At 57.2% G+C, this 115343-nt stretch carries 107 protein-coding genes and 2 tRNA genes (2 of these 109 only partly in view); 50 read left to right on the plus strand and 59 right to left on the minus strand.

The features are described 5' to 3' along the window. Window positions 1–143: 143 nt before the first annotated feature. Window positions 144–3590 (plus strand): transcription-repair coupling factor, encoded by a 3447-nt coding sequence (mfd, locus tag ACE3MN_RS16145; protein WP_102650273.1) that lies wholly within the window; start codon window positions 144–146, stop codon window positions 3588–3590. A 167-nt stretch (window positions 3591–3757) separates the two neighbouring features. Further along, on the plus strand, window positions 3758–4717 hold the full coding sequence (locus tag ACE3MN_RS16150; RefSeq protein ID WP_004138369.1) for a L,D-transpeptidase family protein: 960 nt from the start codon (window positions 3758–3760) through the stop codon (window positions 4715–4717). A 218-nt stretch (window positions 4718–4935) separates the two neighbouring features. Here the strand turns inward: ACE3MN_RS16150 and bhsA are convergent, their stop codons facing one another. After that, the gene (gene bhsA / locus ACE3MN_RS16155) at window positions 4936–5193 is read right to left on the minus strand and encodes a multiple stress resistance protein BhsA (RefSeq protein WP_004131427.1); all 258 of its coding nucleotides are present in this window, start codon (window positions 5191–5193) and stop codon (window positions 4936–4938) included. A gap of 124 nt (window positions 5194–5317) precedes the next feature. On the opposite strand from bhsA, the gene ACE3MN_RS16160 reads away from it, so the two are divergent. From ACE3MN_RS16160 to ACE3MN_RS16170, 3 genes are all read left to right on the plus strand, one after another. After that, entirely contained in the window at window positions 5318–5446 is a 129-nt protein-coding gene (locus tag ACE3MN_RS16160; protein WP_162685316.1) for a hypothetical protein, read from the plus strand. Beyond that, complete coding sequence (locus tag ACE3MN_RS16165) at window positions 5443–6078, plus strand: TetR/AcrR family transcriptional regulator (RefSeq protein ID WP_024359537.1); 636 nt, start codon at window positions 5443–5445, stop codon at window positions 6076–6078. Before ACE3MN_RS16160 ends, ACE3MN_RS16165 begins: the two co-directional genes overlap by 4 nt. A gap of 340 nt (window positions 6079–6418) precedes the next feature. Continuing rightward, window positions 6419–8596: a TonB-dependent siderophore receptor gene (locus ACE3MN_RS16170; RefSeq protein ID WP_102650274.1), complete on the plus strand. Its 2178-nt coding sequence runs from the start codon at window positions 6419–6421 to the stop codon at window positions 8594–8596. A gap of 56 nt (window positions 8597–8652) precedes the next feature. Here ACE3MN_RS16170 and ACE3MN_RS16175 read toward each other — a convergent pair whose 3' ends face one another. The 8 genes from ACE3MN_RS16175 to hinT all read right to left on the minus strand — a co-directional run bounded on the left by ACE3MN_RS16175 (window position 8653) and on the right by hinT (window position 14760). Continuing rightward, window positions 8653–9192, minus strand: coding sequence for a glycine zipper 2TM domain-containing protein (locus ACE3MN_RS16175; protein WP_004131424.1), 540 nt, complete (start codon window positions 9190–9192; stop codon window positions 8653–8655). A gap of 225 nt (window positions 9193–9417) precedes the next feature. Further along, on the minus strand, window positions 9418–10722 hold the full coding sequence (locus ACE3MN_RS16180) for an NAD(P)/FAD-dependent oxidoreductase (protein ID WP_024359539.1): 1305 nt from the start codon (window positions 10720–10722) through the stop codon (window positions 9418–9420). A 233-nt stretch (window positions 10723–10955) separates the two neighbouring features. Continuing rightward, entirely contained in the window at window positions 10956–11498 is a 543-nt protein-coding gene (gene ycfP, locus ACE3MN_RS16185) for an alpha/beta hydrolase YcfP (RefSeq protein ID WP_024359540.1), read from the minus strand. 36 nt (window positions 11499–11534) lie between these two features. Further along, the gene (nagZ, locus tag ACE3MN_RS16190; protein ID WP_155552354.1) at window positions 11535–12545 is read right to left on the minus strand and encodes a beta-N-acetylhexosaminidase; all 1011 of its coding nucleotides are present in this window, start codon (window positions 12543–12545) and stop codon (window positions 11535–11537) included. 31 nt (window positions 12546–12576) lie between these two features. Beyond that, window positions 12577–13395 (minus strand): thiamine kinase, encoded by an 819-nt coding sequence (thiK, locus tag ACE3MN_RS16195; protein ID WP_049130240.1) that lies wholly within the window; start codon window positions 13393–13395, stop codon window positions 12577–12579. After that, window positions 13376–14011 (minus strand): penicillin-binding protein activator LpoB, encoded by a 636-nt coding sequence (gene lpoB, locus ACE3MN_RS16200; RefSeq protein ID WP_004131417.1) that lies wholly within the window; start codon window positions 14009–14011, stop codon window positions 13376–13378. Before lpoB ends, thiK begins: the two co-directional genes overlap by 20 nt. A 12-nt stretch (window positions 14012–14023) precedes the next feature. Continuing rightward, the gene (locus tag ACE3MN_RS16205; protein WP_004131416.1) at window positions 14024–14398 is read right to left on the minus strand and encodes a YcfL family protein; all 375 of its coding nucleotides are present in this window, start codon (window positions 14396–14398) and stop codon (window positions 14024–14026) included. Window positions 14399–14403: 5 nt separating this feature from the next. After that, entirely contained in the window at window positions 14404–14760 is a 357-nt protein-coding gene (hinT, locus tag ACE3MN_RS16210) for a purine nucleoside phosphoramidase (protein WP_004112181.1), read from the minus strand. A 353-nt stretch (window positions 14761–15113) separates the two neighbouring features. Between hinT and fhuE the strand changes: the two genes are divergently transcribed. Continuing rightward, the gene (gene fhuE / locus ACE3MN_RS16215) at window positions 15114–17297 is read left to right on the plus strand and encodes a ferric-rhodotorulic acid/ferric-coprogen receptor FhuE (RefSeq protein WP_375364391.1); all 2184 of its coding nucleotides are present in this window, start codon (window positions 15114–15116) and stop codon (window positions 17295–17297) included. A 99-nt stretch (window positions 17298–17396) separates the two neighbouring features. Here the strand turns inward: fhuE and ptsG are convergent, their stop codons facing one another. The 14 genes from ptsG to yceD form a co-directional block, all read right to left on the minus strand. After that, a complete protein-coding gene (gene ptsG, locus ACE3MN_RS16220) occupies window positions 17397–18830 on the minus strand; it encodes a PTS glucose transporter subunit IIBC (RefSeq protein WP_004132359.1) in 1434 nt (477 codons plus the stop codon). 297 nt (window positions 18831–19127) lie between these two features. Continuing rightward, a complete protein-coding gene (locus ACE3MN_RS16225; protein ID WP_024359544.1) occupies window positions 19128–19922 on the minus strand; it encodes a metal-dependent hydrolase in 795 nt (264 codons plus the stop codon). Between the two features lie 10 nt (window positions 19923–19932). Next, window positions 19933–20937, minus strand: a complete 1005-nt coding sequence (gene holB / locus ACE3MN_RS16230; RefSeq protein ID WP_064342464.1) for a DNA polymerase III subunit delta' — start codon at window positions 20935–20937, stop codon at window positions 19933–19935. Continuing rightward, the gene (gene tmk, locus ACE3MN_RS16235; RefSeq protein ID WP_004132353.1) at window positions 20934–21575 is read right to left on the minus strand and encodes a dTMP kinase; all 642 of its coding nucleotides are present in this window, start codon (window positions 21573–21575) and stop codon (window positions 20934–20936) included. The genes holB and tmk overlap by 4 nt, the downstream gene beginning before the upstream one ends. Next, window positions 21565–22587, minus strand: a complete 1023-nt coding sequence (gene yceG / locus ACE3MN_RS16240; protein ID WP_004132351.1) for a cell division protein YceG — start codon at window positions 22585–22587, stop codon at window positions 21565–21567. The genes tmk and yceG overlap by 11 nt, the downstream gene beginning before the upstream one ends. A 2-nt stretch (window positions 22588–22589) precedes the next feature. After that, window positions 22590–23399 (minus strand): aminodeoxychorismate lyase, encoded by an 810-nt coding sequence (gene pabC / locus ACE3MN_RS16245; protein WP_101868398.1) that lies wholly within the window; start codon window positions 23397–23399, stop codon window positions 22590–22592. Window positions 23400–23543: 144 nt separating this feature from the next. Continuing rightward, window positions 23544–24785 (minus strand): beta-ketoacyl-ACP synthase II, encoded by a 1242-nt coding sequence (gene fabF / locus ACE3MN_RS16250; protein WP_004132347.1) that lies wholly within the window; start codon window positions 24783–24785, stop codon window positions 23544–23546. Window positions 24786–24874: 89 nt separating this feature from the next. Continuing rightward, a complete protein-coding gene (gene acpP, locus ACE3MN_RS16255; RefSeq protein WP_000103754.1) occupies window positions 24875–25111 on the minus strand; it encodes an acyl carrier protein in 237 nt (78 codons plus the stop codon). A gap of 210 nt (window positions 25112–25321) precedes the next feature. Beyond that, entirely contained in the window at window positions 25322–26056 is a 735-nt protein-coding gene (fabG, locus tag ACE3MN_RS16260; RefSeq protein WP_004131399.1) for a 3-oxoacyl-ACP reductase FabG, read from the minus strand. Between the two features lie 12 nt (window positions 26057–26068). Further along, window positions 26069–26998, minus strand: coding sequence for an ACP S-malonyltransferase (fabD, locus tag ACE3MN_RS16265; protein ID WP_004132345.1), 930 nt, complete (start codon window positions 26996–26998; stop codon window positions 26069–26071). 15 nt (window positions 26999–27013) lie between these two features. Then, entirely contained in the window at window positions 27014–27967 is a 954-nt protein-coding gene (locus tag ACE3MN_RS16270; protein WP_004131395.1) for a beta-ketoacyl-ACP synthase III, read from the minus strand. 53 nt (window positions 27968–28020) lie between these two features. After that, window positions 28021–29118, minus strand: coding sequence for a phosphate acyltransferase PlsX (gene plsX, locus ACE3MN_RS16275; protein ID WP_071830712.1), 1098 nt, complete (start codon window positions 29116–29118; stop codon window positions 28021–28023). Between the two features lie 79 nt (window positions 29119–29197). Continuing rightward, the gene (rpmF, locus tag ACE3MN_RS16280) at window positions 29198–29371 is read right to left on the minus strand and encodes a 50S ribosomal protein L32 (RefSeq protein ID WP_004101077.1); all 174 of its coding nucleotides are present in this window, start codon (window positions 29369–29371) and stop codon (window positions 29198–29200) included. A gap of 16 nt (window positions 29372–29387) precedes the next feature. Next, entirely contained in the window at window positions 29388–29909 is a 522-nt protein-coding gene (gene yceD / locus ACE3MN_RS16285; RefSeq protein WP_004131393.1) for a 23S rRNA accumulation protein YceD, read from the minus strand. A 141-nt stretch (window positions 29910–30050) separates the two neighbouring features. Between yceD and ACE3MN_RS16290 the strand changes: the two genes are divergently transcribed. Together ACE3MN_RS16290 and ACE3MN_RS16295 are read left to right on the plus strand one after the other, a co-directional pair. After that, window positions 30051–30635, plus strand: a complete 585-nt coding sequence (locus ACE3MN_RS16290; protein ID WP_004132337.1) for a Maf family protein — start codon at window positions 30051–30053, stop codon at window positions 30633–30635. A gap of 189 nt (window positions 30636–30824) precedes the next feature. Beyond that, window positions 30825–31970: a dienelactone hydrolase family protein gene (locus tag ACE3MN_RS16295; RefSeq protein WP_131930769.1), complete on the plus strand. Its 1146-nt coding sequence runs from the start codon at window positions 30825–30827 to the stop codon at window positions 31968–31970. A gap of 12 nt (window positions 31971–31982) precedes the next feature. Here ACE3MN_RS16295 and rluC read toward each other — a convergent pair whose 3' ends face one another. Then, window positions 31983–32936 (minus strand): 23S rRNA pseudouridine(955/2504/2580) synthase RluC, encoded by a 954-nt coding sequence (gene rluC / locus ACE3MN_RS16300; RefSeq protein ID WP_004132333.1) that lies wholly within the window; start codon window positions 32934–32936, stop codon window positions 31983–31985. A gap of 697 nt (window positions 32937–33633) precedes the next feature. Here rluC and rne point away from each other — a divergent pair. Next, a complete protein-coding gene (rne, locus tag ACE3MN_RS16305) occupies window positions 33634–36882 on the plus strand; it encodes a ribonuclease E (protein ID WP_082237292.1) in 3249 nt (1082 codons plus the stop codon). Between the two features lie 35 nt (window positions 36883–36917). On the opposite strand, the gene ACE3MN_RS16310 is transcribed toward rne, so the two are convergent. After that, window positions 36918–37853, minus strand: coding sequence for a LysR family transcriptional regulator (locus tag ACE3MN_RS16310; protein ID WP_024359550.1), 936 nt, complete (start codon window positions 37851–37853; stop codon window positions 36918–36920). Between the two features lie 109 nt (window positions 37854–37962). Between ACE3MN_RS16310 and ACE3MN_RS16315 the strand changes: the two genes are divergently transcribed. Continuing rightward, window positions 37963–39177, plus strand: coding sequence for an MFS transporter (locus tag ACE3MN_RS16315; protein WP_102650278.1), 1215 nt, complete (start codon window positions 37963–37965; stop codon window positions 39175–39177). A gap of 52 nt (window positions 39178–39229) precedes the next feature. On the opposite strand, the gene murJ is transcribed toward ACE3MN_RS16315, so the two are convergent. The 4 genes from murJ to rimJ all read right to left on the minus strand — a co-directional run bounded on the left by murJ (window position 39230) and on the right by rimJ (window position 43045). Further along, window positions 39230–40765, minus strand: a complete 1536-nt coding sequence (murJ, locus tag ACE3MN_RS16320; protein ID WP_004137225.1) for a murein biosynthesis integral membrane protein MurJ — start codon at window positions 40763–40765, stop codon at window positions 39230–39232. Between the two features lie 112 nt (window positions 40766–40877). After that, on the minus strand, window positions 40878–41801 hold the full coding sequence (locus tag ACE3MN_RS16325) for a Gfo/Idh/MocA family protein (protein ID WP_049085076.1): 924 nt from the start codon (window positions 41799–41801) through the stop codon (window positions 40878–40880). Between the two features lie 2 nt (window positions 41802–41803). Next, the gene (locus tag ACE3MN_RS16330; protein ID WP_049089972.1) at window positions 41804–42451 is read right to left on the minus strand and encodes a YceH family protein; all 648 of its coding nucleotides are present in this window, start codon (window positions 42449–42451) and stop codon (window positions 41804–41806) included. Between the two features lie 9 nt (window positions 42452–42460). Then, window positions 42461–43045, minus strand: a complete 585-nt coding sequence (gene rimJ / locus ACE3MN_RS16335; RefSeq protein ID WP_004131378.1) for a ribosomal protein S5-alanine N-acetyltransferase — start codon at window positions 43043–43045, stop codon at window positions 42461–42463. A 229-nt stretch (window positions 43046–43274) separates the two neighbouring features. Between rimJ and mdtH the strand changes: the two genes are divergently transcribed. From mdtH to ACE3MN_RS16375, 8 genes are all read left to right on the plus strand, one after another. Further along, entirely contained in the window at window positions 43275–44483 is a 1209-nt protein-coding gene (gene mdtH / locus ACE3MN_RS16340; RefSeq protein ID WP_024359554.1) for a multidrug efflux MFS transporter MdtH, read from the plus strand. A gap of 65 nt (window positions 44484–44548) precedes the next feature. Further along, the gene (gene grxB / locus ACE3MN_RS16345) at window positions 44549–45196 is read left to right on the plus strand and encodes a glutaredoxin 2 (RefSeq protein WP_102650280.1); all 648 of its coding nucleotides are present in this window, start codon (window positions 44549–44551) and stop codon (window positions 45194–45196) included. A 135-nt stretch (window positions 45197–45331) separates the two neighbouring features. Beyond that, entirely contained in the window at window positions 45332–45892 is a 561-nt protein-coding gene (locus tag ACE3MN_RS16350; protein ID WP_004131365.1) for a lipoprotein, read from the plus strand. A 122-nt stretch (window positions 45893–46014) separates the two neighbouring features. Continuing rightward, window positions 46015–47061, plus strand: coding sequence for a dihydroorotase (pyrC, locus tag ACE3MN_RS16355; protein ID WP_024359556.1), 1047 nt, complete (start codon window positions 46015–46017; stop codon window positions 47059–47061). 72 nt (window positions 47062–47133) lie between these two features. Next, window positions 47134–47379, plus strand: a complete 246-nt coding sequence (gene dinI / locus ACE3MN_RS16360) for a DNA damage-inducible protein I (RefSeq protein ID WP_004101040.1) — start codon at window positions 47134–47136, stop codon at window positions 47377–47379. Between the two features lie 285 nt (window positions 47380–47664). Then, a complete protein-coding gene (bssS, locus tag ACE3MN_RS16365) occupies window positions 47665–47919 on the plus strand; it encodes a biofilm formation regulator BssS (RefSeq protein WP_004137231.1) in 255 nt (84 codons plus the stop codon). 124 nt (window positions 47920–48043) lie between these two features. Further along, window positions 48044–49162: an N-methyl-L-tryptophan oxidase gene (gene solA / locus ACE3MN_RS16370; protein ID WP_004137232.1), complete on the plus strand. Its 1119-nt coding sequence runs from the start codon at window positions 48044–48046 to the stop codon at window positions 49160–49162. 73 nt (window positions 49163–49235) lie between these two features. Further along, complete coding sequence (locus tag ACE3MN_RS16375) at window positions 49236–49349, plus strand: YceO family protein (protein WP_004101037.1); 114 nt, start codon at window positions 49236–49238, stop codon at window positions 49347–49349. Here ACE3MN_RS16375 and ACE3MN_RS16380 read toward each other — a convergent pair. Further along, window positions 49335–50399: a rhodanese-related sulfurtransferase gene (locus ACE3MN_RS16380; protein ID WP_004137233.1), complete on the minus strand. Its 1065-nt coding sequence runs from the start codon at window positions 50397–50399 to the stop codon at window positions 49335–49337. The genes ACE3MN_RS16375 and ACE3MN_RS16380 overlap by 15 nt on opposite strands. 209 nt (window positions 50400–50608) lie before the next feature. Between ACE3MN_RS16380 and ACE3MN_RS16385 the strand changes: the two genes are divergently transcribed. The 3 genes from ACE3MN_RS16385 (at window position 50609) to ACE3MN_RS16395 (ending at window position 53421) form a co-directional block, all read left to right on the plus strand. Next, window positions 50609–51529: a Kdo(2)-lipid IV(A) acyltransferase gene (locus ACE3MN_RS16385; RefSeq protein WP_101868147.1), complete on the plus strand. Its 921-nt coding sequence runs from the start codon at window positions 50609–50611 to the stop codon at window positions 51527–51529. Window positions 51530–51704: 175 nt separating this feature from the next. Beyond that, window positions 51705–52955, plus strand: coding sequence for a multidrug efflux MFS transporter MdtG (mdtG, locus tag ACE3MN_RS16390; RefSeq protein WP_004137235.1), 1251 nt, complete (start codon window positions 51705–51707; stop codon window positions 52953–52955). Between the two features lie 79 nt (window positions 52956–53034). Beyond that, window positions 53035–53421 carry a MysB family protein gene (locus ACE3MN_RS16395; RefSeq protein WP_004137236.1) on the plus strand — a complete coding sequence of 129 codons (387 nt, stop codon included), beginning with the start codon at window positions 53035–53037 and terminating at the stop codon, window positions 53419–53421. Here ACE3MN_RS16395 and ACE3MN_RS16400 read toward each other — a convergent pair whose 3' ends face one another. The 3 genes from ACE3MN_RS16400 to mdoG all read right to left on the minus strand — a co-directional run bounded on the left by ACE3MN_RS16400 (window position 53422) and on the right by mdoG (window position 57790). Then, window positions 53422–53649, minus strand: coding sequence for a YceK/YidQ family lipoprotein (locus ACE3MN_RS16400; RefSeq protein WP_004131344.1), 228 nt, complete (start codon window positions 53647–53649; stop codon window positions 53422–53424). A 66-nt stretch (window positions 53650–53715) separates the two neighbouring features. Next, the gene (gene mdoH / locus ACE3MN_RS16405; protein WP_024359557.1) at window positions 53716–56244 is read right to left on the minus strand and encodes a glucans biosynthesis glucosyltransferase MdoH; all 2529 of its coding nucleotides are present in this window, start codon (window positions 56242–56244) and stop codon (window positions 53716–53718) included. Beyond that, the gene (gene mdoG, locus ACE3MN_RS16410; RefSeq protein ID WP_024359558.1) at window positions 56237–57790 is read right to left on the minus strand and encodes a glucans biosynthesis protein MdoG; all 1554 of its coding nucleotides are present in this window, start codon (window positions 57788–57790) and stop codon (window positions 56237–56239) included. Before mdoG ends, mdoH begins: the two co-directional genes overlap by 8 nt. A gap of 252 nt (window positions 57791–58042) precedes the next feature. Here mdoG and mdoC point away from each other — a divergent pair, with 252 nt between their 5' ends. Continuing rightward, on the plus strand, window positions 58043–59203 hold the full coding sequence (gene mdoC / locus ACE3MN_RS16415) for a glucans biosynthesis protein MdoC (protein WP_004137241.1): 1161 nt from the start codon (window positions 58043–58045) through the stop codon (window positions 59201–59203). Between the two features lie 36 nt (window positions 59204–59239). On the opposite strand, the gene ACE3MN_RS16420 is transcribed toward mdoC, so the two are convergent. The 7 genes from ACE3MN_RS16420 to ghrA all read right to left on the minus strand — a co-directional run bounded on the left by ACE3MN_RS16420 (window position 59240) and on the right by ghrA (window position 64051). Then, on the minus strand, window positions 59240–59830 hold the full coding sequence (locus ACE3MN_RS16420) for a TetR/AcrR family transcriptional regulator (protein ID WP_024359559.1): 591 nt from the start codon (window positions 59828–59830) through the stop codon (window positions 59240–59242). Between the two features lie 46 nt (window positions 59831–59876). After that, window positions 59877–60431 carry an O-acetyl-ADP-ribose deacetylase gene (gene ymdB / locus ACE3MN_RS16425; RefSeq protein ID WP_049085355.1) on the minus strand — a complete coding sequence of 185 codons (555 nt, stop codon included), beginning with the start codon at window positions 60429–60431 and terminating at the stop codon, window positions 59877–59879. 89 nt (window positions 60432–60520) lie between these two features. Continuing rightward, window positions 60521–60826 carry a type 1 fimbrial protein gene (locus tag ACE3MN_RS16430; protein WP_102650281.1) on the minus strand — a complete coding sequence of 102 codons (306 nt, stop codon included), beginning with the start codon at window positions 60824–60826 and terminating at the stop codon, window positions 60521–60523. A gap of 301 nt (window positions 60827–61127) precedes the next feature. Continuing rightward, window positions 61128–61610 (minus strand): DUF1097 domain-containing protein, encoded by a 483-nt coding sequence (locus tag ACE3MN_RS16435; RefSeq protein WP_004871242.1) that lies wholly within the window; start codon window positions 61608–61610, stop codon window positions 61128–61130. Between the two features lie 103 nt (window positions 61611–61713). Then, window positions 61714–62268, minus strand: a complete 555-nt coding sequence (locus ACE3MN_RS16440) for a molecular chaperone (RefSeq protein ID WP_004871244.1) — start codon at window positions 62266–62268, stop codon at window positions 61714–61716. 22 nt (window positions 62269–62290) lie between these two features. After that, window positions 62291–63028: a phosphatase gene (locus ACE3MN_RS16445; protein ID WP_049085353.1), complete on the minus strand. Its 738-nt coding sequence runs from the start codon at window positions 63026–63028 to the stop codon at window positions 62291–62293. An 84-nt stretch (window positions 63029–63112) separates the two neighbouring features. Further along, window positions 63113–64051 (minus strand): glyoxylate/hydroxypyruvate reductase GhrA, encoded by a 939-nt coding sequence (gene ghrA, locus ACE3MN_RS16450; protein WP_049103227.1) that lies wholly within the window; start codon window positions 64049–64051, stop codon window positions 63113–63115. 268 nt (window positions 64052–64319) lie between these two features. On the opposite strand from ghrA, the gene ACE3MN_RS16455 reads away from it, so the two are divergent. Further along, window positions 64320–64407: transfer RNA gene (locus tag ACE3MN_RS16455), tRNA-Ser, on the plus strand. 164 nt (window positions 64408–64571) lie between these two features. Here the strand turns inward: ACE3MN_RS16455 and ACE3MN_RS16460 are convergent. Continuing rightward, window positions 64572–65477 (minus strand): LysR family transcriptional regulator, encoded by a 906-nt coding sequence (locus ACE3MN_RS16460; protein WP_049085912.1) that lies wholly within the window; start codon window positions 65475–65477, stop codon window positions 64572–64574. Window positions 65478–65591: 114 nt separating this feature from the next. Here ACE3MN_RS16460 and ACE3MN_RS16465 point away from each other — a divergent pair, with 114 nt between their 5' ends. The 3 genes from ACE3MN_RS16465 to ACE3MN_RS16475 all read left to right on the plus strand — a co-directional run bounded on the left by ACE3MN_RS16465 (window position 65592) and on the right by ACE3MN_RS16475 (window position 67383). Then, window positions 65592–66452 (plus strand): pirin family protein, encoded by an 861-nt coding sequence (locus ACE3MN_RS16465; protein WP_024359566.1) that lies wholly within the window; start codon window positions 65592–65594, stop codon window positions 66450–66452. Window positions 66453–66472: 20 nt separating this feature from the next. Then, window positions 66473–67150, plus strand: coding sequence for an isochorismatase family protein (locus ACE3MN_RS16470; protein WP_049088323.1), 678 nt, complete (start codon window positions 66473–66475; stop codon window positions 67148–67150). Window positions 67151–67295: 145 nt separating this feature from the next. Continuing rightward, a tRNA-Ser gene (locus tag ACE3MN_RS16475) sits at window positions 67296–67383 on the plus strand. A gap of 467 nt (window positions 67384–67850) precedes the next feature. On the opposite strand, the gene ACE3MN_RS16480 is transcribed toward ACE3MN_RS16475, so the two are convergent. The 4 genes from ACE3MN_RS16480 to ACE3MN_RS16495 form a co-directional block, all read right to left on the minus strand. Continuing rightward, entirely contained in the window at window positions 67851–70925 is a 3075-nt protein-coding gene (locus ACE3MN_RS16480; protein WP_102650306.1) for an efflux RND transporter permease subunit, read from the minus strand. Beyond that, a complete protein-coding gene (locus ACE3MN_RS16485) occupies window positions 70922–72070 on the minus strand; it encodes an efflux RND transporter periplasmic adaptor subunit (protein WP_024359569.1) in 1149 nt (382 codons plus the stop codon). Before ACE3MN_RS16485 ends, ACE3MN_RS16480 begins: the two co-directional genes overlap by 4 nt. Before the next feature lie 78 nt (window positions 72071–72148). After that, a complete protein-coding gene (locus tag ACE3MN_RS16490; protein ID WP_098066790.1) occupies window positions 72149–73345 on the minus strand; it encodes a cell wall metabolism sensor histidine kinase WalK in 1197 nt (398 codons plus the stop codon). Continuing rightward, window positions 73342–74037, minus strand: coding sequence for a response regulator (locus ACE3MN_RS16495; RefSeq protein ID WP_049130613.1), 696 nt, complete (start codon window positions 74035–74037; stop codon window positions 73342–73344). Before ACE3MN_RS16495 ends, ACE3MN_RS16490 begins: the two co-directional genes overlap by 4 nt. A 122-nt stretch (window positions 74038–74159) precedes the next feature. Between ACE3MN_RS16495 and ACE3MN_RS16500 the strand changes: the two genes are divergently transcribed. After that, complete coding sequence (locus ACE3MN_RS16500; RefSeq protein WP_024359571.1) at window positions 74160–74948, plus strand: MipA/OmpV family protein; 789 nt, start codon at window positions 74160–74162, stop codon at window positions 74946–74948. A 155-nt stretch (window positions 74949–75103) separates the two neighbouring features. Beyond that, window positions 75104–75397 carry a YciI family protein gene (locus ACE3MN_RS16505; protein ID WP_004871263.1) on the plus strand — a complete coding sequence of 98 codons (294 nt, stop codon included), beginning with the start codon at window positions 75104–75106 and terminating at the stop codon, window positions 75395–75397. Window positions 75398–75447: 50 nt separating this feature from the next. Here the strand turns inward: ACE3MN_RS16505 and phoH are convergent, their stop codons facing one another. From phoH to efeU, 4 genes are all read right to left on the minus strand, one after another. Then, window positions 75448–76236 carry a phosphate starvation-inducible protein PhoH gene (gene phoH, locus ACE3MN_RS16510; RefSeq protein WP_004871266.1) on the minus strand — a complete coding sequence of 263 codons (789 nt, stop codon included), beginning with the start codon at window positions 76234–76236 and terminating at the stop codon, window positions 75448–75450. A gap of 509 nt (window positions 76237–76745) precedes the next feature. Next, window positions 76746–78014 carry an iron uptake transporter deferrochelatase/peroxidase subunit gene (gene efeB, locus ACE3MN_RS16515; protein WP_102650305.1) on the minus strand — a complete coding sequence of 423 codons (1269 nt, stop codon included), beginning with the start codon at window positions 78012–78014 and terminating at the stop codon, window positions 76746–76748. Between the two features lie 4 nt (window positions 78015–78018). Next, a complete protein-coding gene (gene efeO, locus ACE3MN_RS16520) occupies window positions 78019–79146 on the minus strand; it encodes an iron uptake system protein EfeO (protein WP_024359574.1) in 1128 nt (375 codons plus the stop codon). 52 nt (window positions 79147–79198) lie between these two features. Then, a complete protein-coding gene (gene efeU / locus ACE3MN_RS16525; protein WP_004131307.1) occupies window positions 79199–80029 on the minus strand; it encodes an iron uptake transporter permease EfeU in 831 nt (276 codons plus the stop codon). A 273-nt stretch (window positions 80030–80302) separates the two neighbouring features. On the opposite strand from efeU, the gene ACE3MN_RS16530 reads away from it, so the two are divergent. Further along, window positions 80303–81487 (plus strand): NupC/NupG family nucleoside CNT transporter, encoded by a 1185-nt coding sequence (locus tag ACE3MN_RS16530; RefSeq protein WP_024359575.1) that lies wholly within the window; start codon window positions 80303–80305, stop codon window positions 81485–81487. A 69-nt stretch (window positions 81488–81556) separates the two neighbouring features. Here ACE3MN_RS16530 and ACE3MN_RS16535 read toward each other — a convergent pair whose 3' ends face one another. Continuing rightward, the gene (locus tag ACE3MN_RS16535) at window positions 81557–81991 is read right to left on the minus strand and encodes a DUF3574 domain-containing protein (protein ID WP_024359576.1); all 435 of its coding nucleotides are present in this window, start codon (window positions 81989–81991) and stop codon (window positions 81557–81559) included. A 112-nt stretch (window positions 81992–82103) separates the two neighbouring features. Beyond that, entirely contained in the window at window positions 82104–83612 is a 1509-nt protein-coding gene (gene putP / locus ACE3MN_RS16540) for a sodium/proline symporter PutP (RefSeq protein WP_004871280.1), read from the minus strand. A gap of 427 nt (window positions 83613–84039) precedes the next feature. On the opposite strand from putP, the gene putA reads away from it, so the two are divergent. Continuing rightward, a complete protein-coding gene (putA, locus tag ACE3MN_RS16545) occupies window positions 84040–88002 on the plus strand; it encodes a trifunctional transcriptional regulator/proline dehydrogenase/L-glutamate gamma-semialdehyde dehydrogenase (protein WP_024359577.1) in 3963 nt (1320 codons plus the stop codon). Window positions 88003–88195: 193 nt separating this feature from the next. Next, window positions 88196–88591, plus strand: a complete 396-nt coding sequence (locus ACE3MN_RS16550; RefSeq protein WP_004849815.1) for a lysozyme inhibitor LprI family protein — start codon at window positions 88196–88198, stop codon at window positions 88589–88591. Here the strand turns inward: ACE3MN_RS16550 and rutR are convergent. Beyond that, window positions 88588–89226 carry an HTH-type transcriptional regulator RutR gene (gene rutR, locus ACE3MN_RS16555; RefSeq protein WP_004871292.1) on the minus strand — a complete coding sequence of 213 codons (639 nt, stop codon included), beginning with the start codon at window positions 89224–89226 and terminating at the stop codon, window positions 88588–88590. The two genes, ACE3MN_RS16550 and rutR, sit on opposite strands and share 4 nt — an antisense overlap. Before the next feature lie 286 nt (window positions 89227–89512). Between rutR and rutA the strand changes: the two genes are divergently transcribed. The 7 genes from rutA to rutG are packed head-to-tail and all read left to right on the plus strand — an operon-like array spanning window position 89513 to window position 94934. After that, window positions 89513–90604: a pyrimidine utilization protein A gene (gene rutA / locus ACE3MN_RS16560; RefSeq protein ID WP_004131300.1), complete on the plus strand. Its 1092-nt coding sequence runs from the start codon at window positions 89513–89515 to the stop codon at window positions 90602–90604. Then, the gene (gene rutB, locus ACE3MN_RS16565; protein ID WP_004871297.1) at window positions 90604–91314 is read left to right on the plus strand and encodes a pyrimidine utilization protein B; all 711 of its coding nucleotides are present in this window, start codon (window positions 90604–90606) and stop codon (window positions 91312–91314) included. The genes rutA and rutB overlap by 1 nt, the downstream gene beginning before the upstream one ends. Beyond that, window positions 91307–91699, plus strand: a complete 393-nt coding sequence (gene rutC, locus ACE3MN_RS16570) for a pyrimidine utilization protein C (protein ID WP_004871301.1) — start codon at window positions 91307–91309, stop codon at window positions 91697–91699. Before rutB ends, rutC begins: the two co-directional genes overlap by 8 nt. Next, entirely contained in the window at window positions 91696–92499 is an 804-nt protein-coding gene (gene rutD / locus ACE3MN_RS16575; protein ID WP_375364111.1) for a pyrimidine utilization protein D, read from the plus strand. The genes rutC and rutD overlap by 4 nt, the downstream gene beginning before the upstream one ends. Continuing rightward, window positions 92496–93086, plus strand: a complete 591-nt coding sequence (locus ACE3MN_RS16580; protein ID WP_024359581.1) for a malonic semialdehyde reductase — start codon at window positions 92496–92498, stop codon at window positions 93084–93086. Before rutD ends, ACE3MN_RS16580 begins: the two co-directional genes overlap by 4 nt. Before the next feature lie 9 nt (window positions 93087–93095). Beyond that, complete coding sequence (gene rutF, locus ACE3MN_RS16585) at window positions 93096–93590, plus strand: NADH-dependent FMN reductase RutF (RefSeq protein WP_024359582.1); 495 nt, start codon at window positions 93096–93098, stop codon at window positions 93588–93590. Between the two features lie 21 nt (window positions 93591–93611). Next, window positions 93612–94934, plus strand: a complete 1323-nt coding sequence (gene rutG / locus ACE3MN_RS16590; RefSeq protein WP_049131427.1) for a pyrimidine utilization transport protein G — start codon at window positions 93612–93614, stop codon at window positions 94932–94934. Between the two features lie 231 nt (window positions 94935–95165). On the opposite strand, the gene ACE3MN_RS16595 is transcribed toward rutG, so the two are convergent. After that, a complete protein-coding gene (locus tag ACE3MN_RS16595; RefSeq protein ID WP_004131287.1) occupies window positions 95166–95339 on the minus strand; it encodes a general stress protein in 174 nt (57 codons plus the stop codon). A gap of 374 nt (window positions 95340–95713) precedes the next feature. On the opposite strand from ACE3MN_RS16595, the gene wrbA reads away from it, so the two are divergent. Both wrbA and ACE3MN_RS16605 read left to right on the plus strand, forming a co-directional pair. Then, the gene (gene wrbA / locus ACE3MN_RS16600; RefSeq protein ID WP_004131278.1) at window positions 95714–96310 is read left to right on the plus strand and encodes an NAD(P)H:quinone oxidoreductase; all 597 of its coding nucleotides are present in this window, start codon (window positions 95714–95716) and stop codon (window positions 96308–96310) included. A 19-nt stretch (window positions 96311–96329) separates the two neighbouring features. Continuing rightward, complete coding sequence (locus ACE3MN_RS16605) at window positions 96330–96557, plus strand: YccJ family protein (protein WP_004131277.1); 228 nt, start codon at window positions 96330–96332, stop codon at window positions 96555–96557. Window positions 96558–96704: 147 nt separating this feature from the next. Here the strand turns inward: ACE3MN_RS16605 and agp are convergent, their stop codons facing one another. Continuing rightward, window positions 96705–97952, minus strand: coding sequence for a bifunctional glucose-1-phosphatase/inositol phosphatase (gene agp, locus ACE3MN_RS16610; protein ID WP_004131275.1), 1248 nt, complete (start codon window positions 97950–97952; stop codon window positions 96705–96707). Between the two features lie 139 nt (window positions 97953–98091). After that, the gene (locus ACE3MN_RS16615; RefSeq protein ID WP_004871321.1) at window positions 98092–98316 is read right to left on the minus strand and encodes a hypothetical protein; all 225 of its coding nucleotides are present in this window, start codon (window positions 98314–98316) and stop codon (window positions 98092–98094) included. A gap of 271 nt (window positions 98317–98587) precedes the next feature. Here ACE3MN_RS16615 and ACE3MN_RS16620 point away from each other — a divergent pair, with 271 nt between their 5' ends. Further along, window positions 98588–98710, plus strand: coding sequence for a small membrane protein (locus ACE3MN_RS16620; RefSeq protein ID WP_004131271.1), 123 nt, complete (start codon window positions 98588–98590; stop codon window positions 98708–98710). 122 nt (window positions 98711–98832) lie between these two features. Here ACE3MN_RS16620 and ACE3MN_RS16625 read toward each other — a convergent pair whose 3' ends face one another. Together ACE3MN_RS16625 and puuA are read right to left on the minus strand one after the other, a co-directional pair. Continuing rightward, window positions 98833–100224 carry an APC family permease gene (locus ACE3MN_RS16625; protein ID WP_004131269.1) on the minus strand — a complete coding sequence of 464 codons (1392 nt, stop codon included), beginning with the start codon at window positions 100222–100224 and terminating at the stop codon, window positions 98833–98835. Window positions 100225–100573: 349 nt separating this feature from the next. Continuing rightward, window positions 100574–101992, minus strand: a complete 1419-nt coding sequence (gene puuA / locus ACE3MN_RS16630) for a glutamate-putrescine ligase (protein WP_004131267.1) — start codon at window positions 101990–101992, stop codon at window positions 100574–100576. 224 nt (window positions 101993–102216) lie between these two features. On the opposite strand from puuA, the gene puuD reads away from it, so the two are divergent. From puuD to ACE3MN_RS16650, 4 genes are all read left to right on the plus strand, one after another. Continuing rightward, the gene (gene puuD, locus ACE3MN_RS16635; protein WP_162685309.1) at window positions 102217–102969 is read left to right on the plus strand and encodes a gamma-glutamyl-gamma-aminobutyrate hydrolase; all 753 of its coding nucleotides are present in this window, start codon (window positions 102217–102219) and stop codon (window positions 102967–102969) included. Between the two features lie 25 nt (window positions 102970–102994). Next, window positions 102995–103552, plus strand: a complete 558-nt coding sequence (gene puuR / locus ACE3MN_RS16640) for an HTH-type transcriptional regulator PuuR (protein ID WP_004849766.1) — start codon at window positions 102995–102997, stop codon at window positions 103550–103552. A 245-nt stretch (window positions 103553–103797) separates the two neighbouring features. Then, window positions 103798–105285 carry an aldehyde dehydrogenase PuuC gene (gene puuC, locus ACE3MN_RS16645; protein WP_024359584.1) on the plus strand — a complete coding sequence of 496 codons (1488 nt, stop codon included), beginning with the start codon at window positions 103798–103800 and terminating at the stop codon, window positions 105283–105285. A 2-nt stretch (window positions 105286–105287) separates the two neighbouring features. Next, window positions 105288–106568: an FAD-binding oxidoreductase gene (locus tag ACE3MN_RS16650; RefSeq protein ID WP_024359585.1), complete on the plus strand. Its 1281-nt coding sequence runs from the start codon at window positions 105288–105290 to the stop codon at window positions 106566–106568. Here ACE3MN_RS16650 and ACE3MN_RS16655 read toward each other — a convergent pair. After that, window positions 106565–107542, minus strand: coding sequence for a LysR substrate-binding domain-containing protein (locus ACE3MN_RS16655; protein ID WP_180971306.1), 978 nt, complete (start codon window positions 107540–107542; stop codon window positions 106565–106567). The genes ACE3MN_RS16650 and ACE3MN_RS16655 overlap by 4 nt on opposite strands. 82 nt (window positions 107543–107624) lie before the next feature. Between ACE3MN_RS16655 and ACE3MN_RS16660 the strand changes: the two genes are divergently transcribed. Beyond that, window positions 107625–108743, plus strand: a complete 1119-nt coding sequence (locus ACE3MN_RS16660) for a tartrate dehydrogenase (RefSeq protein ID WP_049130928.1) — start codon at window positions 107625–107627, stop codon at window positions 108741–108743. A gap of 32 nt (window positions 108744–108775) precedes the next feature. On the opposite strand, the gene ptsP is transcribed toward ACE3MN_RS16660, so the two are convergent. Next, the gene (gene ptsP, locus ACE3MN_RS16665) at window positions 108776–111277 is read right to left on the minus strand and encodes a phosphoenolpyruvate--protein phosphotransferase (RefSeq protein ID WP_098140572.1); all 2502 of its coding nucleotides are present in this window, start codon (window positions 111275–111277) and stop codon (window positions 108776–108778) included. Window positions 111278–111585: 308 nt separating this feature from the next. Between ptsP and ACE3MN_RS16670 the strand changes: the two genes are divergently transcribed. Beyond that, window positions 111586–112662, plus strand: a complete 1077-nt coding sequence (locus ACE3MN_RS16670) for a PTS fructose transporter subunit EIIC (protein WP_004131253.1) — start codon at window positions 111586–111588, stop codon at window positions 112660–112662. A 20-nt stretch (window positions 112663–112682) separates the two neighbouring features. After that, entirely contained in the window at window positions 112683–113003 is a 321-nt protein-coding gene (locus ACE3MN_RS16675; RefSeq protein WP_004100938.1) for a PTS fructose-like transporter subunit IIB, read from the plus strand. A gap of 51 nt (window positions 113004–113054) precedes the next feature. Further along, window positions 113055–115343, plus strand: partial view of a formate C-acetyltransferase gene (locus tag ACE3MN_RS16680; RefSeq protein ID WP_024359589.1) — the 5' portion only. It continues 9 nt past the right edge of the window; only the first 2289 of its 2298 coding nucleotides appear in the window; the start codon lies at window positions 113055–113057; its stop codon lies off the right edge, out of view. Further along, on the plus strand, window positions 115318–115343 hold the 5' end (the start) of the coding sequence (locus ACE3MN_RS16685) for a [formate-C-acetyltransferase]-activating enzyme (RefSeq protein ID WP_375364112.1). 850 nt of this gene lie beyond the right edge of the window; the window shows 26 of its 876 coding nt (coding positions 1–26); its start codon is at window positions 115318–115320; its stop codon lies off the right edge, out of view. Before ACE3MN_RS16680 ends, ACE3MN_RS16685 begins: the two co-directional genes overlap by 35 nt.

The following is a 115343-nucleotide window of genomic DNA, read 5'->3' on the forward strand; positions in this document are numbered from 1 at the left end:
TTCGTTACATTTCTGGCCAAAACATGACCTTTGCGATACGGGTTGGCGAATCCGGGTCAATCGCGGATAATCTCACTATTGAATATCAGCGAGTTGCCCTCCATATCGGCTGAGCGAATACCCAAGAGATCATGATACCGTCTATGCCTGAACAATACCGATACTCTCTGCCGGTTAAAGCCGGCGATCAGCGCCAGCTTGGCGAACTTACCGGCGCGGCCTGCGCCACTCTGGTGGCGGAAATGGCCGAGCGCCACGGCGGCCCGGTGGTACTGATTGCCCCCGATATGCAAAACGCCCTGCGTCTGAACGATGAAATCAGGCAGTTTACCGATAGCATGGTGGCGGGCCTCGCGGACTGGGAAACGCTCCCCTACGATAGCTTCTCCCCGCACCAGGACATTATCTCTTCGCGTCTCGCTACCTTATACCAGCTCCCGACGATGGAACGCGGCGTATTAATCATTCCGGTCAGCACCCTGATGCAGCGCGTCTGTCCGCATAATTTCCTCCACGGCCACGCGCTGGTGATGAAAAAAGGCCAGCGGCTGTCGCGGGATGCGCTGCGCGCCCAGTTGGATAGCGCCGGCTATCGTCACGTCGACCAGGTGATGGAGCACGGCGAGTACGCCACCCGCGGCGCATTGCTTGACCTGTTCCCTATGGGCAGCGAGCAGCCCTATCGTCTCGATTTTTTTGATGATGAGATAGATAGCCTGCGTCTGTTCGACGTCGACAGCCAGCGTACGCTGGAGGAAGTCGCCAGCATCAACCTGCTTCCGGCGCACGAATTCCCGACGGATCAGGCCGCCATCGAGCTGTTCCGCAGCCAGTGGCGCGACCGCTTTGAGGTCAAACGCGACGCCGAGCATATTTATCAGCAGGTCAGTAAAGGCACGCTGCCTGCGGGGATCGAATACTGGCAGCCGCTGTTCTTTAACGAGCCGCTGCCGCCGCTGTTCAGCTATTTCCCGGCGAAAACGCTGATCGTTAACACCGGCGATCTGGAAGCCAGCGCCGAACGTTTCCAGAACGAAACGCGCGCCCGCTTTGAAAACCGCGGCGTCGATCCGATGCGCCCGCTTTTGCCGCCGGAGCAGCTGTGGCTACGCAGTGATGAACTGTTTAGCGAGCTGAAAAAATGGCCGCGCGTACAGCTCAAAACCGAGCGTCTGGCGGAAAAAGCCGCCAATACCAACCTCGGCTACCAGAAACTACCCGAGCTGGCGATCCAGGCGCAGAACAAAGCGCCGCTGGATAATCTGCGTCGCTTCCTCGAGTCCTTCAGCGGGCCGGTGATTTTCTCGGTCGAGAGCGAGGGGCGTCGCGAGGCGCTCGGCGAAATGCTGGCGCGCATTAAAATCGCGCCAAAGCATATCCTGCGTCTTGAAAAGGCGACGGCTAACGGCCGCTATCTGATGATTGGCTCGGCAGAGCATGGCTTTATCGATAGCCAGCGGAATCTGGCGCTGATTTGCGAAAGCGATCTGCTGGGCGAGCGCGTCGCCCGCCGTCGTCAGGATTCACGCCGCACCATCAATCCGGACACCTTAATCCGTAACCTGGCGGAGCTGCATATCGGCCAACCGGTGGTGCATCTTGAGCATGGGGTTGGGCGCTACGCCGGCATGACCACGCTTGAGGCGGGCGGGATTAACGGCGAATACCTGATGCTGACCTACGCGAACGACGCCAAACTGTACGTGCCGGTATCGTCGCTGCATCTGATTAGCCGCTACGCCGGCGGCGCGGAAGAGAATGCGCCGCTGCACAAGCTGGGCGGCGATGCGTGGGCGCGAGCGCGGCAAAAAGCCGCCGAAAAGGTGCGCGACGTGGCCGCCGAGCTGCTGGATATCTACGCCCAGCGCGCGGCAAAAGCGGGCTACGCATTTAAACATGATAAAGAGCAGTATCAGCTGTTCTGCGACGGCTTCCCGTTCGAAACCACGCCCGATCAGGCGCAGGCCATCAACGCCGTACTGAGCGATATGTGCCAGCCGCTGGCGATGGACCGCCTGGTGTGCGGCGACGTTGGCTTCGGCAAGACGGAAGTGGCGATGCGCGCCGCGTTTCTGGCGGTGGAAAACCATAAGCAGGTGGCGGTGCTGGTGCCTACCACCCTCCTCGCCCAGCAGCACTTCGATAACTTCCGCGATCGCTTCGCCAACTGGCCGGTGCGCATTGAGATGCTCTCGCGCTTTCGGAGCGCTAAAGAGCAGGCGCAGATCCTTGAGCAGGTCGCGGAGGGGAAAATCGATATTCTTATCGGCACCCATAAGCTGCTGCAGCCGGACGTTAAGCTGCGCGATCTCGGCCTGCTGATTGTCGATGAAGAGCACCGCTTTGGCGTACGCCACAAAGAGCGCATTAAGGCAATGCGCGCCGACGTCGATATCCTGACCCTGACCGCGACGCCGATTCCGCGAACGCTGAATATGGCAATGAGCGGTATGCGCGACCTCTCGATCATCGCCACGCCCCCCGCACGGCGTCTGGCGGTCAAAACCTTCGTTCGCGAATATGACGCGCTGGTGGTACGCGAGGCGATCCTGCGTGAGGTGCTGCGCGGCGGCCAGGTCTACTATCTCTATAATGACGTCGAGAATATTCAAAAAGCGGCGGAAAGACTCGCGGAGCTGGTGCCGGAAGCGCGTATCGCCATTGGCCACGGGCAGATGCGCGAACGCGAACTCGAACGGGTGATGAACGATTTCCACCACCAGCGTTTTAACGTGCTGGTATGTACCACCATTATCGAGACCGGGATCGACATTCCGACGGCGAACACCATTATTATCGAGCGCGCCGATCACTTCGGGCTGGCTCAGCTGCACCAGCTGCGCGGCCGCGTCGGGCGTTCGCATCATCAGGCCTACGCATGGCTGTTGACGCCGCATCCAAAAGCGATGACCACCGATGCGCAAAAACGCCTTGAGGCTATCGCGTCGCTGGAAGATCTCGGCGCCGGATTCGCGCTGGCCACCCACGACCTCGAAATTCGCGGCGCGGGTGAACTGCTGGGCGAAGATCAGAGCGGCTCTATGGAAACCATCGGTTTCTCTCTCTACATGGAGCTGCTGGAAAATGCCGTTGACGCGCTAAAAGCCGGACGCGAGCCCTCGCTGGAGGATCTCACCAGCCAGCAGACCGAAGTTGAGCTACGGATGCCGTCGCTGCTGCCGGACGACTTCATCCCCGACGTCAATACGCGCCTGTCGTTCTACAAACGCGTTGCCAGCGCGAAGAACGAGAATGAGCTGGAGGAGATCAAAGTCGAGCTTATCGATCGCTTTGGCCTGCTGCCGGATCCGGCAAGAAACCTGCTCGACATCGCCCGACTGCGCCAGCAGGCGCAGAAGCTGGGGATCCGTAAGCTGGAGAGCAACGAAAAAGGCGGCACCATTGAGTTTAACGAGAAGAATAACGTTAACCCGGTGTGGCTGATTAGTCTGTTGCAGAAGCAGCCCCAGCACTATCGCCTGGACGGCCCGACGCGTCTGAAGTTTATGCAGGATCTCGCCGAGCGTAAAACGCGGATGGAGTGGGTGCGCCAGTTTATGCGCCAGCTGGAAGAGAACGCCACCGCCTGATAGCATTCGGGATACGGTCCGCGCGCCGTATCCCGCCCCTCACCGCCTGTGCGGCAAAATTTACAAACATTTTGCAATCCCTCTGAACTTCCAGACACTCGTTTCACCATAATCTCAGGGACTTTTCGTATAAAAATAACCACTTACTTATTATGGAAATTAGAGTGATGAAAAGCTTTTCGCGAATTTCTCTCTGGCTGGGGATGATAGCTATCGCCACCGCGCTGGCGCTGCCCGCTCGCGCCAATACCTGGCCCCTGCCGCCGCCGGGCAGCCGTCTGGTCGGGCAAAACCAGTTCCACGTGGTCGAGAATAACGGCGGCTCGCTCGAAGCGATCGCTAAAAAGTATAACGTCGGTTTTCTGGCCCTGCTCCAGGCGAACCCCGGCGTGGACCCTTATGTTCCGCGAGCCGGTAGCGTGCTGACGATTCCGCTGCAAACTCTGCTGCCTGACGCGCCGCGAGAAGGGTTAGTCCTTAACCTCGCCGAACTTCGCCTCTATTACTATCCGCCAGGAAGAAGTGAAGTGACCGTGTATCCTATCGGCATCGGTCAGCTCGGCGGTGATACCATCACGCCGACAATGGTCACCACCGTCTCCGACAAACGCGCCAACCCGACCTGGACGCCAACGGCCAATATTCGCGCCCGCTATAAAGCCATGGGCATCGATCTGCCCGCCGTGATGCCCGCCGGCCCGGATAACCCGATGGGGCACCACGCCATTCGCCTGGCGGCGTACGGCGGCGTGTACCTGCTGCACGGTACTAATGCTGATTTCGGCATCGGCATGCGCGTCAGCTCCGGCTGTATTCGCCTGCGCGATGACGACATCAAAGCGTTGTACAACGAAATAACCCCGGGAACGAAGGTGACGATTATCAATACGCCAATCAAGGTTTCCGTTGAGCCGAACGGCGCCCGCCTGGTGGAGGTGCATCAGCCGCTGTCGAAGCATATCGATGACGATCCGCAGACGCTACCGATCGTCCTCAATGACATCATGCAAGCGTTCAAACAGGCGCAGCTGACCGATACCGAGGTAATGGAACGCGCAATGACGCTGCGTTCGGGTATGCCAATTGATGTCACCCGCCACCATCGCGTCACGGAGCAGTCGCTATAGTTTCCTGAATCGTTGACGAAAAAAAACCGCCTACAGTTCACTGGGGCGGTTTTTTTATGGCAATAATCAAACAGGGTACTGCTTTTTTGCGGGTTGCGGCGCCAGATAAGGGGTGGGCGCCGCTTCGCGTCAGAGACAACGCTTTCTTACTTCACGCGGACTGCTGAAGGGGGTCAGATCCGCGCGTGGTCAGTGGCATAACAGGAGTAGCGTGACAATTATTTGTAAATAACCGCAGTCCCGTGAAGGGTGTTAGGACCTGTGACTGACGTAATACGGTAAGAGGTTGCGCCCATCTCTTCCGCCTTTTGCGCCAGCTGATCTTCCAGCGAACCGAGGTTGGTCCCGGCTGAGGCGGAAACGGTACCGATTTTATGCTGACCCGCCGGCGTTGACTGGACTTCGACAGCGGCAAAGCTGGCGAATGAGAGTGAGCTAAGAACCGCGGCGATGGCAAGCGTTTTAACGTTTTTCATGATTGTTATACCTGTGCAGATGAATGTTATTGTAGGGGCGAACGCATTTAATTAACGATCGATAGGGAAATGATAGTGTGATCCACATCACACGTCAAACGATTTTTATAACGACCGTTTAACTATTTATAAACAGCATAAAATTCATACATATATGAATTATTTATTTTTAGACCGACATCGCTGGCAGCACGTAAGGTTTATTTTTATAATGGCCTTTCAACAAACCAACATAGGTACAGCGGCACCATGACAACTGACGTTCAAAGTTGCACGAAAAAAAGCCGTGGCCGACCTAAAGTGTTCGACAGGGAAGCGGCGCTGGATAAGGCCATGACACTCTTCTGGCAGCACGGCTATGAAGCCACCTCTCTCGCCGATTTAGTGGAAGCAACGGGCGCCAAAGCGCCTACGCTCTACGCAGAGTTTGTGAATAAAGAGGGGTTGTTTCGCGCGGTGCTGGATCGCTATATCTCCCGCTTTGCCGCCAAACACGAAGCGCTTCTTTTTGACGAGGAAAAAAGCGTCGATCGGGCGTTACGCGATTATTTCACCGCCGTCGCGACCTGCTTCACCAGTAAAGAGACGCCGGCAGGCTGTTTTATGATCAATACCTCCGCGGCGCTGGCGGCGGCGTCAACCGACATCGCCAATACCGTTAAGTCGCGGCACGCGATGCAGGAACAGACCCTTACGCAGTTTCTGCAGCAGCGTCAGCTGCGCGGCGAACTCCCGGCAGAGGGCGATGTGCGTCAGTTGGCCCAGTTCCTTAACTGCATATTACAAGGCATGTCGATCGGCGCGCGCGAAGGCGCCGATTTCACTAAAATCATGCAAATCGCCGAGACCACGCTGCGCCTGTGGCCCCAGGTTCTTCAGCGCTAAGGCCTCGCTCACCGGTGGGCTCCCACCGGTTCCCTCCCCCTTAATCCCTACATAACGTCATGTTTTCAGTGATTTATTTTGTGCATTTCACGAGAATGATATTGATAACAATAATCAATACGGGCAAAATTCAGCTTTAAACATTTCTGTTTATTTCACCGTGTAACAACCGGTACGCCCGTATCGGAAAACTAAAACAACGATATCGTAAGCCCTTAATAATTCGAGTTGCAGGACAAGGCACGTGTGCCTTGAACTGCGCTAGCGCTGGCCCCGTAGGGGCGAGTAACGCGCCTGCGACTTGGAGAATGACGGGTATAAACTCATAAAAGGAATGAGCATGAACAAGCGTCTCTGGGTACTAAACCCACTGCTGCTGGCAACCGCCCTGCCCGCCTGGGCGGCTGATGACAACATGATCGTCAGCGCTAACCGAACGCACCGTACCGTCGCAGAAATGGCCCAGACCACCTGGGTTATTGAAGGCCAGGAAATTGAACAGCAGGTTCAGGGCGGTAAAGAATTCAAAGACGTGCTGGCGCAGCTGATCCCCGGCATCGACGTCAGCAGCCAGGGACGCACCAACTACGGCATGAATATGCGCGGCCGCGCGATCGTCGTCCTGATCGACGGCGTTCGCCTTAACTCCTCCCGTACCGACAGCCGCCAGTTAGACTCTATCGATCCGTTTAACATTGAACACATCGAGGTGATCTCCGGCGCAACATCCCTGTACGGCGGCGGCAGTACCGGCGGCCTGATTAATATCGTCACCAAAAAGGGCCAAAAGGAGCGCCAGGTCGATCTGGAGCTGGGGGGTAAATCCGGTTTTGCCAACAGCAACGACCATGATGAACGCGTGGCGGCCGCGGTAAGCGGCGGCACAGACCACGCATCCGGTCGTTTATCGGTCGCTTATCAGCGTTTTGGCGGCTGGTATGACGGTAACCACGATGCGCTGCTCCTGGATAATACCCAAACCGGGCTTCAGCATTCCGATCGTCTGGATGTGATGGGAACGGGAACCATTGAGATTGACGAGAACCGCCAGCTGCAGCTGGTGACGCAGTACTATAAAAGCCAGGGCGACGATTACGGCCTGTACCTGGGGAAAAATATGTCGGCGGTGACCGGCGACGGCAAAGCTTTTACCACCGACGGTCTGAACTCCGACCGCGTCCCCGGCACCGAACGCCACCTGATTAGCCTGCAGTACTCCGATGCCGATTTCCTCGGGCAGAACCTGGTCAGTCAGGTCTATTATCGCGATGAATCCCTAACCTTTTATCCTTTCCCGACGCTCAGCAAAGGCCAGGTCAGCAGCTTCTCGTCTTCAAAGCAGGATACCGATCAGTACGGCGCGAAAATCACCCTGAATAGCCAGCCGCTGGACGGCTGGGACCTGACCTGGGGAATCGACGCCGACCATGAAACCTTCAACGCCAATCAGATGTTCTTCGATTTGGGCCAGTCGATGTCTTCCGGCGGCCTGAACAATCAGGCCATCTTCACCACCGGCCGTTACCCGGGCTACAGCATCACCAACCTGGCGCCGTTCCTGCAGTCCAGCTATGACCTGAACGATATCTTCACTATCAGCGGCGGCGTGCGTTATCAGTGGACGGAAAACCGGGTCGATGATTTTGTCGGCTATGCCCAGCAGCAGGATGTCGCCAGCGGCAAGGTTAGCTCGGCGGATGCCATTCCGGGCGGAAAAACCGATTACGATAACTTCCTGTTTAATGCCGGGATTGTGGCGCATCTCACCGACCGTCAGCAGACCTGGTTTAACTTCTCCCAGGGCGTTGAGCTGCCGGATCCGGGCAAATACTACGGCATCGGTAAATACGGCGCGGCGGTCAATGGCCATCTTCCGCTGCTCTCAAGCGTCAACGTTGGCGATTCGCCGCTGCAGGGGATTAAAGTTAACTCCTACGAACTGGGCTGGCGCTACACCGGCGATAATTTGCGTACCCAGCTGGCGGCTTACTACTCGACCTCCGATAAAACCATCGTCGTTAACCGTACCGATATGACCATCGATGTGCAGTCCGATAAGCGCCGTATTTATGGCGTAGAGGGCGCGGTGGATTACTACTTCCCGAACAGCGACTGGAGCGCCGGGGCTAACTTTAACGTTTTGAAATCACAGGTGAAGAGCGATGGCAGCTGGCAGAAGTGGGACGTCACTCTCGCCTCGCCGTCAAAGGCCACCGCCTGGGTTGGCTGGGCGCCGGAACCGTGGTCGCTGCGGGTGCAGAGCCAGCAGGTGTTTGATATAAGCGATGCCAGCGGCAATAAGCTCGATGGCTACAATACCGTCGACTTTATCGGCAGCTACGCGCTCCCTGTCGGCAAGCTGACCTTCAGCATCGAGAACCTGCTCAATGAAGATTACGTCACCGTATGGGGCCAGCGCGCGCCGCTGCTTTACAGCCCGACCTACGGCAGCAGTTCTCTATACGAGTACAAAGGTCGCGGCCGTACCTTCGGCCTGAACTACGCTCTGAGCTTCTGATAAAAAAAGCCCCTCGGCCAGAGAGCCTGAGGGGCTAATAAAGATATACATCTTTTTTACGCTTTGTTAGTCAGAATCAGCTGGCCATTGCTGTCCAGCGGGATTTGCGTACCGGGGTCGCGATCCATACGGATTTTGCCCTGCTGATCGCCGATTTTGTAAGTGACGTCATAGCCGAGCATTTTCTCTGATTTGTCGTACACCGTTTTACAGCGCTGCTGCGTCGTGGTGTAGGTATCCCCTTCCTGCATAGAGCCCTGAATCTGGTTACCGGCATAGCCGCCGCCCAGCGCGCCCACGACGGTGGCAACGTCGCGGCCGCGTCCGCCGCCGAACTGATGACCAATAACCCCACCGGCCACCGCGCCTAAGACGGAACCGGCGATGCGGTTTTCATCCTGCACAGGTCGACGATGGGTTACGGTGACGTTACGGCACTCCTGACGCGGGGTTTTGACGCTCTCTTTTATCGGCGTACTGGACACTACCTGGGCATACTGCGGGCCGCGGTCTAACACGTTAAGACCGGCAACGGCTGCGACGCCCAGCGCGGCAGCCACGCCAATTCCTATACCCGCCAACATTGATTTATTCACGGGACTTCCTCCTTCGTTGCTATTGCCTGTAATTTTGCAACCCAGCCATCAGGCTTGCAAATAAGAAAGCGGATGAAAAGTGCGTGAACGTACGGCAAATCAATGGGATTCGGAGGAATCCGAGAGGGTTTTCCGGGAAGGACAGGAGGATATTCTGTCGATTGTTCTCATCATTCGACAGGAAAACGGGCGGTCAAAACCTTCTGGCTTTACCGCCCATAGACATTAATGCAGCTTCAGGCGCGGACGAATAATGCGGTTGATACGTCCAACCAGCATCATCAGGCCGGTTTTAAAGTAACCGTGCAGCGCAATCTGGTGCATGCGATACAGAGAGATATAGACGAAACGCGCAATACGCCCTTCGATCATCATTGAACCGCGCATCAGGTTGCCCATCAGGCTGCCAACGGTGGAATAGTTAGAGAGCGACACCAGCGAGCCGTGATCTTTATAGGTATAAGCTTTCAGCGGTTTACCTTTCATCTGCGCCACAATATTGTACAGAGCGCAGGTCGCCATCTGGTGCGCGGCCTGAGCGCGCGGCGGGACAAAACCGCCTTCCGGGCGGGCGCAGGACGCGCAGTCGCCGATAGCGTAGATATCCGCGTCGCGAGTCGTTTGCAGGGTCGGCTCAACTACCAGCTGGTTGATACGGTTGGTTTCCAGACCGCCAATCTCTTTCATAAAGTCCGGCGCTTTAATCCCCGCCGCCCAGACCATCAGGTCAGCGTGGATAAATTCGCCTTCTTTCGTATGCAGGCCGTTAGCATCGGCGCTGGTGACCATGGTTTTGGTCAGTACGCGAACGCCAAGCTTGGTCAGCTCGCTGTGCGCGGCGCCGGAAATGCGCGGCGGCAGCGCGGGCAGAATGCGCTCGCCGGCTTCAACCAGCGTGACGTTCAGGGCTTCATTGGTCAGCCCTTTATAGCCGTAGCTGTGCAGCTGCTTCACCGCGTTATGCAGTTCTGCCGACAGCTCGACACCGGTCGCGCCACCGCCAACGATAGCGATATTCACCTTGCCGTTCGCCCCGAGATTCGCCGAATACTTGAGGAACAGGTCCAGCATTTCCTGGTGGAAACGACGCGCCTGATGCGGATTGTCGAGGAAAATGCAGTTCTCTTTCACGCCTGGCGTGTTGAAGTCGTTCGAGGTACTTCCCAGCGCCATCACCAGCGTGTCGTAAGGCAGCTTACGCTCGGGCACCAGCAGCTCGCCCTTCTCGTTATGCAGCTCGGCAAGGGTGATCGTTTTGGTTTCGCGGTTAATATCCACCACCGACCCCAGCTGGAACTGGAAGTCGTGGTTACGGGCGTGAGCAAGATAGCTCAGCGCGTCTACACCTTCATCAAGTGAACCGGTCGCCACTTCATGCAGCAGCGGTTTCCACAGGTGGCTGTGGTTACGATCGACCAGCGTAATTTTGGCCTTTTTATTACGGCCCAGCTTTTTCCCCAACTGGGTAGCCAGCTCCAGCCCACCGGCACCACCACCCACAATCACTATTTTTTTCAATGGTGTAGTCACGCGACCCCCTAAAATTATTAACCAATTGTTAATTAAAAGTTATACATATAACCTTTAGTTAACAACAGGTTACGGCAGTGAAACCATTCAGCGGGATCGAGAATAACATGAACGGTGCATTGGTCATACCAAAATTGATATGCATCAAGTTTTACTGCATATTTTTTGAGCGTGAAATCGCAAAATCGATAAAAAAAGCCCGCGATGTTGGCACATCGCGGGCCGGGAGGAGATCAGCCGAGGGTTTTAAAGGCCTTTATTCGCTGCAGATGCGGGGAGATGTTTTTAAATTTGTGGGTCTGCTCTTCATCCCAGATTATCTCATAGTAATGGTGCAGCAGCTCCGCCGAACGCTGGCTATTCAGCGCTTCGTCCTGGCGTGACAGCACCACCAGGCAACGGTCGCGGTTTTTTTCGCGGAAATTGTTAACGCACTTGGTAGCGATATCCGCATACTCTTCCGGCCGATCAATCTTCCCTTCCATGTTTTCATTGGGAAACAGGTTTGGATTAAAAATGGCCTGGCGGATATCGCAAAGAAAGCCAATTCGCTCCGCCCAGAAACCGCCGAGACCCACTCCGCAAATCAGCGGCCGATCGTCGGCGCTCAGCTGCAGCATCTTATCGACCTCTTTTAATAAGTGCTGCATATCATGTTTGGGATGCCGCGTGCTGTAGCTAATCAACCGAACATCGGGGTCAATAAACTGAAGCTGAAGCACCTTCTCATGGTTACCGGGGCTGTTTGAGTCAAAACCATGTAAATAGATAATCATCGCATCCTCACCAGACAACAACGCCTTTCAGGTTTATTACGCGGATTTCGCCTCTTGCCAGCGCGCGTGAAGCTGCTCAAGCTGCGCGCTGATCGTCTTCCAGCGGGCGGAATCCCTTAACGCCTGACGGCTAAAGGAACCTTTATGATACAATTTCGTAACACGCTCTGCTTTGATCGGCGACAGGTTATCCAGCACGCTGACCGCACCCTTACGATTATTGCAGACGAGGATCATATCGCAACCCGCATCCAGCGATGCCTGGCCGCGCTCGGCGTAGCTGCCCATAATCGCCGCCCCTTCCATCGAGAGATCGTCAGAGAAGATGACCCCATCGAAGCCCAGCTCGCCGCGCAGGACCGTTTTTAACCAATGCGCGGAGCCGCTGGCCGGGCGCGGGTCGACGTCGCTGTAGATAACGTGGGCGGGCATAATGGCGTCCAGCCGCTGCTCGCCGATCAGCGTACGGAAGATGGACATATCTCTGGCGCGAATTTCCGCTTCCGCGCGCGGATCGCGCGGCGTCTCTTTATGGGAATCGGCCGTCACCGCTCCGTGTCCCGGAAAGTGCTTACCGGTGGTTTTCATGCCCGCAGCGTGCATGCCGTCAATAAAATGACGAGCTATCGCCAGGGCTTTGTCAGGATCGTCGTGATAAGAACGCTCGCCAATAGCGGCGCTGATATGCCCAACGTCCAGCACCGGCGCAAAGCTGATATCAATATCCATGGCGATCATTTCGCTGGCCATCAGCCAGCCGGCCTCTGCGGCCAGCTTACCGCCCTCCTCCATGCCGAGCAGCGCAGCGAAGGACTGCGCTGCGGGAAGACGGGTAAAACCCTCACGGAAACGCTGCACGCGCCCGCCTTCCTGGTCTACCGCCACCACCAGATGGTTGCGCGAAGCCTCGCGGATCTGGCGAACCAACTCGCGCAGCTGCGCCGGATCGTGATAGTTGCGGGTAAACAAGATCAGCCCGCCAACCAAAGGATGCGCCAGAATCTCACGCTCTTCCGCATCCAGTTCAAAACCTTCGACATCCAACATTACCGGACCCACACCCACCTCTCTTATCCTTTTACTTTTTGTCTAACTGGCGCCATATCTCATCCGCCAGCGCAATAAACTGCCGGTCGCCGGTTTGCTGCCAGCGCCGCTCGTACCAGCCCGCCATCAGCAGCCGCACCCACGGACGCCAGCGCTGAATTTGCCGCCAGAGCTGATGCTCATCGATGCTCGCCTGTCTCGCGTATTCTGCGGCTAGCCGACGATGCGCGGCGGGATCGATCCACACCGCCGCCAGCTCCAGCGCGATATCGCCATCGCCCGCATATTCCCAGTCAATCAGCCGCAGCCCCGCCTCGCCGTGAACGATGTTGCCCGCATGAACATCCATATGTAACGGGGCGAGGCGCAGCGGCCGAGGCTCGCCGCGACGCAGCAGGCGTTTATGCCAGCGCAGCCACCTTGGCGTACGCCGCGCGGGGCTGCACTGTTGCCAGTACAGCTCAAGCAGCGGCCGCAGCGCGATACGCCAGCCAAAGCGCGGCTGCCGGTGCAGATGATACAGTAACCCTGCGAGCGCCGGACACTCCGGTAACGCGTTGACCACGTCGCCAGTGCAGTATTCCACCACCATCCAGGCGGGAGAATAAAAAACCGGCGCGGGCGCTAAGGAATCGGGAAGGCGTGACAGGACATGATACTGACGGCGAAAATCGCAGGCTGGCGCATGCGGATCGTGCGGCTGGCGCAGCACCCGCCTTTGCCGACCATCGCTGAGAATGCAGCTGCCGCCGCTCAGCCCGTTTTGGGACAGCGCGGCGACAGGCCTATAGCGCGGGAAAAAGCGCGACAGCACCTCGTCGCGCGTAAGCTTATTGTTGCTGAACTGCACCTTTACCTGACCAGATAATTTCGCCGGTCTGTACCAGCATCAGCTGCATTTTCAGCTCAGGTGAATTGACGTTGCCGGTCGCGTTGGAATAGAGCACATATTGTGCGCCAACGGTACGCGCAATGCCCATCGCTTTGCTGCGGCTGCCAAGGCTATCCTGCGGCGACAGGCCTAGCTGCTGTTTGGCTACGCCCAGCTGCTGCTGCGAGACCAGGGTGAATTTTCCGTTGCCTTCCAGCGCGTTGCGCAGCGCCGTGGTGGCCTCACCGGCATTCAGGGTGCCGTTGGTGCGGTTATTGACGCTGTCGACCAGCAAAATACTCCCCGCATTCACGCCGCTGGCCTGCAGCATCTGCCCGATCATCGGCTGCACCGCGGAACTCCAGTCAAAGTGACGTACGCGCGGCGCGGGCTGAGCTGGCTGCTCGCCGTGTTCAATCGGCCCCGGCTGCGTAGGGATCGCGGGAATAGTCGGCACAGTCGGCTGCGGCTGAACCGGCTGCTGCGGCTTCGGCTGCGCTTCCTCAACGGGAGCGGGTTCTTGACGTTGCCCCACGCATCCGGCAAGGAATATCGCCAGTGCGGTAACTAATGCATAGCGACATAGTTTAATCATTACGATTACCTCTTACAGATAAAGATAAAGTCGGGCTTTGTGCGCCCCCAGAATATTGGCGCTGCCATACAGCGTAACGGAAGAGTGCGCCGGAACCGTTATACTGCGCGCCGGATCCAGCGGATGCATTTCCAGCCCCCTGGCGTCATACCAGAAAAAGCGATAATGCACGGTCACCGGCACCTGGCGTTCATTAAACAATCTGGTGGTCGCCGTCGCTTGAATCTCGGATGCGGTCACCGTCGGTACTTCAGCGCTAATTCCCGCCGCCAGTACGTTTGATTCCATCACCAGACTTTGCCGATCGCTGACCGGAATTTCCGGATGCGAACCGCACCCGGCCAGTAACGTCACGGCCAGAAGTGCGCCGAAATGGGCTGCGCGCATGGATGTTAACCTTTATGAGCCAGCATCGGGCCTAATGGACGGCCGCCCAGCAGGTGCATATGGATATGGTAGACCTCCTGGCCCCCGTGGCGATTGCAGTTGACGATCAGGCGATAGCCATCGTCGGCAAGCCCCTCGTCGCGGGCGATTTTCGCCGCAACGGTCATCATGCGTCCCAGGGCAAGCTCATGCTCTGCGGTCACATCGTTGACGGTGGGAATCAGGATATTGGGAACGATTAGAATATGGGTTGGCGCCTGCGGAGAGATGTCGCGAAAAGCGGTAACGAGCTCATCCTGATAAACCACATCCGACGGGATCTCCCGGCGAATGATTTTGCTGAAAATCGTTTCTTCTGCCATGACTGATTCCTTAATAATTTTTATACCGTGCTCTGGCCTGCCTCTGCAGGTAAACGCGGATGCACAGGATTCCCCTAAGAGTATGAGCGAGTTACTCCCCCTCTTTCAACCTGAATGCGTTTTTTCTTACGCGACTAAGCGCTTAGCTGCTGACGGATTAAGCGTTTCTCAGCGGCATGCGGTGCCGCGCTCGCGAAAGCGGCCTGCGGACCGCTATTTTTACCCTTGTTTACACATTAAATATTAATGCGTATATTTCTCATTTGTATTCACAATAAAAGCAGTGCGCTGACAATCGACCGAGGCCATAGCGCCGCAGCGAATAACAACTATTGAATGATCAAGGGTTTATGATGTCTCTCTCCACCAATTCCCGGGATGGGCGAACCGCGCCGTCCCTGCTTGCTGTAGGCATAGCGCTGGCGCTGTTTCCAAACCTTAGCCAGGCAGCCGGCGCCGCCGAAGACACTATCATTGTAGAAGGTTCCTCAGATAGCGCGTCGGATACACAAGAACAGGACTACAGCGTCAGAACCACCTCAGCCGGGACCAAAATGGAGATGGCCCAGCGCGATATTCCGCAGTCGGTCAGCATCATCACCGGGCAGCGGATGCAGGATCAACAGCTACAAACCCTGGGCGGTGTGATGGAGCATACCATGGGGATCAGCGGCAGCCAGGCGGATTCCGACCGCACCAGTTACTACTCCCGCGGTTTTGAGATAGACAACTATATGGTCGATGGCATTCCGACCTGGTTTGAATCCCGCTGGAATCTGGGCGACGCGCTTTCCGATATGGCTCTCTTCGAACGGGTTGAGGTCGTGCGCGGCGCTAACGGCCTGCTGACCGGTACCGGCAATCCTGCTGCGTCGATCAATATGATCCGCAAGCACGCGACCAGCCGGGAGTTCAAGGGAGAGGTCTCGGCGGAGTATGGCAGCTGGGATAAGCAGCGCTACGTTGCGGATATGCAAAGCCCGCTGACTGACGATGGCAGCGTAAGGGCGCGCATTATCGCGGGTTATCAAAACAATGACTCGTGGCTGGATCGCTACAACAGCGAAAAAACGTTCTTCTCCGGCATTCTTGATGCCGATCTCGGTACATCGACCGCTTTATCCGCCGGCTACGAGTATCAGCGTATCGACGTGAATAGCCCGACATGGGGCGGTCTGCCGCGCTGGAATACCGATGGCAGCAGCAACCGCTATGACCGCGCCCGCAGCACCGCCCCGGATTGGGCCTATAACGATAAAGAGATCAACAAAGTCTTCGTCACGCTGAAACAGCGCTTTGCCGAGACCTGGCAGGCGACGATGAATGCCACCCATTCCGAGGTCAAATTCGACAGCAAAATGATGTACGTGGACGCGTATGTCAATAAAGCGACCGGAATGCTGGTGGGTCCTTATAGCAGCTACGGTCCGGGCTATGATTACGTCGGCGGTACCGGCTGGAACAGCGGCAAGCGTAAGGTCGACGCCGTTGACCTGTTCGCCGACGGCGGCTACGACCTGTTTGGTCGCCAGCACAACCTGATGATCGGCGCCAGCTACAGCAAGCAAAATAACCGCTATTTCAGCGCCTGGGCCAACGTGTTCCCCGATGAGATTGGCAGCTTCAATAACTTTAATAGCAGTAGTTTCCCGGAGACCAGTTGGGGCCCGCAGAGCCTGGCGCAGGACGATACCACGCGAATGAAATCGGTATATGCCGCGACGCGTTTTTCCCTGCTTGACACGCTGCATCTGATCGTTGGCGTCCGCTATAACAACTGGAGTATCGAGACGCTGACCTACAACATGGAGAAAAACCATACCACCCCCTACGCCGGGCTGGTTTACGACATCAACGACAACTGGTCGGCCTACACCAGCTATACCTCCGTGTTCCAGCCGCAGAACAAGCGCGATAGTTCCGGTAAATACCTGACCCCGATTACCGGAAACAACTATGAAGTGGGCCTGAAGTCCGACTGGATGGACAGCCGTTTAACGACGACTCTCGCCCTCTTCCGTATTGAGCAGGATAATCTTGGCCAGGCGACCGGCGGGCAAATCCCGGGCAGCAACGGCGAAGCCGCCTATAAAACCGTCGACGGTACCGTGAGCAAAGGGGTGGAGTTTGAAATCAACGGCGCGCTCACCGATAACTGGCAGATGACCTTCGGGGCGACGCGTTTTGTCGCTGAAGACAATGAAGGCAATGCGGTGAACCCTAACCTGCCGCGTACCAGCGTCAAGCTGTTTACCCGCTACCGTCTGCCGGTAATGCCTGAGCTGACCATCGGCGGCGGCGTAAACTGGCAGAACCGGGTATATAAAGATACCGCTACGCCGTACGGCACCTTCCGTGCGGAACAGGGCAGCTATGCGCTGGTTGATTTGTTCACTCGCTACCAGGTCACTAAAAATTTTGCTTTGCAGGGTAACGTCAATAACCTGTTCGACAAAACCTACGACACCAACATCGATGGTTCAATTGTCTACGGCGAACCGCGCAACTTCAGCATAACGGCCAGCTATCAATTCTGATCTCTGGTTAACGTGACAAAATCCGCGGGCGCGCTTTTAACGCCTGCGGCCATTAAAAAAGGCAGCCAGTTGGCTGCCTTAGTCTCCCCATATCACAACTTAGTTGCTGCGGATGTATTCATCCATTTCAGTTTTCAGGTTATCGGATTTGGTACCGAAAATAGCCTGAACGCCTGAACCTGCAACAACCACGCCTGCGGCACCCAGTTTTTTCAGGCCAGCCTGATCAACTTTCGCCACATCCGCCACGCTGACGCGCAGACGGGTGATACATGCGTCAAGGTTAGTAATGTTCTCTTTACCGCCGAAAGCGGCAATCAGTGCCGGAGCCATTTCGCTGGTGGCGCCAGCTTTGCTGTCTTCGGTTGCATCTTCACGACCCGGGGTTTTCAGATCCAGCGCTTTGATCAGCACGCGGAACACCACGTAGTAAACGATCGCATAGCAGATGCCGACTATCGGGAACAGCCACAGTTTGCTGCTGTTGCCGGACAGAACGATAAAGTCGATCAGACCGTGAGAGAATGAAGTACCGTCACGCATACCCAGCAGGATACAGATCGGGAAGGCCAGGCCTGCCAGAATCGCATGGATAATGTACAGGATCGGCGCAACGAACATGAAGGAGAACTCGATCGGCTCGGTGATACCGGTCAGGAACGAGGTCAGCGCTGCGGAGATCATGATACCGCCCACTTTCGCGCGGTTTTCTGGTTTAGCAGAGTGCCAGATAGCGATAGCAGCGGCCGGCAGACCGTACATTTTGAACAGGAAGCCGCCGGACAGTTTGCCCGCGGTCGGGTCGCCTGCCATGTAGCGCGGAATATCGCCGTGGAAGACCTGACCGGCTGCGTTGGTGTATTCACCAATCTGCATCTGGAAAGGAACGTTCCAGATGTGGTGCAGACCAAACGGCACCAGGCAGCGTTCAATGAAGCCATAGATACCGAACGCCACAACCGGGTTCTGGTAAGCAGCCCACTGGGAGAAAGTCTGGATTGCGGTACCGATCGGCGGCCAGATAAAGGACAGGATCACGCCAGTGAAGATCGCTGCCAGGCCGGAGATGATTGGCACAAAACGCTTGCCCGCAAAGAAGCCCAGATACTCAGGCAGCTTGATGCGGTAGAAGCGGTTGAACATGTACGCTGCGATGGCACCGGAGATAATACCGCCGAGTACGCCGGTATCCGCCAGGTGTTTAGCCGCAATCTCTTCAGCAGGTAAATGCAGGACCAGAGGTGCAACCACGGACATGGTTTTCACCATGATGCCGTAAGCGACGACCGATGCCAGAGCGGATACGCCGTCGTTGTTGGTGAAGCCAAGTGCGACACCGATAGCAAAGATCAGCGGCATGTTAGCGAAGACCGAACCGCCCGCTTCCGCCATGACGTGGGAAACTACGGCTGGCAGCCAGCTGAAGTTTGCGGAACCGACGCCCAGCAGGATACCTGCGATAGGCAGTACGGATACCGGCAGCATCAGCGATTTACCGACCTTCTGCAGGTTAGCAAATGCATTCTTAAACATAATTGAGAGTGCTCCTGAGTATTTGGTGCTTTTTTACGTTTTCACGCATTGGCTCGGGGGGAGAACCGCGCCGTGGACAGGACATCTAAGCGCCCTTTATTTATTACACAGAGTAAAATAATTACCGAGATGATTGTTTGACGGCTATCACGTTTCAATCAGACATCCATTAAAAACTTACATTGGTTTACATAACTCGTGTCTGAATGTTGCCAAAAAACCTTCACCGCCCCATTTGTGGCGGTGAACTTTACTCGCTTTGGCTATTAATTACGAGCCTTAAAATAATAAGCAATATCAGAGAGGTTGCAGCCGGGAGGGGTCGATATGAAAAAGCGTAGCGAAATTTTCCGTGGTCTGTTGCGCCAGCTGCTCCAGCGATACGCCCTTAAGCACCGCCATATACTCGGCGACGTCCCTGACCATGGCCGGCTGGTTCTCTTTACCGCGATGCGGTACCGGCGCCAGATACGGCGAATCGGTCTCTACCAGCAGGCGATCGAGAGGGACATAGCGCGCAGCATCGCGAAGCTGCTCCGCATTTCGGAACGTCACAATGCCGGAAAACGAGATGTAGAACCCCATATCCAGCAGCTTACCGGCGGTCTCCCTATCCTCAGTGAAACAGTGTAGTACGCCACCGCAATCCGTCACTTTTTCTTCGCGTAAAATTTCCAGCGTATCGGCGCGGGCATCGCGGGTATGCACGATAACCGGTTTATTCAGCTCCCGACCTATACGGATATGGTCGCGAAAGGACGCCTGCTGACGCGCTTTCGTTTCCGGCGTGTAGAAATAATCGAGTCCAGTTTCGCCCATCGCGACCACGCCGTCGTCTGCGGCGAGCTGGCGCAGCTCTTCAACGTCATACTCTTCATCCTGGTTTAACGGATGCACGCCGCAGGAGAAAACGACGTCGCGACGCTGGCCCACCAGTTCGCGCATACCGCGGTATCCCGGCAGCGTCGTGGCAACCGCCAGGCAAAATTTCACATCGCGCGCGGCGGCCTTTGCCAGCACATCGTCCACATCTTTATGCAGCGCTTGATAATCCAGGCCATCGAGATGGCAATGGGAGTCGACTAAAAACATGATGTCTCTCTCAGAGATGGGATACGGGAAGGACCGCCCCGGGTTGCAGGTAATGTTCCCAGCGCAGAAGGCGCTCGGTTAGCAGCAGTTCGCGATTAATGCCGACTACGCTCAGCAGCTGCTCGCGGCAGGCGCTGACGTCGCGCGCGATCGCCTGCAGGCGCGCCGCCGGCAGCGCAGCGGCCAGCTGATTGACCAGAGGCCAGACATCAGGATTGCTGATAAGGGTAATCCCCTGCTGCCTTTTTTGCGCGTCGACCAGCAGCGATGCCAGCCAGTGTAGGCGAATCGCGGCCTGTTCATGGTTTAACATCGGCAACAGCGTCAGCCAGTCGCCGTGGGTTAAAATATTTCCGAGAATCTGGCAAAGCTGCTGCCGCGGTGCCCAGTGAGCTTCCTGAAGCAGATCCAGCGCCGCCGCTGGCGCGTTGGCGCTCAGCCGCAGCGCCGCGAGCAGCGCGTCTTGTGACATTGTCACTTCTCGCTCTAACCACGCCAGCGCGTAGCGTTCTGAAGGCGGAGCGAGGTGAAATAACCGACAGCGGCTGCGCAGCGTCGCCAGCAGGCGCGCGGGTTCCTGACAGGCCAGGAAGAACCAGGTATTCTCCGGCGGCTCCTCCAGCGTTTTTAGCAGCGCGTTTGCCGCCGCGTCGGTCAGCATGGCGGCATCGCCGATCCACACCACCTTCGCGCCGCCCAGCCGGGCGTGTTCATAGAGCTTTTCGCTCACTTCGCGCACGGCATCGATGCCGAGCGAGCTCTTCCCCTTTTCCGGGGTCAACGCATAATAATCTGGATGGGTGCCGGCCTGCATCAGCTGGCAGCTATGGCAATGACCGCAGCTTTTATGCCCTTCCGGCTGGCGGCACATCAGAAAGCGACAAAGCGCATAAATCAGCGCATCGCTACCCATGCCCGGCAGGGCCTGAACCATTAGCGCATGGTGGCCGCGCCCCGCCTGATAGCTGGCAACCAGCTGTTCAAAGGGCGGGCGTAACCACGGATACCATTTCATGCGCCTTGCTCCGCGACCCACTGATTCACTACCGCCCGAATGTCGCGCTTCACGGCCTCCAGCGGCTGGGTAGCGTCAACGGTGCGTATAGTGGGATCCTGCGCCGCCAGTTCAAGGTAGCGCGCGCGGGTACGATTAAAGAAATCCAGCGACTCCTGCTCGATTCGGTCAAGTTCACCGCGGGCGCGGGCGCGCTTCAGGCCGACTTCCGGAGTCACGTCAAGGTAAAGCGTCAGATGGGGACGAAAGTCTCCCAGTACCGCGTCACGCAGGGTCGCCAGCATCGTCTGATCAATTCCGCGACCGCCGCCCTGATAAGCCTGGGTTGAGAGATCGTGACGATCGCCGATGACCCACTGACCGCGCGCCAGAGCGGGTTTGATAACCGTCTCCACCAGCTGTACGCGCGCCGCGTAAAACATCAGCACTTCCGCTTTATCATTAATCACTTCATCGCCGGTGGACTGAATATCCAGCACCAGGCTGCGCAGCTTCTCGGCCAGAATGGTGCCGCCCGGTTCGCGGGTAAACACCATATCGCTAACGCCCAGCTGTTTTAGCGTCTCTACCACACAATCACGCGCGGTGGTTTTCCCTGCGCCTTCCAGGCCCTCGATGACGATATAGTTACTGCGCATTTTTTTCCTTAAGTACTTTCAAATAGTCCTGGACCGAGCGGTTATGGCTGGCCAGGTTAGTGTTAAACGTATGTCCGCCCTTCCCGTCCGCGACAAAATAAAGGTACGGCGTTTTCGCCGGATGCGCGGCGGCGTTTAGCGAGGCCTCGCCCGGTGCGGCGATCGGTCCCGGCGGCATGCCGTTTATGACGTAGGTATTGTAAGCGGTTGGGGTTTCCAGGTCTTTACGCGTCAACTTGCCATTATAACTCTCACCCATCCCGTAAATCACGGTCGGATCGGTTTGCAGGCGCATACCGATCCGTAAACGGTTGATAAATACCGATGCGACGCGGTCGCGCTCGTCCGATACCGCCGTCTCTTTTTCGATAATCGAGGCCATTGTCAGCAGCTGGTTCTTATCGTGATACGGCAGATTCTCCATCCGCCCTTCCCAGGCTTTATCGACCGCGGCAACCATCTTCTGATGCGCCCGCTTAAGGATCGCGACATCGCTGGTATTGGCGGTATACATCCAGGTATCCGGCCAGAACCAGCCTTCGACCCAGTCAGGATGCTCGAGATCAAGGGCCTTCGCGACGGTTTCATAGCTATCATCCGCCAGCGTATGCTTGACGTAAGGCGCATCGCGCAGCTGGCGCAGGTAATCGCTCACCCGCATCCCTTCAACGAAGCGCAGCGGAAACTGCGCCTCTTTGCCGCTGGCCAGCAGCTGCAGCATCTGGCGGACCGTCATATCAGGCGTGAAGCGATAGGTTCCGGCTTTAAAATGGGAGAGCTCAGGCTCTATGCGCAGCAGCCACTGGAAAACCCGCGGTCGGTTAATGACTTTATCGCTATACAGCTGTTGCCCAAGCGCCAGGCGCCCCGTTCCGGTGGCAAGAGTAAAGATAGTCTCTTCTTTAATCAGCAACTTGCTGTCCGCCAGCTGGCGAACTTTCCACATACCGATGCCCGCGGCAATGCCCAGCACCACCACCAACAGCAGGATGAAACGTAACATTTTCTTCATGACTAATCAGACAGCTCACACAAAGGGGCTAAAAAATGGTAAAGCTCGCGGGCGGACCAACATTTATCGTTCCAGCGGCGAACAGGCACCAGCGGCATTAAGGCGTTACAGACCACGACCTCATCGGCTTCGCGTAACGCCTCGGGACGCATGGTGGCTTCGACAACGCGAAACGGCGATGGTGCCAGCTTAGCGAGAATGTACTGGCGCATAATACCGTTGACCCCCGCCTGATCGAGGCGCGGGGTAAAGACGTCGGATCCTTTACGCCAGAATACGTTCGCGGCACAGCATTCCGTAAGCCACCCGTCGCTGTCAAGGACCAGCGCCTCATCGGCGTCCGTCTGCTCAAGATGAGAACGAATCAGCACCTGCTCCAGCCGGTTAAGGTGCTTGAGTCCGGCGAGTGAAGGGTTGCGTCCCAGCCTGACAGGGCTCAGCGACAGGGAAATCCCCTCCTCGCGCCAGCGCAGATAGTGGGCCGGCCTGGGCGACACGCTGAGAATTCTCGTGGGATTGACGCAGCCCGCGGCGCTATAGCCGCGGCCGCCCGCTCCGCGAGTGATGATGACCTTCAGCACGCCATCCTGATGAGGCTGCGCCAGACGCGCCATCTCCTGCGCTAATAGCGCCCAGTCGTCATAGGGGATAAAGAGCTTTTCACAAGTCGTCTGCAGGCGGACCAGATGGGCTGACAGCAGTTGAACCTGGCCTCTGAGGATGCGCGCAGTGGTAAAGCAGCCATCGCCGAACTGCACGCCGCGATCGTTCACCGCGAGCGTTTCACTTTCAGCGCCATTGATTAAAAACATAAAAGACTCCTTATCGCTGGCCGGTTAGTTTCGCAGGAGGAGAGACATTGAACAAGCGGAGAAAACCGAATAAAAAAAGGCCCGACAAGCGGGCCAATTTTCGATGGGCATTGACGTCAACCGAGATGTTACGTCAGGCGCGCATCACACCTTTTTAAAGATTAACGAGCCGTTAGTGCCGCCGAAGCCGAAGGAGTTACACAGGGTATACTCCAGACCGCTTACCTGGCGCGCTTCGTGCGGGACGAAGTCCAGATCGCAACCTTCATCCGGGTTATCCAGGTTGATGGTTGGCGGAACGGCGCTATCGCGCAGCGCGAGGATGGAGTAGATAGACTCTACTGCGCCCGCTGCACCGAGCAGGTGGCCGGTCATTGACTTAGTCGAGCTCACCATTACGCGGCTGGCAGCGTCGCCGAAGACAGATTTCACCGCCTGCGCTTCTGCTTTATCGCCCGCCGGCGTAGAGGTACCGTGGGCGTTGACGTAGCCAATCTGGCTTGCGTCAATACCCGCGTCGCGAATGGCGTTCACCATCGCCAGCGCTGCTCCAGCGCCATCTTCCGGCGGTGAAGTCATATGGTAGGCATCGCTGCTCATACCAAAACCGACGATTTCAGCATAGATTTTCGCACCGCGTTTCTTCGCGTGCTCGTACTCTTCCAGCACGACCATGCCGGCGCCGTCGCCCAGCACGAAACCATCACGCTCTTTATCCCACGGACGGCTTGCCGCCTGCGGGTTGTCATTGCGAGTGGACAGCGCGCGCGCTGCACCAAAGCCGCCTACGCCCAGCGGGGTACTGGCTTTTTCCGCACCACCGGCGACCATTGCGTCAGCATCGCCATAGGCGATAACGCGCGCGGCGTGACCAATGTTGTGTACGCCAGAAGTACATGCGGTTGCGATGGAAATGCTTGGTCCACGCAGACCAAACATGATGGTCAGATGCCCGGCCACCATGTTAACGATTGTGGAAGGAACAAAGAATGGGCTGATCTTACGCGGTCCGCCTTTTACCAGCGAACTGTGGTTTTCTTCGATCAGGCCAAGCCCGCCAATACCGGAACCAATAGCGGCGCCGATGCGGGTAGCATTCTCTTCCGTCACTTCAAGGCCAGAATCCTGCATGGCCTGAATGCCAGCGACAATTCCATATTGAATGAAGGCATCCATCTTGCGCTGCTCTTTGCGCGAGATGAAGTCATCACAGTTAAAATCCTTTACTAAGCCAGCAAATTTCGTTGCATAGGCGCTAGTATCGAAATGGTCGATCAGGCTGATGCCACTCTGACCGGCAAGGAGAGCTTTCCAGGTAGACTCTACGGTATTGCCGACAGGAGACAACATGCCCAGTCCGGTCACAACTACACGACGCTTAGACACGGTTGTCCTCCAGGGAGGGAAAATAGATTCTTGTGGGACAAAATGTAGATAAAACTCAGGCGGTCGAATGACCGCCTGGAGATGTTCACTTACGCCTGGTGGCCGTTGATGTAATCAATGGCAGCCTGAACAGTAGTGATTTTCTCAGCTTCTTCGTCCGGAATCTCAGTATCAAACTCTTCTTCCAGAGCCATTACCAGCTCAACGGTGTCAAGAGAATCAGCGCCCAGGTCTTCAACGAAGGAAGCATTGTTGGTAACTTCTTCCTGCTTAACGCCCAGCTGTTCGCCGATAATTTTCTTAACGCGTTCTTCGATAGTGCTCATACTCTTAAATTTCCTATCAAAACTCGCTTTCGCGATGGTTTTCGTAGTGTATAAAATGTTGAAAAATTTGCAACTAAATCCCGGCAGGTCTTACCACGATTTTACGCTATTTTGCGGCTGTTTGCCCTCATAACGCAAATCATTTTGTACAAAACATTACAGTGAACCGCACAGACTGCGCGGTTCCTGAGCGTTTTGCGCAAATCTCGGTCAGACCATATACATTCCGCCGTTGACGTGCAGAGTTTCACCGGTGATGTAACTCGCTTCGTCAGAGGCTAAAAATGCCACCGCACTGGCGATTTCATTTGGAGAGCCGAGGCGCCCCGCAGGAACTGCCGCCAGCGTACCCGCACGCTGCTCATCGGTCAGCGCACGCGTCATGTCCGTTTCAATAAAGCCCGGAGCAACAACGTTTACAGTAATACCGCGGGACGCAACTTCGCGAGCCAGTGATTTACTGAAGCCAATCAGACCCGCTTTCGCCGCAGCGTAGTTGGCCTGACCCGCATTTCCCATGGTACCAACCACAGAACCGATAGTGATAATACGTCCATGACGCTTTTTCATCATAGCGCGCATTACCGCTTTTGACAGACGGAAAACAGATGACAGGTTGGTTTCGATAATATCGTTCCACTCATCATCTTTCATGCGCATTAACAGGTTATCACGAGTGATCCCGGCATTGTTCACCAGGATATCAACTTCACCAAATTCTGCGCGAATATTTCCCAGAACAGATTCAATAGATGCAGGATCGGTCACATTCAGCAGCAGACCTTTACCGTTAGCACCTAAATAATCGCTGATCGCCTGCGCGCCGCTTTCGCTGGTCGCAGTCCCGATAACTTTCGCGCCACGGGCAACGAGCGTTTCAGCGATTGCGCGGCCAATCCCGCGACTTGCACCGGTAACCAGCGCGATTTTTCCTTCAAAACTCATGGTTTTCCTCTTTTATTGCTCAAGCGCCGCAGACATCGCCGCCGGCTCGTTAAGCGCGGAAGCGGTCAGGGTGTCAACAATACGTTTAGTCAGGCCGGTGAGGACTTTACCCGGGCCAACTTCATACAGATGCTCTACGCCCTGTGAAGCCATAAACTCAACGGTTTTGGTCCACTGAACTGGGCTATACAGCTGGCGGATCAGGGCATCACGAATAGCATCAGGCGCCGTTTCACTTTGCACGTCGACGTTATTCACTACCGGAATCGTCGGCGCGTTAAAGGTGATTTTCTGCAGCTCAACGGCCAGTTTTTCCGCCGCAGGCTTCATCAGCGCGCAGTGGGACGGTACGCTGACCGGCAGCGGCAGCGCACGTTTAGCGCCCGCAGCCTTACAGGCTGCGCCAGCGCGCTCTACGGCTTCTTTGTTACCGGCAATAACAACCTGCCCTGGCGAGTTAAAGTTCACCGGAGAGACGACCTGCCCTTCGGCAGACTCTTCGCAGGCTTTCGCAATCGCCGCGTCGTCAAGCCCGATGATCGCGGACATCGCGCCGGTACCTTCCGGTACCGCTTCCTGCATAAACTTGCCGCGCATCTCAACCAGGCGTACGGCATCGGCAAAATCGATAACGCCTGCGCATACCAGCGCAGAATATTCGCCGAGGCTGTGGCCCGCCAGCAGAACAGGCGTTTTACCGCCCTGCTGCTGCCAGACGCGATACAGCGCAACGGAAGCGGTCAGCAGCGCCGGCTGAGTCTGCCAGGTTTTGTTCAATTCTTCCGCCGGGCCTTGCTGCGCAAGCGCCCACAGATCGTAACCCAACGCCGCAGAGGCTTCACGGAACGTCTCTTCAATTACCGGGTAAGCGGCCGCCATATCTGACAGCATCCCGACACTCTGAGAGCCCTGTCCCGGGAACACAAAAGCAAATTGCGTCATGTTTAAATCCTTATCCTAAAAACGAACCAGCGCGGAACCCCAGGTGAACCCGCCACCAAAGGCTTCCAGCAGAATAAGCTGACCACGTTGAATGCGGCCATCGCGAACGGCTTCATCCAGCGCACAAGGAACGGAAGCCGCCGAGGTATTGCCGTGTCGGTCGAGCGTGACGACGACATTATCCATCGACATTCCCAGCTTCTTCGCCGTGGCGCTGATAATGCGCAGGTTGGCCTGATGCGGCACCAGCCAGTCCAGCGCCGAACGCTCGAGATTATTCGCGGCTAAAGTCTCGTCCACGATATGCGCCAGTTCGGTCACCGCAACCTTAAAGACTTCATTACCCGCCATCGTCAGATAGATCGGGTTTTCCGGTTCGACGCGATCGGCGTTCGGCAGCGTCAGCAGTTCGCCGTAGCTCCCATCCGCATGCAGATGCGTAGAGATAATGCCCGGCTCTTCAGAAGCGCCCAGCACAACGGCGCCAGCGCCATCGCCAAAAATAATGATGGTTCCGCGATCGGCAGGATCGCAGGTGCGCGCCAGCACGTCAGCGCCAATCACCAGAGCGTAATCAACCGCGCCGTTTTTCACGTATTGATCGGCAACGCTGAGCGCGTAGGTGAAACCCGCGCAGGCCGCAGCGACGTCAAACGCCGGGCAGCCTTTGATACCCAGCATTGATTGAATCTGGCAAGCCGAGCTAGGAAACGCATGGGTACCGGAGGTGGTCGCAACAATAATCAGACCAATTTGCTCCGGCTTGACGCCCGCCATATCCAGCGCATTCTTAGCGGCTTCAAGGCCCATCGTAGCAACTGTTTCATTCGGTGCGGCAATACGACGCTCGCGGATACCGGTACGAGTAACAATCCACTCGTCAGACGTATCAACCATATTTTCCAGTTCAGCGTTCGTACGCACGTGCTCAGGCAGATAGCTGCCGGTACCAATAATCTTCGTATACATGTACGCTCAGTCACTCTTGGGTAATATACCGGGTTAACTCAAACTGCGAGGCGTCAGTCGTTTCCGGTCATCCGGGTTTGAGGCCTGGAACTTCCGCTTCTGCCGCCTTCAGGCAATTCGAAACCTGCAGGGTATAAAGATTCCAGGCGAGCGGCAATTCGCTGAGGAACCTGCCGCTGCACAGCCTGCACTGCCTGCTCTATCGCGACGCAAAAAGCGCGCTGATTGGCAGCCCCATGACTTTTAATCACGGAACCGCGTAATCCTAACAGACAGGCACCATTATACTGGTCGGGGTTGAGGTGACTGAATCGCCTCGACAGGCTTTTTTGTAACCAACGCTTTAATAAAAGCAGCCACCACGACCTTTTTTTCCCCTCTCCCTGTGATTTCAACAGTGAAAGGAACATTCTGACAACACCTTCCATCGTTTTTAATGTGACGTTGCCCGTGAATCCATCACAAACTAAAACATCCGTTTTGCCCGTCAACAATTCGTTGGCTTCCAGGTACCCAATATAGTTGAGGGTTGGCAGGGTTTTCAAAACTGCCGCCGCGTCACGAATGCTGCTGAGACCTTTCATCTCTTCTTCGCCGATATTCAGAAGTGCAACCCGGGGATCCTTAATACCGATAACTTCTTCGGCAAGAACCGCCCCCATAACGGCAAACTGCACCAGCATCGTGCTATCGCAATCGACGTTAGCGCCTAAATCCAGCACCACCGTTTTGCCCTTCAACTGATGCGGTAGCATGGTGACCAGCGCGGGGCGCTCAATTCCCTCAATGGGCTTAAGCAGCAGCTTCGCCAACCCCATCAGCGCGCCGGTGTTACCCGCGCTGACGCAGGCCTGCGCCCGCCCTTCTTTTACTAACTCCAGCGCGATGCGCATTGAGCTGCCGCGACTGGCGCGAATGGCCTGCGCGGGTCGAGCATCACTGGCAATAACCGACTGCGCAGGGATAACCTGCAGACGTGAACGTTGTTCAAAATCAGCTTTGGCAAGTAATGGCGCGATAGCGTCGGGATCGCCGACTAAAAGAAGTGTGAGTTGTGAATTAGAGTTCAGTGCCTGCAATGCTGCAGGCACTGTCACGGAAGGGCCAAAATCCCCGCCCATGACATCTAACGCCAGGGTTAGACGTGTCAAGGTATCGTCGCTGCCCGGTTCGGTTATTCCCCAGTTACCCGGGGAAATCCTCACTAAGCTTCATCACGCTTTCGCGTGATTACTTAGCGATAACCTTGCGACCGCGGTAGAAACCGTCGGCAGTGATGTGGTGACGCAGGTGTTTTTCACCAGAAGCTTTGTCTACAGACAGGCTGGTGACTGCGGTCAGCGCGTCATGGGAACGACGCATGCCACGTTTGGAACGGGTTGGTTTATTCTGTTGTACGGCCATGGACCTTACTCCTCAATTACTTATGCTTTAAGCTGGCTAATACGGCAAATGGATTTGGTTTTTGTGCCTCTTCAGGCAGTTCACCAAAGACCATGTCCGCGTCGGACACTTCACAGTGTTCAGAATCATGCACCGGAACTACGGGCAAGGCGAGGATGATTTCATCTTCAACCAGCGCCAGCAGATCGATTTCACCGAATTCGTTAACCTCAATCGGCTCATACGCTTCCGGCAGTGCCTCGGCCTGTTCGTCATTTCTGACGGGGCTGAAACAATACGTTGTGTGGACATGATGGGGGAACGGTTTCCCGCAACGCTGACATTCGAGGGTTACCGACACCGTCGCATCGCCGTTTAACACGGCAAGACGTTGGTTATCGATAGCGAACGACATGCTGCATTCCACATCGCTGTCCACGCTGACAACAGAATCAGCGACACGCACAGCCTGATCACGGGTATAGATACCTTGGTAATCTAAGCGTTTTTGAGCCGTGCGAACCGGATCGAGAGTCAGGGGTAATTTTACCTTTTGCATAGGGCGCGCATATTAACTTTGTAACGTCATAGAGTCAAAGAAAAAGGCAGCCTCAGGTTGCCTTTTGCCATTTATTCGCACACATTGCGGCGCATAGTTTAAAATGATGCTCTGCGAAGCGCTATATGTGGATGAAAAAATATGTCTGAACTAATCCTCGCGTCAACCTCGCCCTGGCGGCGAATGCTGCTGGAAAAACTGTCGGTGCCTTTTGAATGCGCGGCGCCGGAAGTTGATGAGACCCCGCTGCCCGGCGAACCCGCCCGCCAGCTGGTGCTGCGTCTGGCGCAGGCGAAGGCGCAGGCCCTTGCCGCGCGCTACCCTCAGCACCTCATTATAGGCTCCGATCAGGTTTGCGTCCTGGACGGTGAAATTACCGGCAAACCGCACACGGAAGAAAACGCCCATCGCCAGTTGAGAAAGGCCAGCGGCACCATCGTCACGTTCTATACCGGCCTGGCGCTGTACAATTCCGCCAACGGTCACCTGCAAACCGAATGCGAACCTTTCGACGTTCATTTCCGCCGTTTAAGCGACCAGGAAATTGAGAGCTATATCCGCAAGGAAAACCCGCTGCAGTGCGCCGGAAGCTTTAAAAGCGAAGGGTTAGGCATCACGCTGTTCGACCGCCTCGAGGGACGCGATCCCAACGCGCTGGTCGGTTTGCCGCTCATTGCCCTCTGCCAGATGCTGCGCCGGGAGGAGTGTAACCCTCTGCTCACCTGACCGCGATTTCATGTGGCCTCTTTATGAGGCCGTCAGCCGCCTTTAAGCAACGTTTTAGCCGCTGACCGGCGGCCGGAGCCTGTTTTACTCCAACTTAATTAATGCATCGCCTGTCACAGTTTATTTTTCCAGCGCCACTACAATCCAATTAAATAATGAAACGATGTTTTATTTTTAAATGGAGCTATTATGCCTACCCGCGCTACGGTTTTGTCCCTCGCCCTGCTGGCCGCCGCCAGCGCCAACGCCAATGACTGGCAGCGCCAGGGCATCGTAGAGGGCAATCTACCCGCCTCGTGGCAGCAGTTGAAAGCGCAGATGACCAACCCGGACTCGTGGCTCTCTGGCAACTCTCATAATTTTAATCAATGGCGACAGCAGGCTCGTATGCTGCTTCGGCAGTCTCTGCTGACCCCGGCGTCGACAATCCCCTTCGCACCGCAAACGCTCATGAGAGAAGACCGGGGAACCTATATCGCCGAGAAGCTGGCCTTCAACGTAACCGACGATAACAGGATTGCCGCGCTGATGTTGACGCCAAAATCACCCGGCCCTCACCCGGCTATTGTCCTGTTACACGATCATGGCTCAAAGTTTGACATTGGTAAGGAGAAGCTGATCCGCCCCTGGAGTGACGCCGCGCGGCTAGCCAGCGCCCAGGCGTGGGCGGATAAATTTTTCAGCGGCCGGTTCATCGGCGATGAACTGGCGCAGCGTGGTTACGTCGTGATAGCCATCGATAGCCCAGGCTGGGGAGATCGAGGGCCTATGGTCTACGAGCAGCAGCAGGCCCTGGCCAGTAACTACTTTAACCTTGGACGTTCGCTGGCAGGTGAAGTCGCCTATGAAGATCTGCGTACCGTTGATTTCGTCAGTACTTTAACAGCGGTGGATAATACACGCATCGGGGTATTGGGTTTCTCAATGGGGGGCTTTCGCGCCTGGCAACTGGCCGCCCTGTCTGACAAAGTGGCCGCGACTGCCGTTATCTCCTGGTTTGGTACCTGGCGCGGCCTGATGCACCCGGGCAACAACGTCCTGCGCGGGCAATCGGCCTTTTATATGCTTCATCCAGGCTTATCCGGCCGTCTCGACATTCCCGATATCGCCAGCATCGCCGCGCCAAAACCGATGCTCATTTATAGCGGCGGCAAGGATAAGCTGTTCCCGGCAGAAGCCGTTAACGATGCCTTCGCAAAATTGCATACAGTGTGGGGGTCGCAAAACGCGCAGGATAAGCTGGAAACGAAGACGTGGCCGGAACTGGGCCACGTCTTTTATAAAGAACAGCAGGATGAGGTTTTCCCCTGGCTTGCCAGGTGGCTCAAGCCCTGAGCCTGATGGCGGTTATTTGGCGCTACGCAAAACCTGCAGGCAGCGCTTAAGCTGATTATCCAGAGGCGCTTCAACGCGCATTATCTCGCCGCTCCCCGGATGGGTAAACTTCAGCGCCGCCGCATGGAGAAACAGTCGGTTAAGGCCGGTGCCTGCCAGCTGCTTATCAAATTCACGGTCGCCGTAACGATCGTCGAAAGCGATGGGATGGCCGGCATATTGCGTATGCACGCGGATTTGATGCGTACGACCGGTTACCGGGCTGCAGCGCACCAGCGTCGCATGGGTAAAACGCTCTTCGACTTTAAAACGCGTCTCAGAAGGTTTCCCCTCCTGGTTAACCCGCACAATACGCTCACCGCTCTGCAGAATATTTTTCAGCAGCGGGGCCTGCACCACTTTAGTATGCGATTGCCACTGCCCGCGCACCAGCGCCAGGTAATCCTTCTGCATGCCTTTGTCGCGCAGCTGCTCATGCAGGGAACGCAGCGCTGAGCGCTTTTTGGCGACCAGCAGAACGCCAGAGGTGTCGCGGTCAAGGCGATGCACCAGTTCCAGGAAACGCGCTTCCGGGCGCAGCGCGCGCAAACCTTCGATCACGCCAAAGCTCAGCCCGCTGCCGCCGTGGACCGCAGTGCCTGAAGGCTTGTTAAGCACCAGAATATGATCGTCTTCATATAAAATCACATCGGCCAGCGCGGCCACTTTTTGCAGGTGCGGAGAGACCGCCTCTTCTTCTTTCTCAGATACGCGGACCGGCGGGATGCGCACTTCGTCGCCGGCTTCCAGCTTATATTCCGGCTTCACGCGCTTTTTGTTAACCCGCACCTCGCCTTTACGCAAGATGCGATAAATCATGCTCTTCGGTACGCCCTTCAGCTGCGTACGCAAAAAGTTGTCGATACGTTGCCCGGCTTCATCATCAGCAATGGCAACCATTTTTACGCTTGGGATCTCAGTTTTCATGGTGCGCGATTTTAAATAGCCCGACGCATTAGCGCCACTCATTTTTATATGCTTATATTTATCATCATCCGGATTTCACCGTATGCTTCATCATCGTTTTGTTTGTTATTAGAACAATCTGTATACGCGGGTGAAAAAACTGTGAGTAACCGGGTGATAAAAGGTGAAAGTCAACTTGCTATAACAAGCTTAGCAATGGAATAATGATGCAGTATTCCGTACTGAAACTTGTTAGAACAAGAAATTAGCGGAATGACCAATTTTGTCTGACCGATCATCAACGCAGCAATGGCGTAAGACGTATTGATCTTTCAGACAGTTAGCGGGCTGCGGGTTGCAGTCCTTACCGGTACAGGCTCTATGGATTTCACGGCGCAGGAAGGCGTTCACACTGGGATATCCCGGCGCTCATCTGGATCAAATGATTAAGATGAGCAGGTTAAGCCGCCACGCCGGCTACGTGAAAAACGATGGGTATAAATGGAATCTTCTCTGGTGATACATCCCAGGCAGTTCCCCTGATAATTGCGCTGTGTTTCCGTTTGAAATACAGGCGACCGACACTCTGCGCCTCTTAAGCGCGCGACAACCGTGAGGTTGGCGACGTGAAACAGACACGAGGCCATCGGTTTCCCCCGGTAAGGCGTTACTCTGCCCGTAGCTTAGTCGTCAATGTAAGAATAATGAGTAAGTTACGATGAAAAGAATGTTAATCAACGCAACTCAGCAGGAAGAGTTGCGCGTCGCCCTTGTTGATGGGCAGCGCCTGTACGACCTGGATATCGAAAGCCCCGGGCACGAACAGAAAAAAGCGAACATCTACAAAGGCAAAATCACTCGTATAGAACCTAGCCTCGAAGCCGCGTTTGTTGATTATGGTGCCGAGCGTCATGGTTTCCTCCCTCTTAAAGAAATCGCCCGCGAATACTTCCCTGCCAACTACAATTCTCATGGTCGTCCGAACATCAAGGACGTGCTGCGTGAAGGTCAGGAAGTTATTGTCCAGATTGATAAAGAAGAGCGTGGCAATAAAGGCGCCGCGCTGACGACCTTTATTAGCCTGGCGGGCAGCTATCTGGTGCTGATGCCGAATAACCCACGCGCTGGCGGTATTTCACGCCGCATCGAGGGTGACGATCGCACCGAACTTAAAGAAGCGCTGGCCAGCCTTGAGCTGCCGGACGGCATGGGACTTATCGTTCGCACCGCCGGCGTCGGCAAGTCCGCCGAAGCGCTGCAGTGGGACTTAAGCTTCCGCCTGAAGCATTGGGAAGCCATCCAGAAAGCCGCAGAAAATCGCCCTGCTCCGTTCCTGATCCATCAGGAAAGCAACGTGATTGTGCGCGCGTTCCGCGACTATCTGCGCCAGGATATCGGCGAAATTCTGATTGATAACCCGAAAGTGCTTGAGCTGGCTCGCCAGCACATCGCGGCGCTGGGTCGTCCGGATTTTAGCAGCAAAATTAAGCTGTACACCGGGGAAATCCCGCTGTTCAGCCACTATCAAATCGAATCGCAGATTGAATCCGCTTTCCAGCGTGAAGTGCGTCTGCCTTCCGGCGGTTCTATCGTTATCGACAGCACCGAAGCGCTGACCGCTATCGATATCAACTCCGCACGCGCCACCCGCGGCGGCGACATCGAAGAAACGGCGTTTAACACCAACCTGGAAGCGGCAGATGAAATCGCTCGTCAGCTGCGTCTGCGCGACCTTGGCGGCCTGATCGTTATCGACTTCATCGATATGACCCCGGTTCGCCATCAGCGTGCGGTGGAAAACCGCCTGCGCGAAGCCGTCCGTCAGGACCGAGCGCGGATCCAGATCAGCCATATTTCACGCTTTGGACTGCTGGAGATGTCGCGCCAGCGCCTGAGCCCGTCGCTCGGCGAGTCCAGCCATCATGTCTGCCCGCGCTGTAGCGGAACGGGTACCGTGCGCGATAACGAATCGCTGTCGCTTTCCATTCTGCGTTTGATTGAAGAAGAAGCGCTGAAAGAGAACACCAAAGAAGTTCACGCTATCGTGCCGGTGCCGATTGCCTCTTACCTGCTGAACGAAAAACGTGCTGCGGTAAGCGCGATTGAAACCCGTCAGACCGATGTGCGCGTCATTATCGTGCCAAACGACCAGATGGAAACGCCGCACTACTCCGTTCTGCGCGTGCGTAAAGGCGAAGAAACCTCCACGCTGAGCTATCTGCTGCCGAAACTGCACGAAGAAGAGATGGCCATGCCTTCTGATGAAGAGCCGGCCGAGCGTAAGCTTCCGGAACAACCGGCGCTGGCCGCTTTTGTCATGCCTGAAGCCCCTCCGGCTCCGGCACAGGAAGAGCCGACGAGGGCAACAGCTACCGTTACGCCTGCCGCATCCGCACCGAAGGCCGCAGCGCCGGCCCAGCCTGGTCTGATTGCCCGCTTCTTCAGCGCCCTGAAAAATATGTTCTCTGGCGCGGAAGAGACTAAACCGGCAGAAGTTCAGGTTGAGAAAAAAGCGGAAGAGAAATCCGAACGTCAGCAGGAGCGTCGTAAACCGCGTTCTAACAACCGCCGCGATCGCAATGACCGTCGTGACAACCGGGATAATCGCGATAGTCGTGATAACCGTGATAGTCGTGCCGAGAATAGCGAAGGCCGGGAGTCTCGCGAAGAAAACCGCCGTAACCGTCGTGAGAAGCAGCAGAACGCCGAGCCGCGCGAAATTCGCCAGACCACGGTAGAAGATAGCGAAAAAGGCAAAGCTCGCGACGAGCAGCAGCCGCGCCGCGAACGTAATCGTCGTCGTAACGATGATAAACGTCAGGTTCCGCAGGAAGCCAAAACGCAAACCCGTGAAGAGCCAATCGTACAGGATAGCGAGCAGGAAGAACGCGTCCAGACTATGCCGCGTCGTAAACCGCGTCAGCTGGCGCAGAAGGTTCGTTTCGAATCGGCTGCCGCTGAGCAGGTTGTCGAGCCGGTAGCCGCAGCGCAGGTAACCGAAGCGCCTGTCGTCCAGCCGGAAACCGTTGCTCCACGTACTGAACTGGCAAAAGTCGATCTGCCGGCGGTCGTTGAGACAGCTGCGGAACATGACGACAACGGTGAAGCCCGCGAATCTAACGGCATGCCGCGCCGTTCGCGTCGCTCGCCTCGTCACCTGCGCGTAAGCGGCCAGCGCCGTCGTCGCTACCGTGATGAGCGTTACCCGACGCAATCCCCGATGCCGCTGACCGTTGCCTGCGCATCGCCGGAAATGGCGTCTGGTAAAGTGTGGATCCGCTATCCGGTGGTTCGTCCGCAGGACCAGCAGCAGGAAGACGCTCCGGTTCAGGAGTTCTCCGTCGCTGCGGCTGAGCCGATCATTACGCCAGCGGCTGCCGCCGAGCCGGTTGTTTCTGAAGTCATTGCGCCGGCAGCAGCAGAAGATAGCGCAGCCATCTCCGAACCTGTGGCGGTGATTAACGAACCGGAAGTCCCGGTCGTTGAAACTACCCATCCGGAAGCTATCGCCACCCCGGTTGATGAACAGCCGCAGCTGATTGCAAAAGCCGATGAAGCCGTAGTCGAAGACGTTGTCGCAGAAGCCGTCGAAGTTGATGCGAAAGACGCCGTCGAGCCGGAAGCAACGGCCCCTGTGTCTGAACCCGTTGTAGCCGAACCTGCTGCAGCCGAAGAAGCGCCTGAGGTTGTTGAAGAAGCGCCTGTCGTTTCCGCGCCAGCGCCAGTAGCGGAGCCGGTGGTTGAGGCTAAGCCAGCTGTCGAAGCCGCGCCGGTAGTTAAGGTCGCCAATCGTCACGCGACGGCGCCGATGACGCGTGCGCCTGCACCAGACTACGTGCCTGAAGCGCCGCGTCAAAGCGATTGGGTTCGCCCGAACTTTGATTTTGACGGTAAAGGCTCTGCTGGCGGCCATAGCGCCACGCATAAAGCCACTGCCGGACCTACCCGTCCGCAGTCCGTAGAGTAACCTCTACAAGACCGGCCCTGGCGGCCGGTCTTTTTTTATTCCCCTTCCGGCCGCTGCATCCCCGCTACCTGAGGCATGACCTCGCGCATCAGATCGAGAAACTTACGCAACCGCGTCGGATAGTAGCGCGCCCAGGGATAGACGAGGTGGACCGGCAGCGGCGAGGCTCGCCACTGCGGGAACAGCTCCACCAAACGCCCGGCGGCGATATCCTCCACGACCGCCCAGCTCGATACGATCGCCGCGCCCAGCCCCGCCAGCGCGGTATTACGCGCGACATGCACGCTATCGGTACTCAGGCACGGCGCGATACCGAAGGTGGCGATCTGTTCATCCGTCTGAGACCGCAGCGTCACCTCGTGCTGATAAAACGTGCTGATGGCTATCCACGGCAGCATCGACATCTCCTGCGGCGCGCTTAACGGCGGCGAGTTCGCCAGCAGCGTCGGAGACGCGACTACGCTGCGTGGAACCTCGGCCAGCAATACCGATACCGTAGCCGGATCCACCTCCGCTCCCACGCGAATCGCGCAGTCGATACCCTCGCTCAGGAAATCAACCGTCTTATCGTTCAGCATCCATTCCACCGACAGCTGGGGATAGCGCTGCAAAAAATCCACCAGCGGCCCCAGCAGCTGCTGCTGACCGAACGCATGCGGCGCCCGCACTCGTAATATTCCCACGGGCCGATCATCGGTGATCCGCAGGTCGTCCTCGAGCGCCAGCCAGGCATCGACGACCTGGCGGGCGTGCTGATAGCAGCGCTCACCATCATCGGTCAGCTTCATCGCGTGGGTGGTACGCAGAATCAGCTTTGCGCCAAGCAGCGCCTCCAGTGACTGAAGCCGTCGGCTTACCGTCGCCTGGGTTGTATTCATCTGCGCCGCCGCGGCGGAGAGAGAACCGGCCTCGACAATACGAATAAAGGTACGCATCAGTTCGATACGATCTATACGCTCTTGCCTCTTCATTTTTATTTTGCCTATACGTTTAACGTATAACCGTTTTACCACCGGGCTATCTACCGCGCCAGCGCGATTAGGGGAAAAATAGCGCCATCGCTTCTAAGAGGAATCCATCATGACACCAGTTCCACTCACCGCCCGCGCCGCCGGGTGGGTTATTTTCATCCTCGCGCTGGGCGCGGGCTTCAGCGTCGCCTCAATCTATTACGCGCAACCGCTGCTACCCCTGATGGGGGCTAACCTGCATTTGAGCGTTGAGGGCATGGGTCTGGTTCCGACTCTGACCCAGGCCGGCTACGCGCTGGGCATACTGTTTCTTCTCCCGCTTGGCGACCGTCACGACCGCAGGAAACTGATCCTGATGAAAAGCGCCGCGCTGGCTGTCCTTCTGCTACTTTGCAGCCTCACCGGTCAGCTGATCTCCCTGCTGATTGTCAGCCTGCTTATCGGTATGGCCGCGACCATGGCGCAGGATATCGTACCGGCAGCCGCGATTCTGGCTCCTGCGGGCAAGCAAGGGAAAATGGTGGGGACGGTGATGACCGGCCTGCTGCTGGGGATCCTGCTGTCGCGTACCGTCAGCGGACTGGTGGGCGCCCTATTCGGCTGGAGGGTGATGTATCAGGCGGCGGCGGTCAGCATCGCGCTGATTGGGCTGGTGATGTGGCGCGTCCTGCCGCGCTTTGAGATTCACTCAACCCTGAGCTATCCGCAGCTGATGAAATCGATGGCCCATCTGTGGAAACGCTATCCGGCCCTGCGTCGCGCCGCATTCGCTCAGGGATTCCTCTCTATCGCCTTCAGCGCTTTCTGGTCAACGCTTGCGGTCATGTTGCTGGCGCACTATCAGATGGGCAGCGCGGTAGCCGGCGGTTTTGGTATAGCGGGTGCCGCCGGGGCGCTCGCCGCGCCGCTGGCCGGTGGCCTGGCCGACAAGTTCGGCGCGGAAAAAGTCACGCAAATGGGGGCCGCGCTGGTTACCGTTTCGTTTGCCCTGATGTTTCTGCTGCCTGCACTGCCGCCGCATGGTCAGCTGATCCTGATCGCCATTTCGGCCGTCGGTTTTGATCTTGGACTGCAATCCAGCCTCGTGGCTCACCAGAATCTGGTGTATGGCCTGGAACCTCAGGCGCGCGGTCGTCTCAATGCGCTGCTGTTCACCGGCGTCTTTATTGGCATGTCGCTGGGTTCAGTGCTGGGAAGCAAACTGTATGTTATGGCCGGCTGGAGCGGTGTGGTGACGCTGGCCGTCATCACCGGCGCGATTGCCCTCGGGATCCGCCTGCTGGAAAGCGCCAGGGTCGTATCCGCGCAGCGAACCGTCAGATAAAAAAAGCCGCTCTGCAGCAACTGCAGAGCGGCTTTTACTGCGTTCAGTCAGCTCAGGCCGTACGGCGAGCAAACTCTTTCACGCGAAATCCCAGCAGCAGCAGCGTGGCGAAATAGGCGACAACACCCGCGACTACGACCACCATTAAACGCAGCAGGCGGAACGGCATCGTCCCCTGCGACCACTCCGGCATCAGGTACATCACGCCCAACAGCGCCGCTGACATGATAATCACCGCAATCACCAGGCGCAGCAGGAACAGGAACCAGCCCGGCTGAGGCGTAAAAATTTTCTGTTTCCGCAGCTGCCAGTAGAGCAGCGCGGCGTTCAGGCAGGCCGCCAGACCAATGGACAACGACAGACCAGCGTGCTTCAGTGGGCCAATAAAGGCGAGGTTCATCACCTGCGTCATGATCAGCGTGACGATAGCAATTTTCACCGGCGTTTTAATGTCCTGGCGCGAATAGAATCCGGGTGCCAGCACTTTCACCACAATAAGCCCCATCAGCCCGACAGAATACGCCACCAGCGCACGCTGGGTCATCGCGGCATCAAAAGCGGTAAATTTCCCGTACTGGAATAGCGCGACCGTCAGCGGTTTGGCCAGGATCCCTAACGCCACCGCGCTCGGTAGCGCAAGCAGGAAGCACAGGCGCAATCCCCAGTCCATCAAACGGCAGTATTCATCGTGATTGCCGCTGGCGAAGCTTTTTGATAGCGACGGCAGCAGAATGGTCCCCAGCGCCACGCCCAGCACGCCGGACGGAAACTCCATCAGACGATCGGCGTAGTACATCCACGACACGGAGCCGGAAACGAGGAATGAGGCAAAGATAGTGTTAATGATCAGTGATATCTGGCTGACTGAGACGCCGAGAATCGCTGGCCCCATCTGTTTCACCACCCGCACCGCGCCAGCATCTTTAAGGTTGACCCGCGGCAGCACCAGCATGCCGATTTTTTTCAGATGCGGCAGTTGCCAGGCAAGCTGCAAAATACCACCAACCGTTACCGCCCACGCCATTGCCAGCATCGGCGGATTAAAATAGGGGGCCGCAAACAGCGCAAAGCCAATCATGCTGACGTTAAGGAAGGTCGGGGCAAAAGCGGGAACCGAAAAGCGGTTCCAGGTATTCAGGATAGCGCCAACTAACGACGCCAGGGAGATCAGCAGAATATAGGGAAAAGTGATGCGCAAGAGCTGAGTGGTCAGGGCGAACTTTTCCGGCGTATCGGCAAACCCGGGCGCGGTGACGGTAATCACCCACGGCGCCGCCAGCATACCGGCAACGGTGACCAGCGCCAGAACCAGCGTCAGCAATCCGGATACATAAGCGACGAAAACGCGGGTCGCATCCTCGCCCTGCTTGCTTTTATATTCAGCAAGAATCGGCACAAAAGCCTGAGAAAATGCGCCCTCAGCAAAAATACGTCGTAAAAGGTTCGGGAGTTTGAAAGCAACGAAGAAGGCGTCGGTGGCCATCCCCGCGCCAAAAATACGTGCGACAATCGCATCGCGCGCAAAGCCCAGCACGCGCGAAAACATGGTCATCGAACTGACGGCCGCCAGTGATTTTAATAGATTCATTAACGTGTTATTCCACAACCCTGAAGTAGAACGCCCGCAAATGCGGGCGCGGGAAAGTGGCGATAGTCTACCGGGTTCATACTGAATTACTACTGCCAGTTGTTACAACGGATTATTCGCTCATCGCTTCGCGCCAGAGTTTATCCACCACCCGCTGAGCCAGCAGCGCCTGCTCCCCGGACGTTTCAGGAACCGTCTGATTTTGCACGCATTCGATAAAATGCCGCGCGCAGCCGGTGAAGCCTCGCTGCTCAAGGGTGGTCTGCCAGCCGGGAATTGGGCGCTGTATCACTCCGCGTCCCCGCTCCTCCTGCCACTCTCGCATATCGCGGACTTCATATAAGCCGCCGTCGGTCACCGCCTGAACCCACTCCCGCTGGCTTCCGGCGCGGCGGTGCATACTGGTTGTGATCTGTATCATCCCGGACGTGAAATGATGTTCGGCATACAGCATCTCACCTTGAGCCGTGGTGTGCAGCGCTCCTCCGCTTAAACGCGCCTTATCGCCCGCCAGCCATAAGGCCGTATCCACCACGTGCAGATAGTCATCCAGCAGCGTGAAGCGCAGATCGTGGCCGACGCTGTCGCTGCGGTGTTTGTCCATCCGCAGCGAGGCTGCGTTTCCGAGCTGCGCCTTCAACTCGCGATAGAGCGGAGCAAAACGGCGATTAAACCCGACCATGAGCGTGAGATGACGGCGGGCGGCCAGCTCAACCAGCGTCTCCGCATCGCTGAGCTTATCCGCCAGCGGTTTATCAACGCAGACATGAACGCCGGCATTGAGCAACCGACAAACCACTTCATAATGTGAAGCCGTGGAAGTATGCACGAACACGGCGTCACACTGCGCCGCCAGTTGCTCCAGAGAATCCGCATAGGGAATCCGCCAGGTTTCGCAGATACGCAGCGCTTTCTCTTTGCCCGGCGACCACGCCGCCTGTAGCGTCCAGCCATCGGCGGCCCCCAGCACCGGTAGCCACGCCTTTTGCGCAATACCGCCCAGGCCAACCACTCCTATACGTAGTTTTGCCGACATGCTTAATCTCCCAGGTGAGCCAGCAGTGAATCCAGGCGCGCTTTCAGCTCGGCGACTTCCGCTTCCAGTGCCTCTACGCGCATCTGCAGATCGTCGCCAGCGGGCGACACGGCCTCAACGACGGTTATCAGTGAATCCATATCATCGCAGAACAGATGCATATAGCGGCTTTCACGCTTGCCAGGCTCCCGCGGCAGACGCGCGACATAGGGGCCATCTTCCCGCGTCGCCAGGTTTTCGAGGACGCTTTCAACCTCCGCCATATCGCTGAATTCATGCATCCGCTGCGCGCGACCGCGCAGTTCACCGGGCGTCTGCGCCCCGCGCAGCAGCAAGGTGGTAATAATAGCGACTTCCGCCGGGGATAATTTCAGATCGCCAAATTCAGAGTTGCAGAAGCGCTGTTCATATTTGGTCACCCGATTGCCGAAACCGCTGACCGTTCGCAAATAATGGCGCTTCACTAAGGTATCGAGCAGATCCTGGACATCGCTTTCGCTGAGCGACATCACCGGTTCACGGTTCGTTTTCTGGTTACAGGCGGTGACCACCGCGTTAACCGATAGAGGGTACTGCTCCGGCGTGGTGACCTGCTTTTCCAGCAGGCAGCCAATGACCCGCGCTTCATGCGCGGTTAACTGATATTTCATGATGTCTCCTTAGCGACCCGGGGTCCAGTCCGGTGTCGTCAACGCCGTCAGTACGTGATCGCGCCACTGCCCATCAATAAGCAGGTAATCTTTGGCGTAACCCTCTTTTTCAAAGCCCAGACGCGCCAGCAAATCGCCGCTGCGCTGATTATGCGGCATATAGTTTGCCATTATGCGATGGATATGCTGCGTGCGCTGCATATAGCGAATCGCCGAGGTCAGCGCTTCATACATTAGCCCCTGCCCCTGCCATTTCTCACCGATGGAGTAGCCGAGATAGCAGGCATGAAACGAACCGCGCACCACGTTCGAAAAATTCGCCACGCCGATGATCTCTTTTTCCTCCGGGTCAAGCAGGGCAAAATAGAACGCCGAGCCCTGCTTATGGAACTCAGAAATCATCGATAAACGCGCCTGCCAGCCGGAAGGATAACAGTGGCTGTCGTCGCGCACCGGCTCCCAGGGTTTTAAGAACCCTTTATTTTCCGCGTAATAATCGGCCAGACGCCAGGCGTCACGATCGTGCACCAGCCGTACCACCAGCCGGTCCGTCGTCAAACGCACCTTCGGTACGTTACTGCGATAGCCAAACATTCCCCTCTCCTGTTCCCCAGACGCAATACTTGCTGACTTTACTATACCTGTCCTGCGCGGTTGAGTGAAAACAGCAACATACCATTTTCTGCACCACCTCTGCTTTTCGATGAATAGGCTCTATCGTTCTTGCATTTTGATAAAAAAATATTGTCGCAAGTTATCTGGGAAAATAGCCATTATCCCCGCAGAATATCAGCGCTTATCCTTATTTTTCCCGGGAGGGGAAATGTCCCGCGTATCGCAGGCAAGGAGCCTGGGTAAATATTTCCTGTTAGTCGATAACATGCTGGTCGTACTTGGCTTTTTCGTCGTATTCCCGCTTATCTCGATTCGCTTTGTCGACCAGATGGGCTGGGCTGCGCTGATGGTCGGGATTGCGCTCGGACTGCGTCAGCTGGTGCAGCAAGGTTTAGGGATATTTGGCGGCGCCATTGCCGACCGTTTTGGCGCCAAACCGATGATCGTCACCGGTATGCTGATGCGTGCGGCCGGTTTCGCGGCGATGGCCGTCGCCCATGAGCCATGGGTGCTGTGGCTCTCCTGCATTCTCTCAGGTCTTGGCGGCACGCTGTTCGATCCGCCGCGGGCGGCGCTGGTGGTCAAGCTGGTACGCCCGCACCAGCGCGGACGTTTCTTTTCTATCCTGATGATGCAGGACAGCGCAGGGGCGGTGATCGGCGCGCTGCTGGGTAGCTGGCTGCTGCAATATGATTTTCGTCTGGTGTGCAGCGCCGGGGCGGCCCTGTTTATCGCCTGCGCGGCATTCAACGCCTGGTATCTTCCGGCCTGGAAGCTGTCGACGGTCAAAACGCCGGTTCGTGAAGGGCTGGGACGCGTGCTGCGCGACAAACGCTTTGTCACCTACGTATTGACGCTAACCGGATATTACATGCTGGCGGTGCAGGTGATGCTAATGCTGCCGATCATGGTTAACGATATTGCGGGTTCTCCGGCGGCGGTAAAATGGATGTACGCCATTGAAGCGACCATTTCGCTGACGCTGCTGTACCCGATTGCCCGCTGGAGCGAAAAGCGCTTCCGCCTTGAGCATCGCCTGATGGCCGGCCTGCTGATCATGACCTTCGCGATGATGCCGATTGGCCTGAGCAGCAATCTGCAGCAGCTGTTTACGCTGATCTGCGTGTTTTATATAGGTTCAATTATCGCTGAACCCGCACGCGAGACGCTGGGCGCTTCGCTGGCGGATGCCAGAGCGCGCGGCAGCTATATGGGCTTTAGCCGTTTAGGATTAGCCTTCGGCGGCGCTTTCGGCTACGCAGGCGGCGGCTGGCTGTTCGACGCCGGTAAGGCCGCAGGTCAGCCGGAGCTGCCATGGCTGATGCTGGGCGTTATCGGCCTCGCGACGTTTATCGCGCTGTGGTGGCAGTTCAGTCCAAAACGTTCGGCCTCCGGAATGCTGGAGCCGCGTACCTGATTTGCCGGGCCTTCGTTTCTCCTCCATACTGAATTGAGGATGTTCAGTAACAATGGAGGAGAAACGTGAAGTTATATATCTACGATCACTGCCCGTTCTGCCTTAAAGCCCGCATGATTTTCGGCCTGAAAAATATCCCCGTCGAACTGATCGCGCTCCTGAACGATGATGAAGTAACCCCAACCCGAATGATCGGCCAGAAGATGGCGCCAATCCTGCAAAAAGACGATAGCCGTTTTATGCCGGAAAGCATGGATATCGTGCACTACGTCGATAAGCTGGACGGCAAACCGCTGCTTACCGGCAAGCGTAATCCGGCGATTGAAACCTGGCTCAGGAAGGTCAACGGCTACGCTAACCGCTTGCTCATCCCTCGCTTTGCCAAATCCGCGTTTGATGAATTCGCAACGCCAGAGGCGCGCGCCTATTTCGTAAAAAAGAAAGAGGCGGCTATCGGCAGCTTTGCCGACCATCTCGCCCATTCCCCCGGTCTGGTTAAGAACATCAGCGACGATCTGCGGGCGCTGGATAAATCGATCGTCCAGCCTAACGCCGTTAACGGAGAGCTCTCTGAAGATGATATTCATCTCTTCCCTCTGCTGAGGAATCTGACGCTGGTTGCCGGAGTGAACTGGCCGAGCCGGGTGGCCGCCTATCGTGACAACATGGCCAAACAGACGCAGATCAACCTGCTTTCCTCAATGGCTATTTAACCTGAAGGCAGCGGAAGGGTTGGCCCTTCGCTGCCATACGCCTCTTTTTCAGTCTTTTCCGCTAGCACCTCCTGCGCTGGCGAGCCATGCTGCTTTGTGTCAGGATGAACCCATGGCATGACATTAAGGAATCCAATGAAAAAGATGTTTATCGCGGCCGTGCTTATTGTTAGCGGCCTGCTCAGCGCCTGTAACCAGCTCACGCAATATTCCGTGAGCGAGCAGGAAATTAATCAGGCGCTGCAGAAACGTAATCACTTCGCTAAGGATATTGGCCTGCCAGGCGTAGCGGATGCCCATATTGAGCTGCAAAATCTTACCAGCGCTATTGGCCGTGAAGAACCAAACAAAGTGACGTTAAGCGGCGTGGCTAATTTAGATCTGAATTCACTCTTCGGGAACCAGAAAGCGACCATCGATCTGAAGCTCAAAGCGCTGCCGGCGTTTAATAAAGAAAAGGGAGCCATTTTCCTGCAGGAGATGGAGGTCGTCGATGCCAAAGTTCAGCCGGAAAAACTCCAGTCTGTGGTACAGACGCTGATCCCTTATCTGAATCAATCCCTGCGTAGCTACTTCAATCAGCAGCCTGCCTACGTGCTGCGCGAAGATGCCAGCACCGGTGAAGCGCTGGCGAAAAAGTATGCTAAAGGTATTGAGGTGAAGCCCGGAGAGATTATTATCCCGTTCACAAACTAATATCTCGGGCGCTGAAGCGCCCGTTTTTTTACGGAAGTTGATGCAAAGGAAAACGTTTACGCTTATCCTTAGTGCCCGGCAAAAACAGCCCTGATGACTGAACCTATTAGCCGGAGCCTTCCATGACAGCACAATCCCAGGTATTGAAAATCCGCCGCCCTGACGACTGGCATATCCATCTACGCGATGATGATATGTTAAAAACCGTCGTGCCTTATACCAGTGAATTTTATGGCCGGGCGATCGTGATGCCAAACCTGGTCCCCCCTGTCACCACCGTCGACGCCGCCCTCGCCTATCGCCAGCGTATCGTTGACGCAATCCCTGCGGGCCATGATTTTACGCCGCTGATGACCTGCTATCTGACGGATACGCTCGACCCGGCGGAGCTGGAGCGCGGATTTAACGAAGGCGTATTCACCGCCGCCAAACTCTACCCGGCCAATGCCACAACCAACTCGAGCCACGGCGTCACCAGCACGGATGCCATCATGCCGGTGCTTGCGCGCATGGAAAAGCTGGGTATGCCCCTGCTGGTTCACGGTGAAGTCACCCATCCTGATATCGATATTTTTGACCGGGAAGCGCGATTTATCGAAACGGTCATGGAGCCGCTGCGCCAGCGCCTGCCTGGCCTGAAGGTGGTCTTCGAACACATCACGACTAAAGATGCCGCTGAATACGTGCGCGACGGTAACGATCTGCTGGCGGCCACCATCACCCCGCAGCACCTGATGTTCAACCGCAATCATATGCTGGTTGGCGGCGTGCGCCCCCACCTTTACTGTCTGCCGATTCTGAAACGCAATATTCACCAGCAGGCGCTGCGCGAACTGGTGGCCAGCGGTTTTGAGCGCGCTTTCCTCGGCACGGATTCCGCTCCCCATGCCCGCCATCGTAAGGAAGCCAGCTGCGGATGCGCAGGGTGTTTTAACGCACCGACCGCGCTGGGCAGCTACGCAACGGTGTTTGAGGAGATGAATGCCCTACAGCACTTTGAAGCCTTCTGCTCGCTGAACGGCCCGCGCTTCTATGGCCTGCCGGTCAATGAGGGCTACGTTGAGCTGGTGCGCGAAGAGAGCCAGGTGGTCGAGAGTATCGCCCTGCCCGGCGACGCGCTGGTGCCGTTCCTTGCCGGGGAAACCGTGCGCTGGACGATGAAAAAATAAATCGCACGCCCCCTGTTGAAAACGATCGCCAAAGACTGTATAAATAAACAGTACATTATCCAGGGGGCAATTATGCGTATTGAAGTCTCTATCGCCAAATCAACAGCCTTACCCAACGGCGCCTTAGATGCGCTGAACAATGAACTCTCTCGTCGTATTGAACAGCAGTTTCCCTCTACATCAAGCCAGGTAACGGTTCGATACGCGGCTAATAACAATCTGTCGGTTATCGGCGGCCTGAAAGAAGACAAAGACCGGATTAGCGAAATCCTGCAAGAAACCTGGGAAAGCGCTGACGACTGGTTTGTCCGCGACTAGTCAATTAAATTTGCTCCCTCATTGTGCTTTTTTTGCCGGGTCGCCCCGGCTTTTTTATTTTTTTCACACTCAGACTGTCCCCTATTGCTTTTACTTAGCACCTTCATAAATAACAAATAACCCACCCTCTCCTGCCTAAAAAACCAGCAACCGCGCGCGTATGTATCTCTATTTCATTTAATTTCTCGAGTTTATTCTTGACTACTGATATAATTAACTTGCTTCAAAAAACATGCATTAAACCTCGAGAACTGTTGTCTTTTAACATATGAATAAGGGGTTATGATGGAAAAGAATAATGAAGTCATCCAGACCCATCCCCTCGTCGGATGGGACATCAGCACCGTTGATAGTTACGATGCGCTGATGTTGCGCCTGCACTACCAAAACCCCGCTCAAGAAAGCAGTAAAGACGCAGAAATTGGCCAGACGCTATGGCTAACGACGGACGTCGCACGTCAGTTTATTTCTATTCTGGAAGCAGGTATTGCGAAGATTGAATCTGGCGAATACCAGGCAAATGAGTATCGAAGGCATTAATATTTAGCGCTAATGTCTGAATATTCACCTAACAGGCACCTCCGGGTGCCTGAATTATTTTCGGGCTTGTATAACAGCAGGTTGTTATTTACCCTGCTAACAAAGCAATAACCTGGAACCCACCATGCAATACGATCTTATCATTATCGGTAGCGGCTCGGTTGGCGCTGCCGCAGGCTATTATGCGCGGCAGGCAGGGCTTAACGTGCTGATGATTGATGCTCATCAGCCGCCGCATCAGGAAGGCAGCCATCACGGCAGCACTCGCCTGATTCGTCACGCCTACGGCGAAGGCGAAAGATATGTTCCCCTGGTACTGCGCGCGCAACAGCTGTGGGATGAGTTTGCCGCCGCCAGCGGTGAAGCCGTCTTTGAACGTACCGGGGTAATTAACCTCGGGCCTGCCGATTCCGACTTTCTGCGCAATGTTGCCAGCAGCGCGCGCGAGTTCCGGCTGAATATTGAAGAGATGGACGCGCAGACGGTAATGACTCGCTGGCCGGAAATTCGTGTACCTGATGATTATCGGGCGATATTTGAACCCGCATCCGGCATACTGCGCAGCGAGCTGGCCGTTGAAACCTGGATCCGTCTGGCGCGCGAAGCGGGCGCCGCCCAGCTGTTCAACTGTCCGGTGTCAGCCATTCACCACCAGCCGGACGGCGTCACCGTCGAGACCCTGGATGGCGAGTACAGCGGTAAAAAACTCCTGATCAGCGCCGGAACCTGGGTCACACGCCTGTTGCCAGAACTTCCGGTCCAGCCGATACGGAAGATTTTTGCCTGGTTTCAGGCTGATGGTCGCTACAGCAGCAAAAATAACTTCCCGGCGTTTACCGGCGAGTTACCGAATGGCGATCAGTTTTACGGTTTTCCCGCAGAAGATAATGAATTGAAAATCGGTAAGCACAACGGCGGGCAGCTCATTTCCACCCCGGAGGAGCGCAAACCGTTCGGTGCGGTGGCAACGGACGGCGCCGAGTCTTTCAGCTTCCTGCGTAACGTGTTGCCCGGTATTGGCGGCTGTCTGCATGGCGCTTCCTGCACCTATGACAACACCGCGGACGAGGACTTTATCATTGATACGCTACCCGGCCACCCTGATACGCTGTTGATTACCGGCCTGAGTGGGCACGGCTTTAAGTTTGCTCCGGTATTAGGCGAACTGGCCACACGATTCGCGCTTGCAAAGCCGTTTGAGTTTGATCTGTCGCCTTTTTCGCTGGCGCGGTTTAAACCATAATAGCCCGCCGTACGGTTTACAGCCGAGCTAAAAAAACGGCCTCGCTTGAGGCCGTTATTGATTGAGAGAGATTATGCGTCGCCTGTTCGAATTACTGGTCAACAACGTCCGCGAACATTTTATGATTTATCTGGCGCTGTGGCTACTGCTGGCGTTCATCGATCTTATCTGGTTATGGTTTTTCTGAAGGTTCAGGATCCGGGATCCCCAGCTTCGTATTCAGACGACCGCGAGATTTATTAAAGATCTTATTGCCATTTTCGCGTCCTGCGCGCAGTTTTCTCTGCTCCTCTTCCGGCAGCTTATGCTCTTCCATGCAGGCTTCGCTACAGCAGCCGGCGAATTTCTCCGCGCAGGAAGGGCACTGAATAAACAGCAGGTGGCAACCATCGTTCAGGCAATTGGTATGGCTGTCACAGGGTGCGCCGCACTGATGGCAATGGGCGATAACATCATCAGAGATACGCTCTCCCATACGCTCATCGAAAACAAAGTTCTTTCCGACAAAGCGAACCGGCAGTCCCTGTTCGCGCGCGCGCCGCGCGTACTCGATAATCCCACCCTCAATATGCGAGACTTTAGTGAAACCATTATGCTTCATCCAGGCGCTGGCTTTTTCACAGCGGATACCGCCGGTGCAGTACATGACGATATTTTTATCTTTATGTTCCTGCATCATCTCAACGGCCTTCGGCAACTGATCGCGAAAAGTATCTGCCGGGATCTCCAGCGCGTTCTCGAAATGGCCGACCTCATACTCGTAATGGTTGCGCATATCAATAAAGACCGCGTCCGGGTCGTCCAGCATCGCGTTAACTTCAGCGGCCTTCAGATAATCCCCCACGTCTGACGCATCGAACGTCGGATCGTCAATCCCATCCGCGACGATACGATCGCGCACCTTGAGACGCAGAACCCAGAAGGATTTCCCGTCATCATCCAGGGCGATATTCAGGCGCAGCCCGTTCAGAGCGGGGTCAAAACCGTATAAGAATTCGCGCAGCGCATCGACCCGGCTTTGCGGGACGCTAATTTGCGCGTTAATTCCTTCGTGAGCCAGATAAATTCGGCCAAAGACGTTCAGCTTAGTCAACGCAATCCACAGCGCATCGCGCGTGGCTTTTGGGTCGATAATAGTGAAATATTTGTAAAACGAGATCGTCGTGCGCGGCTCGGTCTCAGCCAACATTTGCGCCTTTAACGTCTCATTTGAAATGCGGTTATGTAACACTGGCATGGTGTACCTGCTCGGCATAGTCAATGAGTAAAATAAACGGCGGGCATCATATAGCAAACAGGCTTAATTTACATCCCCACATTTTACGCTACATTTTTCTCACCCAAATTTGCTCGCATTAACATTAAATGCCATCGACAGCCGGTATTTTGGCTGAAGCATAAAAAAATGCGATAATAGAACACGTTGCTTAATTGAACAGGTATGAGATGACCCATTTACCTAAATTTTCCGCAGCGTTGCTGCACCCGCGTTATTGGTTTCTTTGGTTCGGAATCGGTCTGCTCTGGTTAGTTGTACAGCTTCCTTATCCGGTGATTTACCGGCTCGGAACCGGTCTTGGCCACCTTGCAAGACGGCTGATGAAGCGGCGGGCAAAAATAGCTTATCGTAATCTGGAACTCTGTTTTCCTGATAAGAGCGAGCAAGAGCGTCACCGGATGGTGGTGGCAAACTTTGAATCCGTCGGCATGGGGTTGTTGGAAACCGGTATGGCCTGGTTCTGGCCAACAAAGCGTATTGCACGCTGGACTGACTCTATTGGCGTCGAGCATATCCGGGATGTACAGGCGCAAAAGCGCGGTATTTTACTGATTGGCATTCATTTCCTGACGCTGGAGATGGGCGCGCGCATGTTCGGTATCAATGAACCGGGCATTGGCGTCTATCGCCCAAACGATAACCCTGTTATCGACTGGCTGCAGACCTGGGGACGCCTGCGCTCCAACAAAGACATGATCGATCGTAAGGATCTCAAAGGCATGATCCGCGCGCTGAAAAAGGGCGAAGTGATCTGGTACGCGCCGGACCATGACTATGGCCCCTCCGCTAGCGTATTTGTGCCGTTTTTCGCCGTTGACCAGGCCGCGACAACTTCGGGCACCTGGATGCTGGCAAAGATGTCTAAAGCCTGCGTTGTGCCGTTCGTGCCCCGCCGTAAACCCGACGGTAAAGGCTATGAGCTGATTATCCTGCCGCCGGAGTGCGATCCGCCGCTGGACGATGCGGAGACGACCGCCGTCTGGATGAATAAAGTGGTCGAGAAGTGCATATTAATGGCGCCGGAACAGTATATGTGGATGCATCGCCGCTTTAAAACGCGCCCTGAAGGCGTTCCTTCTCGTTACTAGCGCTCTCTCCGCGCTCAGTCGCGCGGCGATCCCGCATTCGAATACGGATGCGGGGTCAATGCCCTTCCTTTAGCTTTAAAAGCTCCCCTGCATTGCGGCAATCATTTCTCAGGCGCATAATTAGCGTGCTCATATTTTCAATTATTTGACCTGCGCTGCAGGCCAGTGGAATCCTATGCCGTCTGCTGATACCCCCATTAACTGGAAACGCAATCTTACCGTCACCTGGCTCGGCTGTTTTTTAACCGGCGCCGCCTTTAGCCTGGTGATGCCGTTTCTCCCGCTTTACGTCGAACAACTCGGCGTAACCGGCCATAGCGCCCTCAATATGTGGTCAGGTCTGGTTTTCAGCGTCACTTTTTTATTTTCAGCCGTCGCCTCCCCCTTCTGGGGCGGCCTTGCCGATCGTAAAGGGCGTAAAATTATGCTATTGCGCTCGGCCCTTGGTATGGCAATCGTCATGCTGCTAATGGGCCTGGCGCAGAATATCTGGCAATTTCTGATCCTGCGCGCGCTGTTAGGCCTGCTCGGCGGATTTATTCCCAACGCCAATGCCCTGATAGCGACGCAAATCCCCCGCCATAAGAGCGGCTGGGCGCTGGGGACGCTGTCTACGGGGGCCGTCAGCGGCGCGCTGCTGGGGCCGCTGGCCGGCGGCTTCCTGGCCGATCACTGGGGATTGCGTACCGTCTTCTTTATGACCGCAAGCGTCCTGTTTATTTGTTTCTTATTTACCCTTTTTCTCATCCGCGAGAATTTTGTCGCGGTCAGTAAAAAAGAGATGCTCAGCGCGAAAGACGTTTTCTCGTCGCTTAAAAATCCGAAGCTGGTGCTGAGCCTGTTTGTCACTTCATTGATTATCCAGGTTGCGACCGGCTCGATTGCTCCAATTCTAACGCTATACGTGCGCGATCTGGCAGGCAACGTGAGTGATATTGCGTTCATCAGCGGCATGATCGCTTCAGTCCCTGGTATTGCCGCTCTGCTTAGCGCGCCTCGTCTCGGGAAACTCGGCGACCGCATCGGCCCGGAAAAAATCCTCATCGTCGCGCTGGTAATTTCCGTCTTGCTTCTGATACCGATGTCGTTCGTCCAGACGCCGCTGCAGCTGGGGATCCTGCGCTTCCTATTAGGCGCCGCCGACGGCGCGCTGCTGCCCGCCGTACAAACCCTGTTGGTGTATAACTCCACCAGCCAAATCTCGGGCAGAATCTTCAGCTATAACCAGTCGTTCCGCGATATCGGCAACGTTACGGGACCGCTTATCGGCGCGTCGGTTTCCGCCAATTACGGCTTCCGGGCGGTCTTTCTAGTCACCGCCGGTGTGGTCCTGTTCAACGCGGTCTACTCGACCTTGACCCTTGGCCGTTCTCGCCGCCCTCAAGCAACCGACAATACGGGTTCCGGCACGCATTCGGTAAATTAATGCCCCATCCTTGACGCATCGCCAACCGCCTTCTATAGATTGAATCGTATTCATTTCTATTCATCTTAGGAGGTTAGCCATGCCAAAGGATTCGATGTTCTATGCCACGCTTGAAGAAGCAATCGATGCCGCCCGCGAGGAGTTTCTGGCTAATAATCCCGATAGCGACGAAGAGAGCGCCAGCATCGAGCAATTAAATATTCAGAAGTATGTACTCCAGGACGGCGATATTGCCTGGCAGGCAGAATTTTTTGCCGACGAGGATGAACAGGGCGAATGCCTGCCTGTCCTCAGCGGTCAGGCAGCGCAAAGCGTCTTTGATGGCGATTATGATGAGATTGAGCTTCGCCAGGAGTGGCTGGAAGAAAATACGCTGCACGAATGGGATGAAGGCGAATTTCAGCTTGAACCCTCTCTTGATACCGAAGAGGGCCAGGCCGCAGCCGATGAATGGGATGAACGCTAATTAGTTATAAGGGCCATGACTGGCGTCAAGCGGCAGCAGTAGCGTATCAAACACCAGTGAAAAGGGTAGATCGAGAATGGTGATATAGCGCCATGAGGAATCGCGGACATCCCACTGAACGCCGGGATAGTACTGGTTTCCATGCCCCTGCCCAGGCACCGTGCGACTGATAATACTACCGCAGCCGCTGATAAGCAGCGTCATTGCGATAACCAGTAAAACTCTCATCAACAACCTCGATTCTCAGATAAAAAAATACCGGCGCCATTGCCGGTATTTTCCTTTACCTACGGCTTACTTCGTTTTTAACGCCAGCGGATTCAGCGTCAACTGCTGATAGGCGCCTACCCACGAAGAGTATTTCTCCGGCGCGGCCCACACGCGATAGTGTAACCGTGACATGGTGACCGGGTCGCTCAGCAATACCAGACGACGGTCGCGGTTGAGCTTATCCGGCGTCTCGTTCAGCGCCTGTTCAACGTGGCGCTCGCGTGCGATATCCAGAATATGCCCATGGCGGTGACGCGCGGTAGCCATCGCCGTTGCCAGCGCGTTAAACGACGGATTAAATACCGCATGCATAAAACCGTCTTCCAGAGAACGCTGACGGTTGAGCGTCAGGTAAGCATCGGTATCTTTAAGCACCTGCGGCGGCGAATACTCTTCCGGGATCAGGAACAGCTTCCAGCGCTTGGTGCGCAGGCCAATGGTCGCGCGGCTGGAAATGGCCGACACGAACGGAGACAGAATCAGCGAGACCACGATCGGCGCCAGCCAAAACAGGAAACGCAGATCCAGCCACGCCATGCCCACCGCCCAAACCAGCCCCAACAGCATCTGCGAGCCGTGACGCATGAACGCTTCGCCCCACGGCGTAGAGTCGTCATCACGCTGCGGCGAGTTCCACACCACTTCCCAGCCGAGGAACGCGCTGACCACAAATACGGTGTGGAACAGCATGCGTACCGGCGCCAGCAGCACCGAAAAGAGCACCTCCAGCAGCAGAGAAAGGGTCACACGGATAAAGCCGCCGTACTCTTTTGGCCCTTTACACCACACCAGAATAATACTCAGCAGCTTCGGCAGGAACAGCAGCACCATGGTTGAAGCGAACAGGGCGATAGCCAGCTCCGGGCGCCACTGCGGCCAGACCGGGAACAGCTGACGCGGCTGCAAAAAGTACTGCGGCTCGGTCAACGCATGCACCACCTGCAGGGCAGTTGAGAGCGCCAGGAACATGAACCACAGCGGCGCCGACAGGTATGACATCACGCCGGTCAGGAATACCGCGCGGTGAACCGGGTGCATCCCTTTGACCAGGAACAGGCGGAAGTTCATCAGGTTCCCCTGACACCAGCGACGATCGCGCTTCAGCTCGTCAAGCAGGTTCGGCGGCAGCTCTTCATAAGAACCAGGGAGATCGTAAGCAATCCACACCCCCCATCCGGCGCGGCGCATCAATGCCGCTTCCACGAAGTCATGCGACAGGATGGAACCTGCGAAGTTACCCTCACCCGGCAGCGGCGCGAGAGCACAGTGCTCAATAAACGGTTTGACCCGGATAATGGCGTTGTGTCCCCAGTAGTGCGACTCGCCCAGCTGCCAGAAATGCAGACCGGCGGTAAACAGCGGACCATAGACGCGGGTGGCAAACTGCTGACAGCGCGCATAAAGCGTATCCATGCCCGATGCGCGCGGCGATGACTGGATGATGCCGGCATTCGGGTTCGCTTCCATCAGGCGCACCAGGCCGCTCAGGCACTCACCGCTCATCACGGAGTCGGCATCCAGCACCACCATATAGCTATACTGGCTACCCCAACGACGGCAGAAGTCATCAATGTTGCCGCTTTTGCGCTTCACGCGGCGGCGGCGCCGGCGATAGAAGATCTGCCCTTCGCCCTGAACTTCGGCAATCAGCTCCATCCACGCTTTTTGCTCCGCCACGCAGATGTCCGGGTTGTAGCTATCGCTCAGGATATAGACATCAAAGTGCTCGGCGTTGCCGCTGGCCTTTACCGATTCCCAGGTCGCACGCAGACCCGCGAATACGCGGTCAACGTCTTCGTTGCAGATCGGCATAATCAGCGCCGTGCGATGCTCCGGATTCAAAGGCTCATCACCGACGGTCGAGGCTGAGATACTGTACTTGTCGCGCCCGATCAGCAGCTGCAGGAAGCCCATCAGCGCGGTCCAGAATCCCGCGGAAACCCAGCAAAAAAGTACGGCGAACAGAATCAGGATCCCCGACTGCAGCACATACGGCAGCAGTTGCATAAAGGATACCCATAGATTCTGCCCCACCATATCGGCAGGGTTAATCAGCGCCCAGCCCTGGTAGGGCAAAATGGTTTTCATGTACCAGGTCGCCACAACGGTCTGCGCCAGCGTCAGCAGCAGCAGAATATAGCGGCGGATAGAGCCGACGGTACGCCATTTTTGCTCACTCTCCTGCTCTTCTTTGCTCAGGCGAGAAAGATAGCGCGGAGTCACATCGCGTCCGCGCAGCCGATCCCAGAAACGACCGACAGGGTTGGTACGCCAGGGGTCAGGAAACATAGAGGAGCGTTTTGCTTTCGGCATGGCGTTCAGCTGAGTGCGCCCTTCGTCATCCTTAACCAGTTGGTTACCGGCCAGTGAATCAGGCCAGCTATGCTCCAGCCGCGATTTCACCGACCCCAGCGGGGCGTCGTCTTCGCGTTTAAAAACGTGATGTTCAGCGTCCAGTGCTTCATGTACGGCCTGCAGGCTTGCGTCAGGTAACGCGCTTTTTTCTGCATCCGACAGCGGCAATGCGTCGATGTACTTCGTTATCTTATTCATTGGCAGGCAGCTGATAGCTCCAGGTTTCGCTCAGCGTCTGGTCGGTGTTGACCAGCGCAGCGCGCATATCCGTGGTTTTCTTAGGATCTTTCACTTTGACGCGCAGGATCATACGCCAGCCCTTAGTTACCGGGTTGTAGCGCACGGTATTTTCGACGATTTCAGCGTTATCACCGATGCTTGCCTGCGCGGTTACCGGAGTATCTGCGGGCAGCTTTTTCATCTCAGCGCCGGTGAAATCAACAATAAAGGCAATGGTGCCATCAGGCTGGCGAATCAGGTTCGATTGTTTGACATCGCCGGTAGAGCGGCGGGTCTGCATCACGTAGGCGTTATCCGGCGCATGCAGCTTGTCTTCGTCACGGCTGAAAGTGATGGTGTATTTGAAGTTCATCTCTTTGCCGGGTTCCGGCAGCTGATCCGGCGTCCAGTAGGTCACGATGTTATCGTTGGTTTCATCGTTGGTCGGGATTTCAACCAGTTCGATTTTCCCTTTACCCCAATCCCCTTTCGGCGTAATCCACGCGCTTGGGCGCAGATCGTAGCGGTCGTCGAGATCTTCAAAACGCGAGAACTGGCGGCCGCGCTGCAGCAGGCCAAACCCCTGCGGGTTTTCCATTGCGTAGCTGCTGACGGCGAGGTGTTTCGGGTTATTCAGCGGACGCCAGATCCACTCGCCGTTACCGGCAAGGATCGAAAGCCCGTTGGAATCGTGCAGCGCTGGACGATAGTTGGTGGTCGGAGACGGCTGATGCGGCCCAAACAGGAACATACTGGTCAACGGAGCCACGCCCAGCTTACCGACTTTGTCACGCAGATAGACCTTAGACTGCACGTCCACCACGGTATCGCGGCCGGGCATGATCACAAAACGATAGGCGCCGGTTGCGCGCGGGGAATCAAGCAGCGCATAAATCGTCAGACGTTTATCGGTGGCTTTAGGACGCTCAATCCAGAATTCACGAAAACGCGGGAACTCTTCTCCGGACGGCAGTGCGGTATCAATCGCCAGCCCACGGGCAGAAAGCCCGTATACCTGACCCTGGCCGAGCACGCGGAAGTAGCTGGCTCCGAGCATGCTGACAATCTCATCGTTCTTATCTTTGCTATTGATCGGATACAGGACCTTGAAGCCCGCAAAGCCGAGGTCTTTAACCGTGTCTTTATCGTGCTGCACGTTGCCAAAATTAAAATAGTCCGGGTTGTATTTAATTTTACGTACGCTGGTTGCCGTCACTTCATTAATGGTGACCGGCGTATCGAAATACATCCCCTGGTGATAAAACTCGAGCTTGAACGGGCTTTTCAGATTATTCCAATAAGCTTTGTCGTGATTAAACTGAATTTGCTGATAGTCCGCATACTTCATGTCGCGGAAGGCAGAGGGCAGGTTACTTTTAGGCGCTTCAAAGCCTTTGCCGGCTAACGTTTGTGCCTCTTTTGCGACGTCATCAATGCTGAATGCCCATGCAGATGAAGTACACAGGGACAACATTACGGCTGCGCTTAACCAACGCATTTTCATCATCTGTGGTTTATGTTTCATATAAGTAAGCACTTCCCCCTTTGTGTGCTTAAATCGATCCGATCTATTTTAATGGAAACTCAGGCATTCCGACAACATAATCCCTGCATTGTTCGGTATTGCGGCACAGGGAATACACAGTTCACTGGCCCGATTGCACTTTGCGTGCTTATCCTGGAGACAGTTAACCAGAGTTCATGTAGGGTTGCAGAGAATTTAAACGTTATCACGTTGAGTGATAAGACGAATTGTCTGAGAATGTAGTGATATTGTATGAATAATACTCCGGTACAGCGTGAATATTTTTTCGATAGCATCCGCGCCTGGCTGATGCTATTGGGTATCCCTTTTCACATTTCGCTCATTTACTCCAGCCACAGCTGGCATGTGAACAGCGCCGAGCCCTCCTGGTGGCTGACGTTGTTTAACGACTTCATCCATGCCTTTCGCATGCAGGTCTTCTTTGTGATTTCCGGCTATTTTTCCTACATGCTTTTTCTGCGCTATCCGCTGAAGAAGTGGTGGAAAGTCCGCGTTGAGCGTGTCGGTATTCCCATGTTAACCGCGATCCCCCTCCTGACCCTACCGCAGTTTATTATGCTGCAGTACGTCAACGGTAAGGCGGATAACTGGCACACCCTTTCCGGCTATGACAAATTCAACACCCTCGCCTGGGAGCTGATTTCCCATCTGTGGTTTTTATTAGTGCTGGTGGTTCTGACGTCGCTGGGCGTAGTAATGTTTAAATGGCTGACGCGCCCGCGTTCTGCCGCTGCGCCAACCTTTGGTGACACCGTCACATTAGGCCAGCTGTCGATGATTTTTCTCGCGCTGGGCGTGCTGTATGCGGTTATTCGCCGCACCATTTTTATCCTCTACCCACCCATTCTGAGCAATGGCCTGTTCAACTTTATCGTGATGCAGACGCTGTTCTATCTGCCTTTCTTTATCCTCGGTGCCCAGACGTTTATTAACGCGCGGCTGAAAACGATGTTTACGACCCCATCGCCATGGTGCTTTGCGGCGGCTTTACTCGGATTTATCGCCTACCGGTTGAATCAGCAGTACGGCTCTGGCGACGGCTGGATGTATGAGACGGAGTATGTGATTACCATGGTGTTGGGGCTATGGATGGTCAACGTGGTCTTTTCGCTTGGCCACCGTTTGTTGAATTTCCAGTCAGCGCGGGTGACCTATTTCGTCAACGCATCGCTATTTATCTACCTGGTGCACCACCCGCTGACCCTGCTCTACGGAGCGTGGATAGCACCGGTCATTAAATCGAATACCCTTGGGTTTATAACCGGGCTGGTTTTTGTGGTCGGGATTGCTCTGGTGCTGTATGAAATCCATCTGCGGATACCGCTGTTGCGCTTTCTTTTCTCCGGAAAATTCCAGCAAAAGACGGCTAAGCCGCAAATATCCGCCAGTTAAAACAGCAAGCTGCTGTGTGGAACGCACATAGCAGCGCTATTTTTGTGTAAACAGCAGCTGAAAAACATCGCGGTACAGGTTTTCCATCGCCGCTTTATCTACCGTCGGAGTCGTCGCAAAGTCGCAACGATAGGCCGATCCTTCGGTTAATATCGCGATAAATTCGCAGGCGAGGCTAATTTTCTCTGCGGACATCTCAGGGTGATAGTGCCGGGTTAGTCGCCCGCCCTCCTCTTTCAGGCGGCGATCGGCCTGGTTCATAATTTCACGCAGGCGCGGATTTCGGGACGCCTCGGCGTTAATTTCCATCAGCAGATAATTATCGCTTTTTGTAGAGCCGGTCACTGGGATCGCGCCGGCTAATACGGACGCCATACGGGCTAAATCATGATTCCCGGCAACGATTTCGCCCACTCTGGCATTCACGATCTCACTGACGATGACTTCAACGATCTCTTCTTTGCTGGCGAAGATGCGATATAGCTGGCCTACGCTAAGACCAGCCTGACGCGCAATATCCGCTACGGAGGCGCCGTGCAGGCCCTTTTCCGCAAAACATTTCTGCGCCGCGGCAACGATTTCCATCCGCCGAAGCCGTTGTTTTTGTAGAACCTTCCCTTCAGCCACCGATAACTCTCCCGTTATGATAATTTCCAGCGTTCCCAGGAAACTATCATATCTTATTCTGATGCCCGAGTTGCGCGCGACTTGCCTCAAGTAATCGCGTATAGATGCCGGCGGTTTCGGCATCAAAGCAAACGAAACACACGCGTTCCAGCGGGTTATAGCGCGTGAGGAAGGCATTTACCGTCCGTACGGCTATCTCCGCAGCGGCCTCTTTAGGGTAGCCATAAACGCCGGTGCTGATAGCAGGAAATGCAATAGAACGATAATTGTTTGCCGAAGCCAGCAGCAGGCTATTTTTATAGGCGTCAGCCAGCAACTCCGCCTCTTGTCTGTCACCGCCGTGCCAGATGGGTCCAACGGCGTGAATAACCGCGCTGGCGGGCAAATTTCCTGCCGCCGTAATCACTGCATGACCGGGCGGACACTCACCCTGCTGTTGCCGCACCACTTTACAGGCAGCCAGCAGTTCTGGCCCTGCCGCGCGGTGAATCGCGCCGTCCACGCCGCCACCGCCAAGCAGCGACGGGTTTGCCGCATTGACGATAACCTCGACCGCAAGCGTTGTAATATCGCCGAGAACAACCTCAGGTTGAACAGCCATTTCTCCTCCTGTCGGCATACGTCTTCAAATGAATACATGAGGATAATATGGCACGATAGCCCCCGGGACGAAAGTCTGGGGGCAGAGGGTTACCGATACTCAACATCCAGAATAGCGAGGGTCCGTTGCGGGTTAATATATCTTAATTGCGCAGAACGGATATTTTCGTTGTGTATATTCCCTTTCTCAAGCTGTTGAGCAGAAATTTTAATCGCTTCCGCCCTCGGGCAATCCATAATAATCTGGTTATTTATAGTACTAAGCTGACAGGGCGCTTCCACCACCCGCCCGTAAAAATGAATGACGCCGGCCACGGTCTTTTCCGCGAGCACGGGGCTAACAAAACAGGGTAAAATAAACAGAGCGGCAAGTGGCGCATATTTGGTTTTTTTCATTATAAAACTCCTCTGCATATCGGTATAGCGACTGAAAAGCACCAGCCATCCATGAGTGCATCGGGTTATATTTTTTTACTTCAAGTTAATTATATTAACAATTTAAAAACAAAATACATCATCCGTTAGAATCTGATAACAAAATCGATTCACTGACTTTCGGTGCAGTTAAAACATTTGATATATAAGGAAAAATAGAATACAGGGGGGAGATTAACGACGGGGTAAACCTGGCGCCAAAAACGGCAAAAGAGCCCGCAGGGCCCTTTTGTGATGTCAACGGGGATACATTAAAAAACGATCAGCTGCTTTGGTTAGCAAGAGGTTTATTTTTCTCAGCCCGGGTCGCCAGCCACAGACCGCTATTTTTCATAGCGTAGCCAAATACCAGACCCAGCGCGAGTGAAGGCACAACCAAACGCCAGTCGCCGCTGCCGGCAAACGTCGCACACGCGCCAATAAAAGTTCCCGGCACAAAAGAGAGCATCAGCTGACGCGCCTGAATGCACATCAAAAACGCCACGATGCCGGTCATGATATAGCTGACAATTTCCAGCTGCGGCGCCAGCGCGCTGCCGTGAATAATCACCAGCGCCCACACAACGCCGCTCATGACCGTACAGGTTGAAATGAACAGCCCTTTTAACCCACCTTGCGGACAGGCAAAGTAAGCCGTACAGCCGAGGAACCCCGCCCAGCTCAGCAGACCCAATGCGACCGCCACCCATCCCCAGATACCGGAGAGAATGCCCGTCGTTAATGCGATTGCGAAGAGTATGTTCATGGCGCGTATCATAACAGAAACGCGCCCGTCAAATGCGACACAGAGCACACTAAATGAAATTAAAAATATTGCGTTGCATTTAAATTGTGATGTAAATCACAAATTATTGTTCATTTTCTTCCTGCAGTTCATCCCACATAGCGGAGACCGCTTCGCGAGTCAGCGGGGCCATCGTACGCCAGAACGGCGTGGTGGCATGCGCTTCAACTTTGCCCAGGAACTCACCGCACCACGGCAGGATATATTCCGCGAATAGGGTTTCCAGAACTTCGCTTTCCTCTTCCGCCGCGTGATCTTCCAGCCAGGAAGCGGCCAGCAGCAAGGAGCCGAAATGATCCGCCGCCCCCTCCCCCGTAGGTACGCCATGTGCGGTGAGGAAACCACGGACTTCAGCTTCCGTAGCGCCGTCAACCCATGCGCTACGGTAAGGCGCGACGCGGCACTCTTCACCGACAAACAGCACGTTGTATTCGGCGGCCAGCGACTGCATATCACAGCTTTTTTGCAGGCGCTCCAACAGTTCATCCTGCTCCAGCGGCCAGCTCGCCGCCAGCTTCCCTTCGCGGATAAGGGTAAAGAGCGGAACCAGCAGCGGGTCCTGCGGCTGACGATAATAGAGAGAGCCCAGCACGCGGCAGAGGATTGAAAACTCGTTCATTCATTTATTCCAGTTATTCACATTAAAGTTCAGCCAGCTCAGGAATCGCAGGCATGCCGCGCGATTCAAGAAAATTAAGCAGACGCCGGGGCGTTACGTTAAGAATTCGCTCTTCCGGAAAACCGACGGCATCAAGAATTTTTCGGCATTCGCTAAATTCACCGAGCGTAAATGCCGTATGGGAATCCGAGCCCAGCGCCACCCAGCCACCGGCATCGCGTACGGCCGCCGCAACGGCGCGGCAGTTATCTTCGCTGCCGATACGCGACGAGACAAAAGAGGAGTTATTGATTTCCAACGCCACATGGTGCTTCGCCGCGGCGGCGGCAATGGCCGGGATGTCAACGGGAAATTTAGGGTTACCCGGATGGCTAATGATATGCACCGCGCCGCTCGCTATCGTGGCGATCATCGCTTCTGTATGCGTCGCTTTGTCCTGCGGAGGGAATACCGGCTCGTGAAAACCGGCGATAATCAGGTCCAGCGAGTTGAGCATCGGGCCGGTACAGTCGATTTCGCCCTGGGTATTTTTGATATTGGCTTCGATACCGCGCAGAATGCCAACGCCATCCACCAGCCGCGGCCAGATACGCATATTAATAAAATGCCAGTAATGCGGCGCATCGGCCATATCGGGCCCGTGGTCGGTAATAGCAAAGAGTTTGATCCCCTTGCGCTTTGCTTGCGCAATATAGTCGTGCAGGGTGCTGTAAGCGTGGGTACTGGCGACGGTATGCATGTGCAGGTCAACAGGATACATCACAATCTCCTTCTCTGTTTGTGGCAAGAATAGCAGGAATCTGCGCCCATGATCAGCAAAACCCCGCTCAGGCGGGGCTATCGCTTAGTATCCCAGCTGGCGATTGACCTGCCCGCTGACCGTTTCGCCCCGTTCTAACTGAGCAATGGTTTTAGCGATATAAGCGATGGCTTCCAGAGGCCGGGTGACGGCAGCAATATGCGGCGTCATCGCCACTCGCGGGTGCCGCCAAAGCGGGCTCTCTTCCGGCAGCGGTTCGCGGCTGAACACATCCAGCATCGCCCCTTTTAACTTGCCGCTATCCAGCGCGACCAGCAGATCGTCTTCCACCACATGAACCCCGCGAGCGAGATTCAGCACATAGCTATTATCCGGCAGCTGCGCCAGGCGCGCGCTATTAATAATGCCAACGGTTTCCGCCGTGTTGGGTAGCAGGTTAATCAGCACTCGCGTACCGTTCAGGAAATCCCCCAGCTCGGCTTCCCCCGCAAAGCTCGTTACCTGAGGCCAGGATTTGCGGCTACGGCTCCAGACGCGTAGCGGAAACCCCCAGCTTTGCAGGCTTTCTGCCACTTTCGCGCCCAGTACTCCCGCCCCCATAATGCCGATGGTGAAGTCCTCGCGCTGATACTCCTCCAGCGGCTGCCACCGCGCCTCCTGTTTTAAGGCCTGATAGTCATCAAAACGACGGAACCAGTGCAGCACCTGGCTCACCGCATACTCTTGCATCTGCAGACCCATGCCGGTGTCTTCCAGACGGAACAGCGGCGTAGACAGCGGCAGCATTTCCGGGTTTTCCCGCAGTTTACTTAGAATTGAATCAACGCCGGCGCCAAGGGCAAAGACGGCTTTAAGTTCGCGGCCTTGCAGCATTTCAACCGGCGGATGCCAGACCAGCGCATAGTCCGCGGGTTGATTATCACCGGATTTCCATTCGCGGACTCGCGAGCCGGGGAGCTGTTTTTCCAGCTCCGCAATCCAGAAAGGGGTGTCGAACGTCGGGTGGTAAAAGATGATATCCATAAGGGCTCCTGACAGCTGACGCTATCGGCAGGTTAGGCTAGCGTCGCGTTTTACTCGTTGTTTTCTATTGCTTTGCCAGCATAGCAAATTTCGTCAGGCGAGCGTGTGAAAAAGGGAATGGCGACAAAAAAATCGATTCTCGCGCATTTAGAGAGCAAGTTGCTTGAAGTTTGGCTAAACGGGCGATTTTTTTAAAAAGTTGATTGACGGGAGATACGTATTTCCCTAAATTAGCGCCCGTTCCCGGCAGCAACGGGAAAAACAATATGGTGAGGTGTCCGAGTGGCTGAAGGAGCACGCCTGGAAAGTGTGTATACGGCAACGTATCGGGGGTTCGAATCCCCCCCTCACCGCCATATTTAAAGAAGAGCTCGTACGCAAGTACGGGCTTTTTTTTCGCCTGTTGCACTCCCCCCGGTAGCCCGGACAGGTGCGCAGCACCGCCTCCGGGAACCGTCGCCATCCCCCCCGGCTTCAGACTTTCTTCGATAGCGCAGCGCCGCCGGGATTGTGGCAAATGCTAATCCTCCTCCATCCGCTGATACTCTTCGCTGAGGAAATCAACCAGCGCCCTGACCGAGGGCAGCAGCCCGCGGCGCGAAGCAAACACCGCATGGATCACCTCCCTGCGCGGTTGCCACTCATCAAGGACAACCACCAGCTCTCCGGCGGCCAACTGATCGCGCACCATTAATAAAGGAAGCTGTACCACCCCAACGCCGACAATGGCCGCTTCACGGAGCGCCAGCATATCCGTGGTGACCAGCCGGGGAGTGAAGTAGATCTCCGCCCTTGCGCCCTCGGGACCGGTCAACTGCCACTTATGCTGATGTTTACCTGCGCCCAGGCTCAACCCCGGCCAATCGCTTAATTCTGACGGAACCCGGGGCTGCCCTTGCCGCTCAACCAACCCGGGGCTGGCGACCAGACGGTGCCCGCGATCGGCCAGGACACGCATCACCAGGTCGCTGTCTTCTATCGGTCTTGGGCGCACGCGAATCGCCACGTCGACGCCCTCGCCAACAACATCCACTCGACGATTAGTGGCTTCCAGCTGAAGATTGACGCCCGGATAGCGCACCATAAACCGTGCCAGCATCGGCCCGACATGCGCATGCAATAACGTTACCGGACAGGTCAGCTTCACGCTGCCGCGCGGCTCGGAGCGCAGGGTTTCCACCGCCTGTTCTGCCGCTTCCGCCTCGATCAGCATCGCTTTGCAGTGCTGATAAAATGTAAGCCCAACTTCCGTTACCGCAAACTGGCGGGTTGTACGTTGAATCAAACGTACGCCGAGGCGTTCTTCTAACTGGGCGATTCGACGGCTCAATTTTGATTTGGGTTGATCGAGCGCCCTTCCCGCCGCAGCAAATCCGCCGTGATCGACCACCTGTACAAACCAGGCTAAATCATTGAGATCCTGCATCCTTCCTCCATCGTTCCATTTTTAGAACAGTATAGGTCGTTTTTGCTATCTAGCGGACTATTAGTGGCGAATATATGCTTATTCACATCAGAAACAGACATTCAGGAGACTGCCATGAAACAAATCACTGGTATCTACACCGCACCTTCGCAGCACTGGGTCGGCGATGGTTTCCCGGTTCGCTCAATGTTCTCTTATCAGACGCACGGCGAACAGCTAAGCCCCTTCCTGCTGCTTGACTATGCAGGCCCGCATCACTTCCCGGCGGGAACGGAGAAACGCGGCGTCGGCGAACATCCGCATCGCGGATTTGAGACCGTTACCGTCGTCTACTCCGGCGAAGTTGAACACCGTGACTCTACCGGTAGAGGCGGCGTTATTGGGCCGGGTGATGTGCAGTGGATGACCGCGGGCGCCGGGATCCTGCACGAAGAGTTCCACTCGGCGGAGTTCACCCGTACCGGCGGCGAGCTGAAGATGATCCAGCTCTGGGTCAACCTTCCGGCTAAAGACAAAATGACGCATCCGGGATACCAGAGCATTACGGCAGATGTGATTCCTGACGTTGACCTGCCGAACAATGCCGGCCGCATGCGGGTGATTGCCGGGCGCTACGAGGATACGGTTGGCCCCGCGCACACCTTTTCTCCGCTGAACGTCTGGGACCTGCAGCTCAACCAGAGTCAGGAGATCACCCTGCACCAGCCCGCTGGCTGGAGTACGGCGCTGGTCGTCCTGGAAGGTGAGATTGTGGTGAACGGCGAGGGCAACGCCCGCGAGGGTCAGCTGGTTGTGCTCAGCCAGAAAGGAGAAGCGCTCCACCTCGCGGCCGGTACCAACGCAAAAGTACTGCTGATGGCCGGTGAACCGCTGCAGGAGCCGATCGTGGGCTACGGCCCGTTTGTGATGAATACCAAAGCACAAATCGCAGAAGCGGTTCGTGATTTTAATAGCGGCCGCTTCGGCCAAATCTGATATTGAATGAGGTGAAGAATATGTCTACCCCAGCTAACTTTAATGGTTCTCGTCCGGTTATTGATGTCAATGATGCCGCCATGCTGCTGATTGACCACCAGAGCGGTCTGTTCCAGACCGTGGGTGATATGCCGATGCCGGAGCTGCGGGCGCGCGCCGCCGCGCTGGCGAAGATGGCTTCATTAGCCGGGATCCCGGTAATCACCACGGCGTCAGTGCCGCAGGGACCGAACGGCCCGCTGATCCCTGAGATTCATGCGAACGCGCCCCATGCGCAATATATTGCGCGTAAAGGAGAGATTAACGCGTGGGATAACCCGGAATTTGTTGCCGCGGTAAAAGCGACCGGGCGTAAAACGCTGATTATCGCCGGTACGATTACCAGCGTCTGCATGGCGTTCCCGTCCATTGCCGCCGTTGCCGATGGCTATAAGGTTTTTGCCGTCATTGATGCTTCCGGTACCTATAGCAAGATGGCGCAGGAAATCACCCTCGCCCGCGTCGTCCAGGCTGGCGTCGTACCGATGGATACCGCGGCGGTCGCTTCCGAGCTGCAGCGCACCTGGAATCGACCGGATGCCGCGGAGTGGGCTGAGGTGTATACCAAGGTCTTCCCGGCATACCAGCTGCTGATCGAGAGCTATGCCAAAGCTCAGGACGTGGTCAAGAACAACGAACAGCTTGATTCACAGCGTTAAAATGCCTGCCCCGCCGCGCTACGGCGGGGCAGTGTTCATTGCTTAACCGAACGATAGCAAAAGAATAAATACTGCTTGACCGTTTTAGCGCAACTCCCTATAGTAGCGCCCCGTTGCCCACCCAAGGTGAGCAGCAAAACAATATGGTGAGGTGTCCGAGTGGCTGAAGGAGCACGCCTGGAAAGTGTGTATACGGCAACGTATCGGGGGTTCGAATCCCCCCCTCACCGCCATATTTGAAGAAGAGCTCGTACGCAAGTACGGGCTTTTTTTTCGCCTGTTGCACTCCCCCGGGGGATGAGAAGCCCCGACCGGGGTTCGACAACTGGCGCCAGCCAGTTGGACAGATGACGAGCCTGCGAGGAATCTGCCCGGAGGGCGAGCGCAGCGAGTCAATCCCCCCCTCACCGCCATATTTGAAGAAGAGCTCGTACGCAAGTACGGGCTTTTTTTTCGCCTGTTGCACTCCCCCGGGGGATGAGAAGCCCCGACCGGGGTTCGACAACTGGCGCCAGCCAGTTGGACAGATGACGAGCCTGCGAGGAATCTGCCCGGAGGGCGAGCGCAGCGAGTCAATCCCCCCCTCACCGCCATATTTGAAGAAGAGCTCGTACGCAAGTACGGGCTTTTTTTTCGCCTGTTGCACTCCCCCGGGGGATGAGAAGCCCCGACCGGGGTTACCCCCGGCGCTCCTGTTTTATCAAGCGGCGTGACGCCTTTTCCAGTATCTCCCCATCCCCAGCAACATGCTAAAAGACGCCGGCAGTACGGTTAACGTGACGAGCGTGGCGACGATCAGCCCGCCAATGATGGCATACGCCATTGGCCCCCAGAAGGCCTGGTGAGAGATGGGGATCATGCCCAGGATTGCGGCGCAGGCGGTCAGAAATATTGGCCTGGCCCGGTGCTCCGCGGCGGCAATAATGGCGGCGTCGCTTTCCATGCCCTGAGCGAGATTATTGTCGACCTCACTGATCAGTATCACGGCATTGCGAATAATCATCCCCGCCAGCGCGATCGCGCCGAGCAGAGCCACAAATCCCATGGGCGTATCGCTCGGCAGCATGGCCATGACGATCCCCGGCAAGCCGAACGGGGCCATGAACAGAGCCAGCAGCATACGGGAATAGCGCCGCAGCTGGAGCATCAGCAGTAACAGCATCACCCCGAGGGTGACGGGTAAAATATCAAATACCGAGCTGTTGCCTTTTTCGGACTCCGCGACCACCCCGCCTTCAACAATGCTGTAACCGCTGGGTAGACCCGCGCGCAGTTTATCCACCGTCGGGCGCAAACCGTCCGATACGCCTTCTGCCCGCATCCCCGGCGCGAGGTCGGTTTGTACGGTGATAAACGGCAACCTTTGCCGACGCCAGAGTACCGGATCGTCCACTCCCCAGACCGGCGTGGCTACCGCGCCAAGGGGAATTTTTTGTCCATCGCGCCCCTCCACCGTCAGCGATGACAGGGTGGCAAGATTCAACCGCTCGCTGTCATTCGCCCGCAGCACCACGTCAACCAGCCGATCGTCATCCCTTATCGACGTCACCGTCGTGCCGGACCAGACGGTATTAAGCGTCTGCGCCAGACTCTGCGACGACACCCCCGCCGCCCGCGCGGCGGTCTGGTTCACCTGCAGAACGAGGGTTCTCTCCGGCTCGCCCGCGGTCTGATTCACCTCCCGGGTTAGCGGCGAGCGCCCTATCGCCTCGGCCAGTCGCCCGGCATACTCTCTGACTTTGAGATAATCCGGCCCGCTGACCCGGTATTTGATCGGCCAGCCCACCGGCGGCCCCAGCTCCAGCGGCGAAACGCGCGAGGTTAGATCGCTGAATTGCGTGGCCAGCAGCGCATTTAACTGTTCCCGCAGGCGGTCCCGGGCGGCCAGATCCTTCGCCACCACGACCAGCTGCGCCGTATTTTCATTATCCAGCAGAACATCCATCGGTAAGTAAAAGCGGATAGCGCCCGAACCCACATAGGTCGAGTAATGGTCAATATTGCGATTCCCGGCAAGCGCCCGTTCCAGCCTTTCCGTTTGTTTCTCCGTTGCAGACTGCGAAGCATTGGCCGGCAGCGTCAGGCTGACCAGCAGCTCCGGACGATCGGATGAGGGGAAAAACTCCCCCTGCATAAACGTTGTGCCATACACCGATAGCCCCAGCGCGGCCAGCGCAATTCCCAGGGTGGCGAGCCGGTGGCGCAGCGCCGTTCGCAGAAGCCGTCCATATCCCCGCGCCATTCGACCCGGGCCTGCGGCATGATGTTTAAGCTTTTCCGGCAGCAGCCATGCTCCGGTCAAAGGAGAGAACAGAATCGCCACGATCCATGAGCTCAGCAGCGCCATCAGCACCACGGCAAACAGCGAAAAGCAGTATTCGCCAGCGCTGGATGAGGCAAAACCGACGGGAATAAACCCGGCAATCATAACCAGCGTACCGGTCAGCATCGGAAATGCCGTGGTTTTGAAAGCATAGGTCGCCGCCCGCCGTCGCGTATCCCCGGCCTCCAGCCGGGATACCATGGTTTCCACGGCGATCATGGCATCATCCACCAGCAGCCCAAGCGCAATAATCAGGGCCCCGAGAGAGATACGCTGCAGGCCGATGCCTGCCAGCATCATTCCGGCAAAGGTCATCGCCAGCACCAGCGGGATCGCCGCGGCCACCACCAGCCCGGCCCTTAATCCCAGGGAGACAAAAGAAACCGCCAGCACAATCAGCACGGCTTCCACCAGCACCCGGACAAACCCGCTTACCGCGCCGCTGACCACCGCCGACTGGTCAGCCACTTTCACCATCTCAATACCGTGCGGCAGCCCGGCACCGATGGCGCTCATTCTGTCGTTCAACGTCGCGCCAAAGCGCAGCATATTTCCCGTTGGCGCCATGGAAATCGCCAGACCAATGGCAGGACGCCCGTTAACGCGATACGCCGCAGAAGGCGGTTCAGCCGCTCTTCTCTCGATGGTGGCAATGTCGGTCAGGGGAAGATAGCGATCGTTAATGCGCAGGGTGACGGCGCGTAAGCTCTCTTCGCTCCTGAGCGCCCCGCTGACGTTTATCGTCATCTTCTCCTGCCCGGTGCGCAGAACGCCGGCCGGAACTACCGCATTCTGGGCCCGCAGAGCATCCGTAACCTGCTGAATGCTGAGCCCCATACCGGCCAGTCGGGCGGGTGAAAAAGCGATCGCAATCTGCTCCTGCTGTTCGCCAAGCAGAACCGTTTTGCCGATATCCGGCACGGACATCAGTTCACGGCGGATCGTCTCCACCTGCTGGCGCACCTCCCGGAGGGTATATCCGTCAGGAATAAAGGCATAAATCGTGCCGTACGTGTCGTCAAACTCATCGTTCACGTTCGGCCCCTGCGCGCCTTCGGGCAGCGATGGCGCAATATCCTGCATTTTTTTGCGGATCTGATACCAGATCGCCGGGACTTTTTGCGCCGGCGTGTCATCACGCAGATTAATATAGATAACCGTTTGTCCGGCCCGGGTTTCACTTTCGATATAATCGAGCCAGGGCGTTTCCTGCAATTTTTTTTCCAGGACGTCCGTCACCAGATGGGTCGTGTCCGTTACCGATGCGCCCGGCCACTGCGCAGAGACTACCGCCGTTTTGATGGTGAACGCCGGATCTTCATTACGCGGCAGCAGCGTATAGCTGAGCGAACCGATAACCATCATCAGCAGCATAAAAAAGCTGACCATTTGCGGGTTTTCCAGCGCCCAGGCGGAGAGATTAAAGGTATTTTTTGACGGCGCTTTTTTCACGGCTGCTTCTCTCCGGCGACGACTTTTTCCCCCGGCCGAAGTTTACTTACGCCCGCGGTAATAACCCGGTCGCCGGGCATAAGTCCGGAGGCGATGATAACGGAAGAAGCCGTGTAGCTGGCGGGAACGACAACGCGCAGCTGCGCCTGCATCTGCGGGGTAATCACAAAGACGGCCGGTTTTTCTCCGCAACGGCTCAGCGCCGAAGCCGGTACCGCGTAACCCGCCGAGCCTGATGACGGCAGCCTTACTGTGACGCTGGAACCCAGCGCCATCGCGGCGGGCGGTTTCTTGAGGGTCGCCCTGACGCGCCATGTCCGGGTCTGGGGATCGGCCTGCGGGCTAATATCACGCAAAATGGCGAAAGCGTTCACCCCGGCATCGCTGAGCAAAGCAACCTGAAATTCCTCCGCCCTTTGCGCCTCAACCTTAGCGGGATCCGGGATATCAAACACCACGTCGCGCGCCTGCCCGGCCGCCAGCGTCACCACCGTCTCACCGGCGTTGACGACCTGACCGGGAGAGGCGCTGACCGCCGTAATGATCCCCTCACCCGGCGAGGTCAGGCGAGTCCAGCCAAGGCTTTCCCTGGCGTTGCGCAAAGCGGCCTCGCTGCTCTTCACCCGGGCGCTGGCGACCAGCCAGTCCGCCCGCGCGCTGTCGAGCTGGGAGCGGGCGATTGCCCCTGTCGCGATGAGCTTTTGCATCCGGCTAATGTTCAGCGCGGCCACCCGGGCGGTCGCTCTGGCGCTCTCTTCGTCAGCCGTCGCGCTATCCAGCTGGTTTTGTGCGCTGGTATCGTCAAGCGTGGCCAGCAGCTGCCCATAATTGACCCGATCGCCAATATCCACCGCGCGCGTCATCATCCTGCCCGCCGTACGAAAGCTCAGGGCCGTCTCATCGTGCACATGGATCTCGCCGGTTCTTTCCAGAGAGGGAAGCGTTGCCGGGGAGCCGATGACCACGTAGCGCACCGGGCGGGCCGGCGCCGGCTTATCGCCGCTTTTATCGCCGCAGCCCACCAGCGGTACGATCATCAGGGCCAGTACGATCGGCGGCAGCAGCGCAAACCAGGGTAGCGATCGCTCGGCGCCGAGCAAAGCGTACACGCACTGACGAAGGGAAAGAACTAACTCATATAACATAACGCCACTCCGTTCGGGAAATGGCGCCATTACATGACACATTAATCGAGAATGGCTCGACGTTCTGTCAAGGGATTATCAAGATGCGCTCTTTTCTTCCGCGCCGGGGTCGTACGGCAGATGAACGCGAATCAGCAGACCGCCGCTCGCCGGTAGCGCCGCGCTAATACGCCCCCCGTGCGCCGCGCAGATAGCGCGCGCAATGGATAATCCCAGGCCGCTGCCGCCGGAGTGTCTGGCGCGGGACGCCTCCTCGCGGGTGAAACGCTGGAACATTTCCGGTAAAAAATGCCGCGCCACGCCGGGCCCGTCATCAACAAAATCGATGAGGTAAGCCCCCTCTTCGCGGCGCAGTTTAATAGAAAGATGGCCCCCCTTGCGCCCATAGCGAACGGCATTTTCCATCACGATGGTAAAGACCTGCCCCATGCGGAAGGCGTCGCCGCGAAAGGGGCATGCCGGCGAAGGCTGAATGGCGATCGTGACGCACTGAGTGTCCGCCTGCGGCGTTAACCATGCGGCTCGCTCCTGCAGGAGCTCATCCAGAGCGAATGGCTGGTCATCCAGGACCAGATTGCCGGCATCCGCGAGGGAAAGAAGATGCAGTTCATCCGTCAGCCGATTCAGATGCTGGAGCTGTTTCATCACCATCTCCAGCTGCTGCGGCTGGGTATCAAAAACGCCATCCAGCATGCCCTGCAGACGGCCAATCGCCGCCGTCAGCGGAGAGCGAAGCTCATGCGCCATCGCCACATGCGAGGCGCGGAGTTCTTTATCGTAGCGGGCCAGCTGGCCGGTCATTTTGTTAAAGTCGGCGGCAAAGCGGATCATTTCCGCCGGCGCGTCCTCAATCAGCTCCGCCTGGCGGCCAAATTGCCCTCCGGTCACGTCCTTCGCCGCATCACGAAGACGGCTGAACTGCAGCGAGAGCGGACGGGCGTAGCGCAACCCCATAACAACAATGAAGGGGATCATGACCAGCACCAGCACCGCGACGGTCACCCAGTCCGCCGAGGCGATAGAGGGCGTGGAATAGCTCAATCCCCACCAGGTATCGACAATCTGGTGAAATCGGGCCGGATTGGCCTCGGGATGGCGGCTGAGCACGATAAATTCCTCGCGCAAGGCGGGCGGCATTTTGTGCATGATCCAGTAGTTCTGCACGGCGAAGCGCAGCCACATACAGGTGGCGATAACAATCACGCTGCCGATAGCCAGCGCCAGAATGCGCCCGCAAATCCAGCGCCAGAGAGAAGAGTGACGGGTCTTGATCATGGTTGTCTGAACCGGTAGCCCACGCCGCGAACGTTGACCAACGCGCCGGATACTCCCGCGGCCTCCAGTTTTTTACGCAGGTTATAAATATGCGTATCCACCACGCGCTCCAGCGCTTCGCTCTCGGGAAGGCAGCGCTCCAGCAGATACTGTCGCGAGAAGGGGCGTACGGGGGCGCGCATCAGCGTGGCCAGAAGCGAAAACTCGGTCGGGGTCAGGTCGAGAATAGACGCAGGTTCCCCCGAGTGACTGACGGTCGCGACAATGGCCGCGACATCAACCTCCAGCCCCTGCCAACGCAGAATGTCTTCCCGGGCGTCGTCTTTGCGACAACGCCGGAGCACGGCCTGAACGCGCGCCACCACTTCGCCAGGGTGGTAGGGTTTGACCACATAATCGTCGGCGCCGTAGCGCAGCGCGCCAATACGATCGGGCATGTCTCCCATTGCGGTCACCATAATCACCGGCACATCGCTTTTCCGCCGCAGGCTGGCCAACACCTCGGTTCCGTTTAGCCCGGGCAGCATCACATCCAGCAGGATCAGGTCAGGCTTCCAGCGCTGCGCCATATCCAGCCCGGAGAGTCCGTCCATGGTCACCGCCACGTCATAGTTTTCCCGGCGTAAATAGGCCTCAAGCACGCCGGCCGCGTCGGCGTCATCTTCAATTATCAGCACTCTTCTGGACAACATCTGTTCACCTTGACCGTTTCTTAACACTATCCCGACCGTTTATTGATTTAGCAAAACCATACTGCAGCGGCATTCTGCGGCGTCCCCGATCGGACGGCGCCCGTTTCCATATGGAGAACAGTATGATAGCCAGAAAAATTTCGCCGTATATGGTCGTGCCGTTTTTAATGGCGATAACGCCCGGCGCGCGCGCCGATGAAGCCGCCGCGCCTTCTGACGGGCTGACTATCGGGGTGGGGGGAAAGTACGCGCCTCGTTACAGCGGTTCTGACAAGCAGATTTGGCAGGTGGTTCCCGTACTACAGGGGCGGAAAGGCGCTTTCTTTATTGATAGCCAAAAAGGCATAGGCTACGACCTGTCAGGCGACAGCGGCCTCTACTTCGAGCACACGCTCGGTTACGACCTCGGGCGAGCGGAAAAAAACTCGAGCTGGCGCGATGGGGCTAATACGCTGAAGGGGATGGGTAATATTAAAGCCACCATGAATACCGCCTTCGCCGTCGGCTGGTCGGTCACGCCGTGGCTCACCGTTGAAGGCAAGGCTACGCTTCCGCTCACCGACGCCCAGGGCGCGCATTATCAAACTTCCGTCACCCTCCTGCTGGTTCAAAACCCGCAGGATATCGTTGCTTTACAGTCCGCCGCGCTGTTTGGCGACAGCCGGTACGTCAATACGTTTTACGGGGTTGATCGCCGGCAGAGCATCCGTTCCGGCTATCGACCCTATCGCGCAGCCGGCGGATTTTACGGCATCGACAGCGCGCTGACCTGGAGCCATCAATATAACGAGCATTGGGGCTCCATACTCAGCGCCGGCTATAGCTGGCTCGGGGAACACGCTGCTGAGAGCCCGCTCGTCTCACGGCGCAATGAAGGTACCGTGACGGCGGCAATCACCTGGACATTTTGAGCTACAGGTCAGCGACAATGATTCCCTTATATAGCAGTAAACTACCGTTATTTTCGTTTATAGCGGCCTGGATAGCGTGATGAAAAAAACCAGAAACCCCGACCACGCTAATGATAAACTTCTGCAGCGTTACCTTTAAATGTTAAGGAAAGAAAATGAGCACCATTGCCGTTGTTGTTCTGACTTACGTTAAACCGCTTGAGGAAGTAGACGCCCAGCTTGCTGCGCACGTGGAGTGGCTGAAGCAAGGGTACGCTGACGGAATATTTCTCGCTTCGGGGCGTAAAATCCCCAGGTCCGGCGGCGTGATTCTGGCTAAAGGCGATGATCTGGATGCGCTGCAAAACCGGCTGAGCCAGGATCCGTTCCAGCAATCGGGCGTAGCGAAAGTCGATATCATTCCTTTTGAAGCAACGATGGCCAGCCCCTCACTGCAGGCTCTCCTGTAGTGCGCTAAAAACAAAGCCCGGTCACCCGGGCTTTGCAGACTCAAAAGGACTCAGTAGTAGGCTTTCAGCGCGCGCTGGCAAAGCGTTGAGCGCACGCAATCGTCGGTCGTAAAGCGCACAATACCGACCATCTCATCTTCCTCAAAACGCGCCAGCGCATCGCTCAGGCCCGAGCGGACCCCAGAAGGCAGGTCGCACTGGGTAATGTCGCCGTTAACGATAACCGTCACGTTCTCCCCAAGGCGGGTCAAAAACATCTTCATTTGCGCAGCGGTCACGTTCTGGGCCTCGTCCAGAATCACCACCGCATTTTCAAATGTACGTCCGCGCATATAGGCGAACGGCGCGATTTCCACCTTGCCGATTTCCGGGCGCAGGCAGTACTGCATAAAGGAAGCCCCTAACCTTCTCACCAGCACGTCATAAACCGGGCGGAAATAGGGAGCGAACTTCTCGGCGATATCTCCCGGTAAGAAGCCAAGATCTTCATCGGCCTGCAGAACGGGACGGGTAACAATAATTCTGTCCACATCCTTATGGATCAGCGCTTCAGCTGCTTTTGCCGCGCTAATCCAGGTCTTACCGCACCCGGCCTCGCCCGTCGCGAAGATCAGCTGTTTATTGTCGATGGCATTCAAATAATGCGCCTGAGCGTCATTGCGCGCTTCGATTGGCGAGGCGTCGCGGCTATCCCGCGCCATGCCAATGGCTTCTACGCCACTCATTTGCACAAGCGATGTGACCGATTCTTCTTCGCGCTGCTTATGGCTTCGCGAATCCTGTCTCAGCACACGTTTGGCCTCACGACGAGCTCTGGTCACTGCTTTTTGTCTTCCCATGGATAGCACCTTGCGTTGTTGGTTTACATCACACGCGTCACGATCGACGCGATTATGCGCACTAACGATTGAGGTTTGGCTTCCTTGTAAGCCATTGCTTGCCTGACGAATTGGCAGAGGGTCACGGCTACGCGCACCGGTAACCTTGCCTGGGTTCGGGTTTTCTTTACTAGAAGAGGAGGATTTTACGGTGTGAAAATCGCGGCCGGAAGTTGGGCTCCCGTGCTGATGAGTACGGTCTGGGGTTTGACGTTTTCCGTTACAGCAATCGGGCATTCGCGATCTCCATAATGAAACGAGACTACTGCCGAGAACTACCGCGCCTGTAATAAGTACATCAGAAATAATTCTAAGCGCAACTTATTTTTCACATACAGACAACAAATAATTCTCATCACAGCTGAGGAGAGTTTCCGACTATAAGATTACAGAAAAATGAAACAAGGCAGGAAATACAAAAAATGAATGGAAAAACAGCAGAAAACGCCCTGCCCTCGCGGGCAGGTACGTCAGGCTTCGAGCAGCGATTGCCCGAGATAATGCCGATCGTCGATAACCCCCGGCAGAACAAAGAAATAGCCGCCGCCAATGGGCTTCACGTACTCTTCCAGCGCTTCACCGTTCAGGCGCTTTTGCACCGTCAGAAAGCCTTTTTCCAGATCGTGCTGGTAGCAGACAAACAGCAGCCCCATATCCAGTTGCCCGGAATTGGTCACCCCCTGCGAATAGCTGTAGCCCCGGCGCATCATCAGGCTGGATTGCGTTTCCGGGGTACGCGGGTTGGCAAGACGAATATGGCTATCGAGCGCAATGGTATCGCCGTCAGGGTCTTTGCTGTAATCCGGCACGTCGTGCTCGTGCTGCATCCCAAGCGGCGCACCGCTCAGCTTATCGCGACCAAAAATGGTCTGCTGCTCTTTCAGCGGCGTACGATCCCAGAACTCAACGTGGAACTGAATAATCCGCGCCGCCTGATAGCTGCCGCCCGTCGCCCACGCGGGCTCTCCCTGGTCGGCGGTTACCCACACCACCTTATCCATTAGCGCCTTATCGGTGCTGACCGGATTCGCGGTGCCGTCTTTGAAGCCCAGCAGGTTAACCGGCGTCTCTTTACCCTTGCTGCGCGCGGCGCTGTCGGAGATAAACCCTTCCCGCTTCCAGCGCACGCTAAGCAAATCCGGGGTGTGCTTAATCACGTCGCGCAGGGCGTGAATCACCGTATCCTGGGTGTTGGCGCAAATTTGCAGCAGCAGATCGCCGTGGCACAGCGCTGCATCCAGCGAATCGTTCGGAAAACGCGTCATCTTCTGCAGCGTCTTCGGCGCCTGATTAGCCAGGCCGAAACGCTCGTCAAACAGCGAATGCCCTACCGAGACGGTGATCGTCAGGTTATCCGGCGCGATCCACGGTCCGAGAATGCCTGAGTCCATCGGCGGCAGGCGCGGGTTCGGCGTCTCCGGCGCGGGACCGCCTTTGGTCAGAAAGGCGATACGCCCGGTCAGCAGGCGAAACAGGCGCTCAAGGTCCGCTTTATCGCTGGCGAGCACGTCAAAAGCGACAAGCATCATCGACGCCTGCTGCGGCGTCAGCACGCCGGCCTGATGTGGACCATAAAACGGCTGCGCTTCCATACGCGCGTTTGGCGACAGCGTGCCCGGAGAGCTGTTGTCTTTAGCCGCGTGCGCCACCGGGCAGCCGCCGGTTATCGCCAGCGCGCCGATCCCTTTTAACAACCGCCGCCGGGACGGTTCATTAACATCATATTTTTGCTCAGCCATCGACTTAGTCCAGACCCAGGATCCCGCGCAGCTGGGCCAAATCTTCCGCCAGCGTGGTGATCGGGCCTTTCAGCGCGTTGCGATCGGCATCCGTCAGCTTGTCATAGGTCTCGAAGCCGTCTTTGGTGCGGTATTTGCTGAGAATGGTATCCACTTTTTTGAAGTTGGCGTCCACCTTCGCCAGCAGAGCGCTGTTCTCTTTCTGCAGCTGCGGACGCAGCAGGTCGACGATTTTCTGCGCGCCGTCAATGTTGGCCTGGAAATCCCACAGGTCGGTATGGCTGTAGCGATCTTCTTCGCCGCTGATTTTGCTGGCGGCCACTTCTTCAATCAGCCCGGCAGCGCCGCCGACTACTTTTGACGGCGGGAACGCCAGTTCGCTAATGCGTTTTTGCAGCTCGAGAACGTCGGCGTTCAATTGATCGGCATAGTTATCCATTCCCTTGACGCTGTTATCGCCAAACAGCGCTTTTTCCAGCCGGTGGAAACCGGTGAATTTCGGATCTTCGGCTTTTTTCTCGTAGTCATCCTCGCGGGCGTCAATGCTGCCATCGAGGTCGGAGAACAGCTCGGCGATCGGTTCAATACGTTCGTAGTGCTGGCGCGTCGGCGCGTACAGCGCTTTCGCCTTCTCGATATCGCCCGCTTTCACTGCATCGGTAAAGGCTTTGGTACCGCTAACCAGCTCCGCGGTCTCGGCGGTAACGTAGGCTTTATAGGCGGTAATGGCTTCACCCAGGCTGAGCAGCGCATCGGCTTTGGCGGCATCTTTGGTCGCCTCGCCGGTCACCGTCAGTTTGCCTTTAGGGTTGGTCAGCAGACCGCAGGTCATATCATATTCGCCCGGCTGCAGGTTGGCCGTCAGCTTTTGCGTAAAGCCGGGAGCGATATTCTCCCGCTCTTCCACCACCATCACCCCTTTCAGAATCTCCCACTCCAGCGCTTTCTGGCTGTGGTTCTGAATGATGAACTGGGTTTTACCCGCCTTCACGGTGACGTTCATCGGCTCGCACTGTTTGTCGGTGACGGTCACTTTGACCTGCGGAATATCGGCCGCCTGGGCGTAAAAAGCCGAGCTGAACAGCGCAGCGAGCGTAAGCTGCAGCGCATTACGACGAAAATGATTCATCATGACCATCCCTTTCGATAAGTATGTTGTCACTATTGCAATCCGCGATGCCCGACTACGCTGCCCGGGATGCGGTGGTTTTTTTTCCCGGCGGCGAGACGTACAGCGCCAGCGCCGGGATCAAATAGATAAAGTAGACCGCCACTTCGCTGACGGTCGGCGTTTCCTGATAGCCAAAGATCCCCTCCAGCAGCGTGCCGAATAGCGTGTGCGTCGAAATGACGTTGCTCAGGTCGAAGGCGACCTCCTGAAAATGGTTCCACAATCCGGCCTCATGGAAGGCGCGGATAGCTCCTGCGGCGAGGCCTGCGGCCACCAGTAAAATAAACAGGCTGGTCCATTTGAAGAAGACGCCGAGATTCATGCGGATACCGCCCCAGTAGATCAGGAACCCTAAAACGATGGCCGTCGCCAGACCGAGCATCGCCCCAATGGGCGGCCAGATCCCGACATCCTGCTGGAAGGCGGCGAGCAGGAAAAAGACCGATTCCAGGCCTTCACGCGCGACGGCGAAAAAGACCATCATCACCAGCGCCCAGCCGTGATTGTTCCCGCGCTGGAGGGCATTATCGACCGCCTGCTCAAGCTGCTGTTTGACGTTGCGCGACACTTTACGCATCCAGAACACCATCCACGTCAGAATGCATACCGCCACCACTGCCACGATGCCCTCAAACAGCTCCTGCTCGCGCTGCGGAAACTCACCGGTGGTTTCGTTGATGAAGATGCCCAGGCCCAAGCACAGCGCCGCTGCAAGCAGCACCCCAATCCACATTACGCCAATCCAGCTGCCGCGCTGGGTGCGTTTCAGATAGCTGGCAATCAGGCTGACAATCAGCGCAGCTTCCAGGCCTTCACGTAACATGATGAGAAATGGGACAAACATGCCAACACCCTTAAATGTGAACCGCAGTCAACTGATGCAAAGATAGGTAAATATTTCTGATAGTGATTATCATTACAATAATCAGAAACACAAGTGAAATGTGGAGTGAATGATGACGATTTGTAAATTAATCGCGAACAAATAATGACTTGCGCGATTATCTCGCAGCCCGGGCCCCACGGGGCAGGAGAAGGGGATTTTTTGCGGTGGATATTTACCCGGCTGCGCAGCTGTGGCTAAATGGCGGCCTTATTGACCTGCGAAATAAACGACATGACTCAATTCTTGCACTTCCTGCTGGCGCTGGTGGTTATCCTCGCCCTTGCCTGGCTCGCCAGCTATGACCGTAAAAAAATCCGCATTCGCTATATTATCCAGCTAATTGTTATTGAAGTTGCCCTGGCTTTCTTTTTTCTCCACGCCGAAAGCGGCCTGTGGCTAGTGAAAAATATTGCTTCCTTTTTTGAATCCCTGCTCGGTTTTGCCGCCGAAGGCACCAATTTTGTATTTGGCGGCATGAGTGAAAAAGGGCTGGCGTTTATTTTCCTTGGCGTGCTGTGCCCCATCGTCTTTATCTCCGCGCTCATCGGTATTCTTCAGCACTGGCGTATTCTGCCGATTTTCATTCGCCTGATTGGCACCCTGCTGTCAAAGGTTAACGGTATGGGCAAGCTGGAGTCCTTCAACGCGGTCAGTTCGCTGATCCTCGGACAATCAGAGAACTTTATTGCCTATAAAGGCGTGCTCGGCGACCTCTCTTCACGCCGCCTGTTCACCATGTCGGCCACCGCGATGTCGACGGTTTCGCTCTCCATCGTCGGCGCTTATATGAGCATGCTCGACGCGAAATACGTCGTCGCCGCGCTGATCCTGAATATGTTCAGCACCTTTATTGTGCTGTCGATCATTAACCCGACGCGTCCGGGCAGCGAGGAGGAGATCAAGCTTGAAAAGCTGCATGAGTCCCAGAGTTTCTTTGAAATGCTCGGTGAATATATTCTGGCCGGTTTTAAAGTCGCGATGATTATTCTGGCGATGCTGATCGGTTTTATCGCCTTAATTAGCGCGATTAATGCCCTCTTCGCCACGATATTTGGCCTGAGCTTCCAGCAGATCCTCGGCTACGTCTTTTATCCGCTGGCGTGGCTAATTGGCATTCCGCTTAGCGATGCGCTGAACGCCGGGAGTATTATGGCGACGAAACTGGTGGCCAATGAATTTGTCGCCATGATTGAGCTGCAAAAAATAGCCGCCAGCATGACGCCGCGCGGGCTGGGAATTTTATCCGTGTTTCTGGTTTCCTTCGCCAACTTTGCCTCTATCGGCATTATCGCCGGGGCGATTAAAGGCCTGAACGAGCAGCAGGGGAATATCGTTTCCCGCTTCGGCCTGCGCCTGGTGTATGGCGCAACGCTGGTCAGCCTGCTCTCCGCCAGCTTCGCGGGGCTGGTGCTGTAAATACAGCGCGTTGGCCTGTTATCCCGGGTAAGGCGTTAGCCGCAACCCGGGAATGTCATCGGATTCAAGTTAAAAATGTACGCACACCGGCTGGTCAACGCGCATCACCGACTCCTGCGCAAAGCGTGATTTATAGGTAGTGCGCAGCGCCTCAATCCCCTCTTCGCTCTTCGCATCTTTACCGTGAATCAGCATCAGCGCTTTGCTCTGCTCGCGCGCCACGGTACCGTCATTGCCCAGCCACTGCCCGCGCGCGTCAAAGACCGTCAGGCCATCGCGAAAGCGCGGCGTCACGTCGCGGTCAACGAACTGCTGCCACTCCTGAGCGGTGATATCCTTCCCGGCCGGACGGCTTAAGCCGAAATAGAGCGTGGTTTGCACCATCGCGTTATCCGCCGGGCAGGCGCTAGCATCAACCGCCGGGGTGGTCTTCGCGGCAGGCGCTACGCAGCCGCTCAATAATCCTGCCAGCACCAGCGCCACTGCACCCTGTCTGAAACTCATTTCGCTACCCTCATTGTTATTTGTGCTGAGATATCAGCGTATTTTCAAACGATTAGCAAGAGGCATAAATAACAAAGCCCGCAGAGCGCGGGCTTGATGAGGCTGCAGAGGCTTACTCGGCGGTCGCGCGTACCGGCGGCGCGGAGTGATAATGGGCGTCCGCTTCGGCGAAGCGTCGCTGCATCTCGGAGGAAGGCGCTTTACCCAGCAGGCTGAAGACCACAATCCCCAGGCTACCAAAGATAAAGCCTGGGATGATTTCATACAGGCCCAGCCAGCCGAACTGCTTCCAGACGATGACCGTGACCGCGCCGATGATCATCCCGGCCAGCGCGCCGTTCCGGGTCATTCGTGACCACATCACCGAGAACAGCACCACCGGGCCAAACGCCGCGCCAAAGCCTGCCCATGCGTAGCTCACCAGACCCAGCACGCGGTTCTCCGGGTTGGCTGCCAGGGCGATAGACACCAGCGCCACAACCAGCACCATAAAGCGTCCTACCCATACCAGCTCTTTCTGACCGGCATTTTTACGCAGAAACGCTTTATACAGATCTTCGGTAATCGCGCTGGAGCACACCAGCAGCTGGCAGCTCAGGGTCGACATCACCGCCGCCAGAATCGCCGACAGCAGGATCCCGGCAATCCACGGATTGAACAGAATCTGCGCCAGCTCGATAAATACGCGTTCGGCGTTCTGGTTGACCGCCCCGGCAACGCCCGGGTTGTTATTGAAGTAGGCAATACCAAAGAAACCGACGGCAACGGCGCCCGCCAGGCAGAGGATCATCCAGGTCATGCTGATACGACGAGCGTGAACGATGCTGTGGTGCGAGTCCGCCGCCATAAAGCGCGCCAGAATATGCGGCTGACCAAAATAACCCAGCCCCCAGCCCATCAGCGAAATAATCGCAACAAAGTTCAGGCCCTTGAGCATATCGACGTTCTCAATACTCTTTTGCTTAATCACTTCCAGAGAATCGCCAAAACCGCCGACGGAAATGACCACCATCACCGGCGTCAGGATCAGGGCGAATATCATCAGGCTGGCCTGGACGGTATCGGTCCAGCTCACCGCGAGGAAGCCGCCGACGAAGGTATAAATAATGGTTGCCGCCGCGCCGGCCCACAGCGCGGTTTCATAACTCATGCCAAAGGTGCTTTCAAACAGACGTGCGCCGGCCACAATCCCGGAAGCGCAATAGATGGTGAAAAATAACAAAATCACCAGCGCCGAGATAATTCGCAGCACGCGGCTTTGATCTTCAAAGCGGCCGGTAAAATAATCCGGCAGCGTCAGGGCGTTATTATTGACTTCGGTATGCACCCGCAAACGCCCCGCCACCAGCTTCCAGTTAATCCATGCACCTAACGTCAGGCCAATGGCAATCCAGCTTTCGGAAATACCGGAAATAAATATCGCCCCTGGCAGCCCCATCAGCAGCCAGCCGCTCATATCGGAGGCCCCGGCGGAGAGCGCCGTGACGAATGGGCCAAGGCTGCGGCCGCCGAGAATATAATCATCAAAGTTCTTCGTCGAACGCCAGGCAATAAAACCGATGAGTACCATGCCAAAAATATAAACAATAAAAGTCACCAACATGGGTGTGCTAATAGCCATGTAAAAATCTCCAGAATTTTTGTCGACAGCGTCCAAATTTGTCGTTTTATCCACTACCGGAACGGGGCAATGGCCTATTGGTTGTATTGGGCGACCGTATCCTGACGGAAGCTTTGTTTTTTCACAAACGATTTAACACAGCATTTACACGAAATGCTTCCGGGACCAAACTTCATTTTGTTATAGGTTGCACTCTCTCACGTTTTTAGCGGTTGCACCACGCAAAAGTGTTAAGTGACGCATAGAAATACCTTATTAGACAGGGGATAAATATCTGCTATTTTCGTCATTATTTTTAACAATCCCGGCGTTTTACTACCTGCCACACAATTCTCAATTAACAAGGTTGCACAAAGTTGCAACATGGTAGATATTTCTACGCAACCTCATCTTGGCACGAAGACGTTCTATTACAGGAGTTCCTGACATGGGCACCACCACCATGGGTGTAAAACTTGACGACGCGACGCGTGAACGTATTAAATCCGCGGCGAGCCGTATTGACCGCACGCCGCACTGGCTGATTAAACAGGCCATTTTCAACTATCTGGAAAAGCTGGAAAACGACGAGACGCTGCCGGAGCTGCCGGCGCTGCTGTCCGGCGCGGCCAACGAAAGCGATGAGGCCGGTAACCCGGCTGACGAACCTTATCAGCCCTTCCTCGATTTCGCCGAGCAGATCCTGCCGCAGTCCGTTTCCCGCGCGTCAATCACCGCCGCCTGGCGCTGGGCCGAAACCGACGCCGTACCGATGCTGCTGGAGCAGGCTCGCCTGCCGCAGACTCTCGGCGAACAGGCGCACAAGCTCGCGTATCAGCTGGCGGAAAAGCTGCGCAATCAGAAAACCGCCAGCGGCCGCGCCGGAATGGTGCAAAGCCTGCTGCAGGAGTTCTCGCTCTCCTCACAGGAGGGCGTGGCGCTGATGTGCCTGGCGGAAGCGCTGCTGCGCATTCCGGACAAAGCCACCCGCGACGCCCTGATCCGCGACAAAATCAGCAACGGCAACTGGCAGTCGCATATCGGCCGCAGCCCGTCGCTGTTCGTCAACGCCGCCACCTGGGGGCTGCTGTTTACCGGCAAGCTGGTCTCGACCCATAACGAAACCAGCCTGTCGCGTTCGCTGAACCGCATTATCGGCAAGAGCGGCGAGCCGCTGATTCGTAAAGGCGTCGATATGGCGATGCGCCTGATGGGCGAGCAGTTCGTCACCGGCGAAACCATCGCCGAAGCGCTGGCCAACGCCCGCAAGCTGGAAGACAAAGGCTTCCGCTACTCCTACGATATGCTCGGCGAAGCGGCGCTGACCGCCGACGATGCCCAGGCCTATATGGTCTCCTACCAGCAGGCGATCCACGCCATCGGCAAAGCCTCCAACGGACGGGGTATTTATGAAGGACCGGGCATTTCGATTAAGCTCTCCGCGCTGCACCCGCGCTACAGCCGCGCCCAGTACGACCGCGCGATGGAAGAGCTTTACCCGCGCCTCAAGTCGCTGACCCTGCTGGCGCGCCAGTACGATATCGGCATCAACATTGACGCCGAAGAGGCCGATCGGCTGGAGATCTCTCTCGATCTGCTGGAAAAACTCTGCTTTGAGCCGGAGCTGGCGGGCTGGAACGGGATTGGCTTTGTCATTCAGGCCTACCAGAAACGCTGCCCGTTCGTGATTGACTACCTGATCGACCTCGCCACCCGCAGCCGCCGTCGCCTGATGATTCGTCTGGTAAAAGGCGCCTACTGGGACAGCGAAATCAAACGCGCGCAGATGGACGGCCTCGAAGGCTATCCGGTCTATACCCGCAAGGTCTACACCGACGTCTCCTATCTGGCCTGCGCGAAAAAGCTGCTGGCGGTGCCGAACCTGATCTACCCGCAGTTCGCAACCCATAACGCCCATACCCTGGCGGCAATTTATCAGCTGGCCGGGCAGAACTACTACCCTGGACAGTACGAATTCCAGTGCTTGCACGGCATGGGCGAGCCGCTGTACGAGCAGGTCACCGGTAAGATCGCCGATGGCAAACTCAACCGCCCGTGTCGTATTTACGCGCCGGTTGGCACCCACGAAACGCTGCTGGCGTATCTGGTGCGCCGTCTGCTGGAAAACGGCGCCAACACCTCGTTTGTTAACCGGATCGCCGACAGCACCCTGCCGCTGGATGAGCTGGTTGCCGACCCGGTCGCCGCGGTGGAAAAACTGGCCCAGCAGGAAGGTCAGGTGGGCCTGCCACACCCGAAAATCCCGCTGCCGCGCGATCTCTACGGCAAGGGGCGCAGTAACTCAGCTGGCCTGGATCTGGCCAATGAGCATCGTCTGGCCTCCCTCTCCTCCTCGTTATTAAACAGCGCGCTGCACAAATGGCAGGCGCTGCCGATGCTGGAGCACCCGGTGGCCGAAGGCGAAATGCAGCCAGTCATCAACCCGGCGGAGCCAAAAGATATCGTCGGCTACGTGCGCGAAGCCAGCGATGACGAAGTTCAGCAGGCGCTGACCAGCGCGGTTAACAACGCGCCAATCTGGTTCGCCACCCCGCCGCAGGAGCGCGCGGCGATCCTCGAACGCGCCGCGGTGCTGATGGAAGGCCAGATGCCGACCCTGATGGGCATCCTGGTACGCGAAGCGGGGAAAACCTTCAGCAACGCGATTGCCGAAGTGCGCGAAGCGGTGGATTTCCTCCACTATTATGCCGGCCAGGTGCGCAACGATTTTGACAACGAAACCCATCGCCCGCTGGGCCCGGTCGTCTGTATCAGCCCGTGGAACTTCCCGCTGGCGATCTTTAGCGGACAAATTGCCGCCGCGCTGGCGGCAGGCAATACCGTGCTGGCAAAACCGGCCGAGCAGACGCCGCTGATCGCCGCTCAGGGCGTGGCGATCCTGCTGGAAGCGGGCGTGCCGCCGGGCGTTATTCAACTGCTGCCGGGCCGCGGGGAAACCGTCGGCGCCGCGCTGACTTCCGACGAGCGCGTACGCGGCGTGATGTTCACCGGCTCAACCGAAGTCGCCACCCTATTGCAGCGCAATATCGCCAGCCGCCTGGACGCTCAGGGCCGCCCGACGCCGCTGATCGCCGAAACTGGCGGCATGAACGCGATGATCGTTGACTCTTCAGCATTAACCGAACAGGTGGTGATCGACGTTCTCGCCTCGGCGTTCGACAGCGCCGGACAGCGTTGCTCCGCCCTGCGCGTACTCTGCCTGCAGGATGATATCGCCGACCATACGCTGACCATGTTGCGCGGCGCGATGGCCGAGTGCCGGATGGGCAACCCTGGGCGTCTGACCACCGATATCGGGCCGGTGATTGACGCCGAAGCCAAAGAGAATATCGAGCGCCACATCCAGACGCTGCGCGCCAAAGGGCGCAAAGTCTTCCAGGCGGTGCGCGAAAACGGCGAAGATTCCCGCGAGTGGGCCAGCGGTACTTTCGTTCCGCCGACGCTCATTGAGCTCGACAGCTTCGACGAGCTGAAAAAAGAGGTCTTCGGCCCGGTGCTGCACGTGGTGCGCTATAACCGCAACGAGCTGGAGGGGCTGGTCGAACAGATCAACGCCTCTGGCTACGGCCTGACCCTCGGCGTACATACCCGTATTGACGAAACCATCGCTCAGGTTACCGGCAGCGCCAACGTCGGCAACCTGTACGTCAACCGCAATATGGTCGGCGCCGTGGTCGGCGTGCAGCCGTTCGGCGGCGAGGGCCTGTCGGGTACCGGTCCAAAAGCCGGCGGCCCGTTGTATCTGTACCGACTGCTTTCCAGCCGCCCGCAGAACGCCGTCGGGATCACCCTCGCCCGTCAGGACGCGGAGTACCCGCTGGACGCGCAGCTGAAGACGCTACTGGAAAAACCGCTGGTCGCTTTACAGCAGTGGGCGGCGGATCGCCCGGAACTGCAGGCCCTGTGCCAGCAGTTCAGCGAGCAGGCACAGGCCGGAACCCAGCGTCTGCTGCCCGGGCCAACCGGCGAGCGCAACACCCTGACCTTTATGCCGCGCGACCGGGTGCTGTGCGTGGCCGATAACGAGCAGGACGCGCTCACCCAGCTGGCGGGCGTGACCGCCGTTGGCTGCGAAGTGCTGTGGCCGGACGCCCCTCTGCAGCGCGAGCTGGCGAAAAAGCTGCCGCGCGAGGTCAGCGAGCGGATCCACTTCGCCAAAGCGGAAACCCTGACGACCGAGCCTTTCGATGCGGTTATCTACCACGGCGATTCCGATCAGCTGCGGGAGCTGTGCGAACAGGTGGCGGCGCGCGATGGCGCGATCGTTTCGGTGCAGGGCTTCGCCCGCGGCGAGAGCAATCTGCTGCTGGAGCGCCTCTATATTGAACGTTCGCTCAGCGTCAATACCGCCGCGGCCGGCGGCAACGCCAGCCTGATGACGATTGGCTAAGACCGCTCCCCGGGTCGCGGCTAACGCCTTACCCGGGCTACCCCAACGCAGGCCGCACGTACCCGTAGCCCGGGCAAGGCGCTCTGCGCCGCCCCCGGGAAAACGGACGGCACAACGTCAGCTAATGACACCAGGCGCAGGCTGTGGTTAATTAAGGCTCCCGGACGGGAGCTTTTTTTATGGGAGTTGACCAATGAAACGCACTTTACTCGCTTTTGCCGCGCTGCTGGCAAGCACCCATGCGCTGGCGGACGAATGCAGCAACGCCAGCAATCAAACGGAAATGAACCAGTGCACCGCCGAGCAGTACCAGGCTGACGACAAAAAATTAAATGAAACGTATCAGGAAGCGCTGAAGCGCGCCTCCGGCAAGCAGCAGGAATTGCTGAAAAAAGCGCAGCTGTCGTGGATTGCCCTGCGCGACGCCGACTGTCAGTTCCTCGCCTCCGGCGCTGAGGGCGGCAGCGTACAGCCGATGCTGATCAACCAGTGCATGTCCGATAAAACCGTCGAGCGCGAGTCGTTCCTCGCCTCGCTGCTGCAGTGCGAGGATGGCGATCAGAGCTGCCCGCTGCCGCCCGCCAATTAACGCACGCGGATCCCTTCAATAATCATCCGCTGGACGTTATCAACGGTTTGCTGAAAAAACGCCTCATCGCGCAGCGTCGCGCCGGTTACCGCCTCAACCTGAGTGGCGAAATCGGCGTAATGCTGTGTGGTCGCCCAGATCATAAAGATCAGGTGCTGCGGGTCAACCGGCGCCAGCCTGCCGCTCTCGACCCAGCCGGAAATAATCGCCGACTTTTCATCCACCAGCGCTTTCAGATCGCCGGTCAGTTCACCCATCAGCAGCGGCGCGCCCTGCAGCATCTCCAGGCAGAACAGCCTTGACGCCTGCGGGTGATCGCGGGACACCTCCAGCTTGAGGCGAATATATTCGCCGATAGCCACCAGCGGGCTGATATCTTCGCGAAAGGCCTTCAGCGGCGCCAGCCAGATAGCCAGAATCTGCTGCAGCACGGCAATATACAGCGCCTCTTTCGACGGGTAGTAGTAGAGCAGGTTCGTTTTTGATACCCCGGCCAGCTCGGCGACCTGCTCAAGCCGCGTACCGTGGATACCAAACTGCGAGAACGCGTCCAGCGCGGCGGCCAGGATCGCCTCTTTTTTCGCGCTCACCGCCAGTGAACGTTTGCCGATCTTTTTCACGCTGCCCTGTGCCATTCATCATCTCCTTCTTTTCACGCCATCAGCATAGCAAAAGCCCAGCGCCGACACGACTCTCTGCACCCTGATTGCGCACGACTGCGGTTTTTTCGTGCACCGATTTTGACCATTCAGTCCACTTTTATTGCTGCTATTTTCGGCAACCATCCAGTAACACCCTAATAACATTAACCTTTGTAAAACTGGCATCGCCTTTGCTTTATCTTTCAGGCGAGGTGATTGAGGGAGATGCAGGATGCAGCGCCGCGCGCCTTCTTGTTCAACGACATGCAGAGAGGTAGGTATGAAAATTGGTGTCTTCGTTCCGATTGGTAATAACGGCTGGCTGATTTCCACCCATGCTCCCCAGTACATGCCAACGTTTGAGCTGAATAAGGCCATCGTGCAAAAAGCCGAACACTACGGCTTCGATTTCGCGCTGTCGATGATTAAACTGCGCGGCTTCGGCGGCAAGACCGAATTCTGGGATCATAATCTGGAGTCCTTCACCCTGATGGCCGGACTGGCGGCCGTCACTTCGCGCATTCAGATCTACGCCACCGCCGCTACGCTGACGCTGCCCCCGGCGATCGTCGCCCGCATGGCCTCGACCATCGACTCCATTTCCGGCGGCCGCTTTGGCGTCAATCTGGTGACCGGTTGGCAAAAACCGGAATACGAGCAGATGGGCATGTGGCCGGGCGACGACTACTTCGCCAGCCGCTACGACTATCTCACCGAATATGTCCAGGTGCTGCGCGACCTGTGGGGAACCGGACGCAGCGACTTTAAAGGCGACTACTTCACCATGAACGACTGTCGCGTCAGCCCGCAGCCGTCGCAGCCGATGAAAGTGATCTGCGCCGGGCAAAGCGACGCCGGTATGGCGTTCTCCGCCCAGCACGCGGACTACAACTTCTGCTTCGGCAAAGGGGTCAATACCCCTGCCGCCTTCGCCCCCACCGCCGCGCGCATGATGCAGGCGGCGGAAAAAACCGGCCGCGACGTCGGCTCCTACGTCCTGTTTATGGTGATCGCCGACGAGACCGACGAGGCGGCCCGCGCCAAATGGGAACATTACAAAGCCGGCGCCGATGACGAGGCGCTGGCGTGGCTTACCGAACAGAGCCAGAAAGACACCCGCTCCGGCAGCGATACCAACGTGCGCCAGATGGCCGACCCCACCTCGGCTGTCAACATCAATATGGGTACCCTTGTCGGCTCTTACGCCAGCGTCGCCCGCATGCTCGACGAAGTGGCGGCGGTTCCCGGCACCGACGGCGTGCTGCTGACGTTTGATGATTTCCTGATCGGAATCGAAGCCTTTGGTCAGCGTATTCAGCCGCTGATGCGCTGCCGCGACCATATCGCCACCATGACTCAAGAGGTTGCCTGATGATTACCCTACCCGCTCGCCCGGAATCCCTGACCTTCGCGCCGCAGCAGAGCGCGCTGATCGTCGTCGATATGCAGAACGCCTACGCCAGCCAGGGCGGCTATCTCGACCTCGCCGGATTTGACGTTTCCGCCACCCGACCGGTTATCGACAATATCAACCTCGCCGTGGCCGCCGCGCGCGCCGCCGGGATGCTGATTATCTGGTTCCAGAACGGCTGGGACGACCAGTACGTAGAAGCAGGCGGCCCCGGCTCGCCGAATTTTCATAAATCCAACGCGCTGAAAACCATGCGTAAGAACCCGGAGCTGCAGGGCAAGCTGCTGGCGAAAGGCGGCTGGGACTACCAGCTGGTCGATCAGCTGAAACCGCTGCCCGGCGATATCGTGTTGCCAAAACCGCGTTACAGCGGCTTCTTTAACACCGCGCTCGACAGCATCCTGCGCAGCCGCGGCATCCGCCATCTGGTGTTTACCGGTATCGCCACCAACGTCTGCGTGGAATCAACCCTGCGCGACGGCTTCTTCCTCGAATATTTCGGCATCGTACTGGAGGACGCCACCCATCAGGCCGGTCCGGCGTTTGCCCAGCAGGCGGCGCTGTTCAATATTGAAACCTTCTTTGGCTGGGTCAGCGATGTCGCCAGCTTCTGTACCGCCCTTGAGCCCGCCGCGCCGCGCGCCTTTACCGAGGAGAAACGTTATGCCTAAACAGGTGATTATTCCGCCAGGCACCACCACGCCTATCGCGCCGTTTGTCCCCGGTACGCTGGCCGACGGCGTGGTTTACGTCTCCGGCACCCTGCCGTTCGATAAGCAAAACAACGTGGTGTATATCGGCGACCCAAAGGCGCAAACCCGCCACGTGCTGGAAACCATCAAGAGCGTTATCGAGACGGCGGGGGGCAGTATGGAGGATGTGACCTTCAACAGCATTTTTATCACCGACTGGAAAAACTACGCCGCGATTAATGAGGTCTACGCGGAGTTCTTCCCCGGCGACAAACCGGCGCGTTTCTGCATACAGTGCGGGCTGGTGAAGCCCGATGCGCTGGTGGAGATCGCCACCGTCGCGCATATCGGGAAACCGGCATGATGAAGCTGAACATCTCCCCGGCGCCTTATCCGGGCGCGCCGGCGGTGGTTCTGAGCGCCGGGCTCGGCGGCGCGGGCGGCTACTGGCTACCGCAGCGGGCGGCGCTCGAACCGCACTATCAGCTGGTGAGCTATGACCATAACGGCACCGGCGAAAACGGCAGCCCGCTGCCGACAGGCTACAGCATGGCCGCCATGGCGCAGGAGCTTTACGCGGCGCTGCAGGCGGCGGGGATTGAGCGTTTTGCGCTGGTCGGCCACGCCCTGGGCGCGCTGATTGGCCTACAGCTGGCCCTGGACTATCCCGCAGCGGTAAGCGCCCTGGTGCTGGTAAACGGCTGGCTGACGCTCTCCCCGCATACCCGCCGCTGCTTCCTGGTGCGCGAACGCCTGCTGCACGCGGGCGGCGCGCAGGCATGGGTGGAGGCGCAGCCGCTGTTCCTCTACCCGGCGGAGTGGATGGCCTCGCGCCTGCCGCGGCTGGAGGCCGAAGACGCGCTCGCCATCAGTCATTTCCAGGGCAAAGAGAATCTATTGAAAAGGCTGAACGCCCTCAAGCAGGCCGACTTTTCACGCCGGGCGGCAGCGATAACCTGTCCGACGCTGATCATCAGCGCCGCTGACGATCTGCTGGTCCCGGCCTCCTGCTCCCGGGTGCTGCAGGCGGCAATCCCCGGCAGCCAGCTGGCGGAAATGGCCTGGGGCGGCCACGCCTGCAACGTCACCGATACCGCCGCCTTTAACCCTATTTTATGCGACGGGCTTGCCGCGATGCTGCCCGTCCCCCAGGAGAACCTATGAGCGAAGCCATTAGCCCGGCCGCCTGCGCCGCGCTGTTTACCGAGGCCCGAACCCACAACGGCTGGCTGGATAAGCCGGTCAGCGACGAGCAGCTGCGTGAAATCTACGACTTGCTGAAAATGGGGCCGACCTCCGCCAACTGCTCCCCGGCGCGCATCGTCTTCGTGCGCACGGCGGAAGGCAAAACGAAGCTGCGCCCGGCTCTGTCGAGCGGCAATGTCGAGAAAACCATGCAGGCGCCGGCCACCGCTATCGTCGCCTGGGACCGCGCATTTTACGATCGGCTGCCGGAGCTGTTCCCCCACGGCGACGCCCGCAGCTGGTTTACCTCCAGCCCGCAGATGGCGGAGGAGACCGCTTTTCGCAATAGCTCACTGCAGGCGGCATACCTGATTTTCGCCTGCCGCGCGCTGGGCCTGGACACCGGCCCGATGTCGGGCTTTGACCGCGAAATGGTCGATGCGGCGTTTTTTGCCGACGGCGGCTGGAAAAGCAACCTGCTGATCAATATCGGCTACGGCGATCCCGGCAAGCTGTACGGCCGCCTGCCGCGTCTGCCTTTTGATGATGCCTGCCAGCTGGCATAAGGAGCCCGTATGTCTATTGCCGATAAACAAAGCTTTCGCGACGCCATGGCCCACGTCGGGGCGGCGGTGAACATTATCACCACCGATGGTCCGGCAGGCCGCGCCGGCTTTACCGCCAGCGCCGTCTGCAGCGTCACCGACGCGCCGCCCACGCTGCTGGTTTGCCTGAATCGCTCCGCCTCGGTGTGGCCGATCTTCAGCCAGCACCAGGCGCTGTGCGTCAACACCCTGGCGGCCGGCCAGGAAGAACTCTCGAACGTTTTCGGCGGTAAAACGCCGATGGCGGAGCGCTTCGCCGCCGCCGACTGGCAAACCGGCGCGACCGGCTGCCCGCGTCTGGAAGCGGCGCTGGTCAGCTTCGACTGCCGTATCAGCCAGATCGTCAGCGTCGGGACTCACGATATTCTGTTTTGCGAAGTGGCGGCGATTGTACGCCATCCGGAACCGCGCGGACTGATGTGGTTCGACCGCGGCTACCACACGCTGATGCGTCCAGCCTGTTAACCTTAAACCCAGGATCTCATCATGGCTCTCTTCGATTTTCCTCGCTGGCAGTTAACCTCCCCCTCCGCCGCCTCCGGCGTCGTGGCCCCCGATGAACGGCTGTCGGTCGGGCAAACCGTGGTGATGGGCGTTCAGCACGCGGTGGCGATGTTTGGCGCGACCGTTCTGATGCCAATCCTGATGGGGCTGGATCCCAATCTGTCGATCCTGATGTCCGGCGTCGGCACCCTGCTGTTCTTTTTGGTTACCGGCGGGCGCGTGCCGAGCTACCTGGGCTCCAGCGCCGCCTTCGTCGGCGTGGTGATCGCCGTCACCGGCTTCAACGGCCAGGGGCTTAACCCGCACCTCAGCGTCGCGCTGGGCGGGATTATTCTCTGCGGACTGGTTTATACCCTGATTGGCCTGGTGGTGATGAAAATCGGCACCCGCTGGATCGAGCGGCTGATGCCGCCGGTAGTTACCGGCGCGGTGGTCATGGCGATCGGCCTTAACCTCGCGCCAATCGCGGTGCGCAGCGTGTCAGCGACGCCGTTCGACGGCTGGATGGCGGTGCTGACGGTGCTGTGCATCGGTCTGGTGGCGGTGTTTACCCGCGGAATGCTGCAGCGGCTGCTGATCCTCGTCGGGCTGATTATCGCCTGCGCGCTGTACGCGCTGCTGGCCAACGGCCTCGGGCTGGGCAAACCGCTGGATTTTAGCCTGCTTGCGCAGGCGGCGTGGTTTGGCTTGCCGCAGATAACCGCCCCGACCTTTAACGGCCAGGCAATGATGCTGATCGCCCCCGTGGCGGTGATTCTGGTGGCGGAAAATCTCGGTCACCTGAAGGCGGTGGCCGGGATGACCGGACGCAATATGGACCCGTACATGGGGCGGGCGTTCGTCGGCGACGGGCTGGCCACGATGCTCTCCGGCTCGGTCGGCGGCAGCGGGGTGACCACCTACGCGGAGAATATCGGCGTGATGGCGGTCACCAAAGTGTACTCAACGCTGGTGTTCGTCGCGGCGGCGCTGATTGCGATGCTGCTTGGATTTTCACCGAAATTCGGCGCGCTGATCCATACCATTCCGGGACCGGTGATCGGCGGCGCATCGATTGTGGTGTTCGGCCTGATTGCCGTCGCGGGCGCGCGGATTTGGGTGCAGAACCGCGTGGATTTGAGCCAGAACGCGAATCTGATTATGGTGGCGGTGACGCTGGTGCTGGGGGCGGGCGATTTCGCGCTTTCTCTCGGCGGCTTCACCCTCGGCGGGATCGGTACGGCCACCTTCGGCGCAATTCTGCTGCACGCTCTGCTTAACCGCCATCCGCGTGAAGCCGGGCAAACTAACGTCACCCCAGTATGAAAGCGTGCGCCGCTACGGAAGCTGCGTTGCTTCCCGGAGGCGGCGCTTAACGCGCCTTGTCCGGGCCGCCGGTCCGCAGGCAACGGTAAACCCGTAGCCGCGAGCCGGGAGTTCCTCCCGCTCAACGGCCGCGGCAAAGAGACAAAAAAAACCGCCGACGTAACGTCGGCGGCGAGGGCGATGGGGTCGGGCCCGGGAGATTAACCCCCATCAGCAAACAATCAGGGGACGCTAGCTTTCGCGGCTACCATGACTGTTTTTACCCCCTTTCTTACCCGCTTCGGATGCGCGTTGAGGATCGTTTTTAAAGTTCCCCCCGCTGTGCTGGCCACCTTTACGACCTGCTTCTGATGCTCTTTCACGGTCTTCGGCAAAGTTGCCGGCGCCGCCACGATGGTTTGCCATTACTGACCTCCATTTAGGTTAGACATCATGCTGCATTAGGTGAAACACGAGGCTTTAGCCTCCGCGATACGGGTTGCGTATCACGTGCTTTTAAGGTTAGCGAAGGAAAGCCGTGCCGGATGGATATCGTCACATCCTGAAATAGATTTTGTATAAGAACTGCCGCTATTACGCCGGACGCGCGCTAAGCGGCTCTTATGACAGCCTAAAATGGCGCCACTAAAGATGTATCTTTTTGCAACAGCCCTCATTTTTTGCAATTTTGTTATAAATCAAATAAATGATTGTTGCATTTGCACTCTTCGCCACAGGTCTTATCTTTAAAGATAGCCAGTCGACTGGCTGGCTCATAACGCAACCGAGGAGTGATGCAAATGGCTAAGATTCTGGTGCTTTATTATTCTATGTACGGACACATCGAGACCATGGCGCATGCCGTCGCCGAAGGGGCAAACAAGGTGGATGGCGTTGAAGTGGTCGTGAAGCGCGTGCCGGAAACCATGCAGGCAGAAGTTTTTGCCAAAGCAGGCGGGAAAACGCAAAACGCGCCCGTCGCCACGCCGCAGGAGCTGGCGGAGTACGACGCCATCATCTTTGGTACCCCTACCCGTTTCGGCAATATGTCCGGACAGATGCGCACCTTCCTCGATCAGACCGGCGGTCTGTGGGCATCCGGGGCGCTGTACGGCAAGCTGGCCAGCGTGTTTAGCTCGACCGGCACCGGCGGCGGCCAGGAACAAACCATTACCTCAACCTGGACCACCCTTGCCCACCACGGGATGATTATTGTGCCGATCGGCTACGGCGCCCAGGAGCTATTTGATGTCTCGCAGGTTCGCGGCGGTACGCCTTACGGCGCCACCACCATTGCCGGCGGCGACGGCTCGCGTCAGCCGAGCGAAGAGGAGCTGGCGATTGCCCGCTATCAGGGAGAGCACGTTGCGGGCCTGGCAGTAAAACTACACGGTTAATCTTCAGCAGGAGGAAAGCATGCCGAATCAAGAAGCAAAGGCCCACCGCGTCGGTGAATGGGCAAGTCTGCGCAATACGTCTCCTGAAATTGCCGAGGCGATTTTTGAATTAGCCCATTACGATGAAAAGCTGGCGGAGAAAATCTGGGAGGAAGGCAGCGATGAAGTCCTGCCCCTCGCCTTCGCCAAAACGGATAAAGACTCCCTGTTCTGGGGCGAACAAACTATCGAACGCAAGAACGTGTAGCCCGGACAGGTACGCAATACCGCCTCCGGGAGTTCTTGCATGAGCTTCCCGGGGGCGGCGCAGAGCGACTTGCCCGGGCTACATCAGCGGAGCGCCTGCGCCCGCCATAACCGAAAACCCGGATTGCTCCGGGTTTTTTATGCTCTGTTATTTTGTCGCCTCGGCCATCACTTTTTTGAAGGTGTCCATCGGGCAGAAGCCGTTATCATCGACCGGACAGCCGTTCAGCGCCAGCGTCACCCGCTGCGGCGGCGACTGCAGGGTTAACGCATCGGCATTGCGCAGCTGCTCGGTGCTTTGATAGACGTACTCAATCTTCATCAAATCACGATTGCCGCCGTTATCATGCCAGCGCTGGAACACCAGCTTGCCGCCGATAGGCGTGCGCTCATATTGGTTATGCAGCTGATAGGGTTTAAAATCCAGCGCCGTCAGCAGCGAAGCGATGTTGGAGTCGTGTCCCACCAGCAGCGTCACTTTCGCCGCCTTCGCCGCATCGCCCACCAGCGCGTTGTCAATATATTTCACCAGCGGCTTAGCCACGTTGCGCGCCACTTCAGGGGAAGTAAACAGGCTATCCTGATAGCCGTTTTTCAACTTCGACAGCACCTGCCACTGCTTATCGGTTTTGATTTCGCCCCAGGCGACCTGGTCTTTCGGGAATCCCTCGTAATACTGCAGCGTAAAGGCGTCAACCAGCGAGTTACCGACCTTAAGCGGCCCGGAAACGCCCGGCTCCTGCTGATATTTGGCGCTAAAGGTATCCTTCCCTTCGCTCAGCGAGCACTGCTGCTTCTCTTTACAGGACGGAGAATTGCGGTAGTCGGTTATCGCCTCCAGCAGCTTATAGCTTTCGCCCAGCTGCATCCCCTGCCGCTCTTTCTCCATCGCCTGCACCGCCTTTTCGCTGAAGGCGGCGGAATCGTCGACGATCACCGGATTAAACGTTGGGTCCATGGTGCCCATTTTTTCCTGATGGTGCACCGTCACCCCGCAGCCGGGAAACGCGCCGGTAATAAAGAACTGCGCGGTCGCGACGGTGCGCTGCAGGCTATTGGCATAGGCGTAGACCGCGTTCTCCGGCGGGCATTCGCCGCTGGTCACCAGCCCCTGCTGCGCCAGCCATTCACGCATATAGTGCCCCATATAGACTTCCAGCACCCCGCCCTTGGTCGTCAGCTGGCCGCCGGGAACATCCCACTCCGGCCAGGACTTCGGCGTGGATTGCTCCAGCACGCTGCCGTTGTTCGCCAGCGGCGCGCGCAGGTTATGGCGGCTCATGATCAGCACCTGCTGAAGCTGATACCCTTCCGGTGCGGCCTGTTCCTGCGCCTGGACGCCAGCGGACAGTAAGACAACGCCGGCCACGGCGGCGGCGAGTAGACTTTTTCTCATCCCTTAACCCTCAGTCAGTGATTATCATCGCCTTAATTGTGACAAATTTATGACATTTTTCCGGGCAATGGCTCGCAAAGTGCGGAAAGAAATACGCTTTCCGCCGTGACGCAGGAAGAGTGAAATCAGAGGGATGGCGTTACTCCGGCAGCGGCACCGCCGCGAGGGTGCAGATAGCTTCATGCTTGCCGCCGCGATGGTCGACGATCAGCACTTTATCGCCGGCTTTTTTACCTTCGCAGGGTTTTAAAACCTGATCGACAATACGTTCGCGAATTGACGGGTTCCCGGGATCGGCCAGGCTATTGAACGACGTCAGAACCAGCAGCGGCCCAACAACAGCGATGATTTGCTTATTAAACATTTGTGACTCTCACCCCTTATTTAGCGGGCCAAGGGTAGCAGCCCGTCGCGCTCTCGTCTGTAAATTCGCTTAAACGAGTGTTACTCGTTCATTTTTTCACCATCATCGCGCTTTACTCTTCACATTTATTCATGTAAATAATAATTTCAGTGCATTGCTGGCAGTCTATTCTCGTCTGAGTCATCGGGTCATCTTTAAGAAATATCCCGATGCTATTATCCCGATATCACGGTATTTTTTCTTCATGTTAAACATAACATTAGGTTAATCTATGTCAGGTATCCTGCTCTTTATCGTCGCGGTGGTTTTGCTGGGAGTAGCCATCTACAGCCTGGTCTCCTATGTCAAGGATCGGCGCTCCGCACAGCTGCCAACTCATAAGAAAAAGAAATAATTCATCCTCACTATTCTTACCTTCTGCCCCTGCTATTTCTCCCCGACCGCCTGATTTAAAACGAGAATGACAAAAAGAAGGCAGGCTCGCCGGCCTGCCTTTATGTCTGAACTAAAAAATCGTTACGATTCCCAGGCCTGTTCCGCTTTAGCCCCGTCAAACTGCGGCGGCGGCTTACGGAAGCGGCGGGTCAGATAAGTCAGATACAGCAAACCCAGGCCCGCCCATATCAGACCGAGCGTCAGCGAGGTCGCCTCCAGGTTAATCCACAGAACGCCCACCGTCAGCGCGCCGACCATCGGCAGCAGCAGATAGTGAAAGCGATCTTTCCAGGTTTTGTTAAAGCCCTTCCGCCGCCAGAAGTGATTAAACACCGACAGGTTAACGAAGGTGAACGCCACCAGCGCGCCAAAGTTAATCAACGCCGTGGCGGTGACCAGGTCGAAGAACAGCGCCGACAGCGCGACGATGCCCACCATGATCACGTTCAGCGCCGGAGTCCGCCATTTTGGATGGACATAGCCGAAAATGCGCTCCGGGAAAACGTTATCGCGGCCCATGACGTACAGCAGGCGCGAAACGCTGGCGTGTGAGGCCAGGCCTGACGCCAGGGTATTCACAAAGGTGGTGCACAGGAAAATCGACTGGAACAGCTTGCCGCCGACGTAGAGGGCGATCTCCGGCAGCGCCGCATCCGGGTCTTTAAAACGGCTAATGTCGGGGAAAAAGAGCTGCATAAAGAACGAGGCGGCAATAAAAATCACCCCGCCGTAGACCGCGGTCAGGAAGATAGCTTTCGGGATCACCCGCGCGGCGTCCGGCGTCTCTTCGGAGAGGGTCGTCACCGCATCAAAGCCGAGGAACGAAAAGCAGACTATCGTCGCCCCGGTAATAATCGGGATCAGGTGCGCGTTCTGGCTAATAAACGGCTGGAGCGACCAGACGGTACCGACGCCCTCCCCTTTATGCAGCCCCTGCACCACCAGCACGATAAAGACCACCATGATTGAGATCTGCACCAGCACGAACAGGGTATTGAAGTTCGCCACCAGATTGACGCTTTTCAGGTTCGCCGCGGTCAGAATGGCCACAAACGTCACCACCCATACCCAGGGCGGCACGTCCGGAAACAGCGCGGAAAGATAAATCTTGGCCAGCAGAACGTTGATCATCGGCAGGAACAGATAATCCAGCAGCGAAGACCAGCCCACCATAAACCCGACGTGCGGGCTGATCGACTTCTGCGCGTAGGTATACGCCGATCCCGCCTGTGGAAACTGGCGTACCAGCTTACCGTAGCTGATGGCGGTAAACAGCACGCCGGCCAGCGCCAGCAGATAGGAGGCCGGAACGTGGCCGTTGCTGATGCCGGAAACGATGCCGAAAGTATCAAAAACCGTCATCGGGGTCAGATAGGCGAGGCCCATCATCACCACCTGCCACAGCTTGAGAGACTTGCGCAGCCGCGGTTTGCCCGCTTCAGAGGCGTTATCGAGAGAGGTGTTAATAGCCATGGCCATTTCCCCCGCTGCACATCCGGGTTTGCGGTCGTAGAGACCGGGAAACCAACCTGCTTCGCAACGGGGTTAATGGCAAATCAAAAGGTAAAAAGAACCGACGAGCGGTGGCGGCGCACTCCATGCGGCCATGACGGCCCCCTTCTCCCTGCGGATATTTAAACATCTGCATCATTTCCTACCTCGTTACACACTGTGTCGTTAACTGAAGCCCCGTTGCCGCCTGCGCTCCTTAACGCGGCATCCGGGAATGGCTGGGCTCCCAGCAAAAACGTCCGACCAGGCTCCGCTCAGGCCGTATGATGCTACTCGTGATAACGCTAAGCTGCCCCCTGCGGGGCGGCAATCAGGCGTTTTTCAACATCCACTCGATTTCGGTTTCCGTGATCAGCCGCTCAAACTGCAGTAATTCGTCGTTTTTACAGGCGTGATAAACGTGGCAGAAACGTTCGCCAAGCCGCTCGCGCAGGTGATCGTTTTGCATAAACTCCCACAGCGCATCGCTCTGGCGAATCGGGAACGGCAGCCCCTCCTGCTCAAGGCCGTTGCCTTCCACCTCTTCCTGTAGCGGCAGCGGATTATCCAGACCGTGGAGGATGCCGGCGAAAATCGCCGCCATCACCAGGTACGGGTTGGCGTCCGCCCCGGCCACGCGATACTCGACGCGGTGGTTGTGCCGATCGCCGCACGGAATGCGCAGCGCCACCGTCCGGTTGTTGTGCCCCCACGACGCCTGGGTCGGCACGTACATTCCCGGCTGGAAACGACGATACGAGTTGACGTTCGGCGCCAGCAGCGCCATCGACGCCGGCATCAGGTCAATCATCCCGGCGAGCGCGCGTTTTAACATCGCGGAATCTTCGCCGTCCGCGTCCGCCAGCACGTTCTCGCCTTTGTTGTTCTGCATGCTGATATGGATATGCATCCCGCTACCGGCGTGCTCTTCATAGGGTTTGGCCATAAAAGTGGCGTGCATCTTATGCTTCTCCGCCATCAAACGCACGAGACGTTTTAACGCCAGCGCGTCATCGCAGGCGTCGAGCACGTTATCGGTATGGTGGAGGTTGATTTCAAACTGACCGGGAGAGGCTTCCGCCACCGCGCCGTCCGCCGGGATCAGCTGGAGCTGGGCGATCTCATCGATTTCGTTCAGCACGTCGGCAAAGTGGTTGAGATTGTCGACGGAGTAAACCTGACTCTGGGTATTGCGATCGCCGGTTCCCGGCGCGCACGGCGGCTGCAGGTAGCCTTCCGCGTCGCGCTTGCGGTCAAGTAAATAGAACTCCAGCTCTACCGCTACCACGGGGAACAGCCCGCGCTGGCGCAGCTGCTGCCAGAGCCGGTTCAGAACGTTCCGCGGCTCAACGTCAAAGGGAGCGCCATCTTCATCAACCATGGTCAGCAGAACCTGACCGATGTATTCCGGGTCCGCCGCTGACGGCGTTAAGGTTCCCAGCACCGGTACGCAGGTGCGATCCGGTTCGCCCATCTCCTGGCCGAGTCCCGCCTCTTCCACCACGTTGCCGAGAATGTCCATCGCGAACACCGAAGCCGGGAAATAGCAGCCCTTCTCCAGTTTGCTCAAGCCGGACACCGGGATCCGCTTACCGCGGAAGCAGCCGTTCAGGTCGGTTAACAGTACATCTACGTATTGCGTATTGGGGTAACGCTCGAGGTAGCGCTTCACTTCCCAGGTGAACGCGCTGACCCGTCTCTCTTCCGACTGCTGAACAAAATTCTCAACTTCTACGATATTGGTTTCCATGATTCACCGCCGTTGTTTTAGTTTCGGACCCTGAATGGCACTGTTAAATATAATGTCCACTCTTCGAATGTGTATGCAAACAAATTGTTTGTCAAATGTTAAATTAAGTTTGCAAAGGGCTATATCCACTGCTAGATTGAGAAAATATTGAACGAAATGGCCGTTTTACCCGCTAATCCGGTCATAATTTAGTCCACTTTGTGAGGGCGATCATGGAAAATATAATGTACAAGCCAGTTATTGGCGTGGTGATGTGTCGAAACAGGCTTAAGGGTCACCAGACCCAGACTCTGCAAGAGAAGTATCTGAACGCGATTGTTAACGCCGGCGGCGTGCCGATTGCCCTGCCGCACGCGCTGGCGGAGCCGGAACTGCTTTCCGCGCTACTGCCAAAACTGGATGGCATTTATCTGCCCGGCAGCCCGAGCAACGTACAGCCGCACCTCTATGGTGAAAACGGCGATGAGCCTGACGCCGATCCCGGGCGTGATCTTCTGAGCATGGCGCTGATCGACGCCGCGCTCGAAAGGCGCATCCCCATTTTCGCCATCTGCCGTGGACTACAGGAACTGGTTGTCGCCACCGGCGGGACTCTGTATCGTCGTCTGTTCGAGCAGCCTGAGCTTCTTGAACACCGCGAGGACCCCGAACTTCCCGTCGAGCAGCAATATGCGCCCTCGCATGAAGTTCAGGTTCAGGAAGGAGGATTACTTTCTCAGTTAATACCGGGCTGCAACACGTTTTGGGTAAACTCGTTACATGGACAGGGAGCGAAAACCACGGGTCCACGGCTGCGCGTGGAGGCGCGTTCTCCGGACGGGCTGGCGGAAGCGGTCAGCGTTAACGACCATCCTTTCGCCCTCGGCGTGCAGTGGCATCCTGAATGGAACAGTAGCGAATACGCCCTGTCGCGAATGTTGTTTGAGGGTTTTATCACCGCCTGTCAGAACTATGTCGCCGAAAAACAGCGACTCTGACCACTACCGTTAAGGAAATGCAAATATGAGCGATGACGGACTGGCGCCAGGGAAACGTCTGTCAGAGATCCGCCAACAGCTGGGTCTCTCACAGCGTCGTGCCGCCGAACTGTCTGGGTTAACACATAGTGCCATCAGCACCATAGAACAGGACAAAGTCAGTCCTGCCATCAGTACGCTGCAAAAGCTGCTGAAAGTCTACGGGCTGTCGCTCTCGGAATTCTTTTCTGAACCAGAAAAACCGGCTGAACCCCAGGTGGTTATCAATCAGGACGATCTGATTGAAATCGGCAGTCAGGGGGTGTCGATGAAGCTGGTTCATAATGGCAATCCGAACCGCACGCTGGCGATGATTTTTGAAACGTACCAGCCTGGAACCACAACCGGGGAGAGGATCAAGCATCAGGGTGAGGAGATAGGCACCATACTGGAGGGTGAAGTCGTGCTGACCATTAACGGTCAGGCGTATCACCTGGTGGCTGGGCAAAGCTATGCCATTAACACCGGCATACCGCATAGCTTCAGCAACACCTCGGCGGGTATCTGCCGAATCATTAGCGCCCATACTCCCACCACATTCTGATTTTTCAGCCTGAGGTTTTCTCAGGCTTTCTTCAGGCCTGCGCCGCCGGAGATTCATTCCGGCGGCGCGAAGAAAACGCTAGTTCACCTTGCGCAATGCGGAAAAAGGTATTCCGCTGGCCCCGGATAATTCACGCCCGTTAACGGGCAATTTACACGGTAATCAACCCCGGGGACGCCCTGCGCCCTGAGGGTCAGAAATAGCCAATTTTTATCTTTTCCCGATTACGTTATTAAGGAGTCATGATGGATTTTCACAACCTGGCTTACTGGCAACAAAAAGCACGCGAACTGACGATTGAGACACGCTTATTTATTAACGGCGAATACAGCGCCGCCGCCGATAATAGCGTGTTTGCCACCATCGACCCGGCAGCGCAGCAGACCCTTGCCGAGGTCGCGCGCGGCAAAAAGGCCGACGTCGATCGCGCGGTCCAGGCCGCCCGCGGCGTTTTCGATCGCGGCGACTGGTCGCAGGCGTCTCCTGCCCAGCGCAAAGCGGTGCTGACAAAATTCGCCGACCTGATGGACGCCCATCGCGAAGAGCTGGCGCTGCTGGAAACCCTCGACACCGGCAAGCCGATTCGCCACAGCCTGCGCGACGATATCCCCGGCGCCGCCCGTGCGATCCGCTGGTATGCCGAAGCTATCGATAAAGTCTACGGCGAAGTCGCCCCCACCGGCGGCAACGAACTGGCCATGATCGTCCGCGAACCGATTGGCGTGATTGCGGCGGTGGTGCCGTGGAATTTCCCGCTGCTGCTGGCCTGCTGGAAGCTTGGCCCGGCGCTGGCGTCCGGCAACAGCGTGGTGCTCAAGCCGTCGGAAAAATCCCCGCTTACCGCCCTACGTCTGGCGGGCTTAGCAAAACAGGCCGGACTGCCGGACGGCGTATTTAACGTGGTGAGCGGTTTCGGCCATGAAGCCGGTCAGGCGCTGGCGCTGCATCCGGACGTCGAAGTGATTACCTTTACCGGCTCCACCCGCACCGCTAAACAACTACTGAAGGACGCGGGCGACAGTAATATGAAACGCGTCTGGCTGGAGGCGGGCGGCAAAAGCGCCAATATCGTCTTTGCCGACTGCCCGGATCTACAAAAAGCAGTCAACGCGACCGCCGGCGGTATTTTTTACAACCAGGGCCAGGTCTGTATCGCCGGTACCCGCCTGCTGCTGGAAGAGAGCATCGCCGACCGCTTTCTCGATCTCCTGAAAGAGCAGGCAAAGGGCTGGCAGCCGGGCAATCCACTCGACCCGAATACCACTATGGGCATGCTGATCGACAACACCCATGCCGATAGCGTCCACAGCTTTATTCGCGCCGGCGAAGCGCACAGCACGCTGCTGCTGGACGGGCGCAAAAATCCGTGGCCCGCGGCGGTCGGCCCGACCATCTTCGTCGACGTCGACCCCGCCTCCCCGCTCAGCCAGGAGGAGATCTTCGGCCCGGTGCTGGTGGTGACCCGCTTTAAAAACGAGGAGCAGGCGCTGGCGCTGGCCAACGATAGCCGCTACGGCCTCGGCGCGGCAGTCTGGACCCGCGATCTCTCCCGCGCTCACCGCGTCAGCCGCCGTCTGAAAGCCGGCTCCGTCTTCGTGAACAACTACAACGATGGCGATATGACCGTGCCCTTCGGCGGCTACAAGCAGAGCGGCAACGGACGCGATAAGTCCCTGCACGCGCTGGAAAAATTCACTGAACTGAAAACTATCTGGATTGCCCTGGAGTCTTAATCATGAGCGAACATACCACCAGCTATTACGCCGCCAGCGCCAACCGCTATGAGCCGTTCCCGACGCTGGACGAATCAATCAGCTGCGACGTCTGCGTCGTCGGCGGCGGCTATACCGGCCTCTCATCGGCGCTGCATCTGGCCGAAATGGGCTACGATGTGGTGCTGCTGGAAGGCGCGCGCATCGGCTTCGGCGCCAGCGGGCGTAACGGCGGCCAGCTGGTTAACTCCTATAGCCGCGATATCGACGTTATCGAAAAAACCTACGGTCCGGACGCGGCAAAAATGCTCGGCAGCATGATGTTTGAAGGCGGCGACATTATTCGCGAGCGCATCCAGCGCTATCAAATCCAGTGCGACTATCGCCCCGGCGGGCTATTTGTCGCGCTGAACCATAAACAGCTGGAGACGCTGGAAGAGCAGAAGGCGAACTGGGAGCGCTACGGCAATACCCAGCTGGAGCTGCTGGATGCCAGCGCCATTCGCCGCGAAGTGGACAGCGACCGCTACGCCGGCGCCCTGCTGGACCACAGCGGCGGCCATATTCATCCGCTGAACCTGGCGATTGGCGAGGCGGACGCCATTCGGCTGAACGGCGGTCGGGTTTACGAACAATCACCGGTCACCCGCATTCAGCACAGCAGCCCGGCGGTGGTGACCACCGAACGCGGGCAGGTTACCGCCCGCTACGTGATCGTCGCCGGTAACGCCTATCTCGGCGATAAGCTCGAGCCGGAGCTGGCGAAACGCAGCATGCCGTGCGGCACCCAGGTGGTCGCCACCGCGCCGCTGGCTGAGGATCTGGCGCGCTCGCTGATCCCGAAAAACTACTGCGTGGAGGATTGTAACTACCTGCTGGATTACTACCGTCTGACCGCCGATAACCGCCTGCTGTACGGCGGCGGCGTGGTGTACGGCGCGCGCGATCCGGACGACGTTGAGCGGCTGATTATGCCGAAGCTGCTGAAAACCTTCCCGCAGCTGCAGGGGGTGAAAATCGACTATCGCTGGACCGGCAACTTCCTGCTGACCCTCTCAAGGATGCCGCAGTTTGGCCGCCTCGATAACAATATCTATTATATGCAAGGCTACAGCGGCCACGGCGTCACCTGTACCCACCTCGCCGGACGGCTGATTTCGGAGCTGCTGCGCGGCGACGCCGAACGTTTCGACGCCTTTGCGAAGCTACCGCACTATCCGTTCCCCGGCGGGCGCAGCCTGCGCATTCCATTTACCGCCATGGGCGCGGCCTACTACAGCCTGCGCGACAGGCTCGGCGTTTAATCCCCCCGGCCGACGGCGCCTGCCGTCGGCAATGTTGCCTCGTCGTCCTGCTGCGGAAAGCGCTGGCGGAAGTAGCGGCGTAAAAACTCCACGGTGGTGCGAATTTTGGCCGAGGTCGCCAGCCGCGAGACGTATACCGCCCAAATATTGGCAGGCTGGTAATACTCCGGCAGCAGATGCACCAGGTTGCCGCTGGCGATATTTTCCCTGACGTCCCACCACGAGCGCAGCGCGATCCCCTGCCCCTCGAGGCACCACTGATGGACGATTTCGCCGTGGTTTGACGACAGCGGCCCGGTCACCTTGATGGCGTGCTCGCCCTCTTTATCGCGCAGCTGCCAGACGCCAAAGGGCCGGTCGCGCTCTTTGATCACCAGGCAGGGTAAGGCGGCAAGGTCGCTAAGCTGCTTTGGCACCGGGTGACGGGCGATAAATTCCGGCGAAGCACAGAGAATTCGATGGTTGGTAGCAAGCTGGCGGGCAATCAGGTTAGGAGCGATGTCGTCGCCGACGCGAATATCCAGATCGACGCCTTCATTGGCTAAATCCACCAGCCGGTCGGCGACGTCGAAACGGATCTCCAGCTGCGGGTAGCTACGGGCCAGCTCGGAGAGCGCCGGCGCGACTACCCGCCGGCCAAAGCCAAAGCTGCTGATAATCCGCAGCGTCCCCTGCGGCACCTGCCGCGCGTCGGAGAGTTCGTCCATCATCTGGTCCACATCCTGCAATATGCGCTGCCCCCATTCGTAGATGCGCTCCCCCTCTTCGGTGATAGCGACGCGTCGGGTGGTGCGGTGCAGCAGCTGGACGTTGAGCGTTTGCTCCAGCAGCGACACGCGCTTGCTGACGAAAGCCGGAGAGACCCCCAGCTCTTCAGCGGCGGCGGCAAAACCGGCGCGGCGGGCAACCAGCATAAAGACGCGCAAATCGTTCAGCAGCGGCAGATTATTCATGATTCGTGTTTTATGTTTCACCAGTTGGCGGGATTAATTATGAATCAGTCAATTATAGGATAGAGATGAAGTCAATTTCCCTTACCTGAAACTGAGAACAATGATGAATAAAACCTTACGTATTGCCGCCATCCCCGGCGATGGCATCGGTAAAGAAGTGCTGCCGGAAGGCGTCCGCGTGCTGCAGGCCGCCGCCGAACGCTGGGGGCTGGCGTTAAGCTTCGAGCACTTTGAGTGGGCCAGCTGCGACTATTACGCGCAACACGGCGCCATGATGCCCGACGACTGGCGCGCACAGCTGCAAACGTTCGATGCGATCTACTTCGGCGCGGTCGGCTGGCCGGATATCGTGCCGGATCACATCTCCCTGTGGGGCTCGCTGCTAAAGTTCCGCCGCGAATTTGACCAGTACGTCAACCTGCGTCCGGTGCGCCTGTTCCCCGGCGTCCCCTGCCCGCTGGCGGGTAAGCAGCCCGGCGATATCGATTTTTACGTGGTGCGCGAGAATACCGAAGGGGAATACTCCGCCCTCGGCGGGCATGTGAATCCGGGGACCGAACATGAAGTGGTGATTCAGGAGTCGGTATTTACCCGCCGCGGCGTTGACCGCATTCTGCGCTACGCTTTTGAATTAGCGCAAAGCCGCCCGCGCAGAACGCTAACGTCGGCGACCAAATCCAACGGTCTGGCCATCAGCATGCCCTTCTGGGACCAGCGCGTCGAAGCGATGGCGCAGGAATACCCGGAGGTGAAATGGGATAAACAGCATATTGATATTCTGTGCGCCCGCTTCGTGCTGCAGCCGGAGCGTTTTGACGTGGTGGTAGGCTCCAACCTGTTCGGCGATATTCTCTCCGACCTCGGTCCTGCCTGTACCGGCACTATCGGCATTGCTCCGTCGGCGAATCTCAACCCGGACCGCACCTTCCCGTCGCTGTTTGAAGCGGTGCACGGTTCCGCGCCGGATATCTACGGCAAAAATATCGCCAACCCGATTGCCACCATCTGGGCCGGCGCGATGATGCTCGACTTCCTCGGCAACGGCGACGCGCGCTATCAGGCCGCCCATGACGGCATTCTGGCGGCGATTGAGCAAACCATCGCCAGCGGACCGAAGACGCCGGATATGCAAGGCACCGCCTCCACCCAGCAGGTGGGCGAAGCGATTTGTCAGGCGATTGCCGCACACCAGGTCGCCCGGCAGACGGCTGGAAACCCGTAGCCCCGGTAAGCGCAGCGCCACCGGGGAGATAACTACAGCTCCAGCTCGCGCTGCAGCAGCGCCGCGATCGCCTCGCTGCTCTGCGCCGTCACCAGCGATTGCCGGAACTCCGCATGCATAATGCGCCGCGCCAGCCGCGAGAAAATACGCATATGCTGATCGCCCGCCGAATGTTTGTTCAGCGTCAGCATAATCACAAACTGCGCCTCGTCGTCGCCCCACGCTACCGGCTGCGCCAGGCGGGCGACGCTGATGGTCGACTGCTCGATATGCTCCGATTTACTGTGCGGAATGGCGAAGCTAAAGCCCAGCCCGGTGGAGAACACCGCTTCGCGGGCCCACAGATCGGCTTCCAGCTTACGCGGGTAGCGGCAGCGCCCGGCCAGCAGCAGATTGTCGGTCATACCCTTAATCACCTCCTCTTTACTGCGCCAGTCGCTGTTCAGCGTAATGCACTGAGGGGTAATCAGCGGCGCGTCCTGCTGGGTCATGCGGAACTGGGCCAGCAGGTGCTCGACCTCCAGCGAAGTACGGCACTGCATCGCCTGATTCAGCAACTGACGGCAGGCGCGGCTATCGAGCTGCGCCAGACGCGCCTTGGTCGCGGGGATCGACGGCGCGCTCATGCTTAGCTCATCGAGCCCCAGCCCTACCAGCAGCGGCAGCACCGAGCCTTTGGCCCCCAGCTCGCCGCACAGGCCGATCCATTTACCCTGACGATGCACCGCCTGAACCGCATAATCCAGCGCGCGCAAAAAGGCCGGGTTAAGGCTGTTGTAGTGGCGCGTCACCTTGGCATTATCGCGATCGACCGCCAGCAGATACTGGGTCAGGTCGTTACTGCCGATACTAAAGAAATCAATCTCTTCGCAGCACTGATCGATGATAAACATCACCGACGGCACTTCGAGCATAATGCCCAGCGGGATCTTCTCATCAAACGGAATATGTTCGCTGCGCAGCGACTGTTTGGCATCCGCCAACTGCTCCTTCACCCACAGAATCTCCTCCATCGAGGAAATCATCGGGATCATGATTTTCAGCGCGCCGTGCGCCGAGGCGCGCAAAATCGCCCGCAGCTGGGTGCGGAACAGCGCCTGATACTCTGCGTAAATACGCACCGCCCGGTAGCCGAGAAACGGGTTGTTCTCCGCCGGAATGTTGAGGTAGGCCACCGGCTTGTCGCCGCCGATATCCATAGTGCGGATGATAATGCTGCGCCCGTTGGCCGGCTCCAGCGCCTGGCAAAATATGTTGTAGAGCTCGTTTTCCGAGGGCGCGCTGGGCCTGTCCATATAGAGCATTTCGGTGCGGAACAGGCCTACCGACTGCGCGCCGTTGTTGAAGGCCGCCGTCGCCTCTACCGAATGGGCGATATTGGCCGCCACTTCCAGACGAATCCCGTCTTCCGTACGCCCCTCTTTATCCAGCCAGGCCTGCTGCTGGCGACGGATCTGCGCCTGCACCCAGGCCTCCTGCTGATAGTAGCGCGCCACCGCTTGATCGGGATTGACCACCACCAGCCCGGCGTTACCGTCAATCTGCACTCGCCGATCGACCCACGGCAGCAGCGCCTCCATATCGACGCCTACCAGAGTGGGAATATTGAACGAACGCGCGAGGATCACCGTATGTGAAGTGGTGCCGCCGCTGCGCAGCAGCAGGCCTTTAAGCAGGGTTTTATCCAGCTCAAGGAACTGGCTGGGAGTGAGTTCATCGGCGAGGCAGATGGCCTCTTCCGTCAGCTTACCCGGCGCCGGAAAGCGCGCTTCGCCGTAGATATGCTGCAGCAGCTGGAAGCAGACGTCGCGGACGTCCAGCACGCGCTCCTGCAAATAGCTGTTGCCGGATGCGCTGAACTGGGCGCAAAAATGTTCACCGCTAGCGACCACCGCTTCGGCGCAGCTCAGGCCGCTCAGCAGCCCGTCCAGCAGGTGCTGGCGCAGGGAGGCGTCGGTGGCCAGGGAGCGATGCGCTTCCAGGATCGCGCTGGCGGTGCCGTCGTTATCCAGCAGGCGAAACTCAATGTTTTTCACCAGCAGAGTCAGCCCTTTATCCAGCGCCGCCTGCTCCTGTTCGATGGCGCCCGCCGCCGGTAGCGCGCCTAAATCGCGCAGATCGAGGGACTTAAGATGGGTGAGCCTGCCGCCCGCGCTGCCGGCGCAGACCGGTAAGGCGTGAAACAGCGTGGGATTGAGGCGCGAGAGGGATTCAGGAACCGGCTGAACATCCATCTGCTCCGCCGTCGGCAGCGGCGCATCGCAGTGCGGAAATTCGTCGCGGATAAACGCCGATAGCGCGGCGAACGCCTGTTCTTCGTCCTCTCCGCTGACGATCAGCTCACAGCGGTCCCCCTTCAAGGTATTGGTGCCGATAATCGCCAGCGCGCTTTTCGCGTTCCCGCGCCCTTCCGTGCGGATATTTAACCATTCGACCGAAGACGAAAAAGTATTGCACAGCGTTTCGACCAGGCTTGCCGGGCGCGCATGTACGCCGTTGGGCAAATCACATATGAATTCAATTACCAGAGCCATCGCCTTCCTCCTGAATAATGCGTATTAGCCAAAAGGTAAAGAAAGAAGCCGCCCGCCACTACGTGATAAAAGTGGTAATTACTGGATAATTGTATGCCAGACTCTTTTTTATGCTCGTGGTCACAAATCGCCCTATTAACGGCGTCAAAAACCCGCCAGAACTAAGATTTGAGGTGGATCGCAATTTTCTTCTCGTCTTACAAATATCCAGTAAATGCACTTTTCCTCTACTATTTTATGCGCCGCCCTTTTTCTAAGGTTGAGACATCAACTCAGTCACGGGCCACGCAGCGCTCAGGAGAAAAACAATGAATGAACTGGTGCAAATATTAAAAAATACACGCCAGCACCTCATGACCGGGGTGTCACATATGATCCCGTTTGTCGTGTCCGGTGGGATCTTGCTGGCAGTCTCCGTCATGTTGTACGGCAAGGGCGCGGTGCCCGATGCCGCCACCGACCCTAACCTGAAAAAACTGTTTGATATCGGCGTGGCCGGGCTGACGCTGATGGTGCCGTTTCTGGCAGCCTATATCGGCTACTCCATCTCCGACCGCGCGGCGCTGGCCCCCTGCGCCATCGGCGCCTGGGTCGGCAACAGCTTCGGCGCCGGCTTCTTCGGCGCGCTGATTGCCGGGATCATCGGCGGGCTGGTGGTCTACTACCTGAAGAAGATCCCGGTGCACAAAGTGCTGCGCTCGGTGATGCCCATCTTCGTTATCCCGATTATCGGCACCTTTATAACCGCCGGGATCATGATGTGGGGTCTCGGCGAGCCGATTGGCGCGCTGACCGCCAGTCTGACCGGCTGGCTGCAGGGCATGCGCGAAGGCAGCATCGTGATTCTCGCCATCATTATGGGTCTGATGCTGGCCTTCGACATGGGCGGTCCGGTGAATAAAGTCGCCTACGCCTTCATGCTGATTTGCGTCTCGCAGGGCGTTTACAGCGTGGTCGCTATCGCCGCCGTCGGCATCGCCGTGCCGCCGCTGGGCATGGGCCTGGCAACGCTGATTGGGCGCAAATACTTCTCCGCTGAAGAGCGAGAAACCGGTAAAGCCGCGCTGGTGATGGGGTGCGTTGGCGTCACCGAAGGGGCGATTCCCTTCGCCGCCGCCGACCCGCTGCGCGTTATCCCGGCCAACATGATCGGCGCAGCCGCCGGCTGCGTCACCGCCGCGCTGCTCGGCGCCCAGTGCTACGCCGGCTGGGGCGGGCTGATCGTGCTGCCGGTGGTTGAAGGTAAAGGCGGATTTATTGCCGGTCTGGCGGTGGGCGCCATCGTCAGCGCCGCCTGCGTCATCCTGCTCAAAGCCCTTGCGAAAAAGAAAACGTCAGACGCCAAAGCCGATGACGAGATGGATCTTGATTTCGAAATTAACTGAAACAGTGGAAGGAATATTGTATGACCAAAATTATCGCCGTTACCGCTTGCCCATCTGGCGTCGCCCACACCTATATGGCCGCCGAGTCGCTGGAGAGCGCCGCTAAAGCCAAAGGCTGGCAGGTCAAAGTCGAGACTCAGGGCTCCATCGGTATTGAGAATGAACTGACGGCGGAAGACGTCGCCAGCGCCGATATGGTGATCCTGACTAAAGATATCGGCATTAAGTTCGAAGAGCGTTTTGCCGGTAAAACCATCGTGCGCGTCAATATCAGCGATGCCGTGAAGCGCGCCGAAGCCATTATGAACAAAATCGACAGCCACCTTTCACAGAATGCCTGACCGAAAGCACGGGGCGCGACCTGCGCCCCGCAAAATAACATGGAGTTTGTCATGACTAATCGCACTCAACGCTTAAAAGACCGTCTGTTCGCCAACCCGCGCGAAATCTCCCTCGAGCGGGCCCTGCTCTACACCGCCAGCCATAAACAGACCGAGGGAGAGCCGGTGATGATCCGCCGGGCGAAAGCGACCGCATGGGTTCTCGACCATGTGCAGATTTCGATTCGTGATGATGAACTGATTGCCGGTAACCGCACGATCAAGCCGCGCGCCGGGATTATGTCCCCGGAAATGGACCCCTACTGGCTGCTTAAGGAGCTGGACCAGTTCCCGACCCGCCCGCAGGACCGCTTCAATATTAGCGAAGAAGATAAGCGCATCTACCGCGAAGAGCTGTTCCCCTACTGGGAAAATCGCTCGATGAAGGACTTCATCAACAGCCAGATGACCGATGAAGTGAAGACCGCCGTCAGCACGCAGATTTTTAGCGTTAACCAGACCGATAAAGGCCAGGGGCATATCATTATCGACTACCCCCGCCTGCTGGAAAACGGCCTCGCCGCGCTGGTGGCGGAGCTTAAGGCGTTGAATAAGCAGCACCCGCAGAACAGTTTTTATCAGGCGGTGCTGATCCTGCTGGAAGCCTCCCAGCGCCATATTCTGCGCTATGCGGCGCTGGCCGATGAGATGGCCGCCGGCTGCGTTGACCCGCAGCGGCGCAAAGAGCTGGAAACCATCGGCGAAATTTCGCGCCATAACGCGCTGCACCGCCCGGAAGACTTCTGGCAGGCCTGCCAGCTGTTCTGGTATATGAACATCATTTTGCAGTATGAATCCAACGCCAGCTCCATTTCGCTGGGGCGCTTTGACCAGTACATGCTGCCGTACTATCAGGCGTCGTTGAATCGCGGCCAGGATCCGCAGTTTCTTCAGGAGCTGCTGGAGTCGCTGTGGGTGAAGTGCAACGATATCGTCCTGCTGCGCTCCACCAGCAGCGCGCGCTACTTCGCGGGCTTCCCGACCGGCTATACCGCCCTGCTCGGCGGCCTGACCGAGACCGGACGCAGCGCGGTCAATATCCTGTCGTTTTTATCCCTCGACGCCTACCAGAACGTGCGCCTGCCGCAGCCGAACCTCGGCGTGCGGGTCAACGAGCTGATCGACCGTCCGTTCCTGCGCAAAACCGCCGAAACCATTCGCCTCGGCACCGGCATTCCGCAAATCTTTAATGATGAAGTGGTGATCCCGGCGTTTCTCAACCGCGGCGTCTCGCTGGAAGACGCGCGGGATTATTCGGTGGTCGGCTGCGTTGAGCTGTCGATCCCGGGGCGCACCTACGGCCTGCACGATATCGCCATGTTTAACCTGCTGAAGGTGATGGAAATCGTGATGCTGGAAAACGAAAGCAATCCTGATATCACCTGGGATGGGTTGATTAATCAAATCCGCGACAAGATTCGCTATTACATTAAGCTGATGGTCGAAGGCAGCAATATTTGCGATATCGGCCACCGCGACTGGGCGCCGGTGCCCCTGCTCTCTTCCTTTATTGAAGACTGCGTGCAGCACGGCCAGGATATTACCGAAGGCGGCGCGCGCTATAACTTCTCTGGGGTGCAGGGTATCGGCATCGCCAACCTCAGCGACTCGCTGCACGCGCTCAAAGGGATGGTGTTTGAGCAAAAACGCCTGAGCTTCGCCGAGCTGATCGCGGTGCTGAAAGCCAACTTCCAGACGCCGGAAGGCGAAAAGATCCGCGCGCGCCTGATCAACCGCTTCGAGAAATACGGCAACGATATCGACGAAGTGGACAACATCAGCGCCGATCTGCTGCGCTTCTACTGCAAAGAGGTTGAGCGGTATCAGAACCCGCGCGGCGGTCATTTCACGCCGGGCTCCTATACCGTCTCCGCCCACGTGCCGCTGGGGTCGGTGGTTGGCGCGACGCCGGACGGACGCCTGGCCGGGGAGCAGCTGGCGGACGGCGGGCTGTCACCGATGCTCGGCCAGGACGTGCAGGGGCCGACCGCGGTGCTCAAGTCGGTCAGCAAGCTGGATAACTTTCTGCTCTCCAACGGGACGCTGCTGAACGTCAAATTCACCCCGGCGACCCTTGCCGGCGACAGCGGCCTCAACAAGCTGGCCGACTTTCTGCAGGCCTTCACCAAGCTGAAGCTACAGCATATTCAGTTCAACGTGGTCAACGCCGACACCCTGCGCGAAGCCCAGCAGCGGCCGCAGGACTTCGCCGGTCTGGTGGTGCGCGTCGCCGGCTATAGTGCCTTTTTTGTCGAGCTGTCGCAGGAGATTCAGGATGACATTATCCGCCGCACCGCGCAT

It is taken from the genome of Klebsiella grimontii, assembly GCF_042137965.1.
Classification (GTDB): Bacteria; Pseudomonadota; Gammaproteobacteria; order Enterobacterales; family Enterobacteriaceae; genus Klebsiella; species Klebsiella grimontii.

Coding starts and splice junctions, on each gene's coding strand:
- ACE3MN_RS16445 (WP_049085353.1), bottom strand. CDS start 63,028: ATGTATCCTGTTGACCTGCACATGCATACCGTCGCCAGTACCCACGCT.
- rne (WP_082237292.1), top strand. CDS start 33,634: ATGAAAAGAATGTTAATCAACGCAACTCAGCAGGAAGAGTTGCGCGTC.
- ACE3MN_RS16315 (WP_102650278.1), top strand. CDS start 37,963: ATGACACCAGTTCCACTCACCGCCCGCGCCGCCGGGTGGGTTATTTTC.
- ACE3MN_RS16380 (WP_004137233.1), bottom strand. CDS start 50,399: ATGCCAGTGTTACATAACCGCATTTCAAATGAGACGTTAAAGGCGCAA.
- rimJ (WP_004131378.1), bottom strand. CDS start 43,045: ATGTTTGGCTATCGCAGTAACGTACCGAAGGTGCGTTTGACGACGGAC.
- ACE3MN_RS16550 (WP_004849815.1), top strand. CDS start 88,196: ATGAAACGCACTTTACTCGCTTTTGCCGCGCTGCTGGCAAGCACCCAT.
- fabG (WP_004131399.1), bottom strand. CDS start 26,056: ATGAGTTTTGAAGGAAAAATCGCGCTGGTTACCGGTGCAAGTCGCGGG.
- pabC (WP_101868398.1), bottom strand. CDS start 23,399: ATGTTTTTAATCAATGGCGCTGAAAGTGAAACGCTCGCGGTGAACGAT.
- ACE3MN_RS16325 (WP_049085076.1), bottom strand. CDS start 41,801: ATGTCGGCAAAACTACGTATAGGAGTGGTTGGCCTGGGCGGTATTGCG.
- ycfP (WP_024359540.1), bottom strand. CDS start 11,498: ATGATTATCTATTTACATGGTTTTGACTCAAACAGCCCCGGTAACCAT.
- rpmF (WP_004101077.1), bottom strand. CDS start 29,371: ATGGCCGTACAACAGAATAAACCAACCCGTTCCAAACGTGGCATGCGT.
- ACE3MN_RS16330 (WP_049089972.1), bottom strand. CDS start 42,451: ATGAAATATCAGTTAACCGCGCATGAAGCGCGGGTCATTGGCTGCCTG.
- efeO (WP_024359574.1), bottom strand. CDS start 79,146: ATGATGAATCATTTTCGTCGTAATGCGCTGCAGCTTACGCTCGCTGCG.
- ACE3MN_RS16165 (WP_024359537.1), top strand. CDS start 5,443: ATGACAACTGACGTTCAAAGTTGCACGAAAAAAAGCCGTGGCCGACCT.
- puuC (WP_024359584.1), top strand. CDS start 103,798: ATGGATTTTCACAACCTGGCTTACTGGCAACAAAAAGCACGCGAACTG.
- ACE3MN_RS16310 (WP_024359550.1), bottom strand. CDS start 37,853: ATGAAGAGGCAAGAGCGTATAGATCGTATCGAACTGATGCGTACCTTT.
- ACE3MN_RS16385 (WP_101868147.1), top strand. CDS start 50,609: ATGACCCATTTACCTAAATTTTCCGCAGCGTTGCTGCACCCGCGTTAT.
- fhuE (WP_375364391.1), top strand. CDS start 15,114: ATGTCTCTCTCCACCAATTCCCGGGATGGGCGAACCGCGCCGTCCCTG.
- ACE3MN_RS16435 (WP_004871242.1), bottom strand. CDS start 61,610: ATGAACATACTCTTCGCAATCGCATTAACGACGGGCATTCTCTCCGGT.
- mdtH (WP_024359554.1), top strand. CDS start 43,275: ATGTCCCGCGTATCGCAGGCAAGGAGCCTGGGTAAATATTTCCTGTTA.
- rutD (WP_375364111.1), top strand. CDS start 91,696: ATGATGAAGCTGAACATCTCCCCGGCGCCTTATCCGGGCGCGCCGGCG.
- ACE3MN_RS16605 (WP_004131277.1), top strand. CDS start 96,330: ATGCCGAATCAAGAAGCAAAGGCCCACCGCGTCGGTGAATGGGCAAGT.
- ACE3MN_RS16615 (WP_004871321.1), bottom strand. CDS start 98,316: ATGTTTAATAAGCAAATCATCGCTGTTGTTGGGCCGCTGCTGGTTCTG.
- ACE3MN_RS16495 (WP_049130613.1), bottom strand. CDS start 74,037: ATGTTGTCCAGAAGAGTGCTGATAATTGAAGATGACGCCGACGCGGCC.
- solA (WP_004137232.1), top strand. CDS start 48,044: ATGCAATACGATCTTATCATTATCGGTAGCGGCTCGGTTGGCGCTGCC.
- lpoB (WP_004131417.1), bottom strand. CDS start 14,011: ATGATTAAACTATGTCGCTATGCATTAGTTACCGCACTGGCGATATTC.
- ACE3MN_RS16350 (WP_004131365.1), top strand. CDS start 45,332: ATGAAAAAGATGTTTATCGCGGCCGTGCTTATTGTTAGCGGCCTGCTC.
- ACE3MN_RS16490 (WP_098066790.1), bottom strand. CDS start 73,345: ATGATCAAGACCCGTCACTCTTCTCTCTGGCGCTGGATTTGCGGGCGC.
- acpP (WP_000103754.1), bottom strand. CDS start 25,111: ATGAGCACTATCGAAGAACGCGTTAAGAAAATTATCGGCGAACAGCTG.
- ACE3MN_RS16485 (WP_024359569.1), bottom strand. CDS start 72,070: ATGTTATATGAGTTAGTTCTTTCCCTTCGTCAGTGCGTGTACGCTTTG.
- ACE3MN_RS16465 (WP_024359566.1), top strand. CDS start 65,592: ATGAAACAAATCACTGGTATCTACACCGCACCTTCGCAGCACTGGGTC.
- rutB (WP_004871297.1), top strand. CDS start 90,604: ATGATTACCCTACCCGCTCGCCCGGAATCCCTGACCTTCGCGCCGCAG.
- ACE3MN_RS16400 (WP_004131344.1), bottom strand. CDS start 53,649: ATGAGAGTTTTACTGGTTATCGCAATGACGCTGCTTATCAGCGGCTGC.
- ACE3MN_RS16470 (WP_049088323.1), top strand. CDS start 66,473: ATGTCTACCCCAGCTAACTTTAATGGTTCTCGTCCGGTTATTGATGTC.
- puuA (WP_004131267.1), bottom strand. CDS start 101,992: ATGGAAACCAATATCGTAGAAGTTGAGAATTTTGTTCAGCAGTCGGAA.
- holB (WP_064342464.1), bottom strand. CDS start 20,937: ATGAAATGGTATCCGTGGTTACGCCCGCCCTTTGAACAGCTGGTTGCC.
- ACE3MN_RS16595 (WP_004131287.1), bottom strand. CDS start 95,339: ATGGCAAACCATCGTGGCGGCGCCGGCAACTTTGCCGAAGACCGTGAA.
- rutF (WP_024359582.1), top strand. CDS start 93,096: ATGTCTATTGCCGATAAACAAAGCTTTCGCGACGCCATGGCCCACGTC.
- ACE3MN_RS16620 (WP_004131271.1), top strand. CDS start 98,588: ATGTCAGGTATCCTGCTCTTTATCGTCGCGGTGGTTTTGCTGGGAGTA.
- fabD (WP_004132345.1), bottom strand. CDS start 26,998: ATGACGCAATTTGCTTTTGTGTTCCCGGGACAGGGCTCTCAGAGTGTC.
- putP (WP_004871280.1), bottom strand. CDS start 83,612: ATGGCTATTAGCACACCCATGTTGGTGACTTTTATTGTTTATATTTTT.
- ACE3MN_RS16460 (WP_049085912.1), bottom strand. CDS start 65,477: ATGCAGGATCTCAATGATTTAGCCTGGTTTGTACAGGTGGTCGATCAC.
- agp (WP_004131275.1), bottom strand. CDS start 97,952: ATGAGAAAAAGTCTACTCGCCGCCGCCGTGGCCGGCGTTGTCTTACTG.
- ACE3MN_RS16150 (WP_004138369.1), top strand. CDS start 3,758: ATGAAAAGCTTTTCGCGAATTTCTCTCTGGCTGGGGATGATAGCTATC.
- ACE3MN_RS16440 (WP_004871244.1), bottom strand. CDS start 62,268: ATGAACGAGTTTTCAATCCTCTGCCGCGTGCTGGGCTCTCTCTATTAT.
- efeU (WP_004131307.1), bottom strand. CDS start 80,029: ATGTTTGTCCCATTTCTCATCATGTTACGTGAAGGCCTGGAAGCTGCG.
- ACE3MN_RS16530 (WP_024359575.1), top strand. CDS start 80,303: ATGACTCAATTCTTGCACTTCCTGCTGGCGCTGGTGGTTATCCTCGCC.
- efeB (WP_102650305.1), bottom strand. CDS start 78,014: ATGGCTGAGCAAAAATATGATGTTAATGAACCGTCCCGGCGGCGGTTG.
- yceG (WP_004132351.1), bottom strand. CDS start 22,587: ATGAAGAAAATGTTACGTTTCATCCTGCTGTTGGTGGTGGTGCTGGGC.
- ACE3MN_RS16295 (WP_131930769.1), top strand. CDS start 30,825: ATGCCTACCCGCGCTACGGTTTTGTCCCTCGCCCTGCTGGCCGCCGCC.
- ACE3MN_RS16170 (WP_102650274.1), top strand. CDS start 6,419: ATGAACAAGCGTCTCTGGGTACTAAACCCACTGCTGCTGGCAACCGCC.
- pyrC (WP_024359556.1), top strand. CDS start 46,015: ATGACAGCACAATCCCAGGTATTGAAAATCCGCCGCCCTGACGACTGG.
- bssS (WP_004137231.1), top strand. CDS start 47,665: ATGGAAAAGAATAATGAAGTCATCCAGACCCATCCCCTCGTCGGATGG.
- ACE3MN_RS16650 (WP_024359585.1), top strand. CDS start 105,288: ATGAGCGAACATACCACCAGCTATTACGCCGCCAGCGCCAACCGCTAT.
- rutR (WP_004871292.1), bottom strand. CDS start 89,226: ATGGCACAGGGCAGCGTGAAAAAGATCGGCAAACGTTCACTGGCGGTG.
- hinT (WP_004112181.1), bottom strand. CDS start 14,760: ATGGCAGAAGAAACGATTTTCAGCAAAATCATTCGCCGGGAGATCCCG.
- ACE3MN_RS16670 (WP_004131253.1), top strand. CDS start 111,586: ATGAATGAACTGGTGCAAATATTAAAAAATACACGCCAGCACCTCATG.
- mdtG (WP_004137235.1), top strand. CDS start 51,705: ATGCCGTCTGCTGATACCCCCATTAACTGGAAACGCAATCTTACCGTC.
- ACE3MN_RS16580 (WP_024359581.1), top strand. CDS start 92,496: ATGAGCGAAGCCATTAGCCCGGCCGCCTGCGCCGCGCTGTTTACCGAG.
- ACE3MN_RS16430 (WP_102650281.1), bottom strand. CDS start 60,826: ATGAAAAAAACCAAATATGCGCCACTTGCCGCTCTGTTTATTTTACCC.
- wrbA (WP_004131278.1), top strand. CDS start 95,714: ATGGCTAAGATTCTGGTGCTTTATTATTCTATGTACGGACACATCGAG.
- ACE3MN_RS16375 (WP_004101037.1), top strand. CDS start 49,236: ATGCGTCGCCTGTTCGAATTACTGGTCAACAACGTCCGCGAACATTTT.
- ACE3MN_RS16205 (WP_004131416.1), bottom strand. CDS start 14,398: ATGCGCGCAGCCCATTTCGGCGCACTTCTGGCCGTGACGTTACTGGCC.
- rutG (WP_049131427.1), top strand. CDS start 93,612: ATGGCTCTCTTCGATTTTCCTCGCTGGCAGTTAACCTCCCCCTCCGCC.
- mdoC (WP_004137241.1), top strand. CDS start 58,043: ATGAATAATACTCCGGTACAGCGTGAATATTTTTTCGATAGCATCCGC.
- ACE3MN_RS16290 (WP_004132337.1), top strand. CDS start 30,051: ATGTCTGAACTAATCCTCGCGTCAACCTCGCCCTGGCGGCGAATGCTG.
- mdoG (WP_024359558.1), bottom strand. CDS start 57,790: ATGAAACATAAACCACAGATGATGAAAATGCGTTGGTTAAGCGCAGCC.
- ACE3MN_RS16225 (WP_024359544.1), bottom strand. CDS start 19,922: ATGTTTTTAGTCGACTCCCATTGCCATCTCGATGGCCTGGATTATCAA.
- ptsG (WP_004132359.1), bottom strand. CDS start 18,830: ATGTTTAAGAATGCATTTGCTAACCTGCAGAAGGTCGGTAAATCGCTG.
- ptsP (WP_098140572.1), bottom strand. CDS start 111,277: ATGGCTCTGGTAATTGAATTCATATGTGATTTGCCCAACGGCGTACAT.
- ACE3MN_RS16500 (WP_024359571.1), top strand. CDS start 74,160: ATGATAGCCAGAAAAATTTCGCCGTATATGGTCGTGCCGTTTTTAATG.
- rluC (WP_004132333.1), bottom strand. CDS start 32,936: ATGAAAACTGAGATCCCAAGCGTAAAAATGGTTGCCATTGCTGATGAT.
- murJ (WP_004137225.1), bottom strand. CDS start 40,765: ATGAATCTATTAAAATCACTGGCGGCCGTCAGTTCGATGACCATGTTT.
- mdoH (WP_024359557.1), bottom strand. CDS start 56,244: ATGAATAAGATAACGAAGTACATCGACGCATTGCCGCTGTCGGATGCA.
- ghrA (WP_049103227.1), bottom strand. CDS start 64,051: ATGGATATCATCTTTTACCACCCGACGTTCGACACCCCTTTCTGGATT.
- ACE3MN_RS16270 (WP_004131395.1), bottom strand. CDS start 27,967: ATGTATACGAAGATTATTGGTACCGGCAGCTATCTGCCTGAGCACGTG.
- bhsA (WP_004131427.1), bottom strand. CDS start 5,193: ATGAAAAACGTTAAAACGCTTGCCATCGCCGCGGTTCTTAGCTCACTC.
- ACE3MN_RS16675 (WP_004100938.1), top strand. CDS start 112,683: ATGACCAAAATTATCGCCGTTACCGCTTGCCCATCTGGCGTCGCCCAC.
- ACE3MN_RS16625 (WP_004131269.1), bottom strand. CDS start 100,224: ATGGCTATTAACACCTCTCTCGATAACGCCTCTGAAGCGGGCAAACCG.
- putA (WP_024359577.1), top strand. CDS start 84,040: ATGGGCACCACCACCATGGGTGTAAAACTTGACGACGCGACGCGTGAA.
- rutC (WP_004871301.1), top strand. CDS start 91,307: ATGCCTAAACAGGTGATTATTCCGCCAGGCACCACCACGCCTATCGCG.
- ACE3MN_RS16505 (WP_004871263.1), top strand. CDS start 75,104: ATGAGCACCATTGCCGTTGTTGTTCTGACTTACGTTAAACCGCTTGAG.
- phoH (WP_004871266.1), bottom strand. CDS start 76,236: ATGGGAAGACAAAAAGCAGTGACCAGAGCTCGTCGTGAGGCCAAACGT.
- puuD (WP_162685309.1), top strand. CDS start 102,217: ATGTACAAGCCAGTTATTGGCGTGGTGATGTGTCGAAACAGGCTTAAG.
- yceD (WP_004131393.1), bottom strand. CDS start 29,909: ATGCAAAAGGTAAAATTACCCCTGACTCTCGATCCGGTTCGCACGGCT.
- ACE3MN_RS16535 (WP_024359576.1), bottom strand. CDS start 81,991: ATGAGTTTCAGACAGGGTGCAGTGGCGCTGGTGCTGGCAGGATTATTG.
- tmk (WP_004132353.1), bottom strand. CDS start 21,575: ATGCGCAGTAACTATATCGTCATCGAGGGCCTGGAAGGCGCAGGGAAA.
- rutA (WP_004131300.1), top strand. CDS start 89,513: ATGAAAATTGGTGTCTTCGTTCCGATTGGTAATAACGGCTGGCTGATT.
- dinI (WP_004101040.1), top strand. CDS start 47,134: ATGCGTATTGAAGTCTCTATCGCCAAATCAACAGCCTTACCCAACGGC.
- ACE3MN_RS16660 (WP_049130928.1), top strand. CDS start 107,625: ATGAATAAAACCTTACGTATTGCCGCCATCCCCGGCGATGGCATCGGT.
- puuR (WP_004849766.1), top strand. CDS start 102,995: ATGAGCGATGACGGACTGGCGCCAGGGAAACGTCTGTCAGAGATCCGC.
- nagZ (WP_155552354.1), bottom strand. CDS start 12,545: ATGTTGGATGTCGAAGGTTTTGAACTGGATGCGGAAGAGCGTGAGATT.
- mfd (WP_102650273.1), top strand. CDS start 144: ATGCCTGAACAATACCGATACTCTCTGCCGGTTAAAGCCGGCGATCAG.
- ymdB (WP_049085355.1), bottom strand. CDS start 60,431: ATGGCTGTTCAACCTGAGGTTGTTCTCGGCGATATTACAACGCTTGCG.
- ACE3MN_RS16395 (WP_004137236.1), top strand. CDS start 53,035: ATGCCAAAGGATTCGATGTTCTATGCCACGCTTGAAGAAGCAATCGAT.